The sequence below is a fragment of the Streptosporangium sp. NPDC049078 genome, from assembly GCF_040648855.1.
In the GTDB taxonomy this organism is placed as follows: Bacteria; Actinomycetota; Actinomycetes; order Streptosporangiales; family Streptosporangiaceae; genus Streptosporangium.
Genome location: NZ_JBEZEL010000012.1, coordinates 230,108 through 315,727 on the forward strand (window position 1 = coordinate 230,108; position 85,620 = coordinate 315,727).

General features: G+C 69.7%; 73 protein-coding genes and 2 tRNA genes (1 of these 75 running past the window's edge). 41 read left to right on the forward strand and 34 right to left on the reverse strand.

Features of this window, described 5'->3' with window-relative positions:
* A protein-coding gene (locus AB0B90_RS22170) for an Mrp/NBP35 family ATP-binding protein (RefSeq protein WP_350947896.1) crosses the window boundary here: on the reverse strand, positions 1 to 188 show its 5' portion. It extends 955 nt beyond the left edge of the window; the window shows 188 of its 1,143 coding nt (coding positions 1-188); the start codon lies at positions 186 to 188; its stop codon lies off the left edge, out of view.
* A 266-nt stretch (positions 189 to 454) separates the two neighbouring features.
* Between AB0B90_RS22170 and AB0B90_RS22175 the strand changes: the two genes are divergently transcribed.
* Positions 455 to 934 carry a MarR family transcriptional regulator gene (locus AB0B90_RS22175; RefSeq protein WP_362899069.1) on the forward strand — a complete coding sequence of 160 codons (480 nt, stop codon included), beginning with the start codon at positions 455 to 457 and terminating at the stop codon, positions 932 to 934.
* A 44-nt stretch (positions 935 to 978) separates the two neighbouring features.
* On the opposite strand, the gene AB0B90_RS22180 is transcribed toward AB0B90_RS22175, so the two are convergent.
* Both AB0B90_RS22180 and AB0B90_RS22185 read right to left on the reverse strand, forming a co-directional pair.
* Positions 979 to 1,458: a DUF1003 domain-containing protein gene (locus AB0B90_RS22180; protein WP_350947894.1), complete on the reverse strand. Its 480-nt coding sequence runs from the start codon at positions 1,456 to 1,458 to the stop codon at positions 979 to 981.
* On the reverse strand, positions 1,451 to 2,695 hold the full coding sequence (locus tag AB0B90_RS22185) for a CBS domain-containing protein (protein ID WP_362924397.1): 1,245 nt from the start codon (positions 2,693 to 2,695) through the stop codon (positions 1,451 to 1,453). The genes AB0B90_RS22180 and AB0B90_RS22185 overlap by 8 nt, the downstream gene beginning before the upstream one ends.
* A gap of 139 nt (positions 2,696 to 2,834) precedes the next feature.
* On the opposite strand from AB0B90_RS22185, the gene AB0B90_RS22190 reads away from it, so the two are divergent.
* Entirely contained in the window at positions 2,835 to 3,779 is a 945-nt protein-coding gene (locus AB0B90_RS22190; protein WP_350947892.1) for a DMT family transporter, read from the forward strand.
* On the opposite strand, the gene AB0B90_RS22195 is transcribed toward AB0B90_RS22190, so the two are convergent.
* Entirely contained in the window at positions 3,754 to 4,119 is a 366-nt protein-coding gene (locus AB0B90_RS22195; RefSeq protein ID WP_350947891.1) for a hypothetical protein, read from the reverse strand. The two genes, AB0B90_RS22190 and AB0B90_RS22195, sit on opposite strands and share 26 nt — an antisense overlap.
* 60 nt (positions 4,120 to 4,179) lie before the next feature.
* The gene (locus tag AB0B90_RS22200; protein ID WP_362924400.1) at positions 4,180 to 4,755 is read right to left on the reverse strand and encodes a biotin transporter BioY; all 576 of its coding nucleotides are present in this window, start codon (positions 4,753 to 4,755) and stop codon (positions 4,180 to 4,182) included.
* Positions 4,756 to 4,993: 238 nt separating this feature from the next.
* Between AB0B90_RS22200 and AB0B90_RS22205 the strand changes: the two genes are divergently transcribed.
* Entirely contained in the window at positions 4,994 to 5,935 is a 942-nt protein-coding gene (locus tag AB0B90_RS22205) for a CoA ester lyase (RefSeq protein ID WP_350947889.1), read from the forward strand.
* Here AB0B90_RS22205 and AB0B90_RS22210 read toward each other — a convergent pair.
* Together AB0B90_RS22210 and AB0B90_RS22215 are read right to left on the reverse strand one after the other, a co-directional pair.
* The gene (locus tag AB0B90_RS22210) at positions 5,925 to 6,491 is read right to left on the reverse strand and encodes a DUF6529 family protein (RefSeq protein ID WP_350947888.1); all 567 of its coding nucleotides are present in this window, start codon (positions 6,489 to 6,491) and stop codon (positions 5,925 to 5,927) included. The two genes, AB0B90_RS22205 and AB0B90_RS22210, sit on opposite strands and share 11 nt — an antisense overlap.
* On the reverse strand, positions 6,491 to 7,180 hold the full coding sequence (locus AB0B90_RS22215; RefSeq protein WP_362924402.1) for a hypothetical protein: 690 nt from the start codon (positions 7,178 to 7,180) through the stop codon (positions 6,491 to 6,493). Before AB0B90_RS22215 ends, AB0B90_RS22210 begins: the two co-directional genes overlap by 1 nt.
* Before the next feature lie 382 nt (positions 7,181 to 7,562).
* Here AB0B90_RS22215 and AB0B90_RS22220 point away from each other — a divergent pair, with 382 nt between their 5' ends.
* Entirely contained in the window at positions 7,563 to 10,736 is a 3,174-nt protein-coding gene (locus tag AB0B90_RS22220) for a hypothetical protein (protein WP_362924404.1), read from the forward strand.
* Positions 10,737 to 10,889: 153 nt separating this feature from the next.
* Here AB0B90_RS22220 and AB0B90_RS22225 read toward each other — a convergent pair whose 3' ends face one another.
* Entirely contained in the window at positions 10,890 to 11,288 is a 399-nt protein-coding gene (locus tag AB0B90_RS22225; protein WP_350947885.1) for an NUDIX domain-containing protein, read from the reverse strand.
* Between the two features lie 74 nt (positions 11,289 to 11,362).
* On the opposite strand from AB0B90_RS22225, the gene AB0B90_RS22230 reads away from it, so the two are divergent.
* From AB0B90_RS22230 to AB0B90_RS22240, 3 genes are all read left to right on the forward strand, one after another.
* Complete coding sequence (locus AB0B90_RS22230; protein WP_350947884.1) at positions 11,363 to 12,004, forward strand: DUF6758 family protein; 642 nt, start codon at positions 11,363 to 11,365, stop codon at positions 12,002 to 12,004.
* An 87-nt stretch (positions 12,005 to 12,091) separates the two neighbouring features.
* Entirely contained in the window at positions 12,092 to 12,814 is a 723-nt protein-coding gene (locus AB0B90_RS22235; protein WP_350947883.1) for an MBL fold metallo-hydrolase, read from the forward strand.
* Positions 12,815 to 13,732 carry a PD-(D/E)XK nuclease family protein gene (locus tag AB0B90_RS22240; RefSeq protein ID WP_350947882.1) on the forward strand — a complete coding sequence of 306 codons (918 nt, stop codon included), beginning with the start codon at positions 12,815 to 12,817 and terminating at the stop codon, positions 13,730 to 13,732. It abuts the gene before it with no gap.
* Positions 13,733 to 13,936: 204 nt separating this feature from the next.
* Here the strand turns inward: AB0B90_RS22240 and AB0B90_RS22245 are convergent, their stop codons facing one another.
* Positions 13,937 to 14,809 (reverse strand): alpha/beta hydrolase, encoded by an 873-nt coding sequence (locus tag AB0B90_RS22245; protein WP_350947881.1) that lies wholly within the window; start codon positions 14,807 to 14,809, stop codon positions 13,937 to 13,939.
* 112 nt (positions 14,810 to 14,921) lie between these two features.
* The gene (locus AB0B90_RS22250; RefSeq protein ID WP_350947880.1) at positions 14,922 to 16,775 is read right to left on the reverse strand and encodes a DEAD/DEAH box helicase; all 1,854 of its coding nucleotides are present in this window, start codon (positions 16,773 to 16,775) and stop codon (positions 14,922 to 14,924) included.
* A gap of 368 nt (positions 16,776 to 17,143) precedes the next feature.
* On the opposite strand from AB0B90_RS22250, the gene AB0B90_RS22255 reads away from it, so the two are divergent.
* A complete protein-coding gene (locus AB0B90_RS22255) occupies positions 17,144 to 17,794 on the forward strand; it encodes a ferritin-like fold-containing protein (RefSeq protein ID WP_350947879.1) in 651 nt (216 codons plus the stop codon).
* A gap of 506 nt (positions 17,795 to 18,300) precedes the next feature.
* Here the strand turns inward: AB0B90_RS22255 and AB0B90_RS22260 are convergent.
* The 6 genes from AB0B90_RS22260 to AB0B90_RS22285 all read right to left on the reverse strand — a co-directional run bounded on the left by AB0B90_RS22260 (position 18,301) and on the right by AB0B90_RS22285 (position 22,768).
* The gene (locus AB0B90_RS22260) at positions 18,301 to 18,531 is read right to left on the reverse strand and encodes a DUF3107 domain-containing protein (protein WP_350947878.1); all 231 of its coding nucleotides are present in this window, start codon (positions 18,529 to 18,531) and stop codon (positions 18,301 to 18,303) included.
* Positions 18,532 to 18,675: 144 nt separating this feature from the next.
* The gene (locus tag AB0B90_RS22265; protein ID WP_350947877.1) at positions 18,676 to 19,305 is read right to left on the reverse strand and encodes a TetR/AcrR family transcriptional regulator; all 630 of its coding nucleotides are present in this window, start codon (positions 19,303 to 19,305) and stop codon (positions 18,676 to 18,678) included.
* Positions 19,306 to 19,365: 60 nt separating this feature from the next.
* Positions 19,366 to 19,662, reverse strand: a complete 297-nt coding sequence (locus AB0B90_RS22270) for a hypothetical protein (RefSeq protein WP_362924408.1) — start codon at positions 19,660 to 19,662, stop codon at positions 19,366 to 19,368.
* Positions 19,663 to 20,335: 673 nt separating this feature from the next.
* Entirely contained in the window at positions 20,336 to 20,680 is a 345-nt protein-coding gene (locus tag AB0B90_RS22275) for a hypothetical protein (protein ID WP_362924410.1), read from the reverse strand.
* A 758-nt stretch (positions 20,681 to 21,438) separates the two neighbouring features.
* Complete coding sequence (locus tag AB0B90_RS22280; RefSeq protein ID WP_350947874.1) at positions 21,439 to 21,756, reverse strand: hypothetical protein; 318 nt, start codon at positions 21,754 to 21,756, stop codon at positions 21,439 to 21,441.
* Between the two features lie 667 nt (positions 21,757 to 22,423).
* The gene (locus tag AB0B90_RS22285; RefSeq protein WP_350947873.1) at positions 22,424 to 22,768 is read right to left on the reverse strand and encodes a hypothetical protein; all 345 of its coding nucleotides are present in this window, start codon (positions 22,766 to 22,768) and stop codon (positions 22,424 to 22,426) included.
* Between the two features lie 449 nt (positions 22,769 to 23,217).
* Here AB0B90_RS22285 and AB0B90_RS22290 point away from each other — a divergent pair, with 449 nt between their 5' ends.
* The 13 genes from AB0B90_RS22290 (at position 23,218) to AB0B90_RS22350 (ending at position 42,802) form a co-directional block, all read left to right on the forward strand.
* Positions 23,218 to 24,126, forward strand: coding sequence for an alpha/beta hydrolase (locus AB0B90_RS22290; protein ID WP_350947872.1), 909 nt, complete (start codon positions 23,218 to 23,220; stop codon positions 24,124 to 24,126).
* A 77-nt stretch (positions 24,127 to 24,203) separates the two neighbouring features.
* Positions 24,204 to 25,385, forward strand: coding sequence for an adenylyltransferase/sulfurtransferase MoeZ (gene moeZ, locus AB0B90_RS22295; RefSeq protein WP_350947871.1), 1,182 nt, complete (start codon positions 24,204 to 24,206; stop codon positions 25,383 to 25,385).
* Between the two features lie 186 nt (positions 25,386 to 25,571).
* A complete protein-coding gene (locus AB0B90_RS22300; protein ID WP_362924413.1) occupies positions 25,572 to 26,306 on the forward strand; it encodes a hypothetical protein in 735 nt (244 codons plus the stop codon).
* Entirely contained in the window at positions 26,300 to 27,673 is a 1,374-nt protein-coding gene (locus AB0B90_RS22305; RefSeq protein ID WP_362924415.1) for a S8 family serine peptidase, read from the forward strand. Before AB0B90_RS22300 ends, AB0B90_RS22305 begins: the two co-directional genes overlap by 7 nt.
* A 96-nt stretch (positions 27,674 to 27,769) precedes the next feature.
* Positions 27,770 to 28,738, forward strand: a complete 969-nt coding sequence (locus AB0B90_RS22310) for a hypothetical protein (RefSeq protein WP_350947868.1) — start codon at positions 27,770 to 27,772, stop codon at positions 28,736 to 28,738.
* Between the two features lie 35 nt (positions 28,739 to 28,773).
* Positions 28,774 to 30,036, forward strand: a complete 1,263-nt coding sequence (locus AB0B90_RS22315) for a S8 family serine peptidase (RefSeq protein WP_350947867.1) — start codon at positions 28,774 to 28,776, stop codon at positions 30,034 to 30,036.
* Positions 30,037 to 30,174: 138 nt separating this feature from the next.
* Positions 30,175 to 30,525 carry a hypothetical protein gene (locus tag AB0B90_RS22320; RefSeq protein ID WP_350947866.1) on the forward strand — a complete coding sequence of 117 codons (351 nt, stop codon included), beginning with the start codon at positions 30,175 to 30,177 and terminating at the stop codon, positions 30,523 to 30,525.
* Positions 30,513 to 30,821 carry an MGMT family protein gene (locus AB0B90_RS22325; protein WP_350947865.1) on the forward strand — a complete coding sequence of 103 codons (309 nt, stop codon included), beginning with the start codon at positions 30,513 to 30,515 and terminating at the stop codon, positions 30,819 to 30,821. The genes AB0B90_RS22320 and AB0B90_RS22325 overlap by 13 nt, the downstream gene beginning before the upstream one ends.
* A 147-nt stretch (positions 30,822 to 30,968) precedes the next feature.
* Complete coding sequence (locus AB0B90_RS22330) at positions 30,969 to 33,869, forward strand: CDP-glycerol glycerophosphotransferase family protein (protein WP_362924418.1); 2,901 nt, start codon at positions 30,969 to 30,971, stop codon at positions 33,867 to 33,869.
* Positions 33,870 to 34,045: 176 nt separating this feature from the next.
* The gene (locus AB0B90_RS22335) at positions 34,046 to 37,519 is read left to right on the forward strand and encodes a UvrD-helicase domain-containing protein (protein WP_362924420.1); all 3,474 of its coding nucleotides are present in this window, start codon (positions 34,046 to 34,048) and stop codon (positions 37,517 to 37,519) included.
* On the forward strand, positions 37,513 to 41,226 hold the full coding sequence (locus tag AB0B90_RS22340) for a UvrD-helicase domain-containing protein (RefSeq protein ID WP_362924422.1): 3,714 nt from the start codon (positions 37,513 to 37,515) through the stop codon (positions 41,224 to 41,226). Before AB0B90_RS22335 ends, AB0B90_RS22340 begins: the two co-directional genes overlap by 7 nt.
* Positions 41,227 to 41,324: 98 nt before the next feature.
* A complete protein-coding gene (locus tag AB0B90_RS22345) occupies positions 41,325 to 41,552 on the forward strand; it encodes a hypothetical protein (RefSeq protein WP_362924424.1) in 228 nt (75 codons plus the stop codon).
* Between the two features lie 56 nt (positions 41,553 to 41,608).
* Positions 41,609 to 42,802, forward strand: coding sequence for a cytochrome P450 (locus AB0B90_RS22350; protein ID WP_362924426.1), 1,194 nt, complete (start codon positions 41,609 to 41,611; stop codon positions 42,800 to 42,802).
* A 45-nt stretch (positions 42,803 to 42,847) separates the two neighbouring features.
* On the opposite strand, the gene AB0B90_RS22355 is transcribed toward AB0B90_RS22350, so the two are convergent.
* Positions 42,848 to 43,399, reverse strand: a complete 552-nt coding sequence (locus AB0B90_RS22355) for an NAD(P)H-dependent oxidoreductase (protein WP_362924428.1) — start codon at positions 43,397 to 43,399, stop codon at positions 42,848 to 42,850.
* A 113-nt stretch (positions 43,400 to 43,512) separates the two neighbouring features.
* Between AB0B90_RS22355 and AB0B90_RS22360 the strand changes: the two genes are divergently transcribed.
* Positions 43,513 to 44,436, forward strand: a complete 924-nt coding sequence (locus AB0B90_RS22360; protein ID WP_350947858.1) for an AraC family transcriptional regulator — start codon at positions 43,513 to 43,515, stop codon at positions 44,434 to 44,436.
* 289 nt (positions 44,437 to 44,725) lie between these two features.
* Positions 44,726 to 46,051: a phytase gene (locus AB0B90_RS22365; RefSeq protein WP_362924431.1), complete on the forward strand. Its 1,326-nt coding sequence runs from the start codon at positions 44,726 to 44,728 to the stop codon at positions 46,049 to 46,051.
* Between the two features lie 96 nt (positions 46,052 to 46,147).
* Here AB0B90_RS22365 and AB0B90_RS22370 read toward each other — a convergent pair whose 3' ends face one another.
* From AB0B90_RS22370 to AB0B90_RS22390, 5 genes are all read right to left on the reverse strand, one after another.
* The gene (locus AB0B90_RS22370) at positions 46,148 to 46,951 is read right to left on the reverse strand and encodes an SAM-dependent methyltransferase (protein ID WP_350947856.1); all 804 of its coding nucleotides are present in this window, start codon (positions 46,949 to 46,951) and stop codon (positions 46,148 to 46,150) included.
* A gap of 262 nt (positions 46,952 to 47,213) precedes the next feature.
* A complete protein-coding gene (locus AB0B90_RS22375) occupies positions 47,214 to 48,125 on the reverse strand; it encodes a hypothetical protein (protein WP_362924434.1) in 912 nt (303 codons plus the stop codon).
* A gap of 763 nt (positions 48,126 to 48,888) precedes the next feature.
* Positions 48,889 to 49,092 carry a DUF397 domain-containing protein gene (locus AB0B90_RS22380; protein ID WP_362924435.1) on the reverse strand — a complete coding sequence of 68 codons (204 nt, stop codon included), beginning with the start codon at positions 49,090 to 49,092 and terminating at the stop codon, positions 48,889 to 48,891.
* 62 nt (positions 49,093 to 49,154) lie between these two features.
* Positions 49,155 to 49,358, reverse strand: coding sequence for a DUF397 domain-containing protein (locus AB0B90_RS22385; RefSeq protein ID WP_362924437.1), 204 nt, complete (start codon positions 49,356 to 49,358; stop codon positions 49,155 to 49,157).
* Complete coding sequence (locus tag AB0B90_RS22390; protein ID WP_362924439.1) at positions 49,324 to 50,211, reverse strand: helix-turn-helix transcriptional regulator; 888 nt, start codon at positions 50,209 to 50,211, stop codon at positions 49,324 to 49,326. Before AB0B90_RS22390 ends, AB0B90_RS22385 begins: the two co-directional genes overlap by 35 nt.
* A 469-nt stretch (positions 50,212 to 50,680) precedes the next feature.
* Between AB0B90_RS22390 and AB0B90_RS22395 the strand changes: the two genes are divergently transcribed.
* Together AB0B90_RS22395 and AB0B90_RS22400 are read left to right on the forward strand one after the other, a co-directional pair.
* Positions 50,681 to 51,091: a hypothetical protein gene (locus tag AB0B90_RS22395; protein ID WP_362924441.1), complete on the forward strand. Its 411-nt coding sequence runs from the start codon at positions 50,681 to 50,683 to the stop codon at positions 51,089 to 51,091.
* On the forward strand, positions 51,088 to 51,876 hold the full coding sequence (locus AB0B90_RS22400) for an ATP-binding protein (RefSeq protein WP_362924443.1): 789 nt from the start codon (positions 51,088 to 51,090) through the stop codon (positions 51,874 to 51,876). The genes AB0B90_RS22395 and AB0B90_RS22400 overlap by 4 nt, the downstream gene beginning before the upstream one ends.
* Before the next feature lie 466 nt (positions 51,877 to 52,342).
* Here the strand turns inward: AB0B90_RS22400 and AB0B90_RS22405 are convergent, their stop codons facing one another.
* The gene (locus AB0B90_RS22405; RefSeq protein ID WP_362924445.1) at positions 52,343 to 53,344 is read right to left on the reverse strand and encodes a type IV toxin-antitoxin system AbiEi family antitoxin domain-containing protein; all 1,002 of its coding nucleotides are present in this window, start codon (positions 53,342 to 53,344) and stop codon (positions 52,343 to 52,345) included.
* 417 nt (positions 53,345 to 53,761) lie between these two features.
* Between AB0B90_RS22405 and AB0B90_RS22410 the strand changes: the two genes are divergently transcribed.
* Positions 53,762 to 57,010 carry a penicillin acylase family protein gene (locus tag AB0B90_RS22410; RefSeq protein WP_362924447.1) on the forward strand — a complete coding sequence of 1,083 codons (3,249 nt, stop codon included), beginning with the start codon at positions 53,762 to 53,764 and terminating at the stop codon, positions 57,008 to 57,010.
* A 56-nt stretch (positions 57,011 to 57,066) separates the two neighbouring features.
* Here the strand turns inward: AB0B90_RS22410 and AB0B90_RS22415 are convergent, their stop codons facing one another.
* Genes AB0B90_RS22415 through AB0B90_RS22425 form a run of 3 tightly spaced genes read right to left on the reverse strand, consistent with a single transcriptional unit; the run spans position 57,067 to position 62,038 of the window.
* Positions 57,067 to 58,881: an IucA/IucC family protein gene (locus tag AB0B90_RS22415; RefSeq protein ID WP_362924449.1), complete on the reverse strand. Its 1,815-nt coding sequence runs from the start codon at positions 58,879 to 58,881 to the stop codon at positions 57,067 to 57,069.
* Positions 58,878 to 60,878 (reverse strand): IucA/IucC family protein, encoded by a 2,001-nt coding sequence (locus AB0B90_RS22420; protein WP_362924451.1) that lies wholly within the window; start codon positions 60,876 to 60,878, stop codon positions 58,878 to 58,880. Before AB0B90_RS22420 ends, AB0B90_RS22415 begins: the two co-directional genes overlap by 4 nt.
* Positions 60,875 to 62,038 (reverse strand): siderophore biosynthesis protein, encoded by a 1,164-nt coding sequence (locus AB0B90_RS22425; RefSeq protein ID WP_362899165.1) that lies wholly within the window; start codon positions 62,036 to 62,038, stop codon positions 60,875 to 60,877. Before AB0B90_RS22425 ends, AB0B90_RS22420 begins: the two co-directional genes overlap by 4 nt.
* Before the next feature lie 375 nt (positions 62,039 to 62,413).
* Between AB0B90_RS22425 and nudC the strand changes: the two genes are divergently transcribed.
* Entirely contained in the window at positions 62,414 to 63,391 is a 978-nt protein-coding gene (nudC, locus tag AB0B90_RS22430; protein WP_350947840.1) for an NAD(+) diphosphatase, read from the forward strand.
* Between the two features lie 216 nt (positions 63,392 to 63,607).
* Here nudC and AB0B90_RS22435 read toward each other — a convergent pair whose 3' ends face one another.
* Together AB0B90_RS22435 and AB0B90_RS22440 are read right to left on the reverse strand one after the other, a co-directional pair.
* Positions 63,608 to 63,862, reverse strand: coding sequence for a glutaredoxin domain-containing protein (locus AB0B90_RS22435; RefSeq protein WP_350947839.1), 255 nt, complete (start codon positions 63,860 to 63,862; stop codon positions 63,608 to 63,610).
* A 58-nt stretch (positions 63,863 to 63,920) separates the two neighbouring features.
* On the reverse strand, positions 63,921 to 65,132 hold the full coding sequence (locus tag AB0B90_RS22440) for an alpha/beta hydrolase (protein WP_350947838.1): 1,212 nt from the start codon (positions 65,130 to 65,132) through the stop codon (positions 63,921 to 63,923).
* A gap of 175 nt (positions 65,133 to 65,307) precedes the next feature.
* Between AB0B90_RS22440 and AB0B90_RS22445 the strand changes: the two genes are divergently transcribed.
* From AB0B90_RS22445 to AB0B90_RS22465, 5 genes are all read left to right on the forward strand, one after another.
* The gene (locus AB0B90_RS22445; RefSeq protein ID WP_362924454.1) at positions 65,308 to 67,380 is read left to right on the forward strand and encodes an ATP-dependent DNA helicase UvrD2; all 2,073 of its coding nucleotides are present in this window, start codon (positions 65,308 to 65,310) and stop codon (positions 67,378 to 67,380) included.
* Positions 67,377 to 68,243, forward strand: coding sequence for an acyl-CoA thioesterase II (tesB, locus tag AB0B90_RS22450; protein WP_362924456.1), 867 nt, complete (start codon positions 67,377 to 67,379; stop codon positions 68,241 to 68,243). Before AB0B90_RS22445 ends, tesB begins: the two co-directional genes overlap by 4 nt.
* Before the next feature lie 115 nt (positions 68,244 to 68,358).
* On the forward strand, positions 68,359 to 68,661 hold the full coding sequence (locus AB0B90_RS22455; protein ID WP_350947835.1) for a hypothetical protein: 303 nt from the start codon (positions 68,359 to 68,361) through the stop codon (positions 68,659 to 68,661).
* A 127-nt stretch (positions 68,662 to 68,788) separates the two neighbouring features.
* The gene (locus AB0B90_RS22460; protein ID WP_329085648.1) at positions 68,789 to 69,058 is read left to right on the forward strand and encodes a WhiB family transcriptional regulator; all 270 of its coding nucleotides are present in this window, start codon (positions 68,789 to 68,791) and stop codon (positions 69,056 to 69,058) included.
* Positions 69,059 to 69,203: 145 nt separating this feature from the next.
* On the forward strand, positions 69,204 to 69,359 hold the full coding sequence (locus tag AB0B90_RS22465; protein WP_350947834.1) for a hypothetical protein: 156 nt from the start codon (positions 69,204 to 69,206) through the stop codon (positions 69,357 to 69,359).
* A gap of 570 nt (positions 69,360 to 69,929) precedes the next feature.
* Here AB0B90_RS22465 and AB0B90_RS22470 read toward each other — a convergent pair.
* Both AB0B90_RS22470 and AB0B90_RS22475 read right to left on the reverse strand, forming a co-directional pair.
* Positions 69,930 to 71,267, reverse strand: coding sequence for an AarF/UbiB family protein (locus tag AB0B90_RS22470; RefSeq protein ID WP_350947833.1), 1,338 nt, complete (start codon positions 71,265 to 71,267; stop codon positions 69,930 to 69,932).
* Positions 71,268 to 71,403: 136 nt separating this feature from the next.
* Entirely contained in the window at positions 71,404 to 72,504 is a 1,101-nt protein-coding gene (locus AB0B90_RS22475) for a ThiF family adenylyltransferase (RefSeq protein ID WP_350947832.1), read from the reverse strand.
* 472 nt (positions 72,505 to 72,976) lie between these two features.
* Between AB0B90_RS22475 and AB0B90_RS22480 the strand changes: the two genes are divergently transcribed.
* Together AB0B90_RS22480 and AB0B90_RS22485 are read left to right on the forward strand one after the other, a co-directional pair.
* Positions 72,977 to 73,492 (forward strand): M48 family metallopeptidase, encoded by a 516-nt coding sequence (locus AB0B90_RS22480; protein WP_350947831.1) that lies wholly within the window; start codon positions 72,977 to 72,979, stop codon positions 73,490 to 73,492.
* Positions 73,489 to 74,088 carry a hypothetical protein gene (locus AB0B90_RS22485; protein ID WP_350947830.1) on the forward strand — a complete coding sequence of 200 codons (600 nt, stop codon included), beginning with the start codon at positions 73,489 to 73,491 and terminating at the stop codon, positions 74,086 to 74,088. The genes AB0B90_RS22480 and AB0B90_RS22485 overlap by 4 nt, the downstream gene beginning before the upstream one ends.
* Positions 74,089 to 74,103: 15 nt before the next feature.
* Here AB0B90_RS22485 and AB0B90_RS22490 read toward each other — a convergent pair whose 3' ends face one another.
* The 3 genes from AB0B90_RS22490 to AB0B90_RS22500 form a co-directional block, all read right to left on the reverse strand.
* Positions 74,104 to 75,021, reverse strand: a complete 918-nt coding sequence (locus AB0B90_RS22490; RefSeq protein ID WP_350947829.1) for an endonuclease/exonuclease/phosphatase family protein — start codon at positions 75,019 to 75,021, stop codon at positions 74,104 to 74,106.
* A 250-nt stretch (positions 75,022 to 75,271) separates the two neighbouring features.
* Complete coding sequence (locus AB0B90_RS22495; RefSeq protein ID WP_350947828.1) at positions 75,272 to 75,817, reverse strand: NUDIX hydrolase; 546 nt, start codon at positions 75,815 to 75,817, stop codon at positions 75,272 to 75,274.
* A complete protein-coding gene (locus tag AB0B90_RS22500) occupies positions 75,814 to 77,118 on the reverse strand; it encodes a zinc-dependent metalloprotease (RefSeq protein ID WP_362924460.1) in 1,305 nt (434 codons plus the stop codon). Before AB0B90_RS22500 ends, AB0B90_RS22495 begins: the two co-directional genes overlap by 4 nt.
* Positions 77,119 to 77,197: 79 nt before the next feature.
* On the opposite strand from AB0B90_RS22500, the gene AB0B90_RS22505 reads away from it, so the two are divergent.
* The 7 genes from AB0B90_RS22505 to AB0B90_RS22535 all read left to right on the forward strand — a co-directional run bounded on the left by AB0B90_RS22505 (position 77,198) and on the right by AB0B90_RS22535 (position 84,246).
* Positions 77,198 to 78,274, forward strand: coding sequence for an NAD-dependent epimerase/dehydratase family protein (locus tag AB0B90_RS22505; RefSeq protein ID WP_350947983.1), 1,077 nt, complete (start codon positions 77,198 to 77,200; stop codon positions 78,272 to 78,274).
* A gap of 101 nt (positions 78,275 to 78,375) precedes the next feature.
* Complete coding sequence (locus AB0B90_RS22510; RefSeq protein ID WP_350947826.1) at positions 78,376 to 78,801, forward strand: molybdenum cofactor biosynthesis protein MoaE; 426 nt, start codon at positions 78,376 to 78,378, stop codon at positions 78,799 to 78,801.
* A gap of 83 nt (positions 78,802 to 78,884) precedes the next feature.
* Positions 78,885 to 79,931, forward strand: a complete 1,047-nt coding sequence (locus tag AB0B90_RS22515; RefSeq protein ID WP_350947825.1) for a PDZ domain-containing protein — start codon at positions 78,885 to 78,887, stop codon at positions 79,929 to 79,931.
* Between the two features lie 320 nt (positions 79,932 to 80,251).
* Positions 80,252 to 83,194 carry a UPF0182 family protein gene (locus tag AB0B90_RS22520; protein ID WP_350947982.1) on the forward strand — a complete coding sequence of 981 codons (2,943 nt, stop codon included), beginning with the start codon at positions 80,252 to 80,254 and terminating at the stop codon, positions 83,192 to 83,194.
* 71 nt (positions 83,195 to 83,265) lie between these two features.
* A tRNA-Met gene (locus tag AB0B90_RS22525) sits at positions 83,266 to 83,342 on the forward strand.
* 224 nt (positions 83,343 to 83,566) lie between these two features.
* Positions 83,567 to 83,643: transfer RNA gene (locus AB0B90_RS22530), tRNA-Met, on the forward strand.
* Between the two features lie 174 nt (positions 83,644 to 83,817).
* The gene (locus AB0B90_RS22535) at positions 83,818 to 84,246 is read left to right on the forward strand and encodes a PH domain-containing protein (protein ID WP_350947824.1); all 429 of its coding nucleotides are present in this window, start codon (positions 83,818 to 83,820) and stop codon (positions 84,244 to 84,246) included.
* A 402-nt stretch (positions 84,247 to 84,648) separates the two neighbouring features.
* On the opposite strand, the gene AB0B90_RS22540 is transcribed toward AB0B90_RS22535, so the two are convergent.
* On the reverse strand, positions 84,649 to 85,059 hold the full coding sequence (locus AB0B90_RS22540; RefSeq protein WP_350947823.1) for a hypothetical protein: 411 nt from the start codon (positions 85,057 to 85,059) through the stop codon (positions 84,649 to 84,651).
* Positions 85,060 to 85,620 lie beyond the last annotated feature (561 nt).

Here is an 85,620-nt window from a genome sequence, read left to right on the forward strand (position 1 = left end):
GTGACGTCTCGGGTGATGGTGTCCTTCATGGGACAACCCGAAACCGTCAGGTAGATCGCGACACGTACGGCTCCCTCGGGGGAGATGTCGACGCTCTTGACCATGTCGAGTTCGGTGATCGGCCGACGGATCTCAGGGTCGTTGACGGTCGCGAGGGCGGCCATCACCAGTTCCGTGGTAGGTGCCATCGAAGTGTCGGCAATCACGTCACCCCGGGGGCGACGAGGATGCCGTCCCTCCTTGTCTGTTATCGATGAGGCGTCTCACAGGCGGGCCCTGCCCGTCGTGGCGCCCGTATGGCTTGGCAGGAGGCCGATCCCGTCAGGGAGCGGTCGGCGTCGTAAGTCCATGGTATGAACCCGAGAACACCGGAAGGAATTCCGAAACCGGTGATGGTCGCTGGATTCGGACAATCCGCTGTGTAGGTGCACGTGCAACGTTCTAAGGTTACTCCGTGACCCTCACAGCGGGCGAGTCAAGAGGGAGCACCGGCTCGGAGGAGCTGGTGGTCTGGCGCATGCTCCAGCGGGCCCAGGTCCGCATCACCCGGGTGCTGGAGGCCGACCTGCTGGTCGAGCACGACCTGGCCCTGGCCTCGTACGAGGTCCTGTCGCAGCTGTCGGAGGCGCCCGAGCGGCGGCTGAGGATGAACGACCTGGCGGACAGGGTGCTGTTGTCGCGCAGCGGCCTGACCCGGCTCATCGATCGTCTCCAGCGCGACGGCCTGGTCGAGCGCGAGGCGTGCCCCAGCGACGCGCGCGGCCTGTTCGCCGTCCTCACCGACGAGGGGGCCGCGCGGCTGGCCGAGGCCGGCCCCACCTACCTGCGCGGGATCCGCGGCCAGTTCCTGGACATGCTCGACCCCGACGAGCTGCGGCGGTGCGCGGACATGCTGAACAAGCTTTTTCCCGGCTCCGGCACCGACCCGTACTGAGCCCTCGCCTGCTGAGCCTTCGCCTGCCCGGCCGGAGCGCGGGCTCACGGCTCCATGGACCTCTGGGGCTCGGCGAGATCCTCCTGCAGACGCTGCAGCTCCGAACGGATGTAGTCGCGGGTGGCCACCTCGCCGAGCGCCATGCGCAGGGCGGCGATCTCCCGGGTGAGGTAGTCCAGGTCGGCCTGGTTGCGCTCCGCCGCCCTGCGGTCGTTCTCGTTCTGGACCCGGTCGCGGTCGTCCTGCCGGTTCTGGGCGAGCAGGATCAGCGGCGCCGCGTACGAGGCCTGGAGCGACAGGATCAGCGTGAGGAAGATGAAGGGGTAGGGGTCGAACTTCAGCGTGTGGGGGACGAGGACGTTCCACAGCACCCAGACGGTGACGAAAACCGTCATGTAGACCAGGAACCTGGCGGTGCCGAGGAAACGGGCGATCCGCTCCGACAGCCGCCCGAACGCCTCGGGGTCGTAGTGCGGGCGCAACCGAAGGCCGGGCTGCCTGGGCTGGTCGAGACGGTCAGCCATTCCCGCCCTCTCTCGGTCGGTCGTCCCGCTCGCGCCAGTCGTCCGGCAGCAGGTGGTCGAGCACGTCGTCGACGGTGACCGCGCCGACCAGGCGTCCCGCCTCGTTCACCACGGGAGCCGCCACGAGATTGTAGTTGGCCAGGTAGGAGGTGACCTGGTGCAGGGTGAAGGAGGGCCTGATCGGGTCGAGGGAGGTGTCCAGGATGCCGCCGAGCAGGGTCGAGGGCGGCTCGCGCAGCAGCCGCTGGAAGTGGGCCAGGCCGAGGAAGCGGCCGGTGGGCGTCTCGACGGGCGGCCGGGTCACGTAGACCTGCGCGGCCACGGCCGGGGTGAGTTCGCGCTGGCGGATGTTGGCGAGTGCCTCGGCGACCGTCGCGCTCGGCGGCAGGATGACCGGCTCGCTCGTCATCATGCCGCCCGCGGTGTTCTCCGGGTAGATCAGCAGCCGCCTGATCGGTGCGGCCTCCTCGGGCTCCATCAGGGCCATCAGCGCCTCGGCCTGCTCGGCGGGGAGGTCCTGGAGCAGGTCGGCCGCGTCGTCGGGGTTCATCTCCTCCAGCACGTCCGCGGCCCGCTCGGGGGCGAGCCTGCTCAGGATGCCGATCTGGTCCCGCTCGGGAAGTTCCTCGAGCACGTCCGCGAGCCGTACGTCGTCGAGGGCGGCGGCCACCTCGACCCGCCGCTTGGCGGGCAACTCGTGCAGGGCGCCGGCCAGGTCGGCGGCGCGCATCGACTCGAAGGCGACCAGCAGGTTGGCCGCGCCCTGGTCCTTCTGGACGGCGCCGAAGCCGTGGACCTCGCGCCAGTCGACGATCCTGGTCGCGCCGCGCCGGCGCAGCCCCAGGCCGGGAGGGCTCTCGATCACCGCCACCTTGGTGATCAGCCACTCCGAGTGCCTGGTCTCCTCCATGGCCAGATCCAGGACCGTCATCCGCTCGCCGTCGACCTCCACGCCGAGGTCGAGCAGCTCGGTGATGGCGAGGGTCTCGGTCGCCCGCTGTTCGAACCTGCGCATGTTGAGCTGGCCGCTGAAGACGACGGCGCCGGCCTTGGCGGAGCGTATCCGGGTGATCGGCAGGAAGACCCTCCGCCGGGGCTGCACCTCGACGACCAGCCCGTGCACGTGCGGCGGATCGCTTCCGGCGATGGCCACCACCACGTCGCGGACCCGGCCGATCTGGTCCCCCACGGGGTCGAAGACCGGGGTTCCGGCGAGACGTGCGATGAAGATCCTCACATCTGAAGCGTAGGCCGCATCCCGGACCGACCGGCCCCCGCCATGCTCCCCTGCTCACATGGCGGAACTCACTTGCTGCCCGACGCCCCACCGTGACAGCATCAAAGCTGCTTAACGGTAATTACAGAAATGGTGGGTCATGAGACGTGCAGGACTCCTGATCGCGCTCGCGTCGTCCCTGGCCTTCGCCTTCTCGGGTCCCATGGCCAGATATCTGGGCGCGGCGGGACTCGCCCCGCTGGAGGCGGTCTGGATCCGCATGGCGGGCGCCGGGCTGCTGCTCGTCGGCATCCTCGCGGTCGCCCGGCCCGCGGCCCTGCGCATCCCCCGCTCGCGGCTGCCGTTCCTCCTGGTGTACGCGGTGGTCGCGGTCGCCGGTGTGCAGGCGCTGTTCTTCGCGGCGATCACCCGGTTGCCGGTCGGCGTCACCCTGCTCATCGAGTACACCTCGCCGGTGCTGGTGGTGCTCTGGGTACGGTTCGTCCGGCGGGTACGGCTGCCGCGGGCGGCCTTCGTCGGTGCCGTCGTCGCCGTGGTCGGCCTCGGCATCGTGGTGGAGGTCTGGTCCGGTCTCGCCCTCGACCCGGTGGGCCTGCTGCTGGCCTTCGTCGCGATGACGTGCTGCGCCGGATACTTCCTGCTCAGTGACAGTTTCGGCGACGACATCGACCCGCTCGGCCTGATCGCCTGGGGCCTGCTCGGCGCCGCCGTGGTGCTCCTGCCGTTCTCCCAGCCGTGGAACATCCCCTGGGAGGCGATCAGCGGGACGGCCACCCCCGAGGGCGGCCACACGCTGCCGGTCGTCGGGGCGCTGATCTGGCTGATCGTGGTCGCCACGGCCGCCGCCTACATCCTCGGCGTCCTCGCGATCCGCCGCCTGTCGGCCGCGATCGGCTCCACCGTCGCCTCTCTGGAGGTCATCGCCGGGGCGGTGGTCGCCTGGATCCTGCTGGGCGAGGCACTCGGCCCCTTCCAGATCGCGGGTGGCCTGATCGTCCTGGTCGGCGCCTACCTGGCGCAGCGGGCCACGGCCGCGCTGCCCTCACCCGTCGAAGAGGTCAGGGAACCGGCTCGCGTGGGGTGAGCCGTATCACCTTGGAAACCGTGGCCCAGCGCTCCAGAAGCCTCGCCCCGTCGGGGGCGTTGAGCCGCTCCTTGGCGAGCGCGGCCACCGCGTCCGGGGCCTTCGCCTGGTCCACCACCTCCACGGAGGCGTCGAAGGCGACCAGGCGCCCGCCGTTGTCCTTGCTGCGCAGCGTCACCCGCACCTCCCCGGCCTCCGCCAGCCCCGGCAGCGGCTGCTCGCCCCCGCCGGTGACCAGGTAGATCGCGCCGTCGTGCCAGGTGTGCCAGGCCAGCCGGGGCCGGTCCAGCGACAGCCACAGGACACTCGACTTCTTCGCGCCCTCCTCGATCACACCCATGAGACGAATGTACGGCCTGTGCCTCCCCGAATGGCGGTGCAGGCCGTACACGTCGCCGGGTCAGCGCCGGGAGAGCTTCCAGGCGGCCGGGAGCAGTCCCGCCGCGATGACGATCTTGACGGCGTCGCCGAGCAGGAAGGGCACCACGCCCAGGGCGAGGCCGGTGGCGAGATCCAGCTGGGCGACGGCGATGAGGACCGGCAGGCCGAAGGCGTAGATGACCAGGTTGCCGAGGAGCATCGTGCCGATCGTGCGCGGCACGGTGCGGTCGCCTCCGCGTTCGGCGAGCTTGCCGACGATGGCCGCCGCCGGGATGAAGCCGATGACGTATCCGAAGGACGCCCCGCCGAAGCCGGAGGCGCCGTCGGCGAACCACGGCACGCCCGCGACACCGACCAGCATGTAGAGCGCCATGCTCAGCGTCGCGCGGTTCATGCCGAGGGCGGCGCCGACCAGCACGACCGCGAAGGTCTGGCCGCTGACCGGAACCGGTGAGCCGGGCAGCGGGAAGCTCAGCTGCGCGGCCAGGCCCGTCAGGGCGGCGCCGCCGACCACGAGCGCGACGTCGCGGACGCGCGACGCCGGGATGAGGTCGGACAGTACGGCGGGCCTTGCCACCGAAGAAGCGTTTGCCATCGTGCGTGTCTCCCTTGGCAGATTTCTGATGTCCATTCTTCTGACATCTCAGGCAAGGGTCCTACGAGATCATCACCAAGAACAGGGCGGGGTCTTTGTGCGGAGGCCACAGGGGTGTCCTCGCCCTCACCCGGCGTGTTCCGGCCGAGGTCACGGCGTCGCCCGGCTCGTCCCGGCGCGTGGGCGTGGCGCCGCCCGGCCTGCCGTCCGCCTCCCCGAGGGCGTTAGCGTGTTCCCCATGCGTTCTCGACGTTCGTGTCTCGCGGTGCCCGGCAGCAACCCCAGATTCCTGGAGAAGGCCCAGGGGCTCCCCGCCGACGAGGTCTTCCTCGACCTGGAGGACTCCGTCGCGCCGCTCGCCAAGGAGGGCGCGCGCAAGAACGTCGTGGCCGCCCTGCGCGAGGGTGACTGGTCGGGCAGGACGAGGGTCGTCCGGGTCAACGACCTCGGCACCCAGTGGACCTACCGGGACGTCATCGAGGTCGTGGAGGGCGCGGGGGAGTTCCTCGACTGCCTGATGCTGCCCAAGGTGGAGGACGCGGCCCAGGTGATGTGGCTCGACACGCTGCTCACCCAGATCGAGAGGGCGAACGGCCTGCCGGTCGGCGGGATCGGCATCGAGGCCCAGATCGAGAACGCGAGGGGCCTGGTCAACGTGGACGCCATCGGCGGCGCGTCCCCACGCCTGGAGACGCTCGTGTTCGGCCCGGCCGACTTCATGGCCTCGATCAACATGCGGACCCTGGTGGTCGGTGAGCAGCCGCCCGGCTACACCGAGGGCGACGCTTACCACTACATCCTGATGCGCATCCTGATGGCCGCGAGGACGCACGACCTGCAGGCCATCGACGGCCCGTACCTCGCCATCAGGGATCTCGACGGGTTCCGCCGGGTGGCGGGGCGGGCCGCGGCGCTCGGGTTCGACGGGAAGTGGGTGCTCCACCCCTCCCAGATCGAGGCCGCGAACGAGGTGTTCTCGCCGCCGCAGGAGGACTACGACCACGCCGAGCTGATCCTCGACGCGTACGAGTACTACACGACGGTCGAGAGGCGCGGCGCGGTCATGCTCGGCGACGAGATGATCGACGAGGCGTCCAGGAAGATGGCGCTGGTGGTCGCGGCGAAGGGCAGGGCCGCCGGTCTGCGGCGCACCACGGCCTTCACTCCGCCTACAACCTGACCCCGATCGTGGTGAAGAACCAGAACGACGAGGTGAGCCAGAGGCCGGTGAGGGCGACGAAGGTGAGCCCGCCGAGGACAGGGAGGGTCCAGCCGGGCAGACCCCGCCTGGGCAGCGACAGCATCTTCGCGGTGAAGACGCCGTAGAAGAAGCAGCCGAGCAGTGAGTGGATCATCACGCGCGGCACGTCGAACTGGGCGCCCAGCGCGTACAGGCAGTGCAGTGCCACCGGGATCGTGAGCAGGAACGCCGCCCGCCCCGACCAGCGGTGCAGGGCACCGATCCACGGCACGTCCAGCTTGATCCGGCCCCACATGACCAGGGCGGAGAAGAGCTGGACGAACGCCAGCAGGAACGCGCCGGTGGTGAGCCAGGACTTCATCGCCAGCGCCCCGGAGAATCCGGCCGGCCCGATCGCGTACCCGGTGGGCGTGTGGACCCGCCCGTAGACGCCGAGCCCGACCGCCACCAGCCCGCCGACGACGAGCGGGACGAGGAGCGGGGCGACGTTGTTGGCCCGCCGCTGCGGGACCGGTGTGATCTGCGTGTCACTCATCAGAACTCCTCGATGAACTCGTCGACGTCCCGGGGATCGACCTCCACGCCGTCCACGACGGCGTTCTCGCCGGGCTCGGGGATCGGCACGTCGGCGACCTCGTCGCCCACGAGGGTGAGGCCGACCCTGGTGCCGTCGTCGAGATAGATCCATCCGGCGCGGACGTCGGCGCCGCGGACGAGCGCGGTCGCCCGGTAGAGGCCGGAGGGCTTCTTCACGGTCGGAGCCTTGAAGCTCCACTTCCTGCCGCCGAAACCGAGGGTTCCCGCGGCGACGCCGCCGCTGAGACGGGCGGTGAGCGAGGCGTCGCCGCGGCCGGACAGGGTGACCTTGCCGTCGGCGGCCCTGCCCTTCATCCAGGCCTCGATCCTGCCGTCGCAGAAGTAGCCGACCGCCTTGCCGTTCCTGACGGAGACGGCGATCAGGCCGCCGTTGCCGGTGACCCGCCCGGCGTAGTCGGCCTTGGCGGGGGTGGGCCTGGCCGTCTTGACGACCTCCGGCGTGGGCGACGCCTCCGTGGCGGCCCGGGCGGGCGTGGCGGGTGCGTCGTCCTGGGCGTCGACGGGCCGTGCGTCGTCCTGGGCGTTGACGGTCCGGGTGGCGGGCGAGGTGGTGGCGCTGGCCACGCCGAGGGCGACGGCCATCACCGCTCCTGCCGCCAGTGTGTATACGGGCCCCAGCCGTGTCATATTCGCTCCCTGGGGTGGTGAATGGTGACATCAGATGTACCGGCCGTGGTTCCGGGCGTCTGTGAACTAATCCGCACTCGGAAGGACGATCTTGGTTCCTCGCCGAACTACGAGAAAGCCGGATAATTCCGGTACTGGATTGAAAAATCTGACTAGAGAGGTCTCGTCATCGCGGCCCGGACGTGTTGCTCTTGACTGTGTACGGCCGGGGACCGGGTATCCGGTCGCGGGAGGTGATCGTTTCCGGAGAACGGGGTACTAGTAGGAACGCTGCGATTTGCCGCATCCATAGGGGTTGCGGCCTGCTGTTACGGAGACGACTGGAACGGTCCGGGGCGAGTTGTCCCGGTCTGAATGGGCTTCCTGCAAGGAGGTGCTGAGCGTGGCCTCGGGCCCCCACGACCCGCGCTCGCAAGAGTGGCCGGCGGACGACGACGGCGTGCACGACGACGCTATACACGAAGGCAGGTCCCAGGAGCCCCAGACGTCACCGCCGACGATCCAGCACTCCCCGCCGGGCCCCTCGGACGACGGCACGCGAGGGCGTCCGATGGCCTCCCCGTGGATGCTCCCGCCGTTCGCCGCGCCGACCCCGGACGACGGCGAGCCGCAGCAGGCCCGCCCCGAAGGACTCGGGAGCGAGCGCCGCCGACCGTACGCCCGCCCCTACGGCCCCTCCTCCCAATCCTCGGGCCCCTCGCCCGCGCCGGAGACCTCCGCCGACCCCTCGGGCGAGGAGGAGCGGTCAGCGGGGCAGGGACGCCACGCCACGCCCGATCAGGGGCGGCCGCGGCTGGCGGACCGTCCTGACCTTCTCGTCGCCTCAGGACCGGCTCCAGAGCGCGGGAGGAGGAGAAGGGCGGATCGCCCCGACCTCCTCGTCGCCTCGGGGCCGCCCCGCGAACCGGGAGGGAGCGGGAGAAAGGAGTCCTCGCAGCCCTCCGCCGAGGAGCGGATCAGGGTCGAGCCGAGCATCGCGGCGACACCGGAACCGGCGCCGGAGCCCGGACCCGAGCGCGGAGCGCCGTCCGGGCCGGCGTCCGAACCCGAACCCGAGCCCGAGTGGCCCTCCGCGACGGCCGAGGACGACTTCGAGCCCGTACGAAGAGTGGGGCGCCCACCGGGCGGCAGGCCCGCCAGGCCCGACATGCTCGTCGCGCAGGGCCCGCCGGGCAGGCGGGGGACGAACGGCGGGCGGCACCACCGCCCGGCCACCGCGCCCTCCGCCGTGCGCCGCTCCAGCCCGACCAGGCGCAGGCGCGGCCGTGGTCTGGTGATCCCGTTCCTGATGGTCCTGGTCCTCACCGTCGCGGTCGGCGGCGGCCTGGTCCTGTGGGGCTGGGTGAGCAGCCCGTTCGCCACCGGACTCCGGCTGGTCGGTGACGAGGTGACGTCGGGCGACGACAACTTCGTGCCGCAGGCCGGTGTCGGCGGCAACGGATCCAACCAGGTGCTCAACGCGGTGGCCTCGGTGGGTTCCGTCATGGTCGCGGTCGGCAGCGACACCACCAGCCCGGTCCCCAGGCCGCTGTTCCTCGTCTCCCCCGACGGTGGCACGACCTGGCAGCTGGGCAAGGTGACCGGCCCGGAGGGGTACGAGACGGGGCCGACCACGGTGGGCCGGGTGGCGGGCGGCGACGGCCTCTGGCTGGCGGCAGGGAACGACCCCCTCGGCGGCGGGCACGGCCTGTGGACCAGCTCCGACGGCTACGCCTGGACCGCGGCCGACCCCGGCGGGCTGGACGCCTTCGCCCGCGGGGACAAGATCATGGATCTGGCGAGGACCGATTCCGGGTTCGTCGCGGTCGGCGCCGCCGTACTGGACGACGGCACCACCGGGGCCGTCGCCTGGGTCTCCTCGGACGGGCGCGCCTGGGACCGGGTGGAGACCCGGGAGATCGGCATGCCGGACAAGGTGCGCGGCATGAAGGCGGTGGTCGCCAGGGGCGGCGCCGTCGTCGCGCTGGCGGACCCGGCCCAGGGGCAGTCCACCTCGGTCATCCTGCGCTCGTCCGACGGCGGCAGGAACTGGCAGCGCACCGGCGCCGCGCTCAACGACGTCATCCCCGAGCCGGGCGCGCTGGCCGTGGCCGGCGACGGGTTCGTCCTCGTACCGACCCAGCAGCGCAGCGACAAGGGCGAGGTCCGCGTCTACTGCTCCAAGGAGGGTGCCGACTGGAAGGCCTGCGGCGCCATCACCGGCCTGGGGCAGGAGGGCACGGGTGTCAAGCGCCTCGCCTCCTCCTCGGCGGGGGTGGCCGCGGTCGTCGAGTCCGGCTTCGAGCGCTACACCGTCCACACCAGCGAGGACGGCCGCGACTGGAGCAAGACCACCGATCTCGGCGAGGTGCCCGGCTCGCTGCGCGCGCTCGCGCTGTCCGACACCGGCACGCTCGTCGTCGGCGGCGACGAACGCGCCGCCGACGTGGACAACCGGGTGGTCCTCATCACCGCGCCCAAGGGGGGCGAGGCGAGGCCGGTCCCGCTGAGCGGCATCCAGGGCCTCGCCAGAGCCGCCCGCGAGACGGCCAGGGTGGCGTCGGGGGACGGCAGGTTCGTCGCGGTGGGCACCGTCTCCGGCGACGCCGGGATCTGGAGCAGCGCCGCCGGAGAAGCCTGGAAGCCGGGCGGCCCCGCGCGGCTCTTCGGCGGCCCGAGGCGACAGGCGCTCGCCGACGTCGCGCACGGCAGGCGGGGCTGGCTGGCGGCGGGCAGCACGATGACCGACGCCTCCTCCACCGAGCCCCTGCTGTTCACCTCCGCGGACGGCGAGAGCTGGCGCAGGGTGCCGGTGCTCGGACCCCTCGCGCCGGCGGGCGACCACGACTTCCTCGCCCCGCACGCGGTGGCGGCGGGGCCGTCCGGCTACGTCATGGCGGGCGAGGACCGCGGCCCCGCCGCCACCGTGCCCGTCCTGTGGTTCTCCGCCGACCTCAAGCGCTTCTCCAGGGCGTCCAAGCTTCCCGCGGGCGGTACGGGGGTGCGGCTGTACGACGTCTCGGCGACCTCGTCCGGGTACGTCGCCGTCGGCGGCACCGGTACGGCCGAGCGCGAGACCGGCGTGGTGTGGGTGTCGGCCGACGGGGTCAACTGGACCGCGCGCAAGCCGGTCCTGCCGCCGGGGGCGACGTCCGCGGGCCTGCGGCACGTGGTCCTGTACGGCGGGTACGTCGTCGCGGCGGGCACGGCACAGACCGAGGAGGGCAGGAAGGCGTTCGGCGCGGTCTCCGACGACAACGGGGCGAGCTGGGAGTTCTCCTGGTTCCCCACGGACCGGGCGTCCGCCGTCCAGGATCTCGCCGCGACACCCGAGGGTGTGGTGGCCGTCGGCTGGCACGGGGTGGCGGGGGCCGGCGACAGCGCGGCCTGGACCTCGGAGGACGGCCTCAACTGGCAGCGCCACACCCCCAGCCAGGGCAGCCTGGACGGCGAGGGCACCCAGTGGCTCGGCGCGGTGGCGGTGTCCGGAGCCCAGGTCGTCGCCCTGGGCCGCTCCACCACCTACAGTGCGGACCACCTCACCCTGTGGCGTTCCACGCTCACCTCGTCACGATGACAGGAGGCTCCACCACGTACGGTGCGGACCACCTCACCCTGTGGCGTTCTACGCTCACCTCGTCACGATGACGGGAAACCGCGGCGCCACGCGCTCACCCGCGTCGCCCGGCGCTCCCGGGCCGCGTGGCGCTCGCGGCGGTCCCGTGGCGCTTCACCCCGGCGCGATGACCGCCCACTCGGTCAGCGCGTCCAGCAGGCCGGGGGTGAGGGGGAGGCGCGCGAGCTCCTCGCGGGTGAACCAGCGGGCGTCCGCGGCGTCGTCCCCCGCGGCGAGCGTGCCGCCGGAGACCTCGGCGAGGTAGTCGCGGATCTCGTAGACGGTGTCACCGGGACCGGGGCGGTCGACGGTCCCGGCCAGACGTCCGGGAACGACCGTGAGCCCGGTCTCCTCAAGGACCTCCCGCACGACCGCCTCGGAGTCGGACTCCCCGGACTCGACCCGCCCTCCGGGGACGGACCACAGGCCTTCGCCCGGCGGGTGGCCACGACGCACCAGAAGCATCCGCCCCGACCCGTCGAGGACGATCGCTCCAACACAATTTACGCGCACGTGAACAAGATTACGTTGTGATAACGCCCCAACCTCTTGACGGATGACCCGTACAAGAAGCAGCGTGGGTAGGCGTGAAAGCCGCCCCTGTCTGTCCACGGTGTTTCGGCCCGCTTCGTCCGCCGAGTGCTTGGTCAAGCTCCTGGAGATGCGGTCCGCACGGCGATGTCCTGCCGTTCCAGCCACCCAGACCTCCGTCGTCCGCCGCGGTGGAGGCCGTCACCCGAGACTCCCGCGTCCCCGCCTGGGTTCCCTGGCCGCTGCCCACGGGGTGGCTGGTCACGGGATTCGCCGAGGCGGGCGACGAGCGCAGCGGTACGCGGGCCACCGTGGTCGCGGTCTCCGGTCCCTCGCTGACCTATGGTCCCGCCGACCTGCTGATCATCGCGGAGGAGCCCGGGGTGGGGCTCGGCGCGGCGTTCGCGGGGCTGGAGGGCACCGACCCCGGCACCGGGTTCGACCAGGGCCCGCCGCACGCCAAGATCGACGTCAGGGGCCATCCGTGCTCCCTGTGGTGCGTCACCGCCGCCCCCGACCGGGCCGTCTACGCCGGTGAGGCTTTGGGAAACTGGCTCTGGGCGGTCGTGTGGCCCCCGGAGGCCGGTTACCTCATCACCCTCGCCGAGCTCTCCCTGCGCGATCTGCGCGACCAGGACCAGGCCCTTGACCTGCCCTTCGGGGCGTTCTCCCCGCGTCTGGACGTCCCGGCGTCCTGACACTCGCCCGCTCGCGTCCCCTTTGTTCGGAGCCTTGACCGTTCTGTCCGAACCGGAGGGCGGGTGTAGGCAGTAAAGTTCGGAAGCGTGACAGCGCGTATCGAGCGAGTGGTGACCGAGGGCGTCGTCGATGTCGACGGCGTCGAGCACAAGGTCGAGAACAACACGTGGATCCTGGGTGACGACGAGGATGTCATCGTCATCGACGCCGCGCGCGACGCGGAGAAGATCCTGGAGAAGGTCGGCGAGCGGGAGGTGCTGGCGATCATCTGCACCCACGGCCTGCCCGACCACGTGGGCGCGGCCATCGAGGTCGCGGCCAGAGACGAGGCGGTGGTCGCCCTTCACCCGAAGGACCGGCCGCTGTGGCGGCTGACCTGGCCCGACACCTGGCCCGACATCGACATGGAGGACGAGGGCCTGTTCGAGGTCGGCGGCGTCCAGTTGGAGGTCATGTCCACCCCCGGCATCTCCCAGGGTGGTGTCTCGCTGTACTGCGAGGCCCTGGACGCGGTCTTCACCGGCAAGACCCTCCAGGCCGACGGCCCCGGCAGGATCGGCGGTGAGTATCCCGCCCTGGCCGACCAGCTGACGGCGATCGGCGGGCGGCTGTTCACCCTGCCGCACAGCACCCGGGTGCTGCCCGCGCACGGGGAGGAGACGACCATCGGCGACCTGGAGCCCCAGTTCGACGCCTGGCTCTCCGGATCGCTGACCCGCGGCCCCGAGGCGCCGGAAGAGGAGGGTCCGCTCACCGACGGCACGCGCGCGGCGGGAATCCGGCTGAACCTCCGGGACGAACAGCTCTAAATGGATCAGCTTCCCCTGGAGGGCATGCCGCGGCGGCTCTACGCCTGTACGCCGTCGCGGCTGAACAACTGGCTCGACTGCCCCCGCCGCTACCGGTTCACCTACCTGGACCGGCCCGCGCCGCGGAAGGGCCCGGCGTGGGCGCACAACAGCGTGGGCGCCAGCGTCCACAACGCCCTCGCCGCCTGGTGGCGTGAGCCGCCCGAGCGGCGTACGCCCGAGGTCGCGGGAAGCCTGCTCACCAGGGGATGGATCAACGAGGGGTTCCGCGACGCGGAGCAGTCGCGGACCTGGCGGGATCGGGCCAGGGAGATGGTCAGCGGATACGTGGCGAGCCTCGACCCCTCCGCCGAGCCGGTCGGCGTCGAGCGTACGGTCGCCACACGCACCTCCGTCGTCGCGCTCTCCGGCCGGGTGGACCGGCTCGACCGGCGCGGCGAGGAGTTGGTCGTGGTCGACTACAAGACCGGCAGACGCCCGCTCACCACCGACGACGCCCGCTCCTCGCTCGCGCTGGCGGTCTACGCCATCGCCTCCTCCCGGATGATGCGCCGCCCCTGCCACCGGGTCGAGCTCCACCACCTGCCGACCGCCTCGATCGTGGAGTGGGAGCACACCGACGAGTCGCTCGCCCGCCACCTGGGCCACGCCGAGGAGATCGCCGTCGAGGCGTCCGGCGCCGACGAGCGCTACAAGGAGTGGTCGGCCACGGCCCGGCCAAAGGGAGCCGCCCCGACAGCCGGCTCGACGAAGGCGCGCGGCGGCGACCAGGCCCCGCCCGTCGTGCCCCCCGAGATCGACGCGGCCTTCCCACCCCGTACGGGACCCCTGTGCTCCTGGTGCGACTTCCGCCGCCACTGTCCCGAGGGGCAGGCCGCGGGCACCGAGCGCGAGCCCTGGGCGGCCCTCTCCGACTGACGGCGAGGACTCGGCGACGGCATCCCCCGCGCTGAAGCCGAGGGATCCCCCGCGCTGAAGGCGAGGGCCGTCTCACCGGCCCCGCGCCCGAACGACAGGGCTCGACGTCGCGCGCCTTCGCCGGGGCGGCACCCGCTCACCCGGGACGCCGTTCGAAGGCGGTCACGCGACGACCCGACGCCACCCGCCGGGCACCTGGCGGGGTCAGCTCCTGAGACGGCTCTCGGCGGCGTTCCAGAAGCGGATGAGGGCGGCGGCCGTGGTCTCCGGTGCCTCCACCGCGGGAGAGTGGGCCGCGCCGGGGACGACCACGCACTCGGCGTCCAGGCGGCGGGCCATCTCCGCCTGCATGCGCGGCGGCCAGCCGTCGTCGTGCTCGCCGTACAGGACCAGGGTGTCGACCTCGACCTGGGTGAGCTCGTCGCACCGGTCGGGCGCGGTGAGCACCTCGTTGGTCATCGTGAGCATGCCGACGGTCGAGTTGGCGAACAGCCGCTTGCGCAGGAAGGCGATGATCTCGTCGGACACCCCGGAGGCGAGGGCATCGGGCTCCAGCCGGGTGTGCCACAGGTGTTCGAGACCGACTTCGGGCAGCTCCGAGATCATGAAGCGGCCCGCGCGCTCGCGGGGCCCGACGATCGCGGCCGGCCCGGAGCTCATGAGCGTGTAGGACACGAACCGGGTGCGGCCGTCGATGACCGCCTCCCGGGTGACCAGGCCGCCGAACGAGTGGCCCACCAGGTGGATCGGACCCCCGTGGCCGATCACCTGGGCCAGGACGTCGACGTCGTTGCCGAGCGCGGCGCGGGTGTAGGCGCTCCTGTCGTCAGGGCCGTTCGTCTCGAACTGGCCGCGCATGTCGATCGCGACGACCTGGCGACCCGACTGCGCGAGAGTCTGCAGGACCGCGATGAAGTCTTCCTTGCTGCCGGTCAGGCCGGGCACCAGCAGGGCGGGCCATCGCTCCGGGATGCCGCTGACGGGCAGGGCCTCCAGTACGGCGAAGGAACCCACCGCCGTCTCGATCTGGCGAGAGCGGACGCCAGGAGGCAGGGTCAGAAAACGCGGCGTACTCACGTGGCCCCACGATACCTCTCTTGGTGACTGCGCTCCGTGCGTCCGCGAGGGGCCGGGAGCGTGAAAAGGGGCGCTACCGATATGGTCGCGCCCCTTTTCATGGTGGTACTTGCTAGTTGGGGCGACGCGATCCTCGCTGCTGACCGTTGCGTACCGGCGGCCGGCGGCGGCTCTGCACGCGTTCCGAGGCCGCCGAGGGGGCGATCTCGTCATCGTCCGACGCCAGGTCCGGGGACTTGAAGATCACCGAGAACGGGCTCGGAGGAATGATCTTCTCGGGCTGAGGCCGGGGCGCAGGAGCCTCGGCCACGGGCTCGTCGTCCCAGCGCTCCGCCACGATGTCGTCCTCTCTGGGCTCAGCGAACGCCGCGACCCGCTCGTCGGCCCGAGGCGGGGCCGAAGGGGTCTGCGGAGCCGCGGGGACGTCCGCCACCTGCTCGCGGCGGGCGCGGCGCTGCCGGCGAACCGGCTCCTCCGCGACGGGCTCGGGGTGAACCGGAGCCTCGGACGTGCCGGTGAGGCTCACCTCGGGGTTCAGCCCCGCCTTGCGGGCCCTGCCCCTGCGGGGCGCGGCCTCGGGCTGCTCGTCACGGATGTCCCTGGGGGCTGCCACATCCGCCTCCACCTCGGCGATCTCGACGACAGGGGACTGGAGTCCTTCGTCCGCGACCGGCGCGGAAACCTCCCCGCCGCTACGGCCGCCACGGGTGCGACGGCGTTCGCGGGACGTGCGCGCGGGACGCTCGCGGCGCTCCTCGCGATCGTCCTCGCGTCCCTTGCGGGACGGACGGGAGCGGATGCGCCCCGTCTCGCCGAGGTCCTCGACCTCCTCGGCGGCCAGACCCGCCCGGGAGCGGTTGGCGCGCGGCAGCACGCCCTTGGTGCCCTCGGGGATGCCCAGGTCGCTGAAGACGTGCGGGGAGGTCGAGTAGGTCTCGACCGGCTCGGGGAAGGGGAGTGAGAGCGCGTTGTTGATGACCTTCCAGCGAGTGAGGTCCTCCCACTCGACGAAGGTCACCGCGACGCCCGTCTTGCCGGCCCGGCCGGTGCGGCCGATCCGGTGGACGTACGCCTTCTCGTCCTGCGGGCAGTCGTAGTTGACGACGTGGGTGACGTCGTCGACGTCGATGCCGCGCGCCGCGACGTCGGTCGCGACCAGCACGTCGATCTTGCCGTTGCGGAAGGCCCGCAGGGCCTGCTCACGCTGGCCCTGGCCGAGGTCGCCGTGGACGGCCGCGGCGGCGAAGCCACGCTCCTTGAGCTGCTCGACGACCATGTCGCAGGCGCGCTTGGTCTCGCAGAAGATCATGGTGAGACCGCGGCCCTCGCACTGCAGCAGGCGGCCGACGATCTCGATCTTGTCCATCCGGTGCGTCCGCCAGACGAACTGGGTCGTCTGCGGGGTCGCCTCGGCCTCGGCGTCGTTGTTCTCCGCCCGCACGTGGGTGGGGCGGGTGAGGTAACGCCTGGACAGGGCGACGATCTCGCCCGGCAGGGTCGCGGAGAACAGCATCGTCTGCCGCTCCGCCGGGATGAGCTTGATGATGCGCTCGATGTCGGGCAGGAAGCCCAGGTCGAGCATCCGGTCGGCCTCGTCCAGGACGAGGGTCCCGATCTGGCTGAGGTCGAGGTGCTTCTGCTTGACCAGGTCGAGCAGGCGGCCCGGGGTGCCGACGATGACGTCGACGCCCTGCTTGAGCGCCTCGATCTGGGGTTCGTAGGCGCGCCCGCCGTACACGGTGAGGATCCGCGAGCCGAGCTTGCCGGCCGCCGTCACGAGGTCCTCGGTGACCTGGACGGCGAGCTCGCGGGTCGGTACGACGACCAGCCCGCGGGGCTTCTTGCGGTTCTTCCTCGGCTTGCCGACCCGCTGCAGCATCGCCACGCCGAAGGCGTAGGTCTTGCCGGTGCCGGTGCGCGCCTGGCCGATGATGTCCTGGCCGTTGAGGGCCAGGGGGAGTGCCATTTCCTGGATCGGGAACGGCGCGATGATGCCCTCGGTCTCAAGGGCATCGGCGATCTCTGGGGTGACTCCGAGGTCTCGGAACGTCGTCAGCTTGGCCTGCCTAAATCTCCGTTGAAGGCAGGCCTGCCGGGACCACGGGCAGAAAACGTGTCCCCGTGCCGGGTCCTCGCGGAAGGTCCAGCCCTCTCATGTCATCAGCGACCGCTGCGGCGTCACGCCGACTTTTGGGGGCGTCCGGGCGTGGATATCCCGGATTAACACGGTGCGGTCGCACTTTCACAGAGCAGTGTACTCGATACCACAACGGAGAACCGATTTCTTCGTATTCCCGGTGAATCGTGAGGCCGCCGAACTCGTAGGCTGCCTCCATGAGCGATTCCCCTCCCGGCGTCTCCGACCTGCTCGGCGTCCTCGCCTACGCCGAGCTGACCGCGTTCCTCAGGCTCGCCGAGGACGCCACCAGGTACGCCCCCTCGCTGACCGATCAGGCCGCCCTCGGCGGCCTCGCGGCGGCGGAGTACGCGCACTTCGAGTTGCTCCGCGACCGGCTCACCTCCCTGGGCGTGGACCCCGAGGAGGCGATGGCGCCGTTCACCGGGCCGCTGGACGACTGGCACGCCCAGACCTTCCCGGGAGACTGGCTGGAGGCCCTGGTCAAGGCGTACGTCGGCACCGGGATCGCGCTCGACTTCTACCGCGAGGCGGCCGTCGGTGTGGACGACGAGACGCGGGAGCTCGTCGACGAGGTCCTCACGGACGAGGGACGGTCGCAGTTCGCCGTCGAGCGGGTCCGTGCGGCGCTCTCCGAGGATCCCAAGCAGGCGGGACGGCTCGCGCTGTGGGCGAGGCGGATGGTGGGAGAGGCACTGAGCCAGGGGCAGCACGTGGCCGCGGCCAGACCGGAGCTCGCGGCCCTGCTGGTGGAAGCGGTGGGAGAGGACATCAGCCGGATGTTCTCCCGGCTGAGCGAGAAGCACGGCCGGCGGATGGCCGCCCTGGGGCTCACCCCGGGTCCCTGACGGGCTTCCCGCACGTGCCGGGCCCGGGGCCTTCGATCGCCTCCGAGCCTGTTCGCCGGTGGCGGAGAGGGGAAGCCGGTCGGCGGATCACGACACGCGAGGCGGCGAACAGCTGTAGCGTGCGAGACATGAGGGCCTCGCGCCGCTATGGCAGTTCCTTGACGAGATGTGGGCCGAACCGCTGGACTTCGCGTCCCGTGCTGCGCAGGGGAGGTGCGGGCTGCCCGGCGGTGAGCCGGGGGCGGGAGCATCTGCGCCGCGTCAGACGCCCGCGCTGCTGCGGGTTCGGCGAGCGGGACGAGTGCTCGGGCACCTGAGGCTTCGGCACCTGTGGTCACGGCAGCCGGGAGCAGCCGGGAGCGGGGTGCTCTCCGGGCAACCGCCCCGCCAACGGGTGTGCCCGAGCGGGGCGCCCCTCCCGCCGGCTCCGGCGGCGCGCTCGCACCGGATCCGCGGACCGCGCCATGCCGACGAGGGACGACGACCTGGCGCGAGCCCGGAATCCGTCAGAGCGTGCCGCCGAAGCCGACGGGACGCGGCTCCTCCTCGCCGATCTCGATGAAGCCGAGTGAGGCGACCGGGACGATGATCTTTCGGCCGTTGACGTCGGTGATGGTGAGGACACCGCTGCCGGACGAGAGGGCGGCGCTGACCTCGCCCTCAAGCTGCTCGGCCGTGAGGTCGGTCTCCACTACGAGTTCACGGTGCACGGAACGTACGCCGATCTTGATTTCCATCGTGCTCCCTTTTCGATGAGGGTTGCTCGCCCCATGGTGTCCCCAACGAAGGCACGACGCGCCGGTTGATCGCGCGAAGCGAACAGCTGATCGCGGCGAGCGAACAACCGGGCCGCGGCCCGGAGCGCCGTCGGCACCGGGATCTCAGTGGTCGGCGACGGTGCGCGGGAAGCCGGAGATGCCACGCCACGACAGGCGGGCGATGAGCTGGGTGGCCGCGTCCTTGGGAATGGAGCCGTTGCTGCTGATCCAGTAACGGGCGCTGACCTCGGCCATGCCGACGAGCCCGACGCCCAGCAGGCGCGCCTCGTCGCTGGAGCAGCCGGTGTCCTCCTGGATGACCTGACTGATCATCTCGGCGCTCTCCCGGAGGTTGCGCTCCATGCGCTGGCGGACCGGGGCGACGTTGCGCAGGTCCGACTCGAAGACCAGCCGGAACGCCTCCCCCTGGGTGGAGACGAAGTCGAAGAAGGCGCCGATCGCGGCCTGGACGCGCTGCTTGTTGTCCGTGGTGGAGGCGAGGGCGTCGCGACAACGGGCGATCATGTCGTCCACGTGCAGGTCGAGCAGTGCCAGATAGAGCTCCTGCTTGCCGGGGAAGTGCTGGTAGAGGACCGGCTTGCTCACCCCCGCCCGCTCGGCGATCTCGTCCATCGCGGCCGCGTGGTAGCCGTTCTCCACGAACACCTCCTGTGCCGCGCTGAGCAGCTGGCGGCGGCGAGCTGTTCGGGGCAGCCGGGTGCCCCGGGGCTTGGCGTCCGGGGTAGCGGTCACGTGGTCTCCTCGTGTCAAGCTCCTGGCGTCTGGGGCCATCCTACGCGTGGGTAACCCGGGTCAGCGATAGTCGTCCTCGTCGAGCTCGACGGTGCGTCGCTGCTCGAAGGCGTCCGCCGGATCGGCCTCCAGGGGGACGGAGTCGGGCCACTCCGGCTCTTCCTCGCGCGTCGCGCGGCTCTGCTCGGCGGCGTCGGCGGGATTCACCTCCAGCGGGAGGTCGGTGGGCGTCTCCGAGCCGTTCTCGCGCACCGGCCTGTGCTGCTCGGCGGCGTCGGCCGCGGGCGTCTCGACGGAGAGTTCCTCGGGAAGGTCGTCGGCCGTTTCCCCGTGTGATCTGTCGTCCCACGCGTTCATTTCAGACATCCCCTGTCGTCATCCGGGCTTCGGCAAGCTCCCTCTCCTCGCCCGGTTCCGGTAAACGTCGGACAACGCCCAGCGTACGACCTCGGGTGCCGAGTGCCGAGAAGGACGCGGCCTCGGGCCGCCCATGGCGTCGTCCATGGCATCGGCGGGGTTCGGCGGAACGTGTGCGCGGCATCCGGGCCGAGGTGAGGTGTCGGAGGGGTCGGAGGGGAGGGCCGCGCTCGGCCGTCCGAGGGAGTGCCGTGCCGTCTGAGACGTGAGGGAGGGCCGTGGCCTTCGGGGAAACAGGGGGCAGGTGGCTGGAGGAGGGACGCGGAGGGACGCGCAGGTGGCGCGCAGGTGGCGCAGAGGTGGTGCGGAGGGTCGTGTGGCGGGCCTCGGATAACGCGTCGGACAACGCGGAACGGGGGCTCCGCGGCTGGAAAACCGCGGAGCCCCCGCCTGTGATTCGTGAGAAATGAGAATTCGCACTGTGTTGAGAGTCGAAATCCCGAGGAGGTCATCCCCGGCTTTCCATGCTCACCGTTCGGGCCGATGTCCCCGAGTGGGCGGACGCGATCCTGGTGAACACGGGATTCCTACTTCTCGGTAACGGTTTCCGAGCCGCTGCGAAACGCGGTTCCAGCCGTTGTGCCTCGTGTTCCGATCCCGTGTCAGGCGGGGATCAGGACGCGGCAACCGGGCCCTCCGGAGGGCCCGGAGGGCGAGGCGGGGTGTGGTCTTCCTCATGAAGAGGCACGAGGCGGTCGGAGCGGGTCTTGTTGTGCAGACGGTTCCGGTTGCAGCTGTCGTTGTTGAGCGTCAGACGGAAGCGGTGGTGGGTGCGACGGTACTCCCGGTTGCGGCAGCAGCCGCCGCCGCCCCACCAGGTCGTGAAGGTGCCGGCGGTGACCGCGGTGGTCATCGCGTTGGCGCTGGTGACGGTGGTCGCCGCGCCCATGGCGACGACTCCGCCGGCCAGGGCCGTGCTGATCGCGAGCCCTGCGAGAACACTCTTGAACTCGGGCATTGCGTTTCCCCCTTGAAAGGATCGATTTACCAATTTTTGGCATTTACCGTGTGAGTCGGTAATTGCCAGAGATGGTTAGAGATAGCCGGTGATGGGCCATCCCTGCTTGTCATAGTTTCCTCGTATGTCTGCTGACAAACGAAGATCGAAGGCTTTTACCCTACTCTTAGCTATTTATCGTCGATGTTGGATGCTTATTGGTCGCTTTAAAGCGAAATGTATTTAATGTCGGATTTGTTCTTCGGGGAGGAAAGGAGATCCGGTGTCGCCGAGAATGGGACGGTGCGGTTCGCGTCCGTCGAGAGTGTCATCGCGCGGCCCTGGGGCCCGGCGTCTTGGTCGAGCGTCCCCGGAGGGGGCGATTCTCGCCGATCCGCCGATCCGCCGATGGGCCGAACGGGCGTCGGTGTCGCGCTCCGGCCCCGGGAGCGGCCGGTCGGAGGGGGAGGCGGTGTGCCGGGAACGGACATGAATGACGAAGGCCCCGCGGTGTGGAAACCGCGGGGCCTCGCTGTCACTTCGTGAGATGAGAATTCGCACTGTGGTGAGGATCAGGCACCCGCGGATCTCTCCTCGGGGTCCCACTGTCGTCGTTCGGCCGGTTCCCCTGGGTGAGGAGCACGGTCGCGGCGAGCGCGGGGTCCTGTCTCTCCGTTGTCACGGCCTGGAAACCACGGGAAATCGTGGATCCCGCCGTGAGCGATTTTGTTCTCCGAACGCGCCGCGCCCCGGTCGGGGATGCGGCCTCGCTCCGAGGACTAACCGGCGGCGCCCGTGCCGATCAGCGGCACGATGCGGTCGTTGCGGTTGTCGTTGAACAGCTCGTTGTCGTTGTTGTTGTGGTTGTTGATGATCAGCCTGAAGCGCTTGCGGCTGTGGTGCCGGTGGCAGTGGCCACCACCGCAGCAGCAGCGACGCTCGCAGCCGCCGCCACAGGTCGGGAAGGCGGCTGCGGTGACCGTGGTGGTCATCGCGTTGGCGCTCATGACAGTGGTCGCCGCGCCCATGGTGACGATCCCGCCGGCCAGCGCGGTGCTGATCGCGAGCCCTGCCATGACACTCTTGAACTTGGGCATTGCGTTTCCCCCTTGAAAGGACTAAGTATCCCCGTTTTTGACATTTCCCGTATAAGCCGGAAATTGTCAGGGATGGCCGGTGATGAGCCATCCCTGGTTGTCATAGTTTCCTCGCATGTCTGCTGACAAACGGAGATCGAAGGCTTTTGCGATCCTCTTAGCTATTTATCGTCGATGTTGGATGCTTATTGGTCGTTTTGAAATGAAATGCATTTAATGTCCGATTTGTTCTTTGAGGGAACGAGGCGAGGGGGTGGGATGTCTCCGAAGGGCGAGCCGGTGCCGTCCCTGAGCGCGGGTGCCGAGGTGGTGGGAGAGGTTCACGGTCCGGGGGAAGATGCCGGGCGACGGCGGGAAAGGCGGGGCGCGGGAGGTCGTGAAGGACGCGCGAAGGCCCCGCGGTCCGGAAACCGCGGGGCCTCGCTGTCACTTCGTGAGATGAGAACTCGCACTGTGGTGAGAGTCAGGCGCCTGTAGATCTCTCCTCAGGTTTCCGCCGTCGTCGTTCGGCCCGTTCCCCTGGGTGAGAAGCACGGCCGCGACGAACGCGGGGTCCTGTCTCTCCGTCACGGTCTCGAAACCGCGGGAAATCGCGGATCGGGCCGTGAGTGATCCTGTCCTCCGCCGGTGCCACGCCCCCTGCGGGTACGCGACCCCGGGCCGGTGACTACTCGTCGTCGTCGCCGCCGAGGGTCAGGGGGCGAAGAAGACCGTTGCGGTTTTCATTGCGCAGGGAGTTCTCGTTGTTGTTGTGGTTGTTGATGATCACCTTGATCCGGCTGTGGCGACGGTGGTGGCGCCAACCGCCGCCACAGCAGCGGCGGCCGCAGCAGCGGCCGCAACCGCGACGCCAGCCGCAGCCGCCGCCGCAGGTCGGAAAGGCGGCGGCGGTGATCGTGGTGGTCATCGCGCCGGCGCTCGTGGCGGTGGTCGCCGCACCCAGGCCGACGACTCCGCCGGTCAGTGCCGTGCTGATCGCGAGTCCTGCGAGGACACTCTTGTACTTGGGCATGCGTTTCCCCCTTGAAAGGATCGATTACCCCGATTTCTGACATTTTCCGGATAAATCGGAATTGCCAAAGGTGGCTGACTGTGAGCCATCCCTGCTTGTCGTGATTTCCGCCCATGTCTGGCTAGAAACAGGAATCAAAGGGCTTTGCACTGCTCTTATCTATTTATGGCATGTGTTGGACTCTTATTAGTGGTTTTGAAATGAAATGTCCCTAATGTCGCCTTTGTTCTTTGGTGGTGAGATGTGGAGAGGAGGTTCGTCCGCCGACATGCCCCTCGGGGGTCGCGGGCGCGGATGAAACGCCAGCGAATTAATGATGATAAATCGTGCAATAAAAGGCATTTAGTGAAAAATGCGTTATGTGTCTTTCGTGGTAACCGGAGGCTGTCTCCCGGCATCTCGGGGGCCGAACTATCGTGGAAGGGCAGTGGAACGACAGGAGGCGAGTGGTGAACAACCCGATCCCCAACTGGCCGGGTGAGACGATCGACCTCGGCGAACAGCGGGTCCACGTGCGGTCGACACCCCGTGGGCCCTCCGAGACCGCCGTCTACGTGCACGGTCTCGCAGGCTCGGCGACCAACTGGACCGACCTGATGGGCGAGCTGTCCGATACGGTGACAGGCCACGCCCTCGACCTGCCCGGCGCCGGATACTCGCCCGCGCCACCGGACGCCGACTACTCCGTCGACGCCCACGCCAGGACCGTCGCGGCCCTGATCGAGCGGCTCTCCGGCACTCCCGTACACCTGTTCGGCAACTCCCTGGGCGGCGCCGTCTCGGTGCGGGTCGCGGCCACCCGCCCCGACCTGGTCCGGTCGCTCACCCTGATCTCGCCGGCCCTGCCCGACCTCCTGCCCAGGTACGCCCCGGCTCGGGTCGCGCTGTCCACCGTGCCCCGCATCGGCGAGTGGGCCGCGAGCAGGCTCACCCTCTTGCCCGCCGAGCGCAGGCTCGGCGCGACGCTCGCCCTGTGTTACGCCGACACCGGGCGGATCCACCCTGATCGGCTCAGGGAGGCGGCCGAGGAGCTGCGCCGCAGGGACGGCCTCCCGTACGCGGTGGAGGCGATGATCAACTCGGCCCGGGGCATCGTCGCCGAGTACTTCAGGCGCGGGGAGACGAACCTGTGGCGGCAGGCGGCCCGGGTGAGCGCGCCCACGCTGGTCGTCCACGGCCGCCACGACCGCCTCGTCAACCCCCGGATGGCCGCCCGTGCGGTCCGGACGTTCCCGCGCGTGCGGCTGGTGCTGCTGCCCGACGCCGGGCACGTGGCCCAGATGGAGTTCCCCGAGCGGGTGGCCCGGGAGGCGAGGCTCCTCATCGCCGAGACGCGTCTCACACCGGTTGGGGAATGACGGGGGCACCGGGTTAGGTTGTGAGTGGAGCGTGCTGCGCCAGCCGCATCAAGGACCCCTGAAACGGGAGCAGAACTGTGTCGTTGCCACCGCTGGTAGAGCCGGCAGCCGAGCTGACCGTCGACGAGGTGCGCCGTTACTCGCGCCACCTGATCATCCCGGACGTGGGCATGGCCGGGCAGAAGCGTCTGAAGAACGCCAAGGTGCTCTGTGTGGGCGCCGGAGGCCTGGGTTCTCCGGCGCTGCTCTATCTCGCGGCGGCGGGAGTGGGCACGCTCGGCGTCATCGACTTCGACGTGGTCGATGAGTCCAACCTGCAGCGGCAGGTCATCCACGGCCAGTCCGACATCGGCCGCCCCAAGGCGGAGAGCGCCGCCGACAGCGTCAGGGAGATCAACCCGCTGGTCAACGTGGTCGTCCACAACGAGGTGCTCACCACGGACAACGTGATGGAGATCTTCGCCGCCTACGACCTCATCGTGGACGGCACCGACAACTTCGCCACCCGCTACATGGTCAACGACGCGGCCGTCCTCCTCGGCAAGCCGTACGTCTGGGGTTCGATCTACCGCTTCGACGGCCAGGCCAGTGTCTTCTGGGCCGAGCACGGCCCCTGCTACCGCTGCCTCTACCCCGAGCCCCCGCCGCCCGGCATGGTCCCCTCGTGCGCCGAGGGCGGCGTGCTCGGCGTGCTGTGCGCGTCGATCGGCTCCATCCAGGTCAACGAGGCGATCAAGCTCCTCGCGGGCATCGGGGAGCCGCTGGTCGGCCGTCTGATGATCTACGACGCCCTGGAGATGAACTACCGCTCGGTCAAGGTCCGCAAGGACCCCGAGTGCGTGCTCTGCGGCAAGAACCCGACGGTCACCCAGCTCCTCGACGACTACGAGGCGTTCTGCGGCGCGGTCTCCGAGGAGGCGCAGGAGGCCGCCTCCGGCTCCACGATCACCGCCGCCGAGCTCAAGTCCTGGCAGGACCAGGGCGAGAGCATCTACGTGATCGACGTCCGCGAGCCGAACGAGTACGAGATCGTGTCCATCCCGGGCGCCGTGCTCATCCCCAAGGGAGAGTTCCTCAACGGCTCCGCGCTGGAGCGGCTCCCGCAGGACAAGAAGATCGTCCTGCACTGCAAGTCCGGTGCCCGCTCCGCCGAGGTGCTCGCGGTCGTCAAGAGCGCCGGCTTCTCCGACGCCGTCCACGTGGGCGGCGGCGTGCTCAGCTGGATCAAGACGGTCGACCCGAGCCTGCCCACCTACTGAGGCTCGTGTCCGGTATGTCCCGCGCCCCGTGGAGCACGCGCTCCTCGGGGCGCTCGCCGTTCGGGCGGTCCACAGTGGTTCCGGTGGTTCCGCAGTGGTTTCGCCGGGTCACCAAGTGCTCTCCACACTGACGGATCTGGACGGAACGGCGGATGACACCCGCCTCGCCGCATTAAGGTCGGGGGCGTGCATGAAGTCCCACGTCAGCGGCGGCGTTCATGGCCGACGCTGGTCGTGGCCTCGGCCCTCACGATGTTCTGCGCGATCGTGGCCGGGGTGGCGAGCAGTGCCGCGGCGACGGAGCTCACCCGGGGGCCGACCCAGGCGGAGCTCGACCGGGCCGCCCTCGACGAGGTGGCCAGGCGCTGGCAGGCATGGCCGGCCGGGCGCGTCTTTCCCGAGACCGTCACCTACGCCCCCGAGCAGGGCGGCGAGGAGAAGGCCCGCCGGGTGGGCATCTCGCCGGAGACCCGCTGTGACAGGGCGGTCGACGCCCGGCTGCGCAAGGTGCTGCGACGGACCGGTTGCCTGGGCATCCTGCGGGCCACCTACATCGACGCGCTCCAGGGGATCGTCGTCACCGTCGGCGTCGCGGCCTTCGCGGACGAGATCGGCGCCACCACGGCGAGGGCGGCACTGCCCAAGAGCGGCAGGCCCGCGCCGGGGTTGAGGGCGCTCGCCTTCCCCGGCACCGTCACCGACAGGTTCGTCTCCGCGGGGCGCCAGGCGGGCCTCGCCCGGCAGGCGGGCCCGTACCTGGTGATGGCCACGGTCGGGCAGACCGACGGCCGACCGGCGAGGGCGGTCGGTGAGCAGCGGCCGACCCTGTTCGCGTTCACCGGGGACATCGCCGACCGCATTCTCGCCAAGCTGTCCATGCCCGCCCAACCCGACTGTGCCTCCACGGAATGGCGATGCTGACCACGCCGAGGCGTCCGCCCGCCACCGGGACGCCCATGGGGGTGCCTTTGGTGCTCACCGTGCTGGTGGCGCTGAGACTTCTGGTGTCGCCGAGGGTGCTGAGGAACGCGGTGACGCGGGCGACGCCGGTGGTGCTGGCGGCCCTGGCGGTGCCGGTGGTCCTGGTTCCGGCACCGGTCGCGCGGGCCGACGACGTCAGGGACAGCCAGCGGGAGGTGCTGCGAACCCTTGACCTGCCCGCGGCCTGGCAGATCTCCGAGGGCAGGGGGGTGATCGTGGCCGTCCTCGACTCGGGGGTGGACCGCGACCACCGGGATCTCGCCGGCTCGGTGATCGAGGGCAAGGACTTCACGACCGGGGCCAACCCGCCGGGGGTGGAACCCCTGAGGCTGCACGGCACGTACATGGCGTCGCTGATCGCCGGCCACGGGCACGGTCCCGGCGGCGGCGACGGGGTGATCGGCGTCGCGCCCCGCGCGAAGGTGCTCTCCGTACGGGTCATCCTGGAGGACGAGGAGCCCGGTTTCCGGGAGTTCAACACCGCCGAGCGCTACGAGAACGTGGTGGCCAGGGGCATCAGGCACGCGGTGGACCGCGGCGCCGACGTGATCAACATGTCGATCTCCAAGGAGCTGGCGACCAGGGAGGAGCGGTCGGCGATCCGGTACGCGATCTCCAAGGGGGTCGTGCTCGTCGCGGCGGCGGGCAACGAGGGCGCGGAGAAGCCGGACGCGAGAGGTCACGCCCCCTACTCCTACCCGGCGGCCTTCCCCGGGGTGGTCTCGGTCGCCGCGACGGACCGCGGGCTGCGCCGGGCCTCGTTCTCCAATCGGAACCCCTCGGTCCTGGTGGCCGCGCCGGGGGTGGACATCCTCGGCGCCGGGCCTGGGGACGAGTACTGGGTCGGCCGGGGCACCTCGCAGGCGACCGCCCTGGTGTCGGGCGTCGCCGCCCTCATTAAGGCAAAATATCCAGATATGTCGCCCGTGCTGGTCGTGCAGGCGATCACCGCGGGAGCCACCCGGCGGCCCACCGGCGGCTACGACACCGATACGGGCTTCGGCGTCGTCAACGCCACCCGGGCACTCGCCGCCGCCGCCAGGATCTCCCGGCACACCCTCACCGCCGAGGGGGCCGGGGGCGCCGGTGGGCACGACCCCGCCCGCCCGCTGGGCAGGGCGGTCGAGCCCGTGCGGATCGTCCACCGCGACCGGGACCGGATCACCCTGTACGGCGGGGTGGCCGTGGCCGCCGGACTCGGCGCGGTCGTCTCCCTGATCGTGCTCGCCGTGTGCATCGGCCGTACGCGCTCGTCGGAGATCGTCGAGGAACCCGTGCGGGACCCGTTCACGGCCCCCTGGCCGTGAGCCTCCGGCCTGACCCTGGACGTCCGGGCGGGAGAGCGCCGCGAAAATACACTCCACCGATAGGGCGGAGAGGTCCTTCGACGTAGCATCGGAAGTATGTCGCAGCAAGGGCGGTCCCGGGAGCCGGAGCGGCCCCTGGGGACTCCCGCCCCCCGCGCGCGCGGCGGCTGGCCGCCGTCCGGTTCACGGGTGGGCGGCACCGGCGGCGCCGGAGGCGGCCGGGGTCGGCGAGCGCCCGCGCCCGGTGCGTCCGCCCGGCGGGCCCGGGTGCGGTCCTGGCCCGCGGCGGGCCGCGACCGCGAGGCGGTCAGGCGGGCCGAGCTGGCGACCCTGGAGCAGGGTGTCCACTTCCGTACGATCTTCCTGATCCTGGTGGGCACGATCCTCGCCATCGCCGCCACCAACGTGCTGACCGGCACGGTCGGGCTGGTGCGCGAGACGAGCTCACGCCCGCTGACCGCCGCCGAGCAGGCCCGCTACATCCAGGACGACATCGCCAGGCGCTGGTACACCTGGACCGCCGACCTGGTCTTCCCCGTCGAGTTGCAGTACATCGGCCTCGGCAGGGTCCAGCAGTACGCCCGCAGGGTCGGTCTCGCCCCCGAGGTGGCCTGTGCGGCGGGAACGGACGCGCCGGTGGGATCGGTGCTCTCCGAATACGGCTGCCGCACCCTGCTGCGGGCCACCTACGTCGACCAGACGTCCTCGTTCGTCTTCACCGTGGGCATCGCCGTGCTCGACAACGAGGAGCGGAGGCTCGCCGCGACCGCGCAGCTGGGCGTGGACGACCGGGTGGGGGTGCGTCCCGTGGCCTTCCCCGGCACGGCGACCGAGCTGTTCGGGGCCGCGCAACGCCAGCGCAACGCCTGGGTGGGCGTCGGTCCCTACATCGTCTTCTCCACCGCCGGTTACACCGACGGGCGCACCCGGGCTGCGGTCGCCCCCGAGGAGATCCTGCACAGCGAGCTGTGGCCCGCGGCCCAGGCGGTCGCCGGGCGCATCGCCCGTGCCCTCGGCGACGAGCCGAGCGCCGTGCCCCAGTGCACCCAGGGGAACGTGTGCTGAGGCGGCGCCGGTTCCGGGCGGCGGGAGTGCTGGCTGTGTTCTCTGTGCTCTGCGTGGCGGGTCCGGCGCTCGCCGGGCCGGTGTCGGCCGCCTCGCCGGTGTCGGCACCGTCTGTTTCCGTACAGCCCGGGGGGGCCGCGGACGTCCGAGAGGACCAGCGCTGGGTGCTGGAGATGCTCAACGCCGGGGAGGCGTGGAAGGTCACCAGGGGCGCGGGCGTCATCGTGGCCCTGGTCGACAGCGGGGTGGACGACCAGGTCGCCGAGCTGCGGGGGCGGGTGATCTCCGGGCCGGACATGGGGTCGATCCAATTCGACAGGGACGCACCGGACGCCGGGCGGCACGGCACCGCGATGGCCTCGCTCATCGCCGGGGCCGGCAAGGGGGAGGAGGGCCTGCTCGGCGTCGCGCCCGAGGCGAGCATCCTCTCGCTGCCGCTGATCGTCGAGGAGCGGCCGGAGGACGGCTCCTCCGCGCCGCCCGAGGACCTGCGCTCGCGCGCAGACAGCCCTCTCGCCCGCGCGATCCGCTACGCCGCCGACCACGGGGCCAAGGTCGTGAGCATGTCGCTGGGCGCCTACGGGCCGCACAGGACCGAGCGGGAGGCGGTCTCCTACGCGCTGTCCAGGGGCGTGGTGCTCGTCGCGGCCGTGGGCAACGACGGGGATTCCCAGTACGCCATGGACAAGGCCACCTCCTTCTGGAACTTCCCCGCCGGATACTCCGGGGTGATCGGGGTGGGCGCGGTGGACGATCTGGGCAGGCCGGCGACGTTCAGCAGTGACAACCTCTCGGTCCTGGTCTCGGCGCCGGGCGTCAATGTTCCGGTGGTCGTTCCCGGTGGGGAGTACGGGTCTTCTGAGGGGACCAGTTCGGCGACCGCGCTGGTGGCCGGCGTCGCCGCCTTAATAAAAGCAAAATATCCGGATATATCGCCGCAAATGGTGTCGCAGGCCCTCACCTCCACGGCCACGTCCCGACCCCGCAACGGCTACGACGACCACGTCGGGTTCGGCGTCGTCGACGCCGCGGCCGCCCTGGAGGCGGCGGGCCGCCTCGTGGCCGGCGCGAAGGAGGTTCCGGTTCCCGAGGGCAAGCACTTCGGTGACGGCACCCTGCCCACCGAGCCCAGCAGGCCGGGCCCGGAGCCCGTGCGCCTCTGGCTGTACGGCACGGGCCTCGTGGCCGGCCTGCTCGCGTTCGCGGGGGCCGTGGTGATGCTCAACCGGCACTCCGGCAGGGGAGGGCAGGCGATGGCGGCCCCCGAGCCGATCCGGCGCGGGAGATCGCGGAGGTAACCGTGTTCGACGCCGATTCGACTGCGATTCGAACGCGTTTTGGACACCGTTCGGATGCGGCAGCCCAGATGTCGGGATTCATACCCGGAATACCTGGAAGGTTCGATAGTCTCGCGCCTTATGGGGTACGAGTTGCGCGTGGAGCGCCCTGCGCCTCTCGCCTTCGCGGAACTCGCGACTGTGCTGGGGCAGGCGGGGTTCGAATTCAGGGGTTCACAGGAGTCGGGAGAGATCCTGGCCCGTCACAATGGCGCGGTCCATGCCATAGCGGTATGGGACGGTCGGCTTTCCGGCACGCCCGGATCCGACTGGCAGGTGGCCCAGCTGGCGCGGGTGTCCGCCCTCCTGGGGGCGCGGCTCGTCGGCGAGGACGGCGAGTCCTACGCGATCCGCGGTGGCCTGGTGGAACAGCTGAACGGCTCCGCGGCCTACGAGTTCGGCAAGCTCGACGAGATCCTCTCCGCCGGACCGACCGTATGGAGCCAGTAGGCCACCCCACCCCGTACGCCGAGCGGGTGCTCGACCTGGTCGAGCGCATCCCGCCGGGGATGGTGATGTCCTACGGCGACATCGCCGAGTATCTCGGCGAGGGAGGTCCACGCCAGGTCGGCAGGGTGATGTCCACGTGGGGCGGGGGCGTGCCCTGGTGGCGCGTCGTGCACGCCGACGGCACCCCGCCGCCCGGTCACGAGCAGCGGTGCCTGGTGAGCTGGCGCGAGGAGCGGACCCCGCTGAGGGGTACGCGCGCCGACATGCGGGCGGCCAGATGGGACGGGAAACCGTAGACGGTACCAAGGGACCGAGCGGGAAACCGGCTAGATTACAAATGCCTGTAAATCCTTCAAGCCCGTAAATTACCGCGTAACCGGCCCTGCTGTGGCGCACTAACATGGCCTAGGACAGCGCTCTGTCCGAAAGGCGGTGCCTTCTCCATGGCGACCGGTGCCACTCCCGCACGAGCCGGCGGCGACCCCGTCGCCGATCGCCTGCGGGCTGTCCAGGATCTCTGCGACCGGGGAGAACCACTCGACTCGATCATGGAAGCGGTGCTGGCAGACGGACTGAAACCGGTCGAGCGACGCCGTTTCGACGCCGACGCGCTGGCCGGCCCCCTGGGGTCCAGGCTGGAGATCGCGGCCAAACGAGGAGCCGCCAAGCGCCGCGAGTTCGTCACGCTCCTGAAGCCGTACGTCACCGGCGTCGACCCGAAGGTCAAGCGTGACCTTCCGGTCGCCCGCAGGATCGCCTTCCACCTGATCGAGCACCGGGAGATCGACGAGCTCGCCGACGGCGACGCGCTGCGAAAACTGGTCACCGCCGCGGCCGAACCGTCCAGACGCGTCCGCAAGAGCCTCAGGTGGTACGCCGACCTGCCGCTCCAGGACGAGCTGCCCGAGGCCCTGTACCGCCTGCGGGCGGCCGACCTCATCCCGGTCACCCAGATCGAGGACATCTCCTGGTCGGGTGGCCGTCTGCATGTCAGCGGGCACGCCTACCTGGCCGGACTGTCCGTGCGCAGCCGCCGCTTCAACCGGGCCACCGTGGTGCTGCGCGGCCCGCGCTGGCTGCCGCCGGTGCGGCTTCGCACCCGCAGGGTCTTCCACCCCGAGGCGACCCACGGGGCGGAGGAGGCGGGCTGCAACTACGACTGGTCCGGTTTCACCGCCGAGATGAGCCCGTGGCCGCTGCGCTGGCGTTCGGCCGTGCGGGCCGTGGTGCGCGGCGGCAAGCGCCTGCTGCGCCGCCGCGAGACCGTCCAGGACACCACCACCTGGCGCGCCGAGATCGTGATCTGGAGCCGTGGCGCCCGCGCGGGAGGTCTGCTGCGTGGCCCCTCCACCGGCCGCACCGAGCGTCCCGCGGGCCTGGACCTCGGCAAGGGCTGGTGGATCCGTCCCGTCTGGACCTCCGACCGTGCCCTCCAGATCGTGCTGCAGCCCACCCGGGCCGAGCTGGTCGGCGTGCGGCTGGTCGGCGAGCGCCTGGAGGTCGAGGTCTTCCTGCCGGGCAAGGAGGTCAACAGGGGACAGGCCCGCCTGGACGGCCACCGGATCGCCGCCGACTTCACCCCCGGCGAGGGCGGCACCACCGTCGTCGTGCCGCTCGCGACGGCCTCCCTGCTGCAGGAACGCGACGGCGGCAGGCTCTGGATCGAGCCCAAGGGCGACCCCGCGGCCTCCGTCATGATCGGCAAGGCCCAGGAGAGCCGTACGGTCGTCGGTGACCGGGAGATCACCGTGCTGCGCGACCGGCGCGACCGCGTGAGCGTCTCCGCGCACCGGATCCGCCCGGTCGTCACCGCCGCGACCTGGGACGAGGGGGGTGTGCTCACCCTGGAGGGCTCCTACCCGGGTTCCGGTGAGGCCGCGCTCACCCTCAAGCACCGCAGCGGGCTGATCCACGCGATCCCCCTGGAGCGCGAGGACTCCCGCTTCACGGTGAGGCTCGCGCCCGCCGCGATGCCCCGTTTCGGCGACACGGCCCCGCTGAACAGCGGCACCTGGAGCATGGCGGTGCGCGACGCGGCCGGGCAGATCGTCCCGTTCCGCGTCGACCACGCCATCCTCGACGGGCTGGACGAGGAGACGAAGATCCGTGACGGTCGCGAATACCGCCTGATCTCCACCCGCTTCGACATCCCCGTGCTCTCCGTCGCCGAGCACCTTCCCGACGACGAGAAGGGCGCGGGCGGTCTGTACGCCCTGCGCCGGCACTTCTATCCCGCCGAGCGGACCCGCGAGCTGAACGACGCGACCGTCTACGTCGCCTACGACGGGCGGCAGTACGAGGGCAGCGTCCGCGCGGTGTACGAGGAGCGCGTGCGGCGCGGCGACACCGGCGAGCACATCTGGGTGGTCAAGGACGGCGCGTTCGTGCCGCCGGGCCCCGACAGGCTCGGTTTCGGCACGGGCGAGGGGCCGACCGTGGTGCGCGCGGGCAGCCGCGAGCACTACGCGGCGCTCGCCCGCTCGCGTTACGTGGTGACCAACGGTTTCCTGCCGCCGTGGTTCCGGTCCCGCGAGGACCAGGTGGTGGTGCAGACCTGGCACGGCACCCCGGTCAAGCGCCTGGGCAACGACCTGCCGCACATGTCCCGCGACCCCAAGCCGCCGGCCTGGCACCGGCAGGCCGTCGAGGTGCGCGGCTGGGACCTGCTGGTCTCCCAGAGTCCCTGGGCGACCCGCGTCATGCGCAAGGCGTTCGGCTACCAGGGCGAGGTCCTGGAGAGCGGCTACCCGCGCAACGACGTGCTCGTCGCCCCCGACCGCGATGAGCTGGCCGCGGCGGTGCGCGCGCGGCTCGGCATCGCCGAGGGTGCCAAGGTGGTGCTCTACGCGCCGACCTACCGCGACTACGACCGTAAGAACGCCTCGATCCGCCTGGACCTGGCCGAGGCACACCGGGTGCTCGGGCCCGGCCACGAGTTCCTGATCCGGGGTCACTCGATGCAGGCGGCACCGAACGTGCGCGCCGGCCTCGGCCGCGACGTCACGACATATCCGGATATCACGGATCTGTTGTTGATCGCGGACGTGCTGATCACGGACTACTCGTCGGTCATGTTCGACTTCGCCGCGACCGGCAGGCCGATGCTCTTCTTCACCTACGACCTGCAGCGCTACTCGTCCAAGCGGGGCATCTACCTCGACCTCGCCGCCGAGGCCCCCGGCCCGCTGCTGTCCACCGGGGCCGAGGTCATCAAGGCCCTGAAGTCGATCGACGAGGTGGCCGCAGCCCACGCCGAGAAGTACGACCTCTTCCAGCGCACCTACGTCCCCCGCGACGACGGCAAGGCGACGGCGAGGCTCGTCGACCGCGTCTTCTCCGCCTGACCTTCGCACACCGGGCTGGATGATCCGCCGGTTCAGGGGGCCGTTTCCCGAAGGCGGCCCCCGAAACCCGCCGACTCGGCACGATCATCGTCCGGGATCTGGTGGAATGGCGAGTTGTGAGTGGTCAGGACTGGCGGCTGATACGTCGTGAGGGCGCGGGGAGGGCTGTTGCCCCTGTGCTCGACGAGCACCAGCGGGCGGTGGTGGCCCATGAGAGCGGTCCGCTCCTCGTGCTCGCGGGGCCAGGCACCGGCAAGACCACCACGATCGTCGAGACCGTCGTCGACAGGATCGAGCGCCGGGGCGTCGACCCCGAGCGGGTGCTCGTCCTCACCTTCAGCCGCAAGGCCGCGGAAGAGCTGCGCGAGCGCATCACCTCCCGGATGCGCCGCACCACCCGCACCCCCCTCGCCCTCACCTTCCACAGCTACGCCTACGCGCTGCTGCGCCGCGAGGCCGTGCTCGCCGGAGGGCTGCCACCGCGCCTGCTCACCGGCCCCGAGCAGCTCCTGGAGATCCGCCGCCTGCTCCACGGCGAGCTGGAGGACGGCGCCACGCACTGGCCCCACGACATGCACGAGGCGCTCAAGACGCGCGGCTTCGCCCAGGAGCTCCGCGACTTCCTCGCCCGCGCCGCCGAGCGCGGTCTCGACGGACCCGAGCTGAGAGAGCTGGGCCGCCGCCACGGCCGCGCCGACTGGGTGGCCGCGGGAGGGTTCGCCGACCGCTACCAGGCCAGGTTCGACCTCGACCTGGAACCGGTGCTCGACTACGCGGAGCTGATCCGCGCGGCGGGCGCGCTGCTCTCCGACCCCGAGGTGCGCGCTCGCGAACGGTCGGCGTACGACGCCGTCTTCGTCGACGAGTACCAGGACACCGACCCCGCACAGGAGTTCCTGCTGCGGCAGCTGGCGGGGGAGGGCCGCGACCTGGTCGCGGTCGGCGACCCCGACCAGTCGATCTACGGCTTCCGTGGCGCCGACGTCCGCGGGATCATGAACTTCCCCGACAGGTTCCGCGACGCGAACGGCGCGAAGGCCCCCGTCATCGCGCTGCGCGTCTGCCGCCGCAGCGGTCGCGAACTCCTGAGGGCGACCCGTCGCGTCACCGCCCGCCTGCCCGCTCCCCCCGGCGCCGCCGCCCACCGCGACCTGCGAGCCCTGCCGGACGCCGAGCCCGGCGACGTACGGGTGCTGGTGGCCGACGGGGGACCTCAGGAGGCGGCGATCGTGGCCGACACCCTCCGCAGGGCGCACCTGCTCGACGGTGTCCCCTGGTCGCGGATGGCCGTGCTGGTGCGCTCGGCGACCCGTCAGGTGCCGCTGCTGCGCCGGGCGCTGGTCAGCGCCGGGGTGCCCGTGGTGGTCGGCGGCGGCGAGGTGCCGCTGTTCCAGGAGCCGGGCGTACGGCCACTGATCAGGCTCATCCAGGTGGCACTGCACCCGGAGACCCTGGACGAGGGGGTGGCCGAGGAGCTGCTGACCGGGGCACTCGGCGGCACCGACATGATCGGGGTGCGCCGCCTGCGCCGCGCGCTGCGGATCGCCGAGAACGAGGCGCTCGCCGGCATCGGCGAGCACACCGTGGACGAGACGCGGGCCGATCCCGGCGAGCACACCGTGGACGAGAGGTCGGCCGGTTCCGGAGAGCGCGACGTGGACGAGAGGTCGGCCGGTCCTGGCGGGCACGACGAGGGTGGGACGCCGGTCGGTCCCGAAGAGCGCGACGTAGGTGAGACGCCGACCGGTTCCGGCGAGCACGATGCGGACGAGGCGCCGGCCCGTATCGGCGACCATGGCGCGGACGATGCGCCGACCCGCGTCGGTGACGTCACGGACGAGCCGGAGACCGGCCTCGGCGAACACGGTGTGGACGAGGCGCGGGCCCGCGTCGGCGCGTACGACGCGGACGAGATGGCGGCCCGCGAGACCCACGGTCCGCGTTCGTCCGGCGAGCTGATGGTCGCGGCGCTGAAGGACGCGCGGGAGCTGGTGAGGGTGGAGCCGCACATCGCGCAGCCCGCCGAACGGCTCGCCGGTCTCATCTCCGCCGCCACCGAGGCGGTGAGGAAGGGCGGCACCGCCGAGGACGTGCTGTGGGCCGTCTGGCAGGCCACCGGACTGGCCAGGAAGTGGACCGACGTCAGCCTCAGGGGCGGCGTGCGGGGCCTCATGGCCGACCGCGACCTCGACGCCGTCGTGGCGCTGTTCGACCACACGGCCAGGTTCGTCGACCGGCTCCCGCACGCCGGGGTGGACGTGTTCGTCGAGGACCTGGTCGCCCAGGAGATCCCCGGTGACTCACTCGCCGAGCGCGCCCCCGACGGCGACACGGTCCGCATCCTCACCGCGCACCGCTCCAAGGGCCTGGAGTGGGACGTGGTGGTCGTCGCGGGGGTCCAGGAGGGCGCCTGGCCCGACCTGCGGTTGCGCGGGTCCATCCTGAGCACCGACGACATGGTCGCCAGAGCCGAGGGCTCCGAGCACGAGAACCCCGCGGCCGTCTCCGCCGCCCTCGCCTCCCAGCTGCTGGCCGAGGAGCGCCGCCTGTTCTACGTGGCCGCGACCAGGGCGAGAAAGAGGCTCATCGTCACCGCCGTGGGCGGCGACGACACCGAGGAGCGGCCCTCCCGCTTCCTCACCGAACTCGTCCCCGGTTCGACCGAGGACGCGGGCGTCGACGAGCGTTCCCGCTGGCTCAGCATGCCCGCGCTCGTGGCCGACCTGCGTTCGGCGGTCGCCGACTCCACCAGGCCCGAGCCGCTGCGCAGGTCCGCGGCCGAGCACCTGGCGAGGCTCGCCGCCTCGGGGGTGCCCGGCGCCCACCCCAACGAGTGGTACGCCCTCACCCCCATCTCCGACGACCGCCCGCTCAGCTGGCCCGACGACATCGTGCGCGTCTCGCCCTCGGCGGTGGAGAGCTTCAGCAAGTGCGGCCTGCGCTGGCTGCTGGAGACCTCCGTGGGCGCGGGCGGCACCGACGTGGCCCGCGGCCTGGGCACGGTCGTGCACGCGCTCGCCGTCCTCGCCGCGACGGGCATGCCCACCGAGGAGACGCTCGGCAAGCGCCTGGACGACGTCTGGCACGAGCTCGACTTCGGCGGCGTCTGGTACAACCGCAAGCAACGCGCGGTCGCCGAGGAGATGATCTCCAAGTTCGTCCGCTGGCACGAGGAGAACCCCAGGGAGCTGGTCGGCCTGGAGGAGGCGTTCACGGCGATGGTCTCCGAGGGTGTGCAGATCAAGGGCCGGGTCGACCGGGTCGAGCGCGACGGCGAGGGCCGGGCCGTGATCATCGACATCAAGACCGGTAAGACCGGCGCCAAGGACGGTGAGCTCGAACGCCACCCCCAGCTCGGCGTCTACCAGCTCGCCGCGCTGCTCGGCGCCTTCCAGCGGCACGGCCTGACCGAGCCGGGCGGCGCGGCACTGGTCCAGGTGGGCGACGCGGCGGGCAAGAAGGCCGCCAAGGAGCAGTCGCAGCCTCCCCTCGCCGACGACCCCGACCCGAACTGGGCCAAGGACATGGTCGGCACCGTCGCCGTCGGCATGTCGGGGCCGTTCTTCCAGGCCAAGGTGAACGACGGCTGCCGCACCTGCGCCGTACGGTCGAGCTGCCCGGTCAGCAAGAACGGAGACCAGGTGTGCTGAACCCGGTCCAGCTCGCCGCCAAGCTGGGCATCCTGCCGCCGACCCCCGAACAGGCCGCCGTGATCGAGGCCGGCCTCGAACCGATGGTCGTGATGGCCGGGGCCGGATCCGGCAAGAGCGAGACCATGGCCGGGCGCGTCGTCTGGCTGGTCGCCAACGGGCTGCTCCGCCCCGAGCAGGTGCTCGGCCTCACCTTCACCAGGAAGGCCGCCGCCGAGCTGGCCGCGCGGGTGCGCGAGCGGCTCAACGGTCTCGTCGAGGTCGGGCAGGTGTCGGCGGAACTGCTGGAGGGCGAGCCGACCATCTCGACGTACCACGCCTACGCGGCCCGCCTGGTCACCGAGCACGCCCTGCGCGAGGCGCTGGAGCCGACGATGCGCCTGGTCTCCCCGGCCGTCTCCTGGCAGCTCGCCAGCCGGGTGGTGAGCTCGTACGACGGACCGATGGAGCAGGTCGAGTGGAGCCCGGCGACCGTCACCCGGGCGGTGCTCGAACTCGCCGGTGAGCTCGCCGAACACCTGCGCACCCCGCAGGACGTACGCGACGTCGGCACCAAGCTCGCCCAGCGGCTCGCCGCGCTGCCCGGCACCCCGACCAAGGACCAGCGCAGACCGCTGCTCACCCAGCGGGCCAGGGAGCAGCTGCTGCCGCTCGTCGAGGCGTACAACCGTCTCAAGCGCGGCCGGGAGGTGGTCGACCACGGCGACCAGATGGCGCTGGCCGCCAGGATCGCCGACCGGCACGCCGAGGTCGGCGTGATCGAGCGCGGGCGGTTCGCCGTGGTCCTGCTCGACGAGTACCAGGACACCAGTCACGCCCAGCTCGTCCTGCTGCGTGCCCTGTTCGGCGGCGGCCACCCGGTGACGGCGGTGGGCGACCCCTGCCAGTCCATCTACGGCTGGCGCGGCGCCTCGGCGGGCAACCTCACCCGGTTCCCGCGCGACTTCAGGACCGCCTCGGGGGAGCTCGCGCCCGTCAACCGCCTCTCGGTCAGCTTCCGCAACGGCGACGCCGTGCTCGACGTCGCCGCCCGGATCCAGCTGCCGCTCCGGATGGAGGCGAGGGAGGTGCCGGTCCTGGTGCCCGGTAAGAACCGGGTCGAGCGCGGCCGGGTGATGTGCGCCTTCCACGAGACCGCGGACGACGAGGCGCGCTGGGTCGCCCTGGAGGTCGCGAAGGTGCTGGGCGTCGAGAGCGCGCCCGACGGCATGCCGTGGGGCGAAGGCGAGCGTAAGAAGGCGAAGCAGAGCATGTGGGGTGGGCCGCAGGCGCTCCAGCCGCACGACGTGGCGGTCCTGGCGCGCAAACGCTCGCAGTTCCCCGCGCTCCGCAAGGCCCTGGAGGAGCGCGGCATCCCGGTCGAGGTCGTCGGCCTGGGCGGGCTGCTGCTCGTGCCGGAGATCGCCGACATCGTCTCCACCCTGCGTGTGATCTACGACCCGAGCGCGGGGGACGCCCTGGTGCGGCTGCTGTCCGGCCCTCGCTGGCGGATCGGACCCGCAGACCTCAAGGAGCTCGGCGAGCGGGCCCGCGAGCTGAACCGGGAGACCCGCGAGGGCTCCTCGCCGGTGGCCGACCCGCTGGACCAGGTCGTGGCCGACATGGCCGAGGAGCGCGGCAGCCTGGTCGACGCCCTCGACGAGCTGCCCGACCGCCCCGAGTGGCAGGAACTGTTCTCTCCCCTGGCCGCGGTGAGGCTGGTCGCGATGGCCCAGGAGTTGCGTGTCCTGCGCGCCCACACCGGCCAGCCGCTGCCCGACCTGATCCTGGAGATCGAGCGCACCCTCGGCCTGGACATCGAGGTGGCGGCGAGGGGGACGGCCGTCGGTCCCTTCGCCGCCCGCGCCGACCTCGACGCCTTCCTGGACGCCGCCGCCCGGTTCGCCGGAGACTCCGAGGACCCTACGCTGGGCGCGTTCCTGGCGTTCCTGAAGGCGGCCGACGAGGAGGAGAACGGCCTGGACGCCGGGCGGGTGGGCGAGAGCAACAGCGTGAAGCTGATGACGGTCCACGCCTCCAAGGGGCTGGAATGGCCGGTCGTGGTGGTGCCCGGTCTCTCCCAGGCGCTGTCGAAGACCGGGACGCTCACCGTCGGCACCGTGTTCCCCGCCCGCTCCACGACCAGCACGAGGTGGACGGAGAACCCGCGCAAGCTGCCCTACCAGCTGCGCGGGGACGCCTCCGACCTGCCGGGACTCGCCGGGCTCGCGAAGGAGGAGCTGGCCGACTTCGACGAGCGCTGCCGCGACCGCGACCTGCTCGAGGAGCGCCGCCTGGCGTACGTCGCCGTCACCCGCGCCCACTACCTGCTGATCGCCTCCGGCTACCGCTGGGGCACCGCGACCAGGCCGCTGGACCCTTCGGACTTCCTGCTGGAGATCCGCGAGACCTGCGGCAGGGTGGTCTCCTGGGCGCCGGAGATGGAGGAGGGCGCCACCAACCCGCTTCTCGACGAGCCCGCCGAGGCCCGGTGGCCGATCGAGCCGGACGACGCCCGCTACGCCGCCGTTCTCGACGGCGCCACCATGGTGGAGGCCGCCCTCGCGGCCCTCGCGGGCGGGGCCGCCTCCGTTCCCGCTCCCGCGGCCGAGGGCGTTTCCGCGCCCGCGTACGAGGACGTTCCCTTTCCCGAAGCCCCGCTGTCCGAGGCCCCGCAAGGAGGGGTCTTCCCGGACGAGACGGACGTGCCCTTCCCCGAGGACCCGTGGGACGAGTCCTTCCCCGAGGACCCTGAGGCGCCGTTCCCTGCCGATGCCGACCCCGGAACACCCGAAGCCGCGTCCCCCGCCCGGCGGGACGAATCGACCGGCTCGGGAGCCGTACCCGAGTCGGGGACGGCGTCCGGGGCGGGAACGGTGTCCGAGCCGGTCTCCGGGGCGAGTGCGGTGTCCGAGCCGGGGACGGCGGCTGCGGAACCCGCAGCCGACTCCGGGCCCTGGGCCGGGTTCGAGGCCGAGCCCGGTGAGCCGTCGGAGCGGCGGCCGGCTTCCGCGGCAGAGCTGCGAGGGTGGGACAGGGAACGGGCGAAGGCGTGGGAACGCGACATCGAGCTCCTGCTCAGGGAACAGGAGCTGAAGCGGCGGCGCGGCAGGGGGCGGGTGGAGCTGCCGACCCACCTCACCGTCTCCTCCCTCGTGACCCTCGCCTCCGATCCCAAGGCGCTCGCCAGGCAGATCCGCCGCCCGGTGCCGAAGAAACCGGCGCCGCTGGCTCGCCGGGGCACCTCCTTCCACCGCTGGCTTGAGGGGCGCTGGGGCCAGCAGCGGCTGATGGACGAGTTCGAGCTGCCCGGCGCGTCCGACGACTTCGAGGAGACCGACGCCCACCTCGACCAGCTGCGCGAACGCTTCGAGGAGAGCGAGTGGGCGGGCAGGGAGCCGCTCGACGTCGAGGTCCCCTTCGAGACCGTGATCGCCGACCGGGTGGTAAGAGGCCGGATGGACGCGGTCTTCCAGGTCTCGGAAGGCCGCTACGAGGTCGTCGACTGGAAGACCGGCCGCCGCCCGAACGGGAGGAAGGCCGAGGCCGCCGCCTCCGTACAGCTCGCCGCCTACCGGCTGGCCTGGTCCCACCTGGCCGCCGTCCCGCTGGACCAGGTGGGGGCGGCCTTCCACTACGTCCTGCTCAACGAGACGGTCCGCCCCGTCGACCTCCTCGACGAACGCGGCCTCGTCACCCTCGTCGAGTCGGTCCCCGTACTCCCCTGAACCTCCGCGCAGCGGACGTAACGTTCTTGACAGAGTCCGCTACGTGATGTGACTCCGCATCGTGGACGCCGGGGTGTGACTCAATTACCCTCGTGGATGTGGCCAAGCGGATCACGACCTCCCTGCCGGACGACCTCGCGGACGAAGCGCGGCGATCCGGCGACTCCTCCGGCTACATCGCCGAGGCTCTGCGAGAACAGCGTCGCGTCAAGGACGGCATGGCGGCTCTGGAGCGCCTGTGGGGTCCCGGGTGGCAGGGGGCATCACCGACGCGGATCGGGAGCGCGCGAATCGCCTGTTCGGCGCGACCTGAAACCCGAGAGTGAGGAGCCGGCCGGCCACGTCCTCGATCCTGGACCCGTCCCGAGCGGAAAGGCGCGCCATGACCACCATCGCCGACACATGGGGCCTGCACGAGGGGCACTTCTGGCTACGCGGAAAGCGGCCCGACCAGCCGGTGAGCTTCGACGCCGACACCGGGATGTGGAACGTCTACGGCTACCCCGAGGCGCTGCGGATTCTCGGCGACCCGAAGACGTTCTCGTCCGACACCAGCCGCATGGTGCCCGAGATCGCCAGGCCCGCCGAGCGCAGCCTGACGCAGCTGGACCCGCCCATGCACGGCAAGCTTCGCAAGCTCGTCAGCCACGCCTTCACCCCCAAGATCGTCGCCGACCTCGAACCGCGCATCGCCGCGCTCACCAATGAGCTGCTCGACGCGGTGGCCGAGCAGGACCGGCTGGAGCTGGTGGCCGACCTCGCCTACCCGCTGCCGGTCATCGTCATCGCGGAACTGCTCGGGGTGCCCAGCTCCGACCGCTACGTGTTCAAGCAGTGGGTCGACAGAATCTTCGAGAACTCCCAGCGGTTCTCCCTGGTCAACCGCAGCGAGGAGCAGGAGCGCAACCTCGCGGTCGCGATGGAGCAGATGAAGCACCTCACCGACTACCTCGGCGAACACGCCACCGAGCGCAGGCGCCACCCGCGCGCCGACCTGCTCACCCAGCTCGTCGAGGCCGAGGTGGACGGTGAGCGGCTCAGCCAGGCCGAGGTGGTGAACTTCGCCAACATCCTGCTGTTGGCCGGGCACATCACCACCACCATGCTGCTGGGCAACACGGTGCTCTGCCTGGACGAACAGCCCGAGCGGTTCGCCCGTGCCCGTGCGGACCGCTCGACGATCCCCGCCGTGATCGAGGAGTCCCTGCGCTTCTTCAGCCCGTTCGCGGCCCTCGGCCGCGTCACCAACGTCGACGTCGAGATCGGCGGACAGCAGGTGCCCGCCGATCAGCTGCTCATGGTGTGGATCGCGGCGGCGAACCGCGACCCCAGGCAGTTCGCCGACCCCGACGTCTTCGACCCGACCCGCGACCCCAACCCCCACCTCGGTTTCGGCAGGGGCATCCACTTCTGTCTCGGCGCCCCGCTGGCCCGCCTGGAGGGCCGCGTCGCGCTGGACATCCTGCTCGACCGCTTCCCGCACCTGCGCACCGACCCGGACGAGCCGCCGCAGTTCATCCCCAGCCCCAACATGACCGGCGTACGCAAACTGCCGCTGCTCACCTCCGTCGGCTGAGCGGGCCCGCTGAGGCGGGAGAGACGTGGACGGCGGCGTCCCGGTTCATCCTCTCAGCGGGCGCAGGGCGGTGCCCCAGGCGAGGACCTGGTCGAGGACGACGTTCAGCCGGTCCTCGTGGACGGAGGCGGGATTGAAGCCGTCCACGAAGTCGGTGTGGATCGACAGCCCGACCTGGTTCGACACGGTGGCCACACTGAGCAGGCCCAGCACGTGCCGTAGGTGTGCGATCGCCCGGGGCGCGCCGTCCACGCCGTAGCCGACGAAACCGGCCGCCTTGTTGCCCCATTCGGCGTACAGGAAGTCGAGGGCGTTTTTGAGCCCGCCGGGGAACGAGTTGTTGTACTCGGGAGTCACGATCACGAACGCGTCCAGGGATGAGATCTTGGCCGACCAGCGCTTGGTGTGCTCGTGTTGGTAGTTGCCCATGGCGGGGTGCTCGGGCTCGTCCAGATTTCCCAGTTCGTAGTCTTTCAGGTCGACGAGTTCGTACTCGGCGTCGCCCCGCTTGGCCGCCAGATCGCGGACCCAGTGTGCCACCGCCTCGCCGTTGCGGACGGGGCGGGTGCTGCCCAGGATGATGCCCACCTTCAGCATGTCGATGCTCCCTCGCTCGGTTGTGAAAACCACCGTAGGGAGGCCGGCTGAGATAATGAATGCGCAGCTGTCCAATATTTATAAGCCATCGTCTCAGGACGTAGACTGGCCGCGTGGATCTGCTGAGCGACGTCGCGGCCTTCATCCGGTGTGGACGCCCCACCTCCGCCCGTGTCTCCTGGCGTGCGCCCTGGGGGGTGTCGTTCCGCGCGTCGCCCGGTTCCGCGGGGTTCCAGGTGGTGCTGCGCGGGTCCTGCTGGCTGCTCCCCGAGGAGGGCGATCCCGTTCCGCTGAGCGTGGGCGACCTGGTGTTCCTGCCGCACGGCGACTCGTTCGGGTTGGCCGACGATCCCGCGAGGCCACTGGTCGAGTCCGACTGTGGCGTGCACTCCGAGCTGTTCGCCTCGGCAGGGTTCGGCGGGGCGGGCGCCGAGACGGTCATTCTGTCCTGCGGTTACCTGCTCGACCTCGACAGGACCCACCCGATCCTGGGTTCGCTGCCCGGCGTGATCCATCTGCCCTCGACGCTCGGCAGCCATCCGGAGCTGCGGGCCGCCGTCGAGTTGCTGGCCGGCGAGATCGACAACCCCCGCCCGGGCACGGACACCGTCGTGTCGTCCCTGCTCGACATGTTGCAGTTGTACGTCCTGCGGGCCTACTTCGAGACGCAGGACGAGCCCTGCACCCTGTCCGGCTGGGCCGCCGCGCTGGCGGACCCGGCCGTCGGCCGCGCGCTCGACGCCATCCACCGCGACCCCGCCCGCCGCTGGACGGTCGAGTCCCTCGGCGCTCACGCGGGCCTGTCGCGCGCCGGCTTCGCCCGCCGTTTCACGGGACTGGTCGGGCAGCCGCCGCTGGCGTACCTGACCTGGTGGCGGCTGATGAGCGCGGCCCGCATGCTGCGTGACTCCGACGCGTCGGTGGCGGAGGTGGCCGAGCGGGTGGGGTACGGGTCGGAGTTCGCCTTCGGCAACGCCTTCAAGCGGGAGTTCGGCGTGGCGCCCGGCCGGTATCGCCGCCAGAGCGCGGTGGCCTAGCGGGAACGCGGCGGGTCGTCCGGGGCGGAAGGCGGCTGGACGCGTGCCCGCCGCCGTTGTGGGTCTCCGGTGGCCGAACGGGCGCGACGGTCATCCCGTCACCCGTCACGTCGCGCGGGTCGGGAGTATTTTCGACCCACTCCGAGCGAGTTTGAAGCTGAGATCGAAGTTTGTCGGCAAGTGCGAACGGCATCCTGATTTGAGCGGAAGTTCCGGTCCGGTTCATCGTTCGTTCCGTTTCCCTGCACAGGATCGAGGTCGCGACACCCCCCTTTCCCAGGAGAAGTCAATGCGTCCCTTGAGCACACTGACGTCCACGGCGTTGACGGTCTGCCTGCTCGGCACCGTGGCCCTACCGGCGACGGCGAAGGACCTGCCCACCGTCGAACCCCGGGTGGAGACCCCGGCCCTCTTCGACGACGAGGCCGGAGGCAACGCCAACGGTGACGACCCGGCGATCTGGGTCCACCCCACCTCCCCGGCGGCGAGCGTGATCGCCGCCACCGCGAAGGAGGGCGGGCTCTACGTCTACGACCTGGACGGCAGGCAGCTCCAGCACCTGCCCGCGCCGGCCGCGCCCGGCCGGGACGACGAACCTGGCCGGTTGAACAACGTGGACGTCGTCTACGGTCACGCCTCCGCGGCGGGATGGTCGGACATCTTCGTCGCCTCCGACCGTGGCGCGGACAAACTGCGCGTCTACCGGATCGACCCCGCGAAGTCCGGCAGGGACCGGCGGGTGCTCACCGACGTCACCGACCCCGCCGCGCCGTTCGTCTTCAACAAGACCCAGGCGGAGGTGAACGAGGCCGAGACCGTGTACGGCCTCGCGACCTGGAAGCGGGACTCGGGCACCTACGTCCTGGTCAGCCGCCGGCACACGACGCGGCTCGCGCTGCTGAAGCTCACCGACGCCCCGGGCGGCAAGGTCGGCTACACGAAGATCAGGACCATCGACCTGCCCTCGCGCTTCACCCTCCCGAACGGTCGGAGCTGGACTCCCTGCGACGAGCCGGGCGTGGGTCCGCAGATCGAGGGCATGGTCGTCGACGCCGGGACCGGCACGCTCTACGCGGCACAGGAGGACGTCGGCATCTGGCGCATGAACGGTGATCTCACCGGCTCACCGGTGCTGGTCGACCGCGTCCGGGAGTACGGCGTACCCGCCACCTACGACGCCGACGCCGACGAGTGCGTACCCGGGGCCGACCCCGGATTCGGCGGTCGCAACCTGACCGCGGACGCCGAGGGCCTGACCGTCTACCACGGCAAGGGCGGCAAGGGTTACCTGATCGCCTCCAGCCAGGGAGACAACACCTTCGCCGTCTACGACCGCGGCGGAAGGAACGCCTACCTCGGCTCCTTCCAGGTCGGCGAGCGCGGTCGTATCGACGGCGTGCAGGGCAGCGACGGGGCGATGGTGATCAACGTGCCTCTGGGCCGTGGGTTCCCCAAGGGCCTGTTCGTCACGCACGACGGCACCAACACCCCCGAAGCGTCGGACTCGGAGGGCGAGGTGCGGGAGAACACCAACTTCAAGTACGTGAAGTGGGACGACATCGCCCGGCGCCTCGGCCTGGACATCGACACCAAGAGCTGGAACCCGCGCCGCTGACCTGCCTTCACCCGCTCGGCGCCGTACGAGCGGCTCGTACGGCGCCGAGCGGGAACGTCGGGGCGACCCGCTGCTCCCTCCCGGCGCCGAGGCGCGTCAGGGCTTGCGACCCACCCCGACGTAGCCGATCGAGGTGTTCCGAGCACCGAACAGGGGCTCGTCGACAGGACGCCACTCCCTGGGGAACGTCAGGCCGGGTTCGAGCAGCTCGTAGCCGTCGAAGAAGCGGGAGATCTCCGCGTGCGTGCGCAGGCTCAGCGACGCGGTGGCCCGGTTGTAGACCTCCAGGGCCTCCGGCGTGGTGTCGGGCTTGGCGTCGGTGCCGTGACTGACGACGAGATGGCTGCCCGGCGCGCTCACCTCGTGCAACCGCTCGACGATCTGGTAGGCACCCGCGCCGTCGGGGCTCTCGTCCGGGATGAAGTGCAGGATGGCGAGCAGCAGGAACGCCACGGGCTGGTCGAAATCAACGTGCTCGCGAAGCTCGGCCAGCAGCGTCTCCGGGTCACGCACGTCGGCCTGCACGACGGTGACGTTGTCGCTGTTCTCCAGGATCGCCCGGCTGTGCGCGCACACGACGCTGTCGTAGTCCACGTAGACCACGCGGGTGTCGGGTGCGATCTCGTGCGCGATCTCGTGCGTGTTGCCCCTGGTGGGAAGCCCGGAGCCCAGGTCCACGATCTGCCGGACGCCCGCCTCGACCAGGAGGCGTACGGCACGGGCGAGGAACGCCCGGTTCTCCTTCGCGGAGTCGCGTGTCTCGGGGAAGATCTTCAGAATCTGCTCGGCCGCGGCCCGGTCGGAGGCGAAGTTGTCCTTGCCGTCCAGGTAGTAGTCGTACATCCGGGCGATGTTGGGTACGTTCGGGTCAATCCCGGCCGCCCCAGCCTGCTCATCCACGGTTTCTCCAGACTCTTCCGCCTTTGTCTGGCTTTGATCTTAGAGAGGCTTTCACGTTTTGGCAGCGAGATGAGGTCATCGCCGTGAGCGTTTGGCGGCGGACGCGAACTCGGAAGTCAACGGATGACGCTGACCACCATGAGGCGCGATGCCCCCGCCTGGGGCACCGCGCATGGTGATGAGGTCACCCGCAAGGAAGGTCGGCGTCGTCAGAGTGGGAATCGAACGCCGGTCGGTGTTCTCACAGGCCCAAGGGAGTCGATCAGGGACTGGGCGCCGAGGGGGAGGTGGCGACCGCCCAGTCGCCGAGCCGCCTGCCTATAGGGGTTGCCAGTGCGGTCCTGTTTGATCCGTCAGGGTTCATGATCATTAAGCGAGTGTATTGGCAAAGGATTTTGGTGCCGTCCGGGGACCATACCGCCCTGAGATCTCCGGCGGAGAGCCAAGTCTTGCTGCTGCCGTCGGCGGCGTTCATGACGTAGATGAGCGGCGGAGGACCTGGCTGGGAATGCATGTAGACGATCTTCGTGCCGTCTGGGGACCAGTCCGGATGGCTGGAGGTGTCGCTCCAGGTAGGTGGGTTCACGGTGAGCTTGTTCTGTCCGGTTCCGTCCGTGTTAATGGTGTAAATGTCTTTGGTCAGCCCGTAGGCGATCTTGGTGCCGTCGGGGGAGTAGTCCGGGAAGTAGGCATTGCCCGTGATTAGCGTCACAGGGTTGGTGCCGTCGGCGTTGATCACCTTGATCCCGCCGTTGAAGGTGTACGCGATCTTGGTGCCGTCGGGGGAGATGTCGAGCCCCATGCAGGTGGCGCTGGAGCCGGTGGTGAGCTGGGTGACGCCGGTGCCGTCGGCGTTCATCAAGTACACATCGGCCGAAGTGCCCGAGCAGCGTAAGAAGGCTATCTTGAGGCCGTCGGCGGACACGCTCAGCTCGCGCTCGATCGCGGGGGTGTTGGTGAGCTGGGTGGGGTTGGTGCCGTCGGCGTCGATATTGTAGATGTCCTCGTCTTGCAGAAAGTAGATCTTGCCATTGACGCCTGGATAGGCGGCGTGGGCGGGAGAGGCGGTCAGGAGCCCCGTCACGCTGGAGGCCAGGACCAGCATCACAGTGGTCACCGCGGAGGCTAATCGGGTGAAAGGCCGTCGGTCGGTGGTGAAGGCTCGGTCGAACAAGGTGGGTCTCCTTTCGACGGTCCGCTGTCCCGGCGGGTTCGGAGCCGCTCAGTGACGGCGGGGAGGGTGGACGAGGCGCGATCGCTCCGTGGCATTACCGGCGAACATCGATGGACCTTGGCCGAGGGCGGGAACGCGGCGTTTTCCCGGAGTGGTCCTTTTGTGTCCGTCGTCGCCTCCTGCGTCCGAGGTTTCGAAAAGGATGCTCCCTCGCTGACCGGCCGAAGTCCAGAGCGAAAATAAATTCCCGAATATCCGGTCCGGACCAAAAGTCCGCGCTGGCGATCCCATCGATTTATGGGTGGGAGAGAATATCATTATTTGTGCCGGATGATCGTCTTCCGGAGGCGACACGGCAGATTCGCCCGATGCGGCGGCCGTCAACTCGTTGAGCTTTTTTCGTACGCCTGGCAGAGCAGGAGATGAAGCCTTGACATAACGGCTCACCTCGGTTCTCATGAGCTCGTTGTCGCTCGCCGGTGGAAGTCCGGGCCGGGCAGCGGTGGGAGGCTCGGCGCCAAGCCGGAGTTGAATGGGCAGGGTCGCCCGCTGTCGATATCCGTCATTCGTGATCGGATCGCGCAGGTGGCCGTCAGGCCGCCGGATAGGTTGGCGGCCTCGACGCGGTCATCGGCGTTGACCCAACTGAGAGTGCTCCTATGCCAGGGGAGATTCCGAGTTCTCCGGCCCCGGGTTTTCCTTGTCCCTTGTTTTGATCCACGGGTATTTCCGGATGACGAACTGGCTCTGCTGCTTGTCCGGGTCAGTCGAACCGGCCGTTTTTGACGTTGGTGATGAATGCTCGCCATTCGGTGTGCGTGAAGTTGAGCATGGGTCCGTTGGGGTTTTTGCTGTCTCGTACGGCCTGGTTACCGCCGGGGAGGTTGGCGACCTCGACGCAGTCATCGTTGTTGGTTCCGCTGAGGGTGCTCTTGCGCCAGGTGAGATTCGGACGGGTCTGGTCCACTGTTTCGCCTATCCCTTTTGATGCTTCATGGGATTAGCCGCCTGCCGAGTCGGCTGGTTTGGCTAGTCGAACTGGCCGGTTTTGATGTTGGTGATGAATGCTCGCCATTCGGTGTGCGTGAAGTTGAGCATGGGTCCGTTGGGGTTTTTGCTGTCTCGTACAGCTCGGTCACCGCAGGGGAGGTTGGCGACCTCAACACAGTCATCGGTGTTGACCCCACTGAGAGTGCTCTTATACCAGGTGAGAATCTGATTCCTTTGGCCCATGGTGTTTCACCTGTCTCTTGAGTTGCTCTACGAGTTCCGTGAGGTACCGAATCGACTCTTCTGGCGATAGAGCCAATGTCATCACGTGATTGTAGATAAGGCTATATCGTTGATAGTCGGCTGGCTGCTCAAGCCATAGATTTTCCGTTACGGTCACGGTGTAGATGAGACTCGGGTCATTGGGGAAGTCCAGAATGACGAACGCCCCGTCCAGAGCAGGATGGGCGCCAGCGGAGTCGGGAACTACCTGGATGGTGACGTTCGGCCTGGCGGCCATGGCGATGAGGTGGTCGATCTGTTCGCACATCACTTCGGCCCCACCGATCAACTTTCGCAATGCGGCTTCGTCGATCAGTGCCAGCAGGGTTGGCGGATTCTCCTTGGTGAGGATCTCCTGGCGTGCGAGCCTCGCCTGCACATGGCGCTCAATGAGTGCCTCGTCCAGAACCTGCCCGGCTCGCCACATCGCTTTCGCGTATGCCTCTGTCTGGAGCAATCCCGGGACGAGGAGAATCTGCCAGGTTCGGATGACGCTGGCACCTGCTTCGAAGTCGGGCAGGCTGGTCCGGAAGACGTCCTGGTACTTCTCCCACCAGCCGCGCTGACGTGACTCCCTGGCGAGAGTGATCATCGCCTCGCGCTGGTCTTTGTCGGTGACCCCATAGAAGTCGAGCATCAGGCGTATGTCATGGACGCTGGGAAGCTTCCACTCGTTACGCTCCATCCTCGATATCTTCGACGGCTCCCACTCCAGCCTTCTGGCGGCCTCGGTCACCGAGAGGCCGGCTTCCTGGCGGAGTTGGCGGAACGCCTGAGAAAGCCTCCGTCGCTTGACCGTAGGGCTGTTCGCCATGCTGAGACCTCCCTGGGAATTGTCCGCTATGACCTCCGGTCAAAGTGGACAATTTACCGCACAATCACTTGTGCGTTGCGATTTATACTTTGCTCTGCCAGCATGCTAGTGGGCTTGAGGCGGGAAAGTGGTCGCATTGCGACAGTGGCGGTTGCTTGCCCCGGAGCCTGCGGAAACGTGTCCGAATTAGTGCCATATCGGCGATTGGTATATTTAATGCCACTTGCGTATCGGCAGTTCGGGCACGAGTTGCATGTCAGTTCTGAATCGACAGAAGGAATGTCTGCTCTGCTCGATGTGGAATGAGAAAGGCGGTGACATCGGTGATCCTGGTCCACCTATCCGGCCCAAGCGGTTGCGATGGTCGCATCTCGTCTCGTCTCCACTGAACCGATGCCAATAGGCGAGGCCGCCACGGTGAGGCAACACCGTGACGGCCTCTTGAACCGGACGTAGGAGGTCCGATCCCATGGTCGACTTTACAAGAGCGATCAAGGTCATCCGGATGCGTTTCAGTGGTGACCGGCCGCCCGCGCCGTTGGGGTGTCGGTGGTGCGGGCACTCGCCGTACGCGCACGACGACCGATGCCTGCCGCACTGGCAGGCGCACGCCTACGAGCGGCCGACTCCCGCGCAGTTCCGGGCGCGGCTGGCGGAGTGGTGGCGGCTGGGGTTCGCGGGGCGCCTGTCCGCCTCGGCGGAGGTACGCCCGGCGAGGGAGGTGCGGCCGTTTCCCGGTCAGGGACGTCACGCCCGGCCCGTGGAGCCGGTGGGTGTGGGGTCGTTCGCGTCGTACGGGCGAGGACGACCACCGGACGAGGTCGCCGGGAGCGGGCGGAGGCCGTACCCGGGCATGCTGCGGCAGGAAAAAGCGGCGTGAGCGGGCGGCATCGGCGGGGCGAGCCCGTCGACCAGAGAGGTCCACGGCGCTGGGACCGCGAGCAGCGGGAGGTCGCGGACCGGCTGGATCGGGCCGAGACGGGCTGGCTGGTCATGTACGGGGTGGGCGGGCGCCGGTTCTACGCGATCGCGGTGGGAGGCGAGCCGCTGGTCGTGCAGGCGGGCACGGCCGAGGAGTTGTGCGCGCTGATGCGCGAGGCGGAAGAGACCGAAGCGGAAGTTCACGAGCAGGCGGAAACCTATCGGCACGGGCAAGGAGATCTGATGGTCGCAGGCACCCCCGACGGACTCCGGACCGTCTGCTGGGACATTCCCCGTGACCCGGCGACCGTCTTCGAGGCCCGCCGGATGACGCGCGACGTCTTCACCCGTTGGGACCTGGCTCCGGAGTTCGTCGACGACGCGGTCCTGGTGGTCGGCGAGTTGGTGGCGAACGCCACGGTGTACGGAGAGGAGCCGATCCGGCTGTCGCTGTGGAGCACGGCCCGGGGAGTCTGCGTACGGGTCACCGATCACGGCTCCGAGCGGCCCCGCAGGCTCAGCCTGGGCGAGGACGCCTCGCACGGGCGAGGGCTCGCGATCGTGGAGGTGCTGGCCGACCGGTGGGGTGTGGTCCCGGTGAGGGGCGGAATCGGCAAGACGGTCTGGGCCGCCTGGGGAATCTCCCACGTGGAGTCCGACCCGTCCCACGCCGTCGACTGCGTGGGCTCGACGCCTGCCGGGGTGCGCGCGGTGGTGTCCCACAGGAGTGACCGGCTGCCCTGATGGGGGCGGAATCGGCCGCCCTCTGCGTGCTTCGGCTCGCAGATCCGGGAGATGGCGCACTGCCCGGCCTTGCCACCAGGTCGGCTTGCGCTTGAAACACCACTCAATCAGCCATCGACCATACTGCCGAACGAGGATTCCACCGCCCCACGGACGTGCCGGCAAGTATGGGAGTGATGAACCTGTCTGCGGCTACCTGAGCATCAACCAAGGAAAGGCACCCCCTGAGTCCAACGACCTCGGCCGCAGCGGTGGGATAGCCCTTGATCCAGGAGGAATCGGGTACGGTAAATCGATCCGGCAACGTCAAATCCGTTCCCATCCCGGTGCGGCGATGGACTTCACAAGCGACTGAAGTAGAAGCTACGGAAGATCAGGGCGGGATTGAGTCCGTGTTGTTTGGCAAGAGCTCCTAGGCGTTTTTTCATGGCCATCTCAACGGCTCGGGGGGTGGTGTAGAGATCACTCACCGGGCATCTCCGGAAGGTGAGTCGTCGCTGCTGCCCGTAGTCGATCTTTGTTTAAAACGGTTAGAACTGGCTGCCTTCGTTTTCGTGGCGGGAGAGCGGTGAGCGGCGGTTCGGGAAGTTTTGTAAATCTGATGATTGGCTATTGGTGGTGATCCGAAATAGCGTGCTATTTGTTCGGCCAGTGACGAGATGGCTTGAGTCTGCACTTTGGAGAGTTGAAGGTTGGGGCGTTCGGATCCGATCCGATCCGCTCGTTCGTTTTCACTTTCAGAAAGCAGTGCGAGTGCGGAGATGAAACCTTGGGCGATGCCCTCTTGCCTGAGTCGTGCGGCTTCCTCGATGGGCATCTCCGCGCCGGACTGCTCCACCAGGTACTCCAGCAGTTGCCGTCCAGAGGCGGTGCGAGGCAGTCCATAGGAGGCCGTGAACCGTTCAACCCGTCGAGCGAGAGAATCACGGTTTGTCAGGCCGCGCCGATCGGCGTCGGCGATCACTCCGCCGATATGCGCGCCATCCACATGTGCGGTCAGTAGGTCGACCACGGTTCGCTCGGCCGTGGTGACCGGCAGTCCGTCGACCAGTACGACATCGGCCGGTTCGAAGTCGGCGCGATGTATGCGTACTCCCTGTTCGCGGGTGGTGCGGCGGCGAGGTGCCGAGATCTCCACCACCGACGTCGGGAGATCCCCGAGTTGATGGAGCTCGCAGGCCGAGGCATGGGAGATCACTCCTCCGTACGTCTCAATGCTGTGGCGTCGCCATGCCGGCTGCCTGGGCTCAAGTCGCAGCCAGGCGACCTTGATGTCCAGATGTTCAGGCTGTACCGCGCTCGTGATGAGGTAGACGCCGTGGCCGACGCTTTCCAGGAAACCGGCGTCAACCAGTCGCAGTAGATCCACAGCGCTGAGACCTGCGGTTTTGGCCTGAGCCGCTGTTACCAGACCCCACTGATCAGCAGTCAGCTCACCCACCGTCCTGAGCGCCCGATCTCGTCTCATGCATCACAGGGTAAAAATCTTCAGTGCGATCGAGGGTTGGCGTGTCGGAGGCGAAGTGGCCGAGGGGCGTCGGTCATTGGTTTCCGGGTCGGGAGGTTTCTTGGCCGGACTCGACGTACGAGACGTGCTTGATCGCCCAGCGTCGGGCGGCGGCTGAATACGTCTCACGACGCGGCCCTCTGTGATCCGGCGCAGGTGTGTTCGGAAAAACGCCGGTGAAGTGCGGAAACGTGGAGACGGGCAGTGCCGGGCGGTGCGGCTCCCCGGCGGAGGCGAGGCTTCCAGGGCAAACTGCCAGGTTGACCCCGAGTCATGAATCTAGGCGAATCACTATCACAGCGGCCATTGATTCGGTGTTGGCCGGAACGTATGTTCCTCTCAACATCCGAGTACGCCTCATGTTTAGGGGATCCTCCTATGCATGCACGCCTCCGGCGGATGACCACGGCGGCCTCCGGGCTCCTTCTGGTCCTCACGCTGGCATCCCCCCTCGTGCCCGCGGCCGCCGCCTCCACGACCTCGTCCACGACCGGCAACACGGCCGGCAACACAGCCGGAGCCGCGACCGCGGCCGTCCTCCCTCCCGACGACTACTGCCTCGGAGAGTGCGCCGACATCCTGCCTCCGGGGCAGAACGGCAACGCCACCCTCGCCGGGATCCTCGCCCACCAGGCCCTGGGCACCAAGCCGAAGCACAGCGACGACCAGCTCGGCAAGTACGCGAACCTCCTGTCCGGCTACACCGGCCTCACCAACGACCAGATCGCCGACTTCTTCAACGACGCCTCGTTCGGCGTCCCCGCCGGACAGGTGGAGAGCACCACGAGCCCCCGTTCGGACGTGACGATCGTTCGCGACAAGGCGACCGGGACCCCGCACATCACCGGGACGACCCGCGAGGGCACGATGTTCGGCGCCGGGTACGCGGGCGCGCAGGACCGCCTGTGGGTGATGGACCTGATGCGGCACGTGGGCCGCGGTGAGCTCACGCCGTTCGCCGGTGGCGCGCCGGGCAACCGGGCGCTGGAGCAGAGCGCCTGGCGCAACGCCCCCTACACCGAGGCGGACCTCCAGGCGCAGATCACCAGGCTGAGGGACTCCGGCCCCCGGGGCGCGCAGCTCTACACCGACGTGCAGCACTACATCGCCGGAGTCAACGCCTACATCGACCGCTGCATGGCGGACCGTAACTGTCCAGGAGAGTACGTACTGACCGGGCACCTCGACGCGATCACCAACGCGGGCGGCCCGGTGAAGTTCACCATGACCGACCTGGTGGCGATCTCCGGCGTGATCGGCGGGCTGTTCGGCGGTGGCGGCGGTGCGGAGATGCAGTCCGCGCTCGTGCGGGTCGCCGCCCGAGCCAAGTACGGTACGGCGGTCGGGGACCAGGTCTGGGCGGCGTTCCGCGCGCAGAACGACCCGGAGGCGACGCTCACCCTGCACAACGGCCAGAGCTTCCCGTCCGGCGCCGCGCCCGCCGGAGCCACCGGGGTCGTCCTGCCCGACCCGTCGACGGCGCCCGTGGACATCACCGCGAACGAGACCGGCTCCGCCACCTCTGCGGCGACGACGGCGCAGAAGGGCGTGCTCGACGGCCTGCTCGTCGACAATTCCAAGCCTGGAATGTCGAACGCCGTGGTGGTCTCGGCGGCGAAGTCGGCGACCGGGAACCCGATCGCGGTGTTCGGCCCGCAGACGGGCTACTTCGCCCCCCAGCTGCTCATGCTGCAGGAGCTCTCCGGGCCGGGCATCCGCTCGCGCGGCGCCGCCTTCGCCGGGCTCAACCTCTACGTGCTGCTCGGCAGGGGCACCGACTACGCCTGGAGCGCGACCTCCAGCGGCCAGGACATCACCGACACGTACGCCCTCCAGCTCTGCGAGCCCGGCGGCGGCGCGCCCACCACCGCGTCCAACCACTACCTCTACCGGGGCGTCTGCACGGAGATGGAGACGCTGAGGAAGACCAACTCGTGGAAGCCCACCGTCGCCGACTCCACCGCCAAGGGCTCGTACGACCTCGTCATCCAGCGCACGAAGTACGGGCTGGTGAGCTGGCGCGGCACCGTCGGCGGGCAGCCCACCGCCTTCACCGCGCTGCGGTCGACGTACCAGCACGAGGTCGACTCGGCGATCGGCTTTCAGATGTTCAACGACCCGGCCCAGATGGGTGACGCGGCGGCGTTCGCGAACTCGGCCTCGACGATCGGCTTCGCGTTCAACTGGTTCTACGTCAACTCCAAGGACGCGGCGTACTTCATGTCGGGCAACACCCCGGTCAGGTCCGCGGTGTCCGACCCGAACCTGCCGATGACGGCCGACGCGGCACACGAGTGGGCGGGCTTCGACCCGGCCACCAACAGCGCGACCTACACCGCTCCCGCCACCCACCCCCAAGCGGTGAACCAGGACTACTTCGTCAGCTGGAACAACAAGCAGGCCAAGGACTACGGCGCCGCGGACGGAAACTTCAGCTTCGGGCCGATTCACCGGGCCGACCTGCTGGACGCCCCGATCAAGGCCGCCCTGTCGGGAAGCGGCAGGCTCGACCGGGCAGGCACCACGAAGATCATGGCTGAGGCCGGTGTGACCGACCTGCGCGGGAAGAGGGTCCTGCCCGACCTGCTCCGGGTGATCAACAGCGCGGCCGTGACCGACCCGGCCCTCGCCTCGGCCGTCTCCAAGCTGTCGGCCTGGACGTCGGCGGGATCTCGCAGGCTGGAGACCTCGCAGGGCGGCAAGTCCTACGCCCACGCCGACGCGATCCGCGCGTTCGACGCCTGGTGGCCCAAGCTCGTCCGCGCGCAGTTCAGGCCGGGTCTGGGTGACGGCCTCTACCAGTCGATGGTGAACGCGATCCAGATCAACGAGTCACCCTCCGGACACCAGCAGGGCGACCTGTCCACCCTGCCCACCTCGGCGAACGAGGCCCAGGCGCACAAGGGTTCGGCGTTCCAGTACGGCTGGTGGGGTTACGTGAGCAAGGACGTCAGGAGTGTGCTCGGCGATGCGGTCTCCGGACCGCTGCCCGCCAAGTACTGCGGGAACGGCACGGTGGCGGGCTGCCGCACCGTCCTGCTGGAGAGCCTGGCGGCGGCGCTCGCCGAACCCGCGGCGACGACCTACCCCGGAGACGACGTGTGCGCGGCGGGCGACCAGTGGTGCGCCGACGCCGTCGAGCAGTCTCCGCTCGGCGGGATCACGCACTCGCTGATCTCCTGGCAGAACCGGCCGACCTACCAGCAGGTCGTGTCGTTCCCCGCCCACCGGGGCGACGCGATCGACAACCTGGCGGAGGGGAGGAGCGCCTCGGCGTCGAGCACCCAGCTCTTCTACCCGGCGAGCAGGGCCGTCGACGGCGACCCGACCACCCGGTGGTCGAGCTCGTCCAGCGACAACCAGTATCTCCAGGTCGACCTCGGGTCGGCCACGACCGTGGCCAGGGCGCTGCTGCGCTGGGAGGCGGCCTACGGGGCCGCCTACTCGATCCAGACCTCGACCAACGGCTCCACCTGGACCACCGTCTACTCCACCACCACGGGAAACGGGGGCGTGGACAACGTGAGATTCACCCCGACCACCGCCCGGTACGTCCGCATGCAGGGCGTCAAGCGGGGGACGTCGTACGGTTACTCCCTCTACGAGCTGGAGGTATATCCCCGGTGACGAACACCTGACGTGAAGAGGTGACGGTCGCCGCCGGGAGGACGGCGGCGACCGTCTCAGGTCGTGGCCAGCGGGTTGGCGACCGTCACGTATCCCGCGGAACGGTCCGCCGAGCGCGCCCACCGGACCGACAGGTTGGCCTTGGCCGGTAGCGGCGCTCCCGACAGCAGCTCCGACAGCGGCCGGGGCCACCCGCGCGACGCCGCGTACTTCGCGAGGACGTCTCCCGCCACCGCCCACAGCTCCCGGGTGGACCCGGTCCCCGCGAGGGAGGCGGCGATCTCGGCGAGGTGGTTGACCATCAGGCAGTAGACCACCCGGTTCCAGCCGGAGGCCGCGTCGTAGGCGAGCGCCTCGGCGACCCGGTCGGGCACCCCGGACAGGTCGTGCCGTCCGGCGACGAGTTTCGTGCCCTCCAGGTCGCGGAAGACGGCCTCCACGGGCAGTCCGTCCGCGTCCACACCGATCAGGACGTTCTGCAGGTGGGGTTCCAGCACCACGCCGTGACTCACGTAGGCGTCGAGCACCGGCGGCGCCACGCACTCCACGTACGCCCGCCACCAGCGCACCGGATCGGCCGTCGGCACCCCGGCCATGCCCACTGACATCCCGGCGATGCCCGTCGGCACGCCGCCCGGCGCCGTTCCGGTCATCGGCGGCCCGGCCACGCCCGGCACCGCTCCCGCCGCCCGCCACCGGGCGACGTCCGGCACGCCGCTTCGCACCACTTCGATGACGGGCGACCGAACCGTGTCCGGTACGCCGCTTCGCACCGCTCCGGTCACCGGCGACCGCACCGTGTCCGGCATGTCGCCCGCCACCTGCCACCCGGCGGCCAGCGCGCCGCTCAGCAGCGGGGTCACCCCCGGCCTGCACACCGACCACGGGCCGACCCGGACGATCACGCCGAGCCCTTCCAGCAGCCGGGTGCCCAGCCTCGCGGAACGGTAGCCGGGCTCGGGCAGCCAGCGGGTGCCGGGGAAGGCGGCGGCCAGTTCGAGGAAGACCGGTTCGAGACGACGGCTCAGCTCGACCGCGCCCGCCAGCTCGTACCAGGAGTTCTTCCGCACGCAGTTGGTGATCCGCACATCCAGGCTGAACTTCAGGCACCGGTCGATCAGCGGCTCGTAGACCGTGCGGACCGACGACGTGGGAACCGCCATCCGGGCGCTTTCCCCCAGGTCGATCAGGCGGCCGTCGGCGAGTGGCGCGGCCAGGTCCGCCGCGAGCAGTTCCAGCTGCCACGGGTGCGCGGGCAGCGGCGAATAGCCGGGCGGCGCCTGGCCGAGCCCGTCGAGCACGCCGGTGTCACCCTCCCCGGCCAGCACGTCGTCCCTCACCCCGAGCAGCCGCAACGGGAAGCTCGCGTGCGCCTCCGGCGCGTATCGCAGCCAGTCCGCGCCGCCGCGCGCCTTCGGACTGGGATGGAACGGATGCCCGCCGACCAGTGCCTGCTCCGAGGCGAGCCACGGGTCGGTGGGCGGCGGCACCTCCTGCCGGGCCGCGACCAGCGCCGCGATGACGTCCCTGCTCGCGGAGACCTGGGCGGCGAACTCGTCGTTGTCCTCGCCGAGCCCGCTGCCGAGCTCGGTCTCCACCAGCCGGACGAGCATGTCCACGGAGAGTGGCCGCCAGGAGCCGTCCTCCGACCATTCGGGCCGCCCCTCGAAGCGCAGCGCGAGCCCGCCGTGCGCGCGGACCCGCAGGCGAGTGCCGGCGACGCGCAGCAGCACGTACGACCCCTCGTACCCGACCTGCCCCCGGGGGCCCGCGATCTCCCTCACGCAGCAGCGCAGCAGCGCCGCCAGCGAGACGTCCTCGGCGACGGCGGTGGCGACGGCGGCGGGTGCGCCGAGGGCGAGGCTGGTCATGTCGTCCTTCGCGGGAGCTGGGGGGTTCGCGGGAGCTGGGGAGGGTGGCGGAGATAGTTCGGCCCGCTCGTGCCGTAGAACTTGTTCACGTCCCGCGCGCCGGTGCGGGCCTTGTCCACCAGGGTCCCGGCGGTGATCATCGACTTGCCGACGAGCCGGTCGGCGTCGAGGGTCCTGGCCCGCAGCAGCCGGGCCATCGGATCCTCTCCGTACTCGTCGAGCGCCTCGGTGAGCGTGTCGCGGACCAGCTCGAAGGCCCTCGGCGGGGGCAGCGCTCCGAACGTCACGGCCGCCGCGGCCAGGTGCAGGGTGATGGTCACGAACACGTCGGCGAGCGCGTGCGGGTCGTCGGTGAACATCCGCGCGTCGGTGAGGTCCGGCACCGCGAGCCCGGCGGACCGCAGCCTGTCCGGTGAGGTCAGCAGGCCGTCGTTGTCCTTGACGAGCAGCCGCAGGACACCGTCGGCCGCTGTTCCGTCACCCGCCCCCCTGACACCCGCGCCCCCGTCACCCGCGATGTCGCCCCCGGGGGCGTTCCCGCTCGCGGTCTCGGCGCCGAACACCAGCGCGAGGTTCTGCTGGTGGGCCTCCAGCGCCGTGCCGTACCTGACGAAGAGCCGCACGTGGAAGCGGAACAGCACCCGCAGGTATCGGCCGAGCAGCCGGGTGACGTCCCCGCCGAACCACCGCCCGGCGAGCTCTTCGACGACCAGGCCGCCTCCGGGCAGCGGCGCGGGCAGCGCCGCGACCGGGACGACCTCCCCGGCGGGATGACGGCGCAGCAGCCAGCCCAGGTATTCGTGCCCGGCGTGCCCGTACGTCTGCTCGTCGGCGAGAAGCACCTCGGGATCGGGCATGGCCCGCAGCAGCATCTCGGCCCGTGCCCCGTCGGCCAGCGTGTCCGGCTTGATTGACCTGCGGTTGCGCAGCCCGAGGGTGCTGGTGGTGAGCGGCAGCTTCAGGTGCGTGCCGGGGACGATCTCGACCGTCCGCATCGAGAGCGTGGGCCTGACCTCCAGGTACGCCGACGGAGCCATGATCGCCCACGGGATCTCCTCGACCGCGGGGACCGTGAGCGGGTGTACGGGGAACAGCACGTGAGTCCGCGCGAGATCCCCGGCCAGGCCGACGGCGGCGAACCCGGGCGCCACCGGGGGCTCCGTCCCGACGAGCCGCTCTCGCGGCACCGCCGCCCAGCGCAGCTCGAAGGCGGGCGCGAACTCCGGCGCGTACGCGGTCAGGTCCTCGTCGGACAGGCCGCTCCGGGACCGGGCCGTCGGGTAGACGGGGTGATCGAGGAACGCGGCCAGCGTCTCGTACCACACGCCGTCGCGCCCGTTCCCGCTCGCCGTCGTGTGCGTGAGGCCGGGACGCGTGGCGACGGCGGTGGCCGCCAGCCGGGCGAGTACGTCCTCACGGTGGGCGTCGTGAAGGTCGAGGGCGCGCAGCGCCTCGCGGCACTCGGTGACGAACGACTCCACCCCGGCGGTGTCGGCGAGAGAGGAGATCTCTCGCAGGGTGCGCAGGACCTCCTCCAGGTGAAGTGTCTCCTCCGGGGCCACCACGAAGTCCTGGAACAGCGAGCCGGGGGTCAACCGCACCCGCCTGCCCCCCGGCAGGAGCAGCGCGACACCGGTCTTGTCGCGGGTCACCCGCGCGGCCAGACCGCCGTAGTCCTCGCGCAGGAGCGCGTTCAGCACCCGGGTTGCGAGGTATCGTTCCCGTTCGCTCCCGGAACCTCCGCCGACCGCGCGGGCCTTCGCGACGCCCCGGTTCACCCGGTCGCCCGTGGATCGCCGACCCGCCGGCACCTCCGCGGGACCTCCGCGGACCACGCGATCGGTCGCGCGTTCCCGGTCCGCGTGGTCGCCCGTGCTTCCGGGGTGCACCCGGTCGTTCGCGGGGTCTCGGTCCGCGTGGTCGCTCGTGGTTCCGGGGCGCACTCGGCCGCCCACGGGGCTCCGGCTCACCCGATCGTCCACGCTGTTCCGGCTCACGCGATCACCCACGGGTTCTCCGAGGTGAAGGCCGCGACGGCCGCGTCGACGCGGGCCCGGTCGGGGCCGATCGCGCGGACGATGCCCACGTAGTCGCGGTTGGTGTTGCTCAGGTCGATCCGGTCGCCCGTCGCGCGCAGCGGCCGGTGCCAGACACGGACCGGGTCACCGGGCGCGGGAACGACCGTGCCCGGAGCGCTCACCACGGTTCCAGGCCGGTCGGCGACGAGGCTCAGCGCGGTCGCGTGCCCCTCGCCGGAAGACCGCGGTCGCGCATCGAGACGCGCCCCGAGATGCACACCGAGAACGAGCTCGAACAGGGGCGCGTCCAGCATGCTCGCCAGCAGGAAGTCGCAGTGGTCGCCGATCACCCGGTAGTTGACCTCGACGATCCTCGGCCCGGCCGGAGTCATCACGTACTCGGTGTGGCAGGCCCCGAACCCGACCCGCAGTGCCCCGAGGGCCCGCAGCACGTGGTCACGGCCGGGGGGCGGCTCCCAGTCGAGCCGTTCCTCCACGAAGTACGGCAGCGGCCCGAGGGTGGTGCGGAAACCGCCGAGCACCCTGATCCGCTCGCCGTCGCCGAGCGTCTCCATCGTGTGCAGAGGGCCGTCGAGATACTCCTCCACGACCAGCGTCTCTCCGGGGCGCCTGTCCCGGATGGCCGCGACGGCCTCCGCGAGCTCGCCCGTGTCGCGGACCAGTACGACGTCCTCGCTCGCCACGCCCTCGCGGGGCTTCACGACCGCGGGGAACGGCAGGTCCGCGGGCGGCGGATCGTCCGGTGCCAGCCGTGCGGAACGGACGGTCTCGACTCCGGCGGCGGCGAGCCGCCGCCGGGTGAGCGCCTTGTTCTTGGTGTCGACGCAGGCCCGCCAGTCCTTGCCCGGCAGGCCGAAGTACGCGGCGGCGAGCGCGGTCTCCGCCTGGATGTGGTCGGAGTTCGAGAAGATCGCGTCCGGGGCGTGGTGGTGCGCGACGGTGTCGATCACCGCCCGCGCGTCGCGCACGTCGCAGCGGAGCACCTCGGCCCCGGAGTCGCGGTACCGCTCGGGCCGGTCGGTGAGGACGGTGACCTCGCAGCCGAGCGCGCGGGCCGCGGGGAGAAAGCCGTCGGTGACCGAGTCGGTCGGTTTCAGCGCGGTGAGGTACAGCCGCAATGCAGGGACCCCCGATATCAGGCAAGGCTAACCTAACTCGGAGATCCTAGCCTGCAGCCGATCAGCGCGCGGAGGCGATCAGCTTATTGACAGTAGATGTCCGTGTCGCCCAATGATGAGAGCCCACGGAGCCCGCTGTACAGGGCGGGAGAACCGGACGAGGGGTGAGGAAGGAGGAGAACCGATGACGCACCGAGGCGTGTGTCGCCTCTCCCGCGCGTACGCGGAGAAAGGGGGAGGGCTCGTGCGCCAAGACGTGTGCCACCTTCCTCGCGCGCATGCCGGGAAGGAGGGAGGACCTGTGCGCGCAGAGGGGCGGATGGGGGCTTCGTCCTGCGGCGTAGGATGTGCACTCGGTGGGGGAGGCTGAACGGCGTGGAAATCGCGGCACAAGAAGAACTGTTGGGACCGCTGCTGCTCGCGCGCAGTGCCATCGACCGGTCGGCGGCGCTTCGCGGCGACGCCGAGTGGCTCGAAAAGGCCTGGGCGGACACCGCGACCAGGGTCGTGGTCATCGACGACGGACAGGCGCTGGTCCGGCGCAGCGGCGGAGAGGCCAAGCTGGTCCTGCTGCCCACGGCGGAGGCGCCGGACGGGGAGCGCTACCTGCTCGGCGTCGACGCCGAGGGCATCGCCTACTTCGCCGTGGCGGCACCGTTGGCGGACAGCGTCCACACCGGTTCCTTCAACCGGATCGTCGCCCCGCTCGCCTCCTCGGAGCTGGAGGAGGGCCAGACCCTCACCGCCGGACTCCGCCAGGTGGGGGCGATGCTGGAGGATCTGGACGCGGGGCTGCTGGTGTACGCGGTCGCCCTGGAGGCATGGCACTCCACCCACGAGTTCTGTCCCCGGTGCGGGAGCGCCACCGAGGTGCGCGCGGGCGGGCACGTACGCGTCTGTCCCAAGGACAACAGCCAGCACTTCCCCCGGGTCGATCCCGCGGTGATCATGCTGGTTCGCGACGAGGACGACAGGTGCCTGCTGGCCAGAGGGCCGCAGTGGCCCGAGGGGCGGCTCTCGGTGCTGGCCGGGTTCGTCGAGCCCGGCGAGTCGCTGGAGCACGCCGTGGCGCGCGAGGTGGTCGAGGAGGTCGGTGTGCGCGTCGTCGAGCCGCGCTACATGGGCAGCCAGCCCTGGCCCTTCCCGCGCAGCCTGATGCTCGGCTTCTTCGCGCGGGCCACGTCGACGGAGTTCGTCCTCGATGCCGAGGAGATCGCCGAGGCCCACTGGTTCAGCCGTGCCGAGCTGCTGGCCGCGGTGGAGAGCGGCGAGGTGCGCCTGCCGCCCGAGGTGTCGATCGCCCGCAGGCTCATCGAGGCCTGGTACGGCGAGCCGCTCACCGGCGACTGGTGACCCTCTCCGCGGGGAAGGCCACGACCCGTCCCCGCCGAGGAGAAACGCCGGGAAAAGACCTCGCCGCCCTCGGGATCTCCCACCTTGCGGGGAAGACCTCCGACAGGCGGCGGATCGCCGGGTCACGAGGTCGAGGACGTCCCGGCATACGAGAGCCCCGGTGTCCATGGAAGCGAGACCGGGGCCCGACAGTGGACCTGACAGTGGAAAGGGCGGTTACACGCCCGCGCCCGCCAGGATGCGCTTGAGCTCGATCACCGAGGGGTTGGTCCTGACGACCTGGCCGGTGGGGGAGTCGACCACGACGGTGGGGACGACCTGGTTACCGTTGTTCACGCTCATGACGAACGTGGCCGCGTCCGGGTCGCTCTCGATGTCGACCTCCTTGTAGGAGATCCCCTCGCGGCTGAGCTGGCTCTTCAGCCGCTTGCAGGGACCGCACCAGGTCGTGGTGTACACAGTGAGCGCCATGTCGTGAAAAATCCCCTCATGTGATGTCCGGCGCCATTGGCAACACAGCGAGGGCCGTTCATCTTCCCGATGGGAGCAGTTTCTCCGCGACCCACTGCTGAACCCGGTCCGCCACACCGGGCAGCCGGTAAAGAGGTGAGCTGTGCGCGATGCCGGGCTCGGTGACGATCGTCACCGGCACGCCGACCTTGCGCAGGTGCTCCTTGAGCTGCTCGCTGTGCTCCGGCGACACGAACTCGTCCTCGGAGTGCACGACCAGCATGGGCGCGTCACCGCGGCTCGCGTGCCACGGCACCTCCATGCTCGCCCAGACCCTGGCGCACTTGCCGGTGGGCTCACAGCCCCCGGCGAGCCTGATGGCCGACTCGCGAAGCTTGCGCCTCTCCAGGTCGAAGGTGTCGATGCCCTCGGTGTACGCCGTGAGCGGGGACATCACCGGGGAGATGCCGACGACGCCGCGCATGCCGGGCCAGCCGTTCTTGTAGGTGCCCACGGCCCCGGCGAGGTGGCCTCCGGCGGAGAAACCGACGACCACGTAGTTGTTCGGGTCGAAGGACCACAGTGCCGCGTTCCGCCGTGCGGTGGCGATCGCGCTCAGCGTGTCGGTGCGCTGTGCCGGCCAGGAGGCGTCGGTGGAGAGGCGGTAGTTGATGTTGAAGACGACGTAGCCCTGCTCGGCGTAGCTGCGGCTTATCTCGGTCATGTACTTCTTGTCGCCCGACGACCACCAGCCGCCGTGGATCAGGAAGACACCCGGCCGCTTCAACTCGTCGGTCTGGTACCAGACGTCCATGCGCTGGCGGACGTGCCGACCGTACGCGACGGTGTTGACGACCGTGCCCTGCACCAGAGGGTCGGGCTGGCCCACCGGAGGGGGCGTCGGGTTGCCCGCACGGGTCTTCTGGGCGGAGGTCTTCTTGGGGTCGCCCGTGCCCGTACCGCCCGTGCTTGTTCCGCTCGTGCCCGTACCGCTCGTGCCGGCCTTGCTCACGCCGGTCCCCGTGCCGGTCGTTCCCGCGGTGGCCGTACCGATCTCGGCCACCCCGGTGGTCGCCTTCGCCGTGCCGTACGTGCTGCGATCCGTGTCGTCCGCGCCGGCCTTCGCCGTGCCGGTGGTGGCTCTGCCTGTGGGGGCCTCCGCCGAGCCGGGTGCGCCGCCGGTCTGGGCCGGAGCCGAGACCGTGTGGGCGTGCGCGGTCGTGTACGCCACCGCGGGTACAACCATCGCCGTCGCCAGGGCGAGTGCACCTACGGTTACCCCAGTTCGCACGAGCCTCTTCCTTCCCCCGGATCGGTCGCCCCCATTGTGGAGCAAAAAGCCCGCTTTGTGCATCTCGGCGAACCACATAGGTTGACGGCGGCATGTTGCCAGAATGACTGATGCTTGGCCAGTGACTGGGAGGATGTTGCCGCCCGGTCCGTTCGACTGCGTGTAAGGAGGCTCCGTGGAGCCCGACAACGTTCTGGCGGCACTGGACCCCGAGCAGCGTGAGGTGGCGGAAGCCGTCAGAGGACCGGTCTGTGTCCTCGCGGGGGCGGGGACGGGCAAGACCCGTGCCATCACCCACCGCATCGCGCACGCGGTCCGCAGCGGAGTGGTCGACGCCCAGGGCGTGCTGGCGGTGACGTTCACCACTCGCGCGGCCGGTGAGCTCAGGCAGCGGCTGCGGCACCTCGGCACGCCGGGCGTGCAGGCGCGCACCTTCCACGCCGCCGCGCTGCGCCAGCTCACCTACTTCTGGCCGCGCGTCATCGGTGGCGACCCGCCCAGGGTGATCGAGTCGAAGCTGCCGCTGCTGATCGACGCCTGTCGCGTCCTGCGCAAGAACCAGGACCGTTCCGAACTGCGTGACATCGCCTCCGAGATCGAATGGGCGAAGGTCACCCAGATCGCCCCCGAGGACTACGCGGAGGCCGCGAAAAAGGCGGGCCGCGTCTCGCCCGTCCCCGCCGAGGAGGTCTTCCGGCTCTACGAGGCATACGAGAACCTCCGCCGCGACCGGCACCTGGTCGACTTCGAGACCATCCTGGAGCTCACCGCGGCCGTGATGACCGAGCACCGCGAGGTGGCCTCCCAGATCCGCCAGCAGTATCGCTACTTCGTGGTCGACGAGTACCAGGACGTCAACCCCCTGCAGAAGCTGTTGCTCGACACCTGGCTCGGCGGACGCGACGACCTGTGCGTGGTCGGCGACCCCAACCAGACGATCTACTCCTTCACCGGGGCCACCCCCCGCTACCTGACCGGTTTCTCGGTCGAGCACCCCAACGCCACCGTGATCAAGCTGGTCCGCGACTACCGTTCCACGCCCCAGGTCGTCTCCCTGGCCAACCGGGTGCTCGACAGGGCACGCACCCCGCACAAGCTCGCCCTGATCGCCCAGCGCCCCGACGGCCCCGAACCGGTCTTCACCGAGTACGACGACGAGACCGCCGAGGCGGAGGGCGTGGCCCGGGCGGTGAAGAAGCTCGTCGGCACCGGGGTGCCCACCCGCGAGATCGCCGTGCTGTTCCGGGTCAACGCCCAGTCCGAGGCGTACGAGCAGGCCTTCGCCAAGGCCGGCCTGCCGTACGTGCTGCGCGGCGCCGACCGCTTCTTCGAGCGTCCCGAGGTCCGCCAGGCGGTCGTGCTGCTGCGTGGCGCCGCCCGCTCGGCCGAGCCCGGCGACACGCTCGCCTCGACCGTGCACGACATCCTGGCCGGCATCGGGCTCACTCCCGAGGCTCCCGGCGGGGGCAAGGCCCGCGAGAAGTGGGAGTCACTGAAGGCACTGGCCGATCTCGCCGAGGACCTCGCCGCCACCGGCGCCGATCTGCCCGCCTTCGTGGCCGAGTTGGAGCGCCGGGCCGGAGAGCAGCACGCGCCGCCGGTCGAAGGGGTCACCCTGGCCTCGCTGCACGCCGCCAAGGGCCTGGAGTGGGACGCCGTCTTCCTCGTCGGCGTCGCCGACGGCATGCTGCCGATCATCTACGCGGAGACGCCCGAGCAGATCGAGGAGGAGCGCCGCCTCCTGTACGTCGGCGTCACCCGCGCCCGCGCCCACCTCGCGCTGTCGTGGGCGCTGGCGCGTTCACCCGGCGGGCGGCGTTCCCGCAAACCGTCCCGCTTCCTGGACGGGCTCACCGGCCGCTCCGCGCGGAAAAGCCGCGCCGACGCCCCGGCCGCGGCGGCCGACCGCCGCCAGGTCGCCGCGCCGATCAGCTGCCGGGTCTGCGGCAAGACCCTCACCGCCGCCACCGAGCAGAAGCTCGGCAGGTGCGCGGGCTGCCCCGCCGACTACGACGAGGCGCTGCTCGGCGCGCTCAAGTCGTGGCGTACGGGAGTGGCCAAGCACGAGAAGATCCCCCAGTGGGCGATCTTCACCGACGTCACCCTCCAGGCCATCGCCGAACGGGCACCGCTTTCTGAGCAGGATCTCCTCGCCATCACCGGAATCGGACGGGTCAAGCTTGATCGTTATGGTGAGGCGGTACTCGAACTATGCCGTATCGCCGCAAACCAGACGGAGGGCGCGTGAACGAGGCGTTGAAGGAGCTTCTGGATCTGCTCGACCTGGAGCAGATCGAGCTCGACATCTTCAGGGGGCGCAGCCCGAAGGAGCGTATCCAACGTGTCTTCGGCGGCCAGGTAGCCGCCCAGGCACTGTTCGCCGCAGGACGGACGGTGCCCGACGACCGCCACGTCCACTCGCTGCACGCCTACTTCATCCGTCCCGGAGACCCGGCCATCCCGATCGTCTACAACGTCGAGCGGGTCCGCGACGGCCGATCCTTCACCACCCGCCGGGTGGTGGCCATCCAGCACGGTAAGGCGATATTCACCATGTCGGCCTCCTTCCACGTGACGGAGACCGGCGTCGAACACCAGGCGGCCACGATGCCGCAGGTGGTCGACCCCGAGGGCCTGCCGCTCTTCAAGGACCGGATTCTCCAGGCGGTGGGGCCGGACTCGCCGCTGCGAGATTGGGTCTCCAGGCCGAGGCCGGTGGACGCCCGCTACGTCACCCCCCTCACCTGGGAGGCCTACCGCGACCCGGAGCTTCGCGGTTCAAACACCAACGTGTGGTTCCGCTACGACGCGGAACTGCCCGACGATCCGCTGCTGCACGTGGTGCTCGCCGCCTATGCCTCCGATTTCACCCTGGTCGACACCGTCCTTCTCACCCACGGCCTCGCATGGGGCGCGTCCAACCTCTTCGGCGCGTCGCTGGACCACGCGATGTGGTTCCACCGTCCCTTCCGGGTGGACGAGTGGATGCTCTACGCCCAGGAGTCACCGTGGTCCGGGGCGGCGCGAGGGCTCGCCAAGGGGGAGATGTTCACCCGGTCCGGGAAACTGGCCGTGTCGGTAGTTCAGGAGGCGATGATCCGCGTGAGATAGTCGCAAAACCGCAGGTGGAAAATAGGTTGCCCACTCCCCGGGCCGGGGTTTAAGGTCATGGACATGCAAGTCGGACGCTACTGTCCGACGATCAACTAATGGAGGTGAGTCCGCTGTGAAGAGCATCCTGATGCAGTCCCAGATGGGGCTCACTTCTGCGCGCCGTAACACCGTTCTGCCTTGCGACAGTCAGGTCATTCTCGCCGGTGGCGTGGCTGCTCTGGCTCTGCAGGTGGACTCTGCCCGCTTCCACGCCGAAGCCGGCCGTCGTTGGTTCGCTCCGGCCGATTTCCCGGCGACGGACGTCCCGGCTGTTCGGAGTGGGCTGGGCGGCAACTACGCAACAACGACCAAGCACATCGGAAACGGTGGACTGCGCGGTCCGCAACCCTGGGGGCAACCTCCGGTCATAACCTGACCGAGGAAAAAGCCTTCAGGCCGCGGATCCGCACACAGGATCCGCGGCCTTCTTGTTTGTCCGCGTCATTCCTGACCCCCACCCCAAGAGGTAACCGAAGATCAACACCTAGCTGAGAGGTGAACAGATGGGGGCCCAGACGGTCATGGACCTGATCGACGAAGCCACAATCCCCTGTCGTACCGACCCCGACCTGTGGTTCGCCGAGTCTCCGGAGGACGTGGAGTTCGCCAAGGCGCTCTGCGGGGGCTGCCCGATCCGTGAGGCCTGCCTGGCCCGCGCGCTGGAGCGCGAGGAGCCGTGGGGCGTCTGGGGCGGCGAGCTTGTTCTGCGGGGGGCGATCGTTCCCCGGAAGCGTCCGCGCGGGCGTCCCCGCAAGAACCCGGTCGCTGCCTGAACAACCCGGTAACCGCCCGAACCACCCAGAAGTCGAACCGCCGAGAACCCGGATCACCAAGAACTCGGCCGACCACGAACCACACGTTTCCGAAGGGACCATTCCGATGAGCCACTCCAACACCAGAGGCCTCCCCCTGCCGTCTATGCAAGAAGAACTGGTCCGTGACCGAATACGGACCCTCCACCGGGAGGCGGAGGAGCATCGCAGGGCCGCAGGTCTTCAGCGCCTCCGGCGCGCCCAGCGTGAGGCGGAGCGCGCCTCGGCGCGCCTGCGGAGCGCGATCCTGCGCCTCGTCTGATCCGTCATCATCTGTCTTGACCTGTCCGTCTTGATCTGTTCGACCTGACCGGTAGGGACCGGCGGCGACGCGTAGAGCGCGCACGAGAAACACGCGAAGCCGCACGGAAGGAAAAGCCGCACGGAAGAGGACGTTAAGAGCGAGACGGGCCGGACATAGGCGACGGACTCGAAGAGCGAGACGAACGAGGGGTGACCCGCTCAGGCGGGTCACCCCTCAAGCGTCTCGCCGGTCTCGCCGGATCCACCACGCCGCCGCGTGTCGCAGGACGTTGCGGCACATCGAGAGGCGTCGAGAGGCATCGCACCGCGTCGTGGTAGGTCCCGGGAGGGGAGTATCGCGGCACGTCGTGGCACATGAGGGGATCGAGGGGTATCACAGCACGTCGCCGCGTCACGACAAGGGGACAGCCCTCGGGCGCCGATGAGCCATCGGCGCCCTGTCCGGGGAGAAGCCGAAGAACCGGAGCGCTGTCCGTGCAGAAGCCGAAGAACCGGAGCGCCGTCCGTGCAGAAGCCGTAGAAGCGGAAGAAGTCGTGGGAGCGGAAAGTCGCGGCAGGGAGAGATCCCTCAGGCACTGGTGAGGGTGGGCTCTCCCGAGTCCTCGTCGGTGAACCCGGGGACCCAGCGGATGACCTCCTCGCGGAAGCGGGCGGTGGCGCCGAGCTGGCAGAGAACACCGACCCCCGCCGCGTGCACCCGGTGGATGAGAACGTACGAGGCCGGCAGGTTGAGCTGGCGCACCACATTGCCGGGACGCAGGTCGGTGGCCGTGGCGGCCTGCTGCTGGAGCCACTCCCTGCTGAAGGAGAACTCCTCCACGGCGGTCGGTTCGACGTAGGGGGCGAGGAACGCCCGCAGGGCTTCGGGGTCGATCTCGATGTGCGGCTGAATGAAGCCCTCGTCGCGCAGGCCCTGCACGACGGTTGCCATGTCGCCGTTGTTGAAGATGCGGGTCAGCTTCCCGAAGACCGGCGGGTATCCGTCGGGCATCCGGTTGACCGCGCCGAAGTCGAGCACGCACATCCGGCCGTCCTCGACGATCCGGAAGTTGCCCGGGTGGGGGTCGGCGTGCAGCATGCCCAGCCGCGCGGGTGAGGAGAACAGGAACCGGACGAGCTGGAGACCGGCCCGGTCACGCTGCTCCTGGGTGCCGTCGGCGATGATCCGCGACAGAGGGGTGCCGTCGACCCATTCGGAGACGAGCACCTGCTCGTTGGCGGCGATCACGTCCGGGATCAGGAAGTCGGGATCGTCCTTGTACTCCAGGGCGAAGGCGTGCTGGGCCTCGGCCTCGTGGAGATAGTCGAGCTCCTCGACCACCCGCTCGCGCAACTCGCTCAGCACGGTCTTGATGTCGAGGCCGGGCAGCAGCACCCCGAAGAGCTTGCCGAGCCTGGACAGCTGGGTGAAGTCGGAGAGCAGCGCCTTCCCCGCCCCCGGATACTGGATCTTCACCGCGACCGTCCGGCCGTCGTGCCAGACCGCCTTGTGCACCTGCCCGATCGACGCGGCGGCGGTGGGCCTGTCGTCGAACGACAGGAAGTTCTCCCGCCAGTCGTCACCCAACTGCTCGACGAGGACCTTGTGCACGGTCGCCGCGGGAAGCGGCGGAGCCGCGTCCTGGAGTTTGGTCAGGGTCGCGCGGTAGGGGCCGGCGACCTCGGCGGGCAGTGCCGCCTCGAAGATGGACAGCGCCTGGCCGAGCTTCATCGCCCCGCCCTTGAGCTCCCCGAGAACCTTGAAGATCTGCTCGGCGGTGCGTTCCTGGATTTCCTGGGCGACGATCTCGGCGGACTTGCCCCCGATTCGTTTTCCGAGACCGAGAGCGGTGCGTCCGGCGAACCCGATCGGCAGGGCGGCCAGCTTGGCAGAGCGCGCAACGGCGCGGCGCGGAAGGTCACTCACCTTGGTTAGCGGCGCATCCGCTGCTACAGCGAGACGCCGCTCCCTCCCTTCGCTGTGTATCCGTCAGCGGCGGGTAGCCGACCGCTGTGTCCGTCAGCTGTGTCTGTCAGCTGTGTGTTTGTGAGCCGTGCGTCCGTCAGCGACAGGCGGCCGACGCGACCATTGTCAGCGACCCCAACTCGTTTCGGAAGCAACGACATTGAGGATGAACACTCCAGGATCGCCTCTTCCAGCTCCAATCTGGCAATACTTCCACTGTGCTGTTGGTCACAGCGGGCTCACGGCCGTCGATCACGGCGAGTGCGTGACCTGCGGCAGTCGCCGCCACCAGCGTCGACAGCACCGTCCCACACGCGATTTCTCCCGCGGGGAAACCACCCAGCCCGGCGCTGACGACAGGCCAGCCAGGGTCACGATCTCGTCGGGTCAAATCTAGGCAGTGCAGGCATGTGCTCCGTCCAGGCAGCACCAGAGGGCCGACCGACCCGGAGCCCTCGAAGGCGGTGACCAGCAGGTGCGGGATCTCCCACTCGACGAGCTCCTTGACCAGGAGACCGTCCAGGGGCCCCACCGGAGCGAGCACCGCCAGGTCGAAAGGTCTGCCCCCGTCGGCCGGCTGGGCGGCCCCGTCGCCGGTCCACGCCGTGAGGCCGGGCGCGAGCCTCTTGGCCACCGCGACCGCGCCGTCCTGCCTGCTCATTCCGACCTCCGTCCAGCCGAGCCCGCCGGGGACGACGTCCCTTCGCCGGGCCGTACCGGGATCGACGACGCAGATCCGGCCGACCCCCGAGGCGGCGAGCAGGGCGACGACCTGCGCGCCGACCCGCCCCGCGCCGTAGACCCGTACCTGGGCCTCTCGCCTGCGCTCCAGCACGGCGAGCCCGCCGTCGATCGTGCCCGGTGTGAGGGAGAGCGCGTCGAGATCCGGCTGGAGCCTGTCACACTCGGCCATCGCGAGTGTGCGCAGCGGACCGGGGGCCGCGCCCGCGTCGTCCACCACGCCACGGCTGACCAGCAGATCGAGCAGAGCCCGGCCGTCCTCCTCGCCGAGGCCCACCTCGGCGGCACCGGCCAGCACGCCCGCGAGGTCACGGACGCCGTCGAGACTCTCGACCCAGCGGCGGACCCCCGGCTCCAGATCGGTCAGCACCACCGCGTGACGAGGATGCAGACCGAACTGCAGGGTGCGTCCGTCGCGGGCGACGCGGCGCAGGGCGGGCTTCAGACGTGGTCTCATCGCAGAACCTTTCTCAGGAGGAACCCGCAGGTGAGCCGGGGGGAACGGGCGGGCCGGCCGGGTGGGCCCAGCGTGGCACGGCCCCTCAAGATCCCAGACACCTTTCCCGTCGCCTGTGGATAACTCTCAGCCTGTGGATAACTCACCCCCGTGCCGGCCCCCGTCCTGTCGACCGCTCAAAAGATCTCCCTGGCGGGTAAGGGCCGCGGATCTCGACGCCGCGCCGAGCCGGAAACCCCTCGCCCGGCCCGTCATGATGATCTACGACGGCATGCTTGAAGGCTCGGCAGGCCGGAGAGAACAGCGGGTCCCGCGTTTCGGCGACGCATGAGACGGCTGATATCCAGGTTAATTAGATAAGTCACGGTCATAGTTGATCATCCACGCTGAACAATCGGCGAACGGGGATTGACCAGCGGGAACGTGTTCTACCCTCTGGTGTGAATTCGCCATTCTCGGCTACCGTTCATATGTGCCCCCCGAGACAGTCGAGGTCCGTCGTAGTTCTCGCCGCCGGCGGACGGTTTCTGCGTACCGCGACGGCGAGAAAACGATCGTGCTCCTCCCCGCCGGTTTGAGTAGCACCGATGAGGAACAATGGGTGCGCCGTATGCTCGATCGCCTCGCGGCCAAGGAGCAGCGCAGACGTCCCTCCGACGACGATCTCCTCGATCGGGCCGTCGATCTGTCGGCCCGATATCTGGGCGGGGAGGCGAGACCGTCGAGCGTGCGCTGGGTGGAGAACCAGCAGCACCGCTGGGGCTCGTGCACCCCCGATCACGGGACCATCAGGATCTCCACGCGGCTTCGGGGCATGCCGTCGTGGGTGGTCGACTATGTGATCATGCATGAGCTCGTCCACCTGCTGGTGCCGAGCCACGGCTCGCGCTTCTGGGCGCTCGTGGAACGATATCCCAAGGCCGAGCGGGCGCGAGGCTTCCTGGAGGGATTCTCCACGGCGGCCCACGGTTCCGCGGAGGGGTTTTGACGGAAGAACGAGTGGTGGCCGTCCTGGTCACGCCCTCCGTGGCGGACGCGGCCCCCGCGGGGATCGACGCCGCCCTCTTCCGCACGGCCCTCGCCGAAGACGCCTACGAGCTCGTCGCCGGGCTCGACTTCGTCTCTCCGGTCGTGGTGACGAGCGTCCCCGGCATGGAGGAGATCGTCTGGCCGGGCACCCCGGTCGTCGAGATCCCCGATCTTTCCGGGAGCGCCCTGGTCGAGGCGGCCTTCGCGGCCCTGCCGTACGGACGACAGGCGGTCCTGCTGAGCGCGGACGCGCCCGACCTGCCCCCGTTGCTCATCGGCAAGCTCTTCCGCGAGCTGGGCCGGGCCAGGATCGCCGTCTGCCCGGACACCGGGGGCGGCACGGTGGCGCTCGCCGCCCACCTGCCCTATCCCGACTGGGCCGCGGTGGGTTTCGACGACCTCGACCCGGTCAAGGCGCTCCGCGCCGCCGCGCCCGGCAGCCGCATGGTCGCGAGGGGTCCAGGCTGGCACCGCCTGCGCACCCCCGACGACATCCGCCTCCTCGACCCCGGCCTGGAGGGCTGGGACAACACCCGGGCGCTCCTGTCGTCCTGACGTTTCGGAAAGCCGTCAGGACGGCGAAGGTAGTCGCAGGTCGGCGAAGACCGCCCGATGGTCGGTGCCGGGCACGGTGTGCACGCTGACCGCGTCGACTCCCACCCGCCGGTCCACCACGATGTGGTCGATCGTGATCAGTGCGGGGACGCGTCTGTTGACCGGCCAGGTGGGGGTGAGGCCCTCCCCGGCGACGGCGGCCGCGTCCTGGTAACCGCGGCTCAGGAAACGCCGCATCGCCGCGTGGTCGAGGCTGGCGTTGAAGTCGCCCGCGAGGATGCGGATCGTGTCGGGCGCGGCGGAGGGCAGGGCCTCCAGCGCGGCCGTCCAGTCGTACACCTGCCTGCCCAGCGGCGGGAAGGGATGCACGTCGACGATCTCGACGGGTTTGGTGCCGGGCACCGTCATCAGCGCGGCGGGCATGTTGTGCCCGATCGCCTCGAACAGGTCCTTCCTCGGAGTCAGCGGATACCTCGCGTACAGACCGCTTCCACCGGCGCTCCACTCCGGCTCCAGCACCTGGTACGGCAGGATCTCCTCCAGTCCGGCGGCCCGCAGATCCTCGACCATTCCCGGGGTCAGCTCCTGGGTGCTGAACACATCGGGATCCAGCCGCCGGACCAGATCCATCACGGCGTCGGGCTCGGCGCGTCCGAACAGCGTGTTGAGCGTCAGCACCCGCAGCGGCGTTTCCGCCGCCGCCACCGCGGGATCCCCGGAACGGAAGGCCCTGGGGAGCACGCTGAGGCCGAGCGCCGCGGTGGTGACCAGCGCCACCGCCGTCACCGCCCGGTTGCGTGTCAGCGCCGACAGCAGCAGCGGTACGAGCGAGGCCGCGGCCACGTACGGGGTGCCGGTCATGAGCTGGGTGGTCAGCGAGTCGCGTTCGAGCCCGGCCACCCGGGCCACCGCCCAGGCGGCGAACGGGGTCACCGTGGCCCAGGCGAAGGTTTTGGGAACCTTCCAACGCCGTCGGCGCGCCGACGGCGCGGCGGCGCTTCCGGCGCTCCCGACACGTCCGGTGCTCCTGTCAGCCGTTGTCCTCACGCTCACAGTGCCCCGATCCGTTCCGTACAGCCCGATGAGAACGAAGATATCCGGGCGAAGATGAGACAAGCGTAAAACGGTCCAACACTCTCGGGGCATGCCCGGAACAGGCCGGAGTACGGCATCGAGCTTCCGATCACCTGGAACGCAGGGCCTCACGGGCACGGCGGGCCAGCCGGCGGGTCGCCTCGTCGGAGAGCTCGGGGATCTCCTCCACCGGGAACCAGCGCAGGTCGAGCGACTCGGCGCTGATCACGGCCTCGACGTCGGCGGGAGCGACGGCGCCGTACTCGACGTCGAGATGGCTGCTGTGCGGGGGGTGGCACCAGACCCGGTGCCGGTCGAGCGCGAGCGGGCCCGGCAGCAGCCGCAGGCCCGCGATGCCGGACTCCTCGGTGGCCTCACGCAGCGCCACCGCCTCCAGGGAGGCGTCGCCGCGCTCGCAGTGACCTCCCATGGGCAGCCACATCCCGGCCTTGCGGTGCAGCGTCAGCAGCACCCGCTCACCGTCGTGGGAGAGCACCGCGGTCGTGGCCGTCAGGTGGCCGGTGACGCATTCGCGCCACATCGCGTCGTCGTTGGCGTGGACGTGCTCAAGGAACTCCTTGCGGAGGATCTCCTCCTCCGCCGTCGGGGCGACCCACCCCGTGAGCACGTCCTTCGCGTCGGCGCGCAGGCTCACGCGCTCCCGTCCTCGCCGTCGTCCTCGCGCTTCTTCTCGGCGTCGCCGCCGTCACGGGGAGGCTCCCGCAGGGTCCCCTCCAGGGACGACAGGTCGAGCTCGGGCTCGCCCCGCACGAACCTCTCGGGGTTGTCGAGATCGTCGGCGGTGGGCATCAGGTCGGGGTGGTTCCAGACCGCGTCGCGGCCGTCGACGCCCCGGTCGGCCTCCAGGGCCTGCCACAGGGCGGCGGCCTCGCGCAGGCGGCGGGGCCTGAGTTCGAGGCCGACGAGCGTGGCGAAGGTCTGCTCGGCGGGACCACCGGTCGCCCTGCGGCGCCGTACGGTCTCCGACAGCGCGGTCGCCGAGGGGAGCTTGCCGTCCGCGGCGCCGTCCACGACGGTGCCGACCCAGCCCTCGACCAGGGCGAGCATGGTCTCCAGCCGGGACAGGGCGGCCTTCTGCCGCTCGGTCTCCTCGGGCTTGAGCAGGTTGCCGCCGCTCAGGGCCTGCTGGAGCTGCTCGGGATTGTTGATGTCGAGCCCGCGGAGCTGCTCCTCCAGCGCGGACGCGTCCACCGTGATGCCCCTGGCGTACTCCTCCACCGCTCCGAGCAGGTGCGCGCGCAACCACGGCACATGCTGGAAAAGCCGGTGGTGAGCCGCCTCGCGCAGGGCGAGGTAGAGGCGGATCTCCTCGGCGGGGATCTCCAGGCCCTGGCTGAACGCCGCGACGCCGCCGGGCAGCAGGGCGGCGTTGTCCGACAGCGGCAGGCCGATGTCGGTGGAGCCGATCACCTCCAGGGCGAGCGAGCCGACGGCCTGGCCGATCTGCTGGCCGACCATCATGCCGCCCATCTGTTTCATCATCCCCATCAGCGGCCCGGCCATGGCCTGGGCCTCCGCGGGCAGACCGGCGGCACCGAGTGTCCCGCTCATGGTCTCGACCATGCGGGCGGCGATCGGGTCACAGAGCTTCTGCCAGACCGGAATGGTCTTCTCGATCCACTCCGAACGGCTCCAGGCCTGAGGGTTGCTCACCCCGCTCGGCAGGGAGGTGGCCTCGTTGAGCCACAGGTCGGCCAGATTCAGGGCGTCGACGATCTGGCGCCGCTCGCCTTCCATGACACTTGGATCGCCCTCGGCGACCACCACGTGCCGTGCGATGTTCTTCGCCATGTCCCAGTTGACGGGACCTGAGGTCGGCGGAGCGGAGAGCATGTCGGCGAACTGGCGCATTGCCGCTGCGATCTGCTCCGGGTTGCCGAACATGGCGAACGGGTTCTCGTTGGGGTCGTTTTCCCGACCTGGCAAGTCAGTCACCGCTCTACCTCGTGCAGGATGGAGGAGTCCACATCCGCCACGTTATCCGTCGCATGGCGGGTCAGTGCAAAGTGAGGACCTGGTGCCTACCTCGAAACGCTCCCGGCCCCCCGTCGTCGCCGTCACCGGCGCCGCCTCGGGCCTAGGCCGTGCCTTCCTCGCGAAGGTCGCCTCGTCTGCGGATTTCCGCAGGGTCGTGGCCATCGACGAGCAGCGTGGTGACGTTCCCGACGTCACCTGGCGGGTCCTCGATGTCCGAGATCCGCTCTTGGCGAACCGCATATCTGACATTGACGTGCTCGTGCACCTGGCCGCCGACTACGCGCTCGACGTCAACCCGACGGAGCGGCGCGCCTACAATCTGCGAGCGGCCCAGACGGTGCTCACCGCCAGCGCGGCCGCACGGGTGCGACGGGTCGTGCTGCTCACCAGTGCCATGGTGTACGGAGCCGTCCCCGACAACCCGGTCCCGCTGCCCGAGGGGGCGCCGGTCGCCGCCGAGCCCGACACGGGCATGGTCGGCGACCATCTGGAGATCGAGGCGCTGGCCCGCCGCTCCCTGCGCAGCCACCCCGGTCTCGGCGTGACGGTGGTCCGGCCCGCCGCCGTGGTCGGTCCCGGCGTCGACAGCGTGGTGACCAGGCATTTCGAGGCGCCCCGGCTGCTGACCGTGAAGGGATGCGCCCCCCGCTGGCAGTTCTGCCACGTGGACGACCTCGTCTCGGCCCTTGAGATGGCGGCGCTCGGCACGGTCTCGGGGGTGGTGGCCGTCGGCGGCGACGGGTGGCTGGAGCAGGAGCAGGTGGAGGAGATCTCCGGGCTGCGCCGGCTGGAACTGCCCGCCGGGCTGACCTTCGGCACCGCCCAGCGCCTGCACCGCCTCGGCATCACCCCGGCCCCGGCCACCGACCTGCACTACGTCGTCTACCCGTGGGTGGTCGACTGCACCGCGCTGCGCGAGGCCGGTTGGAAGCCGATGTGGAGCAACGAGGCCGCGTTCGAGCAACTCCTCAAGTTGCGCGAGGGCAGGCACGCCGTGGTGGGCCGCCGCCTGTCGGGCAAGGAGGCCACACTCACCGCGGCCGGCGCCACCGTCGCCGTCCTCGGCACCGCGGCGATCGTCCGGGCCGCCCGCAAGAAGCGCCGTACCACCTGATGTCCGCTCAGGGCGTAGGGGCTCGTACGGGTCCTGGCGCGGATCCCGTCAGCGGAAGTGCGCTGCGGGGGCCGTTTTTCCCTGCCGGTACGCTTTGCGGCGTGGATGTCATCCGGTTGCTCGATATTCGCGACAGCGCGCTCTCCGTCGACGAGGTGCTCGCCGCCGTCGGTGACCACGCCGCGGGCGGCACGACGGTCTTCGTCGGCACGGTCCGTGAGCAGGACCACGGCAAGCCGGTCACGGGCCTGTCCTACTCGGCGCATCCGAGCGCCGTGGACGAGCTTCGCCGGGTGGCGGAGAAGATCGCCACGGACTTCCCGGTGACCGCGCTCGCCGCCGTTCATCGAGTCGGTGACCTGCGGCTCGGCGATATCGCGGTCGTCGTGGCGGTCGCCGCGCCACACCGAGGCGAGGCGTTCGAGGCCTCCCGCAGACTGATCGACGACCTCAAGAGCCAGGTCCCCATCTGGAAGAACCAGTTTTTCGCCGACGGCTCCTCCGAGTGGGTGGGGGCCTGCGAGTGAGATCGACCGGCCGGTACGCGACCGTCGGCGCGGCGGCGTCCGGGTACGGTTTCATGACCTGTCGTACGGCATAGGCTTTGTCCATGTCCCGACGTGCGCTGACCCTCATGGTGGCGGGCTTCCTCACGCTCATGTTCGCGCTGGTCGGCGCCCTGCTGCCGGTGCCGTACGTCGTGCTGAGCCCAGGGCCGACCGAGAACACCATCGGGGACGTCGACGGCAAGCCGGTGATCAGCGTCGAGGGGCGCCAGACGTATCCGACGGAAGGCAAGCTCAGCCTCGTCACCGTGGCCTACCAGGGCGGACCCGGCACCAGGATCGATCTTTTCAGCGCGCTCAGGGGATGGATCGATCCCACCATCGCGGTCGTGCCCGAGGAGACGATCTTCCCTCCCGCGACCACCGCGAAGGAGGTCGAGGAGCAGAACACCCAGGAGATGACGAACTCCCAGGACGACGCGACCGCGGCGGCGCTGACGGAGCTGAAGATCCCCTACAGCTCGGTCGTGACCGTGGCCTCCACGGAGAAGGGTCTGCCCGCCGACGGCAAGTTCAAGATCGGCGACGAGATCGTCTCGGTGGACGGCACCCCCGTGTCCGACCGCGAGAGCGTCTCCGCCGCCGTCCGCAAGCACAAGCCGGGCGAACAGGTCGGTTTCGTCGTCAACCGGGGCGCCGAGAGCATGACCATCACCGTCCCGACCGTCGCGGGCCAGGACGGCGCACCCCTCGTGGGCATCACCATGCGGGTCGGCTACAAGTTCCCCTTCCAGGTCAAGATCAACGTCGGTGACGTCGGCGGGCCGAGCGCGGGGATGATGTTCTCCCTGGGCATCGTCGACAAGCTCACCCCCGGGGCGATGACCGGCGGCAAGTCCATCGCGGGGACCGGGACGATCACCGCTGAGGGTGACGTCGGCCCGATCGGCGGCATCCAGCAGAAGATGGTCGGCGCGAGGAAGGCGGGGGCGACGATCTTCCTGACCCCCACAGAAAACTGCGCGGAGGCGGTCAAGGCGATCCCGGACGGCCTCAGGCTGGTCAAGGTCGCGACCCTGCGCGAGGCCGTCCAGGCGATCGACGCGATCCGCACCGGCTCGGGTGCCGTGCCGAGCTGCCCGGCGGGCTGACTTCCGAAGCCGGACGGGAGCTCCTGGGCGAGGGAATGAGACCTCGGGAGTGAGCGGCAGGAGAAGCCCGGAAAGCGGGACGCGCCGCCCAATTAGGTAAAAGATCCGGTTTTCCGGGTCTTGGGCCTCGTGACGGGGCACTCATCAGGGTCCTCGTACGTTGGACCTAAGGACCCGAGACCAGTTGGTGTTGTGGCCGGACCGTGCCCGAAAGGCTGAACGCGGCCCATTGCCCTCCGGTGTAGGTTGCCAGACACGGACCGTGCTCTTACGACAAGGGGTTGGCCTTGAGCTTCCGGACCCCCGGAGCCGGCAGGGCAATGCGCTTGCCCCGCCGGCCACGACTGCTAGTTCCCGTCGCGATCGCGCTGGGCGCGATAGTTATCCTTTTCTTTCTCTTTGCCGGTATTTTTACTGATTACCTTTGGTACGACTCGGTCGACTACACGGCCGTCTTCTCCGGTGTGATCGTCACGCAGATCCTGCTGTTCGCCGTCGGCGCACTGCTGATGGTCGGGATCGTCGGCGGCAACATGCTGCTGGCGTACCGCATGCGACCGATGTTCGGCCCGGGAATGTTCGGTGGCGCCAGCGGTGCCGACCGGTATCGGATGGCCCTTGACCCGCACCGCAAACTGATCTTCCTGATCGGTGTGGCGGTGCTCGGCCTGTTCTCGGGTTCGTCCTTCTCAGGTCAGTGGAAGACCTGGCTGGAGTTCATCAACGCGACGCCGTTCGGTACGACCGATCCGCAGTTCAAGATGGACATCTCCTTCTTCATGTTCACCTATCCCTTCATCCGGATGGTGCTGAACTTCCTGTTCGTCGCGGTGGTGCTCTCCGCGCTGCTGTCGGCGATCGTGCACTACCTGTACGGCGGGTTCCGGCTCCAGTCACCCGGCGTGCACGCCTCGCGCGGCGCTCGGGCGCACCTGTCGGTGCTGCTGGGCATCTTCGTGCTGTTGAAGGCGGTCGCCTACTGGGTCGACCGGTACGGGCTGGTCTTCTCCGACCGGGGCTTCAGACACGGTGCCTCGTACACCGACATCAACGCGGTGCTTCCCGCCAAGACCATCCTGGCGATCATCGCCCTGATCTGCGCGGTCCTGTTCTTCGCCGGGGTCGTGCGCGCCGGGGGCATGCTGCCCGGCGTCGGTTTCGGTCTCCTGGTGCTCTCGGCCATCCTGATCGGCGGGGTCTACCCGGCCCTGGTCGAGCAGTTCCAGGTCAAGCCGAACCAGCAGGGCAAGGAGCAGGAGTACATCAAACGCAACATCGACGCGACCCGAACAGCCTACGACGTCAACGACGCCGAGGTGATCGACTACACGGCTCAGGGAGACCCGAGCAAGGTCAACGTCAGCGCCGACAGCTCCATCTCCGGCGTGCGCCTGCTCGACCCCAGCCTGGTCGCGAAGACGTACCAGCAGAAGCAGCGAATTCGCGGTTACTACGACTTCCACGATCCGCTCGACGTCGACCGCTACCCCGACGAGAACGGCACGATGCGCGACACCGTCGTGGCCGTGCGAGAGCTCACGGGGCCGCCGGCCGAGCAGAACAACTGGATCAACCGGCATCTCGTCTACACCCACGGCAACGGTTTCGTGGCGGCGCCCGGCAACGAGGTCGACTCCGAGGGGCTGCCCAACTTCGACGCCAAGGACATGCCGGTCACCGGTTCCCTGGTGGAGCGGACGAAGCTCAAGGAGTCGCGGATCTACTTCGGCGAGGCACGCGGCGCGGCCGAGTACGTCGTCGTCGGCGGCAACGGCCAGAGGAATCAGGAGCTCGACTACCCCGAGAGCGGTGGCACCGGCCAGAAGAACACCACCTACGAAGGCAAGGGTGGTGTCCCGGTCGGATCCTTCATCAACCGGATGCTCTACGCCGCCAAGTACGGCGAGATCAACCTGCTGCTGTCGGGTGACGTCAACCCGGACTCCAAGATCCTCTACGAGCGCAACCCGCAGCAGCGTATCGCCAAGGTGGCGCCGTTCCTGAGCCTGGACGACAACCCCTACCCGGCGATCGTCGACGGCAGGGTGGTCTGGATCGCCGACGCGTACACCACGTCCAACGCCTACCCGTACTCCCAGAGCAAGAGCCTGGAGGCGATGACGCGCGACACCATCACCGACCCGCGCGTAGTGGTCCCGCAGCCGCGCGACCAGATCAACTACATGCGCAACTCGGTGAAGGCCACGGTCGACGCCTACGACGGCACCGTCAACCTGTACGCATGGGACGAGAAGGACCCCATCCTGCAGACCTGGCGCAAGGCCTTCCCCGGCGTCATCAAGCCGCAGACGGAGATGACGCCCGAGCTCAGGCAGCATCTTCGCTACCCGGAGGCGCTGTTCAAGGTCCAGCGTGACGTGCTTTCCCAGTACCACATCGCCGACCCGAACGCCTTCTACAGCGGCCAGGACTTCTGGAACGTCCCGAACGACCCGTCCTCGGGCGAGCGCGACATCAAGCAGCCGCCGTACTACCTGTCGGTCAAGATGCCGAGCACCGACAAGCCCACGTTCTCGCTGACCACCACGTTCGTGCCGCGCCAGGGACCCAACCTGGCCGCGTTCATGGCCGTGGACGCCACCCCCGGAGAGGACTACGGAAAGCTGCGCATCCTGCGCATGCCCTCCAACACCACGATCCCCGGCCCCGGCCAGGTGCAGAACAACTTCCAGAACAAGTTCTCCGGCGAGCTGAACCTGCTCGGGCTCGGCCAGGCGAAGGTCCGCTACGGCAACCTGTTGACCCTGCCGTTCGCCGACGGCCTGGTCTACGTCGAACCGGTCTACGTGGAGATCGCGGCCGCCTCCGGCCAGGAGCCGTACCCGATCCTCCGCCGCGTCCTGGTGGCCTACGGCAGCAAGGTCGGCTCGGCCGACACGCTCAAGGGCGCGCTGGAACAGGTCTTCGGTGACGGCACCCAAACCGCTCCACAGGAGCAGCAGGGGGAGGGTAAGCCGGCCGAGGAGGCGAACGCCAACCAGCCCACCACCGCGCTGGCCCAGGCGATCGACGAGGCGCAGAAGGCGTACAACAAGGCACAGGCCGCTCTCCAGGCCGACCCGCCGAACTGGAACGACTACGGCGAGGCCCAGAAGGAGCTCCAGGAGGCGCTGTCGAAGCTGAAGGGCACCGAGGCGAGCCCCGCGCCCACCCCGTCTCCCTCGGCGTCGGGATCCCCGGCACCGTCGGCGACACCCACACCGGTCCCATCCGCCACACCGACACCCACACCGAATCCCTAGAAAGACACCGGGGCCCAGCGATCTGATTCGCGTCCGCCACCAAAGCCGGGTATGGTTGAGACATACACCGACGCGGGGTGGAGCAGTTCGGTAGCTCGCTGGGCTCATAACCCAGAGGTCGCAGGTTCAAATCCTGTCCCCGCTACCAATCGAAAGGTCCCGGTCGCCGGAAACGGCGACCGGGACCTTTTTTGTTTTCCCTCCTCGGGATCCACCGCGTCCAGAGGCTTCTGCGGTGGGACATCACCTCGTGCCCGTCTGTGAAACCCCGGAGGCTCCGCGGACGGGGGCGACGTGAGGCCGGTGACCTCGCGTTCCTGTGCCGATTTGCAGCCCGAGGGGAATCCCGGATAGTGTTCAAACACACACCGACGCGGGGTGGAGCAGTTCGGTAGCTCGCTGGGCTCATAACCCAGAGGTCGCAGGTTCAAATCCTGTCCCCGCTACCAATCGGAAGGCCCTGATCTCCCAGAGATCAGGGCCTTCCGCGTTTCGGGCAGTCGAGACCCCGTCTTCTTTGCGCCTGGCCGGGGCATCCACCGCTGTGCGTGCCAAGGGACGTCGAGCCTGGCGTGCGGGATGTATTTCGAGAGATGCCAGAGTTCGAGAGGTAGCGTGCCGTTGTGAGCGAAACGTCCGGACCTGTCCTGCGCTGGCGCGTGCGCCGCGATCTCCTCATCATGAAGATCGTCGGGGCGTTCGCCCTCGCGGTGCTCACGATCCTCACCCTCGACGACCCACGAGGGGCGATCCTGGCGGGTGCCGCGACCGCGATCCTGACAGCGCTGGTGATGCGCGATCTCCTCGCTCCGGTACGGCTCACAGCCGATGGCGAGGGTCTCGTCGTGGTGAGGGGCTTCGCCGGATCCGAACGGGTGCCGTGGAGCGCCGTCGAGCGTATCCGGGTGGACACACGGACCCGCTTCACCTCACGTACGGAACTCCTGGAGATCGACACGGGGGAGGGCATCCACCTGCTCAGCCGGTTCGACCTGGGAGTGCCGTGCCGGCAGGTGGCCGACGAACTCCGCTCGTTCCGGACGGGGGCATAGTCCGCCGGATCCCCGGGTGCCGGGACGCGAGACCGTCCCGGTGGTGCCTTCCGACTCCGAACCGGGACCCGGCGCCGATGATCGGCCGCCTGGGCCCGGCCCGCGAGGGCATCCCTCAGGCTCTGACCCTCACCCGGCGATGCCTCGGGACGAAACCGGGCCTGGTGCGGCGCACCAGCAGACTCGCCTTGTAGCAAGCCCAGCAGGTGAGGAAGGCCCCAAAGGAGACCTGTCCTATCCACGTCCACGTCGAGGTCTCGACGGCCGCGAACATCACTACACCGGTCCAGACAAAGCCGAAGACGCCCACGAGGGTCGCCGCAGCCCAATTCAGCCCTCGCTGCAACATGCCTGGAGTCTTACAGATCTTGGTTCAAGCCCAGGTCAATGACGCGGAACGCCTCATCGTGGGAGGCTACGGCTTGTGCCGGCGCACCTCCGCGCGCGAGAGCCTCCGGTGTTCATCGGGGTCGTCCCCAGAGGATTCTCCTCAAGGCAGGCCAGTAGCGCCGCCGCGGTGTGGGCGTCGCCGAGGATCCGGTTCACCTCGTCCTCGGATGTCGGGAGCTGGCCGCGCTTGGCGAGCTCGTCGGTGAGGAAGGTCAACGGCTCCGGGTAGCCGGCCGCCTCCGCGGCGACCGTCGCCCGAGCCGCGGTGAGGAGACGCAGATAGTAGGCGCGGAGGGTCGCCTCTCTCATACGTGCGTCTTCAAGGTCGTTCAGCAGAGACCTGGCAACCCTCAGCAGGTCGCCTGGGTGGTCGGCCTCCGCATCGATGTGCGCGCGGATGTCGTCGAACTCCGAGCGGGTCATGGTGCTCACCTCCACGGCGGAGTCAGGATTCTGACCCTCGCGCCTCTTCGTATCCAGAGTCGATTGCGGATGGCTTGACGTCTGGTTGCGCGCTTGCCTGTTTGGGACGCGCGAGTCTCCGGGATGGTTGGCAAGTTGTCTCTGTGACGTGAGAGTCCTGGTAGTGTTCTTTCCGCAGGGCAGCGAGCATCCAGGTTTAAACCTCCAGGAGCGAACTAACTGCCCGGCAAAACCCTCTCTCCACCCCGGCAAACCGGATGTGTCCGAGTGATTGGACAACGATCGGATGTTGGAGTAAGTTAGAGGGGTTGCCCTGGAAGCGGGGTGGTCGCAATCCTAGCGGGTTCGGCGGGTTCGAGTCGAGGGTCGGAAAATCCGACAGTTTGACACGAAACCGACACTCCCGATAAGATAGTGATACGAAATGGAACGCCCCGGAGTTCTGCCGGACCGGTTGGTCGGGTGTGGGTGATGGTGTACGCGTCCGTTTCTTGAGAACTCAACAGTGTGTTAAAAGCCAGTGCATGAAGCACAACCCCGTCCTACCCGCTTCGGTGGGGG

Bases quoted from the DNA above. Each gene is read 5' to 3' on its own strand.
- AB0B90_RS22355 (WP_362924428.1), bottom strand. From the start codon at position 43,399: ATGCTGAAGGTGGGCATCATCCTGGGCAGCACCCGCCCCGTCCGCAAC.
- AB0B90_RS22350 (WP_362924426.1), top strand. From the start codon at position 41,609: ATGACCACCATCGCCGACACATGGGGCCTGCACGAGGGGCACTTCTGG.
- AB0B90_RS22210 (WP_350947888.1), bottom strand. From the start codon at position 6,491: ATGAGTGACACGCAGATCACACCGGTCCCGCAGCGGCGGGCCAACAAC.
- AB0B90_RS22325 (WP_350947865.1), top strand. From the start codon at position 30,513: ATGGAGCCAGTAGGCCACCCCACCCCGTACGCCGAGCGGGTGCTCGAC.
- AB0B90_RS22365 (WP_362924431.1), top strand. From the start codon at position 44,726: ATGCGTCCCTTGAGCACACTGACGTCCACGGCGTTGACGGTCTGCCTG.
- AB0B90_RS22190 (WP_350947892.1), top strand. From the start codon at position 2,835: ATGAGACGTGCAGGACTCCTGATCGCGCTCGCGTCGTCCCTGGCCTTC.
- AB0B90_RS22180 (WP_350947894.1), bottom strand. From the start codon at position 1,458: ATGGCTGACCGTCTCGACCAGCCCAGGCAGCCCGGCCTTCGGTTGCGC.
- AB0B90_RS22385 (WP_362924437.1), bottom strand. From the start codon at position 49,358: ATGGGCCAAAGGAATCAGATTCTCACCTGGTATAAGAGCACTCTCAGT.
- AB0B90_RS22280 (WP_350947874.1), bottom strand. From the start codon at position 21,756: ATGCCCAAGTTCAAGAGTGTCATGGCAGGGCTCGCGATCAGCACCGCG.
- AB0B90_RS22240 (WP_350947882.1), top strand. From the start codon at position 12,815: ATGGATCAGCTTCCCCTGGAGGGCATGCCGCGGCGGCTCTACGCCTGT.
- AB0B90_RS22395 (WP_362924441.1), top strand. From the start codon at position 50,681: ATGGTCGACTTTACAAGAGCGATCAAGGTCATCCGGATGCGTTTCAGT.
- AB0B90_RS22515 (WP_350947825.1), top strand. From the start codon at position 78,885: ATGTCCCGACGTGCGCTGACCCTCATGGTGGCGGGCTTCCTCACGCTC.
- AB0B90_RS22250 (WP_350947880.1), bottom strand. From the start codon at position 16,775: ATGGCACTCCCCCTGGCCCTCAACGGCCAGGACATCATCGGCCAGGCG.
- AB0B90_RS22305 (WP_362924415.1), top strand. From the start codon at position 26,300: ATGCTGACCACGCCGAGGCGTCCGCCCGCCACCGGGACGCCCATGGGG.
- AB0B90_RS22405 (WP_362924445.1), bottom strand. From the start codon at position 53,344: ATGAGACGAGATCGGGCGCTCAGGACGGTGGGTGAGCTGACTGCTGAT.
- AB0B90_RS22410 (WP_362924447.1), top strand. From the start codon at position 53,762: ATGCATGCACGCCTCCGGCGGATGACCACGGCGGCCTCCGGGCTCCTT.
- AB0B90_RS22215 (WP_362924402.1), bottom strand. From the start codon at position 7,180: ATGACACGGCTGGGGCCCGTATACACACTGGCGGCAGGAGCGGTGATG.
- AB0B90_RS22460 (WP_329085648.1), top strand. From the start codon at position 68,789: ATGGGGGCCCAGACGGTCATGGACCTGATCGACGAAGCCACAATCCCC.
- AB0B90_RS22435 (WP_350947839.1), bottom strand. From the start codon at position 63,862: ATGGCGCTCACTGTGTACACCACGACCTGGTGCGGTCCCTGCAAGCGG.
- AB0B90_RS22270 (WP_362924408.1), bottom strand. From the start codon at position 19,662: ATGAACGCGTGGGACGACAGATCACACGGGGAAACGGCCGACGACCTT.
- AB0B90_RS22540 (WP_350947823.1), bottom strand. From the start codon at position 85,059: ATGACCCGCTCGGAGTTCGACGACATCCGCGCGCACATCGATGCGGAG.
- AB0B90_RS22260 (WP_350947878.1), bottom strand. From the start codon at position 18,531: ATGGAAATCAAGATCGGCGTACGTTCCGTGCACCGTGAACTCGTAGTG.
- AB0B90_RS22205 (WP_350947889.1), top strand. From the start codon at position 4,994: ATGCGTTCTCGACGTTCGTGTCTCGCGGTGCCCGGCAGCAACCCCAGA.
- AB0B90_RS22195 (WP_350947891.1), bottom strand. From the start codon at position 4,119: ATGGGTGTGATCGAGGAGGGCGCGAAGAAGTCGAGTGTCCTGTGGCTG.
- AB0B90_RS22415 (WP_362924449.1), bottom strand. From the start codon at position 58,881: ATGACCAGCCTCGCCCTCGGCGCACCCGCCGCCGTCGCCACCGCCGTC.
- AB0B90_RS22285 (WP_350947873.1), bottom strand. From the start codon at position 22,768: ATGCCCAAGTACAAGAGTGTCCTCGCAGGACTCGCGATCAGCACGGCA.
- AB0B90_RS22310 (WP_350947868.1), top strand. From the start codon at position 27,770: ATGTCGCAGCAAGGGCGGTCCCGGGAGCCGGAGCGGCCCCTGGGGACT.
- AB0B90_RS22520 (WP_350947982.1), top strand. From the start codon at position 80,252: ATGCGCTTGCCCCGCCGGCCACGACTGCTAGTTCCCGTCGCGATCGCG.
- AB0B90_RS22475 (WP_350947832.1), bottom strand. From the start codon at position 72,504: ATGAGACCACGTCTGAAGCCCGCCCTGCGCCGCGTCGCCCGCGACGGA.
- AB0B90_RS22465 (WP_350947834.1), top strand. From the start codon at position 69,204: ATGCAAGAAGAACTGGTCCGTGACCGAATACGGACCCTCCACCGGGAG.
- AB0B90_RS22275 (WP_362924410.1), bottom strand. From the start codon at position 20,680: ATGCCCGAGTTCAAGAGTGTTCTCGCAGGGCTCGCGATCAGCACGGCC.
- AB0B90_RS22390 (WP_362924439.1), bottom strand. From the start codon at position 50,211: ATGGCGAACAGCCCTACGGTCAAGCGACGGAGGCTTTCTCAGGCGTTC.
- AB0B90_RS22255 (WP_350947879.1), top strand. From the start codon at position 17,144: ATGAGCGATTCCCCTCCCGGCGTCTCCGACCTGCTCGGCGTCCTCGCC.
- AB0B90_RS22200 (WP_362924400.1), bottom strand. From the start codon at position 4,755: ATGGCAAACGCTTCTTCGGTGGCAAGGCCCGCCGTACTGTCCGACCTC.
- AB0B90_RS22330 (WP_362924418.1), top strand. From the start codon at position 30,969: ATGGCGACCGGTGCCACTCCCGCACGAGCCGGCGGCGACCCCGTCGCC.